We start from the raw sequence: 115343 nt of genomic DNA on the forward strand, positions 1-115343 counted from the left end.
TTCAAGTCATGGAAAATAACTGCGCCTACCCCGACTTGACGAGCCACTTCTTCTTTAGTGGACAGCGTAGGGTTTTTCTCTTCGATGACTTTTTGGACATCAGAAATGGCTTGTGCCAACACTTCTTCCAAGAGAACAACTTTTCCTTTACGCGTGGACATTTTCTTGCCGTCCTTGAGCATCATGCCGAATGGGATGTGGTGCATATTTGCGGACCACGCATAGCCCATTTTTTCCAACACTTTGTAGAGCTGCTGGAAGTGGAGGCGTTGCTCGTTTCCTACGACATAAAGTGCTTTAGCAAAATCGTACGATTCGTGGCGGAAGAGGGCTGCAGCCAAATCACGCGTTGCGTACAGGGTAGCGCCGTCAGATTTTTTGATCAGGCATGGCGGCATGTTGTATTCGTCGAGGTTCACGACCATTGCACCATCGGATTCAGTCAAGAGACCTTTTTCTTCGAGCAACGTAACAACGCGATCCATTTTGTCGTTGTAGAATGCTTCACCGTGTGTGGAGTCGAAGGCTACGTTCATCAGGTCGTAAATCTTCATGAATTCCTTGAGGGACTCATCACGGAACCATTTCCACAGATGCTGAGCTTCTTCGTCGCCATCCTCGAGCTTTTTGAACCATTCACGCCCTTGATCTTCTAGGGTAGGATCGTTCTCGACTTCTTCGTGGAAACGAACGTAGAGGCTGAGCAGCTCCTTGATCGGTTCTGCTTTTACCTTTGCTTCGTCACCCCAGAGGCGGTACGCAACGATCAGTTTACCGAACTGTGTACCCCAGTCACCCAAGTGATTGATGCGAACGGGGTCATAGCCTTGCTTTTCCATGATGTTGGCAATCGCGTTTCCGATTACGGTAGAGCGCAGGTGCCCCATGGAAAACGGCTTCGCAATATTCGGGGAGGAGAGGTCGATTGGTACTTTGCGTCCTTCACCGACATGGCTGCTTCCGTATGTGCTGCCTTGGGTAAGGATGGTTCCGATAACTTGCTCGGCCACATTTTCTTGATCCAGGAACAGGTTCACGTATGGACCAACTGCGTGCGATTCGCGCAATGGTGCACCGGAGAGCTGTCCAGCCAGCTCTGCTGCGATCATCGGTGGAGCTTTGCGCAATGCTTTTGCCAATTGAAAGCAAGGGAAGGCCACATCGCCCATTGCAGGGTTTGGTGGTGTTTCCAGCATGCCGTATACGGCTTCTTTGGTCAGTGTGTCTACGCCCATCGAGGAGAGCGCAGCGGCAATCTTTTCAGCGACTTGGTGTTTGTAGCTCATCTAAAATTCCCCTTTCAAATAAAAAACCTCTACGTCTCCTGTGAAAAAGAGACGAGAGGTTATACTCCCGCGGTGCCACTCTTGTTGTTTTTCCCTTCCATCGAACAGGAAGGCAAAAACCGCTTGACCTGCTGTAACGGGCAGTCCCGGCAAAGCCCTACACGATCCGTTGCCCATTATGGCTGGCGTAGGATGTTCAGGCGGCATCTCCGAGGGGCGCTTCCTCACATGGTTTGGCATCGGGCTCACACCATCCCCGACTCGCTTTCGTCCTCACACAAGGAGTACTATCCTCTTCAACGATTCGTTTGTTTCTCTAGAATTATAGCTGTTTTGTCCGTCATGATGCAAGGTGTCTCGATCAAGGTTTTTTTAAAATCTTATCTAATTCCGCGAAATATTGCTTGGTCAGCTTTTCCCTTTCTTCCGGGCTGAGGTTATCTGCGTTCATCATTTGCTCTTTGTACTGTTCCAGCTTTTCGAGCATGGCCAGCTCGGCAGCCGCCGCATCGTCCAGATCGTAATTTTCCGATGGATCGAACGGGATCAATCGATTGTCATTTCCACTGCGCAAATAAGCGGAGCGCCAGTTCTCCGGAAACTGGTAAGGCTGTTCGCCAAACATAATCGCTAAAATATCGTCGGATTCAATCGGCAGGAAGTGATCGTAATCGTCTCTGCTGCCTCCCTCGGACAAGTTAATGTGGGACAAAAAATAGTGGAGATAATGTTCTCCCGTTTCGGTATTCTTAACGATGGAATAGGTTTCAAATTCGGATTTGGATAGTTCTTTTATGGTCTCCAAACAGGAGAGAAATTTGTCTTTTTCACGTGCTTGAATGTCATCCATGTCATCTCGTTCCTTTCGCTCTACAATAAGCCTCATGATAGCAAAAGCAATGTGCGCTGACAATGAAAGCAACGCAACGGAGTGCAGCGGTGGAAGAAGGGAAAAGGATTATAAATAAAATAGTTGGATAATCTTGTCACAAAAATAAGCCAGCTGGATCAAATACATATCAACAGGTAACAAGGAGGTGAACAGTACGTGAATGCAAGTGCCAAAAGTAGCGAAGCGGACTGGACGCTGCAATTGACCAACGAGGAGAAGCTGACGAGACTCATGAGCGAGTACGGAGACAACATCGTGCAGCTCGCCTACTTGATCGTCAAGGATCGGGGAATCGCGGAAGACATTACCCAGGAAGTGTTCTTGAAGGCATATCGGGGTCTGGATCAGTTCCGCCATCAGAGTAGCGTGAAAACGTGGCTTTACCGAATCGCGATCAACGAGTCCCGCAAATATTTACGTTCGTGGTCCTTTCGCCAGATTTTTTCTACCTACCTCTCCAAAGAGGAAGCACCCCCGGAAGAGGCCGACACCGCAAACGTTGAATCGGCAGTCATCGGACGAATGAGCAAGGTACAAGTAGCGGAGCAGGTGATGAAGCTCTCGCCGCTGTACCGAAAAGTCATGGTACTTCATTACTATGAGGATTTGTCGATAAGAGAGATGGCGCAAGTGCTGGATATTTCAGAAGATGCCGTACGAACCCAATTGTCACGGGCCCGAAAACATTTTAAGGCATTGTGTGAAAAGGAGGGATTGGAATGGACGTAGATAAGCAAATGCGTGAAGCGGTACGGAGCGCAAGTGAGGAATCAGTGGAGGAAGTGAGGTTTACAAAAGAGATGGAATTACGGATCAGAGGTGCGATTGCAAAGAATAAACGCAAGAATCGAAACAGAATTTTTGTAGCTGGTTCGCTGGCAGCGTGCTTGGCGGTAACTGCTGTGGGCATGCACCAGCAAGGCTGGTTTCCACAGATGCCAAGTGGTAAAAATGTAACGAATGCGATTGCAACGACTGCTACGAAAACAAACAATAAAGAGGCAAATCAGAACAGTGTAATGGTGTCGCCGGAAGAGGCCATCTTACCATTGAAAAAAGTGATTCCAGCCTTGAGCAAGATGACAATAAGAGTGGATCGTACAAGCTATGGAATCAGTGATCTAACGTTATTGGAAGGCGATAATGCTCGTGCCAAGGTTGCTTATGATATACAGACAGGACAAATTGAGAGCTTTACAATTGATGGTGATCGAGGAGAACAGAAGGAAGGGAAATTGCCATCAGCCAAGACTGCGGAGAATGCGGCAAACGCATTTCTACAAGCTTTCCTTGGGGAGGGAAGCAAGTCCTATCAGCACGTCCAGACTCAGATCTATACCGACGAGTATATGGTAAAAGGCCCATGGATGAGCGTGAATTATCAACGAATGGAAAACGGCCAGCCCGTTCCGTTCGACGTAATGTCGGTTGGAATTGACCAACAGGAGCAAGTCGCGTTTTTCGGGCGATTGAACAAGAGCGAACAAGCCTTTTTCACCAAGCTGACAGATGCCATGCCCGATTTGAGCCCATCCCTTCTTCTTTTGGATAAAGAAAAGAACCACGATGGCATGTCATTCATTTTGGGGAAAACGAACAAGGAGGGGCATCAGGTTTCGCTTGTGATCTATGGAAATGGTCAAGCACTGGAATCGTATAGGCTTTTGAATAGGGATGAAAAGGAAGCAGCGAGCCGGAAAGAAGCAGAAGGAGAAAAAGCCTTGCAGCAAGAGCGACAGTTCCTGAACAAACTGCTCGGGGCGGATAGTGATAACTATCGGTTATTGGACGCCAACGATCCAGGGTTGTATCTGCGATATCATAACGAACTGCCAGTGTTGTCTGATGAAATTAGCATAATAACAACTGACTCTGGCCACGTCCAATCTTTCAGGATGGAGCCCGAAACATTTGAGCCGTCGCAGTACCCGGATGTATCGACTGCTGTGTCAGAAGAGGTAGCCATCAAAGAGCTGAGCGAGAATATGAAGCTTCGATACGTGCAGAATCCGAGAATACGGCAAGAATCAAAACAAGGGGATATGTGGCAGCCCATTCTGGAGTACACGCCAGCTGTTTCCTTCATGCAAAGAGGACGTGAAGATGGTACGGAGTGGTATATCGACGCAACCAATGGCAAGATGGTGTATGGAACGGGAGATAACGGGCTTGCTTATGATCAGTTGAATACGAAGGAAGCACATCCGATCGAATCTCCAAAGGAATACGTCAAGGTTCGCTCCAAGGATGAGGCAAAAGCGTTGCTGCAAGCGGAATTCGGCATACAAGTGGATGACTCGACCTATAGAGAGAGTAACCGTGACGGACGCAAGGAATACGTCTGGAATGATAAAAATGACAAGTATATCGGCGTAGAAGTTCTCGCAGAAACAGGCAGTGTCGTCGGGCTGGGATCACCGCGATCCGATACAGCAGTGACAGTCAAACGCGAGCAAGCGGAAGAGGCTGCACTTGCTTTTCTGCCTAAATACGTTGATCCAGGCATAAAAGAAGTGCAATTGGCGCAAGTCATACAGCCAGGCGAAGCGAATCCTGTGTCATCGGGCGAATGGGAATTCAGATATCTCATGAGCAAGGATGGCATTCCAGTACAGGATCGCGGGCAAAAAGCGGCTTATTCAGTAACAGTCGATCCATCTTCTGGCAAAGTGACAAAGTTTGAAAACTACAGAGAGACGCACGAGTTGGTGGAGCTTCCAGCATCCGACGAGATCGTCTCGAAAGACAAGGCTGTTGAGGCGTATTTACGCGTCATGCCTTTGAAGCTGGTCTATTTGATGAAAGATGTGGATGGGCAAAAATTAGCTCAACCAAAGCTGGCGTATGTGCCGTGGAGCGACGAAAAGCTAGCGGGCAAATATATTACTCTGGATGCCGTGACAGGCAAGATCATCACCAAATAACAAGAAAAAAAGGCTATCCCGCAGCCATTCCTGATGGCCTTTGGGATAGCCTTTTTTACACTTATCTAACACTCGTCACAGGAACACCCGATAATAACCAACAGGATAAACAGCACGAGCACGATTGCGAAGCAGTCACCGAAGAATCCGTTACCGCAGAAAGATGTACTCATCTTTGTTTCCCCTCCTTTCCGTTATACTCCAGTCTATACACGAATGCCGATATTGGACTGGGCGGATGCCCAGCTTAGGCAAAAATGGGCGCGTAAGAGGAGAGGCACCGTAAAAAATAGACAATTCACAATTGACGGGGAGACAAAGGGGGTGTTAAGATACTTGCAAACATTCAAGACATTTCGCAAACTAACTAAATGACAAGTGTACGACTCTTATCCAGAGAGGCAGAGGGACTGGCCTGATGAAGCCTCGGCAACCGGTAAAAATCCGGTGCCAATTCCAGCAAAGCTACGTGCTTTGAAAGATAAGAGGATGTCTCAGGCGTTTTCTTATCTGCTGACAAATCCTCTTCTTTCAAAGAAGAGGATTTTTTTATTTTATTTACCCAATTATGGAGAATAAGCCGATGCAAGGGAGAAAAGGGGCACGTCAATGAAACCAACTTTTCGCGAACAGCTTTCCCGGAAAATTCTGATTCTGGACGGTGCAATGGGCACCATGCTTCAACAGGCGAACCTGACCGCTGATGATTTCGGCGGTGAAGCCTATGATGGCTGTAATGAACTCCTGAACCTGACCAGACCAGATGTGATCCGTTCGATTCACGAGAAATATTTAGAGGCGGGCGCAGACATTGTCGAGACAAATACGTTTGGTGCTGCTTCCATTGTTTTGGCTGAGTACGATGTGGCAGAGAAGGACCTTGAAATCAATATAGCGGCAGCACGCTTGGCCAGAGAAGCGGTGGATGCCTATTCCACGGAGGAATGGCCGCGTTTTGTAGCAGGTGCAATGGGACCTACGACCAAAACCCTTTCGTTGACAGGTGGTGTCACTTTCGAAGAACTGGTCGAGGCGTATTATCGTCAGGCAAAAGGTCTGATTCTCGGTGGCTCCGATGTGCTTCTTTTGGAAACTTCGCAAGATACGTTGAACGTCAAGGCTGGCGGAATCGGGATTCGCAAAGCTTTTGAAGAGCTTGGACAGGAGATCCCGGTGATGCTGTCAGGTACGATTGAGCCGATGGGCACGACGCTGGCGGGTCAAAACATCGAGGCGTTTTACATCTCCTTGGAGCATATAAAGCCTGTCTCTATCGGTCTGAACTGTGCGACAGGACCCGAGTTCATGCGCGATCACCTGCGGACACTATCAGGAATTGCCCAATGTGCGGTCAGCTGTTATCCGAATGCAGGCTTGCCAGACGAGAATGGCCATTACCATGAAACACCACAGGGACTTGCTTCGAAAATGCGAGCATTCGCTGAACAGGGCTGGATAAACGTCGCTGGCGGCTGCTGTGGAACAACGCCTGACCATATTCAAGCGATGGCAGAGACCTTGAAAGACTGCAAGCCACGGAGTACAGCTGTAGAACCGCTGAGCGCGGTCTCCGGGATCGAGGTCGTTTACGTCGAAGATGACAATCGTCCCTTGCTAGTTGGGGAGAGAACCAATGTCATCGGTTCCAAAAAATTTCGTGAAATGATTGCAGCCGGACACTATGAAGAAGCATCTGATATTGCCCGAGCCCAAGTAAAACGTGGCGCACACGTCATCGATATATGCTTGGCTGACCCCGACCGTGATGAATATGAAGATATGGAAAAATTCCTACAGTTCATCGTGAAAAAAGTAAAAGCGCCCCTCATGATCGACTCGACAGATGCCAAGGTCATGGAGCTGGGACTTCGCTATTCGCAAGGAAAGGCGATTCTCAACTCGATCAACTTGGAAGACGGGTTGGAGCGATTCGAGGAAGTCGTCCCACTTATTCACAAGTTCGGTGCCTCCGTTGTCGTTGGAACGATTGAGGAAGCGGGTATGGCGATCACTCGCGAAAAGAAGCTGGAGGTCGCGCAGCGCTCGTACGACATTCTTGTCAACCAGTACGGAATAAAGCCACAGGATATTATTTTCGATCCACTCGTCTTTCCAGTAGGGACAGGGGATGAACAATACATCGGCTCTGCAAAGGAAACCGTAGAAGGCATTCGTTTGATCAAACAAGCAATGCCTGCTTGCAAGACGATCCTGGGTGTCAGTAACGTTTCCTTCGGCTTGCCTCCTGCTGGGCGGGAAGTGCTGAACGCGGTCTTCTTGTACCACACCACTCTCGCAGGGCTTGATTACGCCATCGTCAACACGGAGAAGCTGGAGCGCTACGCTTCGATTCCGGAAGACGAGAGAAAGCTGGCAGAAGCCCTTCTATTCGAGACAAATGATGAGACATTGGCGGCTTTCACAGAATTTTATCGCCAAAAGAAAAAGGAAGTCAGTGTGGAAGTCTCCTCGTTAACGCTCGAAGAACGCTTGGCCCGTTATGTAGTCGAAGGCTCCAAGGATGGTCTGGTGGAAGACCTGAAGCTGGCTCTGGATAAATACGCACCGCTCGAGATCATCAACGGTCCGTTGATGACGGGGATGGAAGAGGTCGGTCGCCTATTCAACGGCAACCAGCTGATCGTGGCAGAAGTATTGCAGAGCGCGGAAGTCATGAAGGCTTCTGTATCATTTTTAGAGCCGTTCATGGAAAAAAGCGATGCCGCTGCCAAGGGGAAAATCTTGTTGGCGACAGTCAAGGGTGATGTACACGACATCGGGAAAAACCTCGTGGAAATTATTTTGTCAAACAACGGCTACAATGTCGTGAACCTAGGAATCAAGGTACCACCAGAGCAACTGATTGCTGCATGCAGAGAAGAAAAGCCGGATGCCATCGGTCTGTCTGGACTCTTGGTAAAATCCGCGCAGCAAATGGTCATTACTGCACAAGACCTGCGTGATGCAGGCATTGATATCCCGATGATGGTTGGCGGTGCGGCGTTAACGCGCAAGTTCACATCGAATCGGATCGCACCGGAATACCGTGGAATTGTTTTATACGCAAAAGACGCCATGGATGGTCTGGACCTCGTGAATCGTCTGCAAAATCCGGAAGAACGAGATCGCTTGGTAGAGGAACAGCAGCATCTGCTGGAAGCTGTCGCAACGGCTCAGCCTGTTGTCGAGGAGAAAAAAGCACCTTTGCCAGCTCGTTCAGCCATTAGCAGAACCGTTCCAATCCATCTGCCGCCCGATTGTGAACGACATGTTCTGCGACAATACCCGCTGAGCCATCTGCAACCGTATTTGAACCTGCGGATGCTCCTCGGAAAACACCTCGGTGTACGCGGAAATGTAGATAGATTGATAGAGGAAGGCGACGAGAAGGTACTGGAACTATACGGCATTGTGGAAGAGCTATTAAAGGAAGCGAAGCAAAAAGGAACCATTACGACACACGGTGTGTATCAGTTCTTCCCGGCTCAGTCAGATGGCAACGATATTTTGGTCTATGATCCAAAAGACCACAGCAAGCTGCTGGAGCGCTTTTCGTTCCCGCGTCAGCTGGAAGAACCTCATCTCTGCCTGTCCGACTTCTTGCGACCAGTCGAGAGCAAGGAAATGGATTATGTCGGATTCCTGACCGTAACGGCTGGAGGCGGGATTCGCGAAAAATCAACAGAGCTAAAAGATCGTGGTGACTACTTGCGCTCTCATGTCCTCCAATCCTTGGCATTGGAGCTGGCAGAGGCATTTGCTGAGCGAATTCACCACGTCATGCGCGACGTGTGGGGCATACCGGACCCGGTTGAGATGACGATGCTAGAACGTTTCGGAGCCAGATACCAAGGCATTCGAGTTTCCTTCGGTTACCCTGCTTGCCCGAACCTGGAAGATCAGGCGCAGTTATTCCGCCTATTGCGTCCAGAGGATATCGGCGTTCAGCTGACAGAGGGCTTCATGATGGAGCCAGAGGCTTCCGTATCGGCGATGGTATTTGCTCACCCAGAAGCGCGTTATTTCAACGCAGGTCCATCTATTTTTGAAGTTTAAAAATAAATGAAAATGGGAGAGAAGGGATTGAGTTGACGACGAGAAAGAAAGATTTACGAGCCTACTTGAAAGACCATCTCCTAGTAGGAGATGGTGCAATGGCGACCCAGCTGCACGGGCTGGGCGTCCCGGTTGGCGTCAGCTTTGAGGAGCTGTGTTTGTCCAACCCTCGTTTGGTGCATGAAGTTCATACGTCTTATTACCAGGCCGGTGCGCGTTTCCTAGAGACAAATACGTATTCTGCCAACCGAGATGCATTGAGCCGTTACGGTCTGGAGCATAAGGTAGCCAGGATTAACCGGCTCGCAGTCGCCATTGCACGGGAAGCCGCACAGGACGACGCTTATGTGGCTGGAAGCATCGGATCGATTTTGGCAGGACGGGTGAAGAAAAAGGTTTTGGATGAATACCGTGACCAGTATGAGGAACAGGCCATTGCCCTGTTACATGCGGGGGTAGACGGACTGATTCTGGAGACGTTCTTGGACTTGGAGGAGCTGCTTCTGGCGATCGAGGTAATCCGCCCGCTCACAGATGTCCCTGTAATCGCGCAGTTAGCCACTTTGGAAGTAGGGCGCACACGTGATGGTTACGCTTTGACAGATGCCTTTTCCGAGCTGAAAGCAGCGGGCGCTGACGTGGTCGGACTAAACTGTCGACTTGGTCCCGCTGAACTCTTGCGCTCGTTTGAAAATACAGTGATTCCAGAAGATGCACTCCTATCCGTATTCCCGAATGCGGGGCGTCTGGGGATGACTGACGGAGAATACGCTTTTAAATCATCACCTGAATACTTTGGACAAAGTGCGCTTCGCTTGCGTGAGCAGGGAGTTCGGTTGATTGGTGGATGCTGCGGAACCACACCTGCACATGTGAAGGCGATTGCGGATGCACTTGAATCTCTTGAACCGCAAGCGCGTGTGAACCCGACCATCGTTGCTGGAGATCGTCCTACGATTTCTGTGCAGAACACGAGGGAGAGGGAGAAACCAAGCATTGTCGAGCGTGTAAAAACAGCAACGACAATCATTGTCGAGTTTGATCCGCCACGTGATCTGGATGCAGACCAATTTCTCCACGGATGCTGTGAGCTGCACAAAGCAGGAGCAGACGCGATTACGTTGGCGGATAACTCGTTGGCGACAGTGCGCATGAGCAACATGGCTCTCGGTGCCCTCATGAAGAGCAGACATGGAATCGATCCGCTCTTGCACCTTGCTTGCCGGGATCGCAATCTGATTGGACAGCAATCGCACTTAATGGGCCTCAACGCTTTGGGGATTGACCAAATATTGGTGATTACTGGTGATCCATCACGCTTTGGTGACTTGCCAGGGGCCAGCTCGGTATTTGATGTGACCTCGTTTGATCTGATTCGCATGGTGAAGCAGTTGAACGAAGGTGTTTCGTTCTCAGGACGTCCGTTAAAGCAAAAAGCCCAGTTTATCGTGGGCGCTGCCTTTAATCCGAATGTCCGAAATATGGATGCTGCCGTTGCCCGCTTGGAAAAGAAGGTCGAGGCAGGCGCGGATTACATTATGACGCAGCCTGTGTACGATGCGGAGTCGATTCGGAATGTATACGAGGCGACGAAGCATATTGGCATTCCTGTCTTTATCGGGATCATGCCGCTGACCAGCTCGCGCAATGCGGAGTTCCTGCATAATGAAGTGCCGGGAATCAAGCTATCGACAGAAGCTCTAGAACGGATGAAAAAGGTACAGGGAGAAGCCGCCAGACAGGAAGGAATCGCAATCGCGAAGGAATTGGTTGATACGGCCGTTCGTTACTTCAATGGCATCTATTTGATTACACCTTTTAATTATTACGAGATGGCGGCAGAGCTCATTCAATATACCCGCCAACAAAGCTCTTTGGTGAGGATGGCTCAGACGTAACGGTTTGCGCCAGTTAAATAGGGAAGGCCTATGTGTATAGACAGGCTATAGCCTTGCGTCTATTACACATGGGCCTTCATTTCGTCTAGCATAAACGCTATTTTGAGAGCTTCTCGATTGCAAAACTGTTGAATCTCAGCAATGTTCATCTGGTCATACTGCTTTTTGCGTAAAAAACGTTCAATGATATGCGGGAAAGCGAGATCGACAAAGAGTAAATGCAGTTGCCTAATCGAGAGGGGATTTTCTCGGAGATAGCCACGCAATAAATGAGAGAACAAGTCCTCGTTCCACTGGTCATTTTTTCGCATAGCAAGGGAGAGAACACGCGCAATGTCTTTGGACGGAAAATCGTAGCGAACGTCCTCCCAGTCAATGATTGCAATTCTTTGATTACTGACGAGCAAATTCCCATTGTTAAAATCTCCGTGACAGAGGAAGTGCTTGGTCAATGGCTCCCTTTTCCATGTCGAGAAGTATGGAGAGGATAGTAAATGTTCCTTGGCTGTCACCCCTGCTTGTTTAAAAAAAGGGAGGTATTCCGCGATAGTAGCGTATTTTCGATCATTTTTCCCAGTGTGTTGAAGCTCCCACTTCTCAAGGGCAGCTAAATCTGTTTTGTACTCCGCGGACCATTTCTCTGCTCCATTGTAAAGTTTGCCGTACTTGGAGGAAAAACCGAGCGATCTCGCATGAATTTTGCCTAATACCGTGCCGATGCGTTCCATTCGAAGAGGGGAAGTATACGCAATATTTGGCCAGGAGAGCCGTTGGTGGAGAACGAAAAGCTTTTCTTTATGAGTGATGTAGCGCTTATTATTTTTGGTGCGTTGAATGTCGGGGATGTGTACCCCATTTTTACGCAAATGCGCTTCTGCATTCAGGATGAAATGTAAACGTTCCTTTTGCAGAGGGAAAGCTTTTCCGATGAATTTCCCATTGGTTGTTTCCAAGTAAATGACGAGTGACTTGGGTGTATCTCGAATGGTTTTGTGTTGCAAAACAGTCATGTCGTATTTGTTCTGGATTTTTTTGATGAGGTCGTCCACTGCTGATGCCCCTCCCTGCGTACAGAGCTACAAGTATTGTACGGAAGAAGAGATGTGGTTGACACGAAAGGCCCTACTTAGCAGGCGAGGGTAGAGGGTGCCAATTCATCTCGCGTAAAAAATGACTCAGCTCTGTAAACTTGGCGATGCGTTCCTCACGTGTAAAAGATGCGTTAGCCCCACTGGTAGACGGGACGACAAACACATAGCTGCCAGACCATTCTTCTGTTCCAAAGTACCTGATTGGTTGCAGCCCCAGTGAAATTGCCTCTTTCTTTTGGCCAGTCGCGTGACGAAAAGCAGTAATACCGTTAAAACAAATGACACGAGGCCGGTAAGTCTGGATCATTTGGACGAACAGCTCTGTACCTGCGGCGTAATCCTCGTTGCGTAGGTCTGTTGCGGAGCGGGTAGGACGTGAGACCAGATCGGTAATGCCATAGTTGTAGTCTAAGAGGGTAGCCGTTTCCTCTGGCAAGAGCTTGTGAGGTGTCAGGCCGCCTTCGTACAATCCGCGCCAAAACAGGTTGGCTGGATTGGCGTAGTGGAAACCCGTTGTAGCCGATATACGTCCTGGATTGATACCGCAAAATAAAACCGCCAAATCACGGCGAATGTATGTGGGCAACCATTTTTCTGTGAACTCGACCAAAGCGAACCCCTCCTGTTTACCACATTGTAGCACATCAGTGAGCGCTTTCAGAAAGAAGCAAAAAAAGCTGCCGGACTCGGCAGCTTCAAGCTATATAGGCTCAAGTATTGGATCTTATAACTGGGGAAGCGGATACGGCAGCACTTGCTGTGGCTCATTGAACGTGAATTGCTCCATTTCATTCCGGACGTATCTTTTCGTCTCGAATGGAACGACTTCTTGTTCTTCATTCCCCCACAACCAATTCGACAGCATTTGTATCATAAGGATACCCTCCACTTTGTGGAAATGTTTTACATGTTCATCATACTCCAGTTGAGGGCAGTTTTGGTTGGGTAGGTGTGAATAAGGCGTGAAGAAATGGTGGATAGAAAGTGAACAAAAATGAAGCGGTTTCACAGGGCTTCGCAAAAAAGCGAAAAGAAATCCGCCTGTACGAGCGGACTCTTTTCGCTTTTTTGCCATGTCATTTCTATGGATTGGTGGACCACAGTCCAGCAGATTTCACAAAAATACGTTTGTTCAGCTTCAGCTGGCTAACCACGAACTCAGCAATATCCTCAGGCTGCATCGTATTCTCAGGATTTCCGTCTGTCAGACCCAAGTCCAAAGCCAAATCGGTAGCTACCGTACTCGGCGTCAGCGCCGTGACTCGGATGTTGTGTTTGCGTACCTCAAGAGCCAAAGACTCTGTCAGACCAAGAACGCCGAACTTGGATGCGCTGTACGCACTGGTAAGAGGAGCACCTTTTTGTCCTGCCGTGGAAGAAATGTTGATAATGTCACCGGCGTTTTGCTCCATCATGCCTGGAAGCACCGCGCGAGTCACGTAATAAACACCCATCAGGTTAACTTGGATGATTTGCTCCCATTCGCTTGTTTCCAGGTCCATGAACTTGCCGAATTTGGCAACGCCCGCATTATTGATCAGAATATCAATCTGACCCAGTTCATTTTTGATAGAAGCAACAGCTGTTGTGACAGCATCGTAATTGGATACGTCTGCGGTCGCAATTGCTACCTTGACGCCATATGCTTCTACTTCCTTGGCGACCTGCTTTAGATTTTCTTCAGAGCGAGCCAAGAGACCGAGATGCACGCCTTCCTTTGCCAGGGCGATTGCAATTGCGCGGCCAATACCTTTACCTGCACCCGTAATGAATGCGGTTTTACCTTTTAGTTCGATAGCCAAACGAAAAACACTCCTTTTTCAAGACAATAGGAATCTCATGTATATTGTGCAGTGTACTAGCATTTATCCCCGGAGGGAAGGATGCACTTTTATGTACGTAGGTTACGAAAGGTAACTATATAAAGGAAAATGTCCTCCCTGAGTAGGGAGAACATTGGATAGTAAGGGTAGAACTGCTTACAGCTTGTATACGTCTGTGTATTTTTTCTCGAGGTAATTCATCAAGTAAGTTGCATTTGTACCTTCGCCTGTAATCGCTTGAACGAGTTCACGAGGGCTCTTCATTTTACCGTACTGATGGATTTTTTCCTTGAGCCATTCACGGATCGGCGCGAAATCGCCTTTTGCGATCAGCTCTTCGTAACCGTTAATCTCATTCTCCATAACGTGGACGAATTGTGCCGCATACACATTACCCAGCGAGTAAGTCGGGAAGTAACCGATCATTCCGCCAGACCAGTGAACATCCTGAAGCACACCCAATGCATCTGTCGGTGGCTCAACACCCAAGTATTCTTTCATTTTTTCGTTCCAGATTTTTGGCAGATCAGCCACTTGAATGGTTTGATTGATCAAGCCTTTCTCGATCTCGTAGCGGATCATGACATGCAGGTTGTACGTCAACTCATCTGCCTCTGTCCGGATAAAGGAAGGAGTAACAGCGTTAACTGCACGATGCAGGTCTTCTACAGATACGCCTTCGAACTGGGTAGGGAACGCTTTTTGCAGGTCCGCGAAAAAGTGGTTCCAGAATGGCAGACTGCGTCCGACCATGTTTTCCCAGTAGCGGGATTGAGATTCGTGAATCCCCATGGAGGTACCATCGCACAGAGGCGTGAACAGCAGGTCTGGATTGATGTTCTGCTCGTACATCGCGTGGCCAGCCTCGTGAATACAACTAAAGAGCGCAGAATTGAAATCATTTTCAGCGTAGCGCGTCGTAATGCGGACATCTCCAGGGTTGAAGGTGGTGCAGAACGGATGCGCACTGCGATCCATGCGGCCAGACTTGAAGTCGTATCCGATTTTCTCGAGGATATAACGGCTGAATGCTTCCTGGTCTGCCACTGGGAAGTTTTTCGTCAAGAAGGAGGTGTCTGGCTTGTTCGGAGAGTCTGCGATCGCTTTTACCAGCTTGACGGTTTTCTCACGCAAGGTGGCGAAGATCGGATCGAGCTGATCGACAGTCATGCCAGGCTCGTACATGTCCAAGAGGGTGTTGTACTTGTTTTTGCCGTCATTCCCCCAATATTCGATGAACTCGAGCTGGAAGTTCACGATTTTCTCGAGGTATGGCTGGAACATGGAAAAGTCGTTGTTGGCACGAGCTTCTTCCCATACCGTTTCTGCCTTGGCTGTCAGTACAACGTACTCCTGATGTCTGTCAGCAGGAATTTTCTTGTTACGGTCAAATTCCTTTTTGCATTCCAGCACACTGTGACGGGTAATTTCATCCAATGTTTCGAGGACAGATGGCTCACTCAGCTCTGCCAAAAGCGCTTCCATTTCTTTAGACGTCGCCAGCTTGAATTGCTCGCCAGCCAAAGTCCCGATGATTTCCGAGCGGGCATCCATTCCATTGCGAGGCGCTTGTGTAGCCTTGTCCCAATAAAGAACGTTCAGTGCTTGCGTGTAGCTGGTTATTTTTTTCACATAGTCACGGAATTCTACCGCACGTGTTTCTACAGTCGTTGACATAGGGTTCCTCCCATAAATTTTTCATGTTCTGGTAATGGATAGGTAAGTCATGCAGTCAAAAAATTTTTACTACTGAATATTATATCGGTTTAACGAAAAATTACTAGGTGGATGCGGCAAGCATTTGTCGGTATAATCGTAGAGGAAACGAATGTGTTACTTATTTGCGATGACAGGAGAATGAAGATGAGTCAATCCAATCCCCAATGGGAAAATGAGATAGCAAAACGCCGTACCTTCGCCATCATCTCCCACCCGGATGCGGGTAAAACGACAATGACGGAAAAGCTGCTCTACTACGGCGGAGCCATCCGTGAAGCAGGGGTGGTCAAGGGGCGCAAAAATTCCAAGCATGCCACCTCCGACTGGATGGAGATCGAGAAAAAACGTGGAATCTCCGTTACGTCTAGTGCGATGGATTTCGAATACAACGGACACCACATCAACATTTTGGATACGCCTGGTCACCAGGACTTCAGTGAAGATACGTACCGCACGCTGACGGCTGCTGATGCTGCTGTGATGATTATCGACGTAGCAAAAGGGGTAGAGGCACAGACGATCAAGCTGTTCAAGGTCTGTCGCATGCGTGGTATTCCGATCTTTACGTTCGTGAACAAGCTGGACCGCCACGGTAAAGATCCATTCGAGCTCTTGGAAGAAATTGAGCGCGTATTGGGTATTCGTTCTTATCCGATGAACTGGCCGATTGGGATGGGAAGCTATTTCAGCGGCGTATTTGACCGTATGAAGTCCCGTGTCGAGCTGTACCAAAACAATACACAGCACGAAGAGATTTCCTTTTTCCCTGTAGAGGGAGCAGAAGATCCATTGATCGGTGATCGTGTCGGTCAAGAACTGTGGCAGCAATTGCAGGACGAAATCTCGCTGCTGGATGTTGCGGGAGATGAATACGATCCGGAACTGATCAACAAAGGGCAACTGACGCCTGTTTTCTTCGGAAGTGCCATCAATAACTTCGGTGTACAAACATTCCTGGATAACTTCCTGCAAATGGCGCCAGCACCTTCTGCGAAGAAGAGTACAGAAGGCTTGATTGATCCGTATACGAATGAGTTTTCCGGCTTCATCTTTAAAATCCAAGCCAATATGAACCCAGCTCACCGAGATCGGATCGCTTTCTTGCGTATTTGCTCCGGCAAGTTTGAGCGGGGGATGGCAGTCAAGCACGTCCGTCTTGGCAAAGACATCAAATTGGCGCAGCCGGTACAGTTTATGGCACAGGACCGCGAAATAGTCGATGAATCGTTCGCGGGAGATGTTATCGGTCTTTTCGACCCGGGCATTTTCCAGATCGGCGATACACTCTGCGTCGGAAAATCGTTTGAGTACGAAGAAATGCCGCACTTCTCGCCGGAGTTTTTCTCCAAGGTGATGGTGAAGGACGCGATGAAGCACAAGCAATTCCAAAAAGGGATCATGCAGTTGACCGAGGAAGGGACAGTGCAGTTATTCCGTACCCATCCGATGGAAGAGCTGATTCTTGGTGTCGTAGGTGTGCTGCAGTTCGAGGTACTGGAATACCGTTTGAAAGCCGAGTACGGGGTAGACATCATGCTGACTCGTATGCCGTATCAAATCGCTCGCTGGCTCGAAGGGGAGAAAGCAGACCTCGATGCTGTGAAGAACCGAACCGTTTCTGACCGTTATGGCCGTCCGGTTATGCTGTTTGAGAGCGAGTACCAGCTGCGTGTCGCGATGGATAAGTACTCGAATATCAAGTTCCACGACAGTTCACTTGGTTTGAAATCCGTACATTCTTAATTAAAAATGGAATGACAGGGCCTCCCGATCACGGTGAGGCCCTTTTTGTCCCTCCTGAGGAGGCAAATGTAGTAGTTTGGCTCAGGAGACGCAGTTAGAACTCGATTTCAAAAAACCTGACCGCCTCCGTAGCATTTGGAAGGGTGATCATCCCTTTTTCTTGCAGACCGATTTTCTTTAGAAGATTGGCAGAAGATGCATTATCGGGGTTGGTGATTGCTACGATACGCTTTAAGCCGAAAACTTCTTTTCCGTGGGCAAGAACGGCAGAGGCTGCCTCATAGGCGTAGCCTTTGCTCCAGTATGCGGGTAGTAAGGCAAAGCCGATATCGACATCCTCCAACGAATCTCTCTTGATCAGCCCACATAAACCAATCGGAACATTTCCTTCCTTCAGCTCTATCAAATACAGGCCAAAGCCATGCTTTTCATACATCGCGACAGCGCCATTCAAAATAAAGTTGCGGGCGTCTTCCGTCGTACGAAGACCACGATCGCCAATAAAACGGATCCAAGAAGGCTCATTCATCAGTTTCAAGACAAAATCAGCGTCTTCGGCAGTTTGCCAGCGGAGGATGAGACGATCTGTTTCCAGCACTTTCAAAGAAACGACACCAGCCTTTGCTTTTATCATTTATCCGATAATTTGCAGCTCTTTAGGAAAGGACGTCAATACTTCTACGCCTTCCTTCGTGACGAGCACATTGTCTTCAATGCGGATGCCACCGATCTGCGTGTTATAAATGCCCGGTTCAATCGTGAAAACCATGCCTGGGATGAGCTCTCCTGCTGCTTGGCTGTGAACGTAAGGCGCTTCATGGAGCTCCAGTCCGATTCCGTGCCCGACACGATTGATGAAAAACTCTCCATAGCCCCGGTCCGCAATGACAGCCCGTGCAGCTAGGTCAACATCTGCGATCGGTGCCCCTGGCCAAATGGCCTGTATCCCGGCCCGATTCGCTTGCAAGACCGTATCGTACATGTCCAGCAATTCTGTACCCAGTTTACCGACAGCAAAGGTACGAGTCAGGTCCGATACATACCCATCGACATACACGCCTGCGTCAATCAACAAAACTTCTCCTGCCTGAATCACCCGATCACCCGGGTCGCCATGGGGCAGTGCTGCTTTTTCTCCAGCCAACACAATCGTTGAAAAGGAAGGGCCTTGTGCTTTTAGCTTCTTCATCTGGTATTCCAGCTCTGCGACGACGTCCAGTTCCGTCATCCCTATGGATATCAGCGGGAGCGTACGGCGTAGAGATTCCTCCATGACCCAAATAGCCCGCTTGATCGTAGCGATTTCAGATGCATCCTTGGCCACGCGTATACTGCATAGCAAGTCACCGACATCCACTGCTTCTGTAGCGTTCACGATCGATACGAGTGCCTCGTATGTTTTCGCTGTCAAATGGTTCTTCTCTACACCAATGTGAGAGAGAGAAGCTGGCAGCAAATGCTTCAGCACGGTTAGCGCATCCTGTGAATCGTCATGCGTGTAAATCATAATGGCGGGACAAGCCTCCCGTGCTTTGTCAGCGTCCAGCAGTGGAACGAAGAGGAAGGGGGACTCGCCTCTCACTAAGACGAGGCCCATAAAACGTTCATGTGGCTCAGTCAAAAATCCGGTAAAATAGTACACATTTTTGGGATGCGTAATCAGCAATGCGTCCAGTTTCCTGCTTTCCATATACGCGTGCAGCTTTTCCAGTCTTTCTTGCATCCAGATCACCCTTTTTTATTGGTAGACATGCGGATGAGACACATTACGTTAGGTTCTAAAAATGACAGGTGTCAAAACGGACAGGATCTCGGCTTCTTCAACAGTGGAAGGATTGTACCACGTATGTAGGAGAGAGGAAGGGAAGTGGATCGTGTCTCCTTGCTCGAGATGGTATTCGGTTTCGTCGACGACGATGGTGACACATCCTTTTACGACGTAGTAAAACTCTTCACCGGGATGCTGAAAGGCGACATGCTTCGTCTGTCCGGGTGGTAATACGTTGAGGAGGGGCTCGAGTGCCCTGTCGGGGAAATTCCCACCGATTCGAATGTACTTTACCGGTGACCCTTCAATCTGCAACGTTTTACGCTTTGCAATGGGCGTGTGGTACGTGACATCTTTGTCTACTTCAAAGAAGTACGTAATGGGGACACCCAGGCATTCCGCAATTTTTTGCAGGGAAGTAATCGCGAGCGAGCTGTTGCCGCGCTCTACTTGTGATAAGAAGCTGACGGAGAATCCTGATTTCTCACTTAAATCCTTTAAAGTAAGCTCCTGCTGGATACGAAGCGCTCGTATTTTTTTGTAAACGTGCTCCAAAAAGTCACCTCCTGCTCAAAAAAAATTACGGTATTACAGTAAATATTACGGTAATACAAAAATAATTGCTATATTTATTCCGAATCTTCCTTCTTCTTTTTGTATCCTACTTGTACCATTCCCTTCATATACTGGGACAAAGACAGGCCGTTTGAGAGGAAGGGAATGCTTTGAGGGCTCTCTTGTTAGTGGTTTTGTTTCTTGTTGCCTTTGACATGCACGCGCAGACGCCTCTTCTTGCACCGTATTTAAACGTATTGGGTGTATCCGCTGCGATGATCGGCTTTGTGCTCGGTGGTTATGCGATCAGCAATTTGACAGGAAACCTGCTCGCTGGCCCTTTTCTTGATCGCTATCCGAAAAAATGGTTTATCGCAGGTGGATTGATTTTGGCTGGCGTGATGCTGATTGGTCAAGGCATCGTGCAAAATACTGCGGGCTTCTTTACCTTTCGGCTGATGCTCGGGTTTTTGATGGCGTTTGTATCTCCTGCTTGTTCTGCTTTGCTCGGAGAAACAGGGAAGACGGCACTTGAGCAGGGCGAGATCATGGGGAAAAAGGGATTGGTCCTTACCGCGGCAGGTATCGTATCCCCGGCAGTCGGTAGCTTTTTGGCGGTGCAGTTTGGCTATGGCCAATCCTTTGTGATTCTCGGCTACATGATGATGATTGCTGGCGTTTTCGCTTGGATGATGTTGCCCGAAAGAGTAGAGGGAAGCACGTCGTCTACGCCACGAAGCAAAGGTGAGGGAAAGCTGAGCCTAACTGCCATCCTGGAAAATCGAATGCTATATCCTGCGTTTCTTGGGGGATTTGCGATCATTTACGCACAAGGAACGATCATCTATGAAGTGCCTTTGCTCATTCAAAAACAAGGGATGTCCCCCGCCGTTACTGGCATATTATTCAGCTTGAAAGGGTTGGGGGCGCTTGCGATTTTGTGCCAGTTTTGGCTGCATCGGGTCCCCGTTGAGACGAGAACGTTTGCTGGATTGGGTGTGCTCAGCCTTCTTCTGTACGCTCTGGCAATCGGGCTGGCTATTCCGATTCACGTCATGATGTTTTTCTTCGGTGCGTGCTTTGGGATGCTGTTCCCAGCTTTCGCGACCATTTTGACGGTACATACACCGAGAGAGCAATACGGTAGCGTGTTTAGTATTTACTCAGCGATATTGTCGATCGGAGCGGTATTGAGCCCAGTATTGGCAGGCTTGCTGGGGAATTGGCACCATTCCTACTTCATTGCGTTTTTTGTAACCGCGGGTGTCTGCCTGATCGGGGGCCTGCATCGATTCTTGTTAAGTGGGGTTCCACGCTAAGAGAATAAGGACTTTCTGCTTAGGGAGCAGGAGGTCTTTTTTTGTTTCCATAAAACAAAAAGTTGAGCATCTTGCCATAATCGGCTATAATACCCATTGTGATTATGATTATTATTCTCAATAGAAATGCATTCGAGTTGGCAATTTTTCGCTGCTTGAAGGCATGACGCAGATGGAGGAACGAACCGATGAAGAAAACAGCCAAACTTTCGATAGCCAGTGTCGTATTGGCAAGCCTCGTTACAATCGTGAGCGCTTGCTCTGGCCAGCCGAACGCAGCGAGTCCAGAGACACAAGCCAGCAATAGCCAGACCGCGACACCAGCGGCTGAAGCCCCACGGGTACTGAAGGATGCGATGGGAAATGAAGTAACAGTCCCAGCTCAACCACAGCGCGTGATCGCTTCTTATCTGGAGGATCATTTAGTAGCATTGGGAGTGAAGCCAGTTGCTCAATGGTCAGTAGGGAACAACCAGGTACAAGGCTACCTGCAAAAAGAGCTGGGGGGTATTCCAGCGATTCCTTATGATCTGCCGCCAGAGGTCGTGATGAGCCACAGCCCTGACCTGATTATTTTGGAAAGCGCGACCCTAATCGAAGGGGACAAGTATAGCCAGTACTCGAAAATCGCTCCTACTTACACCATTGGAAAAGAGAAGAACAGCGATTGGCGTAAAGAGCTTCTCACAATAGGAGAAGTCCTCAACAAGGGGGAAGAGGCGAAGAAGGTGCTGGCGGATTACGAGACATTTGCAGCCAAGTCCAAGCAAAAGCTGCAGAAAGAGATTGGGGAAAAATCAGCGGCAGCACTGTGGATAACGGGGAAAAATGTGTACGTAGCACGCCAGGACTTGTCTAGCGGCGATGTGCTTTACAAGGACCTCGGGTTTAAGGTTCCTGCCATCGTTCAGGAAATCTCCAAGTCAGGAGATGCAAACTGGAACGCGATTTCCATGGAGAAATTGGCTGAACTCGATGCCGAGTATTTGTTTATCGTAAACAGTAATCCGACTGCTGTGGAACAGCTTCAAAAGGATCCAGTATGGACGAATATCCCTGCTGTGAAGAATGGCAATGCGTATACGTTTGCGAAAGATTCCAGCTGGCTTTACACTGGGGTCATTGCCAATCGTCAAATGATTGAGAATGTACTCAGCAACGTTATGAAATAAAGAAGAGAAAGCCTATCCACCCCTTGACGTTTCGTACGAAAGAGTGGATAGGCTTTTTACATGTGTTTCTTGCTATCTTGGGATTGGGATCTTCTGGATTTTACATGCTTCAACTCCGCCACGATAATAAAGCTCACGATGACGAGCAAAAACCACGAGCTGATTTTACTGAGATGCACGAGCTCCCAGCCTGCTCTTTGATTCGGATAATTCCAAGCGCCAAGAAACGTCGCTATATTTTCCGCAATCCAAATGAAAAAGCCGATCAAAAAGTAACCAAGAGGGATGGGCATGAAAAGCCGCTCGTTCGCGACGGTAAAATAAACACGTGTTTTCCAGAAGACAATGAAAATAGCTGCCATCAGAACCCAACGCAAATCCCCAATATAATGATGGGTGAAAAAGTTCAGATAGATCATTGCGCCCAAAATGGTGGCGATAATCTGATTCGGCCAGCCAGAGAGAGAAACCTCTAGGCGACGCCACGCTTGACATAAGTAGCTCGCGACACTAGCGTACATAAACCCACTGTACAGAGGAACGCCAAACACCTTGCTGTACGCATCCTCTGGATAGCTCCAAGATCCCATATGTACCTTGAATATTTCCAAGCACAGCCCGATCACGTGAAAGACTGTGATGACCTTCAATTCGTCCCGAGACTCCAAGCCGCTTTTCACCATGAAAATCTGGAAGAGCAGGCAGAGCAACAGCAGGAGGTCATACCTCGGCAAACCAGGAATGGTGATGAATTTGGATAAGGCGAGCGAACCAAAAATAAAGACCGGAAACAAGCAAGACATGGCTTCTTGATAGCCGAAATGAAGCAATAGACGCATATATCGTATCATTTGTCTGTCCTTTACGTTTACGAAAGTAGTTTCAGAGGGCTAATCCGCAAGCACAAACCGCACAAGTCTATTAATAGCGGAAGGCAGCACGCTTACGTGGCCCTCATCTTCGAATTTGATGTAGCTCACTTGAACACCGTTGGTAGCGAGTGGTTCCATGCGCTCGACGACCCGTTGTGCACCCTCGACCATGAAGGTGAGCTCATCGCCGCCAACAATGACAAGCAGCCTTAGTTCATGATCGCCTTTCCATTCGGCGATGAAGCGTTCCTGCTCTCTCAATACCTCGTCATTGCCCCACCAGACGGAAGGGCTGCCTGAAACGACGTGTGAGAAAAGCTTCGGGCGCGAGAACATCGTATACAGGGTGAAATGACCGCCCAAGGAGTGGCCGAAAATCGCCTGTTTATTCGGATTTACCTGCCATTCGGAAGAAATAGCTGGCAGCAGCTGCTGTTCAAGGAAATCGAGGAACAAATCAGCTCCACCATGCTCGGGCCAAGGCTGCCCATTCGGTCGGTCAGGAAGTGTAGCTGCGTCCACAGACATGGTCAGATCGTAACAACGGCGGTCCATGTCAAATGGTAGTCGTGAGGGATAGCCGATTCCTACAACAATGGCTGGGTTGTAGCCCTTGGGCTTGCGGGTTTGCAACTTCACTGTCTCGGCAATCGTTCCGAACATCGCATCGCCATCCACGGCATAAATAACGGCATACCCCTCAGGGGGGGCCTCAGCTTCCGGAATCGCAATCATAATCCGATAGTCACGACCATGGCTTGATTGCAGTGTCCACTCCACACAATTATGAGGGGAGTAGCTGTTTTTCTCTATCATTCTCATTTTGCAATCAATCCTTTCACATCGTCAATGACTTTCCTATGAGCGATCAGGCCGCCACTTAACCAGTGATCTCCCTCTACTTTAAACGTACGACCGTTCTTCACTGCCTGCATGCTTTTCCAAACAGGACTCTCTGTTAATTCTTTCTCGAACGCATCCCCCGTACCAGCGTCGTTGATCAGGAAAATATAATCCGCATCCAGATCGGGTAAGCTCTCTAGTGATAAATGGATGTCACCGCCCGATACAACCTGGCTCGGCAAAAAGCCTAGTTCATTGTTAAGTACATATCCACTGAAGAAATCGTACTTGATGAAGAACATCCCTCTGCCATTGAAGCGAATGATCGCTGCTTTTTTGCCTTGGATATGAGGGGCCAGCTCCTTTTTGGCTGCCTCGACATGCTCCTTATATGTCTGCAAAGCTTTTTCAGCTTCCGCCGACTTGCCTAACAGATCGCCAATCACTCGTACGGAAGAATCCAGATCAGCATTTGCTTGCTTGAATACATACGTCGGCGCAATCATCTTATATTTATCGTACACGCCGCTCTCGATATGGTTGGCATTGTGCAAGAGGATGAGGTCTGGTTCATGGGCCATAACCGCTTCCGGCTCTGGAGGCAATCCGCCTGTGAAGGCAATGGACGGCACATCTTTTAGTTGATCTTGCAAATACATTTTCGGTCTTGAGCCAGATGACCACTGCACGACCGGAGCAACGCCCAGTGCGACCAAAGTATCTTCCAGATTGGGAGCGAATATTTTGGCAGGTGCGGCAGGTAATGTCACCTCGTTACCCATTTCATCTTTTAGTACCCGCGGGTAGGCAGGCTGATCAGAAGAGCTCTTTGTCGATCCTGCGACATTCCCAGTCGTGGACGAATCGACCTTCTGCGCTACTGCCTCACTGTTTGCATGGTTCCCGCAGCCTGCTGCCAGTCCCGCAACGAGCATCGTCGTGGTCAGCATCAGCGCAAGGCTAGTTTTCTTTGTCATAAAAGTGGAATCCCCTTTCGATGATAATGTTTCTCACTGGGAAACATTATAATTCACCCAAGAAAGGGGCTCCATGGACAACACCTTGAATGGCATTTGGACTTTTCCCCGTTATCATCAGCACGATCTCATCCAGCATTCGGTTCATGGCAACCGGTGAATACTCGTACCACGGGTTGGAGGGCAAGGAGTAGAGATAGCCATGTTGAACAGCGCGAAGTCCTCTCCAAAGCGGATGATGCTGGAGACTCAGCCAGCTTAGGCGTGTCGACTCATCCAGACAAACGAACAACAGGATTCGCTCCGGGTCATAGCTTGCGAGCTGTTCGAGCGTGATTGGCCGATTGCAAGGTTCCGTTTCCTGTTCCACAAGAGAAAGCTGCAAATCATCGCACAAAAGCTCCTTCATTCCCTTGTTGTTGTAGAGATGGATGCCATCCCGATAGAGTCGAATGATCGCAAATTTATCTTGCTTGAGCACGGATTGCAGATCTGCGCGAACGGTAGCCGCTTTTGCTTCATAAAAAGCGATCCAGGAGTCACAAGCTGCTTCTTTGCCCGTGTAGCTGGCAACTTCACGTAATTGCTCTCTCCAGCCAGAAGATTGGAGAGTGAAGACGTCTATGCCATGTGCGGACAAGCGTTGACTGTTAGTCTCGGGAAGCTCTATGTGGCTAATGACAACATCCGGCTTGGCAGAAAGAAGCGTGATTTCCTGATTGTCATCGTTCCACGGTGTTTCGATTGCTTTTAAATGAACCGCGATCTGTTGCTGATACTGCTGATAGTAATAGGGGGTCCACTTCGCATCCAGGGGAGCAGCGACTGGGATTATCCCTAGTACGACTAGATGTCCCAGCAGGGTAGGGGAGTAGACGGCAACTTTGCGCTGGGATGCTCTTTCATACGCGGAAGGGGATACACCCACTTCCTTCTTGAACTTCCGACTAAAGTAAAACTCATCGCTATACCCGATTGTTTTCGCAATATCCCGCAGCTTCATATCTGTCTCGCGTAACAATCGCTTGGCATGATTGATACGCAGACTCGTCACATAGTCCATGACACTTTGTCCGTAAGCCTTCTTGAACGAATCGCCAAAATAGCTCGGACTCAAGTTCGCCATCGCTGCCAACGTAGTTACGTTTAACGGGCGATCGAAGTTACAGATCATGTATGAGCGAACCTCGCTGAGTGACATTTGGCGACTAGGCTCGTATTCTTCGTTATGCTTCATGAATCCATCCACCTTTTCAGGCACGTGTACATGTTTTTGATAATGATAATTATTATCTATGAATGGTGACGAAAATGATAGAGGAAGAAAAAAATAAGGCGACCGCTCCCTAGTATCGTAGGGAAGCGATCGCCGCCATTCCAATTATGGAATTACTCTTCGCCGGTAGCTACCGGATTATCCGGATACGAGCTCCAGTCACTCCAACTGCCCAAATACAATTTCACATTGGTTCGACCAGCAGCGTGGAAAGCGAGCAAATTAGAGCAAGCCGTCACGCCTGAACCGCAATAGACGATCAATTCTTTATCAGCGTAAGGAGCGAGACGCTTTTGCAGCTCGTCTGTCGGAAGCATCGTCTGATCAGCGCCGAGGTTGTCCTTGTAAAAGAAATTGTGCGCCCCGGGGATGTGACCTGCTTTTGCGTCGATCGGTTCGTTCTCGCCGCGGTAGCGTTCTGGCGCACGAGAATCGAGCAATACAGTGTGCTCGCTGCGCTTTTTGACACCTTCCATGTCAACCAGCATGTCGTGACGGACATGGGGGACGAACTGACGAGCTTGTACAGTAGGTACTTCTGCTGTTACCTCATAGCCAGCCTTTTTCCAAGCAGCGTATCCGCCGTCAAGTACAGCTACCCGATCATGACCAAGATATCGCAGCAGCCACCATAGCCGTCCTGCCATTGCCATTTCCTGATCATCGTAGGCGATGACAGTGGTGTTGGCATCGATTCCCGCATTTGAAAAATGGGCAGCCAGCAGATCCGTATCTGGTAGAGGATGACGTCCACCATGCTCGCTTTTGGAGCCAGAAAGGTCACGGTTTAGATGAAAGTAGAGGGCTCCCGGGATGTGATCGTTCTTGTATTCCTCTGCACCTGCTTCAGAAGCACTTAAAGCAAAACGACAATCGACGATCACCAAATTTTCATCGTTCAGATGATCCTTGAGCCATTGAGGTGTGACAAGTGCTTGCATGAATCTCCCTACTTTCTCTTTTTTCCTTCATCATAGCAGATGGCAATCCAATCAGGTACAATAATTACGGTATTGTGATTAGGAGAGAGGAGGAGAGAGATGAAGCGTTTCATTCGCTATTTTTTTGAGGGGTTATTGTTTGTCATTCCTTTGGCAGTGACGCTTTATATTTTGTATTGGATTTTCACGAGCGTGGACAACTGGTTCTATCTGCTGGTCCATAGGTGGTTTAATCTCCAAATTCCAGGACTGGGTGTCCTCTTGACCATACTTGGCATCACGATTATCGGTTTCCTTGCATCCAACGTTCTGACACGCGGAGTGCTTTCGCTCGTATCCACCATCTTCGAGAAAGTGCCGTTTATCAAACTCATTTATACGTCAATCAAGGATTTGATCGGAGCGTTTGTAGGGGAGAAGAAGAGTTTTGACAAGCCGGTGCTCGTGACGCTATCCAAGGATGGAAATGCAAAGGCCATTGGGTTTATTACAAAGGAAAGCCTCGATTCTTTCGGTCTCACAGACCACGTAGCAGTTTATCTGCCGCAGTCGTACAATTTTGCAGGAAATCTCCTGTTGTTTCCGAGTGATCAGGTACAGCTTCTAGATACGGAAAGCTCAGAAGTCATGGCATTTCTGGTATCAGGTGGGGTATCCGGAGGGCAGCAAAACGTAACTAAAAAAAGTAGCGATGCTTAAAATCATACAAACCTCCAACCCCACTAAGCTTGTGGTTTTGGAGGTTTGTTGCAAGACACCCAAACGAATTGGAGTGCCTTCTCATTTCATTAACGTTAGCTACTAAAAAATCCACTATGGCTGGAATATTTGCGACGATAGTGACGATGCCCGTATGTTCGATGCCCCATCTTCCATGAGGGCCTATGTCGGTAATCACTGCTGCTGTATTTGTGATAGCCACGTCCGGTCATTTTCCATAAGAACCGGGCGCCTTTCTTAAAGAGCACCGCCACGATGACAATCGCAACGATCAAAATAACGAAACCGATTCCCAAAATCGTGAGTAGGACTGACATCCACATCTTCTCCTTGCCAAAAAGGTCTTACCATTTTCTACGGACGACTCCACAGGGAGTTTCAATTATCCCTCGGCATTCAAATATTTCTCATAGGGCGTATAATCGATTTCTTTGGATTTCAGGTGGGCGATGAGCCATTTGTGGTCACGCTTGGGAGTTGCTACGATGTACCCCTTTACAATCAAATCTGTTGTAATGGTGGTTGCTTTCTCTTCCAGCGCGATCTGGCCGATTTTCGCTGCGATGGATCGTCTTGCAACATCACGAAACAATTGTGGCACAGGATCAACCAGTTCATTGAGCAAGGTCAAACCCTCATCTGTCCAGAGCGCCCGTGTCTGATCAATGTAATGGTCCTGCCAATCCAAGTCGGATTTTCCGTCTTGCTTGGGCATGGACTTGAGAAATTTGCGGAACATGAAATACCCGCCAATCGCCATCAGACTTACAAGAACGATGGTCCAGCCAACGATAAACAGGGAAAACCCTGTAGACATTTCACCCATACCTTGTACACCTCATTACCAATATCCATTCATTAGTAAAAATTGTACCTTATTTTGGTTCGGGCAACAAACTTTTTGTGCGTTTTCCTATCCTTGGGGGTTTGCTCTTCCCAAGAACACATACAATTTAGTATGATTAGAATTAATCTTTATTGGGAGTTGACGCTCATGTTCAAGCTTGGACAACGCGTCGTCATTGTTGCCGACTCCTTCGAGCAAGGTTTGCCTTTGGGTGAATACGGTTACCTGATTGCTCGTGACCGCAATCCGGACAGCGCATTTTCTTGGGTTTTACGCATTCCAAAAATTGATAAGCATATCGCCGTTGTAGAAGAGGATATTGCCTTGGAGGAGCAATTGCTGGAAGAAGAAGCTAATCGCATCTCGCATGAGGCATTACTTGACTTTGCATTGGCGACAAGGAACGAAGCACTGTTTCGACAACTGATGGGCATGGAAGATGCAGAAGAGGCAAATGACGAACCCGCGAAGGAATCAATGGAGGAATTTATCCGTAAAGTAAATATCAAAGCATGGATCTAATTGGCGATACAAGCATTTGAAACTTTTGTGAGGAAATGAAAGCGAGGCTGTTTCATGTCTGAATTTGTGACGTTTACCAATGAGTTTGGTCAAACCATCGATATGTCCCGAGAGGATTACCAGAAAAAAATAATTCCGCAAAATCTGGATAAGTACTGGGATGAAAAAGATAAGCTTCGCGATTTTGCGATGGAGTTGGTGAAGGGTCAATTTCACGAGCAAGCGGCCGTTGCTGCCGACAGGCTTCTCGAATTATACGGGCCAATTGAGTCTGCTCTCATTTTCCGTGCAGTCGTTCATATGCAGGCGAGAGAGTTTGAAAGCGCTAAAAAAATCCTGACAGATTGTCTGGAACGATTCCCGTCATCGGGTACAGCTTGCACCAATTTGGCAAAAATCTTCGCGTTTGAGGGAGATGAGCCAAAAGCGTTCGAGACCCTACATACAGGTTTGCACAAAGACCCGAATCAAGAAAATGGCTTGAACATGTTTGTCGAGAGCTTCATGCAAAGAGGGAAAAAGGATGAGCTGAAAGGGCAACTGGAGGCGCTGGCAAGTAAAGAAGGCGCTTGGAGACCACAGCTTCAACTGGCTCGTATTGCCTTGACGGAGGAGGACCTCCTGAATGCGATGAAGTGGTACACGGTAGCGATTGAAGGAGCGAAGGACCGCTTTGAGGTCGTGATGACTGTGACTGGAGAATTGGGACAAGCAGGATATGTCTATCAATTGATTCAGATTTGTGAAAAGTTCTGGACGCCGCACTTCCCGTATCCGTATGCGGGCTTCAACTATGCCAACGCTCTGCTGGCGACCGATCAAATGGAAAAGGCAATTGACATCCTTCGAAACATGCAAGAGCATTTGCCAGATAACTACAAGCCAATGATCGACCACTTCCTGAATCGAGTACCTGGAGCACTCGAAGTGGAAGCAGCGACCAAACAGAAAGTCGTCGAGAGCCAAATGGACGATCCGATGACGAAAAAGAGCAAGTGGAAGTTTTGGAAGTAAGTGGATAGATAGAGCGCCCGGCATTTCGCTGTCGGGCGTTTTTTTGTAAGAAGGGGGACTGTGCTTTGCTGCATCATCTGGAAGTGTATGTGTCCAATCTGGCGCGCTCCAAAGATTTTTGGGGTTGGTTGCTGGAGGGTGAGCTGGGTTATACGCGGTATCAGGAATGGGCCAGCGGGGTAAGTTGGAAACAGAATGGCACCTATCTGGTATTCGTCCAGGCAGAAGTGCGATTCCTCGACATTCCGTATCATCGTTGTCGAGTCGGTTTGAATCATCTGGCATTTTACGCACGGGATCGAGAACATGTGGAAAAGCTACGGGAGGAAGCTGCTCGTCGCGGTATCTCCTTACTTTATCAGGAGCGGCATCCCCATGCTGGAGGAGAGGGACATTATGCTTTGTTTTTCGAGGACCCAGATAGAATAAAGGTCGAGATCGTGGCTCCCTAACCTCCTTGGAACATATTAGTCCATGAAAAAACGGTGCAATCATCCCCGGTTGATGGTTGGCACCGTTTTTTAGAAGCCATCTATTTGAACTGGCTGGTGAGCCGCCGCTCTATATAGGCTACGCCTTGATACATCAGCGTAGCGATGACCGCGATAATGGCTAAGCTCATCATGACCAGGGTGAAATTAAACACTTGGAAGCCGTATATGATCAAATACCCCAAGCCTTGCTGGGATACGAGAAACTCTCCGACGATAACACCTACCCACGAAAGGCCGACATTCACTTTCAGTGTTGCGAGAAGGGTTGGGATGGTAGCGGGCAAAATGACGAGCGTGAAGATTTGCCGTTTGCTCCCTCCGAGTGTTTGCACGACTTTGACGTAATTTTGATTGACTTCCTTGAAGCTGGTGTAGACGTTGATCGTGGTGATAATAACCGAGATCGCGCATCCCATGGCTATGACAGAGAGCAATCCTGGACCAAAGCCGACGATGAAAACCGGACCGAGCGCTACCTTTGGCATACTATTGGCTATTACCAGGTAAGGCTCTAGTACGCGGGAGAGAAAAGGGGACCACCATATGATCGTAGCCATGACGGTTCCTAGAATGGTTCCTAAGAGAAAGCCGATAATCGTTTCCCATACGGTTAAGCCGACATGCGGGAGAAGACTGCCATCTTGCAGCTGCAACCAAAATTGAGCCCAAATTTTGGTGGGATAGCTGAAGATGAGCGCATTAATGGTATTGGTTCGAGCCAATAGCTCCCATAAGCCGAGAAATACGAGAAAGAGGAACAGTTGTGTGGCAAAGACGGAAAAGCTCATTCGCTTTTCTAGCTGCAAGTAGCGGCGGTGGACGGATTCAATTTCCTTTGGCTGCATCAGACACTACCTCCATCTCTTTCCACACGCGATGGAACAAGTCTTGGAATCCATCATGATTTCTGGCGTCGAATGGCAGAGCTTCCCGGATCGGGCTGGGTACGACAATTTCGCTGTTGATGCGTCCTGGGTTGCGTGAAAAGATATAGACGCGATCGCCCATCGCAATCGATTCGGAGAGATCATGTGTCACAAGGACTGCCGTTTTTTTATGCCGACGCAGTGTTGAAAAGATCAAGTCTTCGAGCTTGAGTTTCGTCTGGTAGTCCAATGCCGAAAATGGTTCGTCAAGCAACAGCACATCAGGTTGACAGGCGAGTGTTCGGACGAGGGCAACCCGTTGCCGCATGCCACCCGACAGCTGCAAGGGAGAGAATTTGCGCACATCGGACAGCTCCATTTCATCCAGCAGATGCAGGGCGTACTCTTCTGTTTCCTTGGTACGGATGCCTTGGATATCGAGTCCGAGAAACACGTTGTCTTCGATGGAGCGCCAGTTGAACAAATAATCTTGCTGGAGCATGTAGCCAACTTGCCTGGACGTTCCGTTGACTTTTCTTCCGTCGATCCATACCTTGCCTGCTGTCGGCTTCTCAAGCCCTGCAATGAGGGAGAGCAGCGTCGTCTTTCCGCAACCGCTGGGACCAACCAGACAAATGAATTCGCCTTCCTCCACGCGCAGGTTAATGTCTTGGACCGCCATGAACGCCCTGGTCGTGGATAAATAAAGATGGGTCACGTGGCCGAGTTCTATTTTTGCCGGCGTAGAAGAAATCTGCTTCATGAGGGCCTATTTCCCTTCTTTGGATTGGATAGCAAAAGTGGTGTTTACCAGCTTGTTATATTCAGCGCGTTGCTTTAATTCACCAGCGGAATCCATGATATCCTGTAGCTGGTTCCATTCCTTTTCGTCCAGAATGGGATCTGTGGCATAGGACCCCTGTTCCAAGTAACGCTGTACAGCGGTTTCCAGAATCTTTGGATCGATTTGCTCGAAGTACTTGCCTATCACATCAGCCGTTTCTTTTGCACTGTGGCTGGCAACCCACTGTTGCCCTTTGTAGACCGCATTGGTAAACTTTTGGATAGCTGCTGCGTTGCTGTCGATATAGCTTTGTTTTGTCATGAAGACCGTGTAAGGAACCGTTCCGCTCTCTTTGCCAAAAGAGGCGACGACATGGCCGATTCCTTCTTGTTCAAAGCGGGAGGCTTCCGGCTCAAACAGCTGTACATACGCTCCGGTACCAGATGCGAAGGAAGACGCAATATTTTTGAATTCGATATTCTGAATGAGTTCCAGGTCGCCTTGCGGATTGATATTGTGCTTTTTGAGTACATACTCTCCAACCATTTGCGGCATGCCGCCTTTCCGTTGCCCCAAGAAGACACTGCCCTTTAGCTTGTCGAAAGTAAAGTCATCCATTTTGGTGCGGGAGACGAGGAAGGTACCGTCTGTCTGAGTAAGCTGCGCAAAATTGACAACGGGATCGGCAGCTCCTTGCTGAGAGACGTAGATGCTGGTCTCGGAGCCGACAAGCGCGACCTCGATGCCGCCAGATAACAGAGCTGACATCACTTTATCTCCGCCGGGTATGGTGGAGAGCTCCACTTCCAGCCCTTCTTCCTTGAAAAATCCTTTTTCAAGTGCGACATATTGCGGGGCGTAAAACAAAGAACGAGTCACTTCACCAATTCTTATTTTTTCAGGAGTGCTGGAGCAGCCAGTCAAAACGGCCGTCATAGCGAAAAAAGCGGCCAGCCCCAGCGCCAAAAATCGTTTCATGATTAGGAGTCCCTCCTTGCTAGGCTTTGTATGTTGTAGGCTATGCGCCCAGACAAAAAAGGGTGAATGCCTAGAGATAGAGACAGGCACATAATGAGGGAAGGCCACAAAGGAGATGGATATAGCGTGATCGTTACATTTTTAGGCACCGGATCAGGTGCACCCACTACGCGAAGAAACGTGAGTGGGATCGGCTTGCGATTTTTACAGGCAGGAAAGTGGTGGTTGTTTGACTGCGGAGAGGGGACGCAGCACCAGCTACTGCGTGCCCCGATGAAAATTAGTCAATTGGATAAAATCTTTATCACTCATCTGCATGGGGACCATCTGTACGGACTGATCGGACTGCTTGCGAGTCGATCTTTGCGCAATACCGAACCGACTCCGTTAGAGCTGTACGGACCACCAGGGCTGGACCGATATTTTCGAGGTATCATGGAGGCAAGTCCGGTTCATTTGCAATATCCATTAGAAATAAAGATCGTCAGTGAGGGCGTAATCTACGAGGACGAAGAGATCGTGGTGAGCTGTCGAATGGCGAAACATCGCGTGCCTTCGTTTGCTTATGCCGTGATGGAAAAGGAAAAGACAGGAGCATTTCAAGTAGAGCGGGCAAAGCAGGCTGGTGTGCCGTCAGGGCCGTTATTTGGAGCGTTGAAGAGAGGAGAACAGGTCACACTCGAGGATGGTCGTGTTCTGGATGGAAAGGACTTCGTTGGAGAGCCGCAGCCAGGACGCAAAATCGTCTTCAGTGGAGATACAGAGCCGAGCCAAGCGGTTTTGGAGCTGGCTAAAGGGGCGGATTTGCTCGTCCATGAAGCGACCTACGCCCATCACGACAAGGAGCTGGCGACCAGAAGCGGACATTCCACAGCACGCGAGGCGGCTCAAATTGCCAAAGAGGCGGGCGTAAAAGAATTGTGTCTGACTCACTTCAGTCCACGTTATGAAGATGAAGACGGAGATTTTTCGATGGAGGATCTGTTGGCAGAGGCGCAGCAAATCTTCCCTGCTACCCAATTGGCTGATGATCTCGGCAGCATTTCTGTAAAGCGAGAGAGAAGCGATGGGAGAAAGCCATAAACCTTGCTATAATGAATGATCACGATCGAGGAGGTGGGGGAGCATGAAGCGGATTACTTTTACTACACCAGAAGAACTCATTCAACATTGTCAGTCGGAAGCAGTCAGCCTCGTCGTCGAATATCGAGACGATGTGAACAAGCAGCGCCAGGTCATTTTGACGGGAGAGCAGCTTGCAGAGGCACAGACCTACCTGAACTTCTCCAAATCCGAAGCGTATTACCGGAAGGACGGACTTTTTTACGAAGTCATTGCAGGCTGGAAGTAAAACACACACATCGTCAGGAGATGAGTAGTCGTGACTGGCAGAGGGTTTAACCGGTCGATCGCAGTTCGCTACATGATGTTTGTCCTTGGCTTGTTTGTTGGTGCATTCGGTACAGTACTGGCCATTAAAGCAAATCTAGGCGTAGCCCCTTGGGAAACCTTTCACATCGGCCTGCAAAAAACATTTGGATTAACGATTGGTCTATGGTCTCAGATCGTAGGAGTCGTTGTCATTTTCGCCACGTATTTGGTGGCAAAAATCAAACCCAATTTTGGAATGTTCTTAAATATGGTTTGCTTTGGCGTTTTTCTCGATCTTATCTTATGGTCGGATTTTATTCCTGAGGTGCAATCAATCTGGGCGAGAGTCTTGATGTTTCTCGCAGGTGTTGTTGTTTTGGCTGTCGGAATCGGGATGTATTTGTCTCCTTCTCTGGGAGCGGGTCCGCGCGACAGCTTCATGCTGGCGATGAACGAGCGTCTTGGCTGGAGTATTCAGCGAGTCCGCCTCATCATAGAAGTAACCGTCCTGCTTGCAGGCGCTGCTTTGGGCGGACCTGTGTCAATTGGCACGATCCTAATAGCGCTGTTAACGGGACCAATGATTCAACGGACGATTCCGTTTTGGCGTCAAATTATGAAAAAACCGTACGGTCTGCCAGAGCCAGTTGAAAGACAAGCGAGCTAATCTCCACTCCATTTGCCAGTACCTGTGTAAAAATACGGGAAAAACCGTTTTGTATAGGCGAAGGTCCAATCATCCTTGAGCATTCGCACATACAGTATGACTAGTTGCTGGCAAAGGAGGGAAAGCGAATGAGTCTGTTCAACGGAGGATTTGACGACTTTGCTTTAATACTGGTGTTGTTCGTATTGCTCGTTATCGTAGCTTGCTCTTGCGACTAACGAAAACACTAGGAAGCTTCGCCAAGAGGGAGAGCGATTTTTCGCTCTCTCTTTTGTTTTGCAAAAAAAGCTTCGCCATATAGAGGCGAAGCCAAGGGGGAGACCTATCTTATCCGAGGCGATCGTGAACTTGTTTTTTTACACTGGACATTTGCTGGTCGGATAATTTGACACCGACCGCCTTGCTGACTTTTTTAATCAGCTCGCTTAATTTCTTGTCGTCCCTCAAGTCTTTCATGGAGAAGTCTTTTGCCAGCGATCGGACATCGCCCATCGTCCATTTTTTCTTGCTTTTCTTGTTGATGGATTTCAATAAATCACGTGGATTGCCCTTCGCCTTGAGCTTGACTTTTGCCCCTGCTTTTCCTTTTGCTTTTGCCATGATGCAACGCTCCTTTCACAAGAATACGTCTGCCCTATGCAGTTATATGGAAAAGCAAGGGGGTTCGCTTGGACAGATTCACGTCGTTATTCGCCTATTTTGCTTAACGTTGTGCAATGGCCCAAACCCATAGGGGGAGCCGTGACATAGGATGAGTCAGAACGATGCATGACAGGAGGCTAGTGGGTTGAAAATTGTCAGCTTTCATCGGGATACGCCGTTTACCGAGATACTGTCAGATTTGAAAACCAAGGTTCTGACGAAAACCGAGAGACTTCCATGGCGATGCTATGATGACCTTTCTTGCTTGTGTGTCAAACAAAAGATTTTTGAGCAGCATGAGGAGCTTTTTCGAAGGTACAAAGCGATGGTGGAGGAGAACATTACCGTAAGCGTCCATGCGGAAGGGGAGGATGAAATCCCGTGGGGCGTGCGATATGTCGGGGCACAGAGATTGTGGCGCAAGGGGCGTGGAGCAGGCGTCAAGGTCGCTGTCATCGATACGGGAATCTCCCGCGATCATTTTGATTTGAAGGATCAAATAAAGGGCGGCATCCAGCTTGTCCGCGGCAAACAAAATGGACACGGTACGCATGTCGCAGGGATCATCGTAGCTGAGATGAACCAAAGAGGAATTGTCGGAGTGTCTCCAGAGGCCCATTTGTATGACGTCCGTGCTTTTGATTATGATGGCCAATCATCCTTGTCGACCATTTTGCAGGCCCTGCAATGGTCGATTGCCAATAAGATGGATGTGATCAACATGAGCTTTGGTATGCCCCAATATAGCGAAGCAATGGCAAGAGCAGTTGGTCGGGCCCATCAACAAGGAATCGTACTGGTAGCTTCGGCAGGTAACGGAGGGGGAGAAGCGGAGTATCCAGCGCGGTACGATGGTGTCTTAGGGGTTAGTGCGATTGATCAAACGGGAAAATTGGCATCGTTCAGTGCGAGAGGCAAGGGTGTAAATATGAAGGCACCTGGAGTTGATATTCTGTCTACGTGGCCGGGAAATCAGTTTAAAAAGCTGAATGGTACCTCGATGGCTGCGCCACATGTAGCAGGGCTGAAGGCGCTAGAAATTGGTCGCAAGCGAAAAAGAGCATAGCGATCCTACGAAAAAAAACAGCTCCGAGGCTAGAAATGAAGCCAAGGAGCTGTTGCTTTTTACAAACGAATTATTGATGGATTTTGGTGTCATGGTCTTGCTGGACACGGAACCATATATTAAGATCGTTAATAACACTGGCCAATTCGTGGATCTCGCTGTTTAATTCGCAAGATCTGACGAAATTTTCTTCTTCGGACATTTGGTTGGTTTTCTCAACGATAACCTTCTCTACCCGGTGTATTTGATCTGGAATGGACGCGCGGATTTCTTCCCATTCTAGCAACATGTCCGCTCTTTCTACAGTCGAATAATCTTCCCATTCCAGATGCAGCACGGGAAGCCGTATACCTAGCCGTTCATCATGGATAAATTGATAGCGCAAAGGTGAACTCACTCCTCTCCACCTCCATCATACCAAAAATGAATCCGTACGGGGAGAGAAATACACACGAAAGGAGCAACAATGTCAAAAGGACGTGTTCTTATCGATGCGGATGCTTGTCCGCGCCAGGCACTCTTAACTGCCCAAGCATTGTGCAAGGAGCTCGACTGGATCTGTCTGACCTTTGCCAGTTATAATCATCAAATTGGCAACGCAAATCATGTGACGGTAGATGCCGGCCCACAAGCGGTAGATATGAAGCTCGCGAATGAAACGAGTTCAGGGGATGTCGTGGTGACGCAAGATATTGGTTTGGCGGCGCTCATTCTCGGGAAGAGGGCCCATGCCCTGACACCACACGGGATGGTTTTTGACCCAGAACGGATTGCGTTTCATTTGGAAGAACGAAATGAAAAAGCGAGATATCGGCGCGGAGGAGGTCGTACGAAGGGGCCTGCCGCTCGCACGCGTGAAGACGATCAGCGATTTGCGGAGTCCTTGCGCTTTTTGATGGAAAGAGGAGATCAACAATGAATCCGACAACGAGAAAAAATAGATATGTAGGCGGGGCACTTATATTTGCAGTACTTGCTACGATCATGTTTGCCCTCTATGCAGCGGGGAAAGTGGCCGGTATGGATCAAGCTGCCATTGCATTTGCGGAGTCGATTCGCTCGGATATTGGGACTGCTTTTTTTCGATGGGTAACCAATCTAGGCGGAGGCATGTTCCTTGTACCAGTAGCGGTGATTATAATCGCTGTCCTATACATAAAGAAATATCGTGTGGAGGCAATGTTTGTTCTCATTTCCCTCGGTGTCAGTGAAGTTGCAAATGAGATCTTAAAGCTGTTCTTTGCCAGACCTAGACCGAGTGGCGTCAATCTGATTGAGCTGCCGGAGTCCTTTTCGTTTCCGAGCGGTCATGCGATGATTGGACCAGCCTTTTATTGCATGGTCGCATTTTGGATTGCCCAATGGTTTGCGGAGAAAAGATGGTCGTCGCTCGTGCAGCCTGCGGTTTTTATATTTGTAGCATTGCTCGCGTTCAGCCGTGTGTATTTGGGCGTTCATTATTTGAGTGATGTGCTTACCGGCTTTTTCCTATCGATGTGCTGGTACTTTCTCCTTCGTCTTGGCTATGAAGAAAGGATGGGGAGACGAAGCACAGTCGTCGACCCCGTACCTCATTCCAGATAATCATGAAGCTAGGTGGAATACCCTAATTCACTCATTAAACTCAGCCATTTTTCTACGCTGGGTTTATTTTTTTTGTCCTTCGGCAAGACGATGTACGCTGAGCGTTTGGGAGGCTTATTGCCTGTTATGATCAGTTCCTTCAAGGTACCAGCCGCAAGATCGGCTTTGACGGTAGAGCGCGTCAACAAGCTCACGCCGAGACCTTCTTTTATCAGATCGATGGCGAGCTCCGCTTTGTCTACAGTTAGCTTGGGTACATAATTACGCGGCAGTGTCTGTCTAATCCACTCGTTAAACGGAGGGCCCCAATTCATGTACAGCAACGGCAGATTGCGCAGCTCGCGCGAATTGACCTGTGTAGATGCGGCAATAGGGCTCTCTGGAGAGCACACTAGGACGATTTCATCATCCCACGTTGGAATGACGTCAAAGTTGGGTAAGGATGGGGGAACGTATACGATTCCGATTTGAATCACGTTGTCCAGCAAATACTGGATGACATCGGACGAGTGGCCTGTCTTTGTGCTGATCGCAATTTGTGGATACCGATAGTGGTACTCTTTCAAGATCGGCTCGAGGGTAGAAGTCCAGATCGCATTTAAGCTGCCGATTGATAAATAGTCTTCATAAGGCTGGAGTGAAGCAACTTCATTTAGAGCTTCATGGGACAGTTTGAGGATTCTCTCTGCATACGGTAATAGGGTTAAGCCCGCTTGCGTAATTTCAACACTTCTTTTATCACGAATGAAAAGAGGTTTGCCAACTTTTTCTTCCAGTTGCTTGATTCGCATTGTCACCGTAGACTGGACTAAGTGGAGCATTTCCGCAGCCTTGGTGAAATTTTTCGTTTGGGCCAATGTGTAGAAAGCGCGTAATTGTTCGAAGTCCATACAGTTGGAATCCCTCTTATCTAAATATTTGATTACCATATACAAAAATGTTCGTTTCCCAAATTATACCCTGTTCGCTAAGCTGGGGATATCCTTATTTCATGTGGGCTATCGGGAGAGCGAGGGGTATGGGAATGAAGTGGGAATGGTGGCGAGAAACGCCCTTTTCAGTGAAGCTCTTGTTAAGTACATCTTTTATGATGAATATGGGTTTTTATGCATTAATCCCCTATCTCACTTTGTATTTGACGGGCAGCATCGGCTGGACTCTGGCGATGGCAGGGATTGTCCTAAGTGTCAGACAGTTCTCCCAGCAAGGTCTTGCCTTTTTAGGTGGTGTGATCGCGGATGCCTTCGGATACAAAGGGGCGATGTTCCTCGGATTGGGCGTACGTGCCGTTGGTTTTGCGATGTTCGCTTTTTGTACCGAAACGTGGCACTTTTTTGTTGCCGCGATTCTTTCCGGTTTGGGTGGGGCGTTGTTTGAGCCTGCTTGCTCTGCTGCCTACGCCATTATTACACCTGAGGCCATTCGAAAAGAAGTATTCTCCCTTCGCAATGTGCTAGGCAATATTGCGGTTGTCGGTTCCCAAATCGTGGGGACAGCACTCTCGGCTATTGATTTTACGTACATCTCGCTGTTTGCAGGGGCCGTTTTCGGAGTGAATACCATCGTGATCTTCTTTTTCTTCCCACCGATTCGCGCCACGAATACACGGCATAGTATATGGGAAAGTATGTCTACGGTAGTGAAGGACAAGCTGTTTGTACGATATACCTTTATTTTGATGGGGTATTATTATTTGAATATGCAGGTGTTTTTAACGATTCCGCTGTTTGTTGAAAATGTTACACATAGCAAGGTGAATGTAGGGATCGTGCTTTCTGCGCTTTCGCTGTTTGTGATCTTATTTCAAATGAAAGTGACACAATTGCTGGAGGGTTATCCGCAAAGGCTTACCTTGATTGGCATCGGGACGTTGTTTATGAGTGTGGGACTATTTTTATTCACGTTTGCCGATTCATTGTGGCTCATTCTCTTGGATGTGTTCCTTTTTGCACTGGGTACCATGATTGCTGTTCCGAATCTGGTGGATGTCGTTCCCCGTTTTGCTCCCAAGGACTTGGTGGGCGCCTATTACGGCTTCAACGGGTATTCGATTGCCATCGGGGGTTCATTTGGACAGGTAGCGGGAGGATGGGTATACGATGTCGGGCTGCGTTTGCAAACGCCATGGCTGCCGTGGACCATTTGTTTGGTCATCGGGTTTTGGGTGGCCTGGATGCTGCATCGCATGGAACAACAAACCGGACAAATCGGGAATGATCTAAAGAAAATAGCTCGATCGTAAATATTTTTGGGCGAAATGAAACATTTTCCATCGTTCATACGTATATAACGATAGAGATGATTGGCGCAAGAAAGTGAGGGAATTTTTATGGAAGATATGAAAAAGCTTAAGCGCATGTTGCTGGTAACGAGTTCCCTTGGATTTGCAGTCTTTGCCATGGTAGTCGTTACGGAAATTGTCCGAATCTCATTGTAGCATTGCCAAGCCTAACGCATCGCATATAAAGCACGAAAAGCTTGCAGTCCCTTCTTGAAAGGGGGCTGCAAGCTTTTCTTTTGATTTACGCTTCGAGTTTCTTTTTAAAATGGAATTGATACACGCAGATCGCAATGATCATGAACGGAACCCCGCAGTACAAGGCGATGCGCTGTTCTGGATCGAATGCCAGACTCACGAGAACGAGCAAGTTCAAGATCAAGGAAATCAAAGGCAGTATAGGGTACAAAGGTGTACGGAACTTCAGATCCTCCAGCTTGCCTCCGTTTTTCAGGTAATGACGACGGAATGCGAGCTGCGAAGCGGAGATGGAGATCCATCCTACCTGTGCGCCGAGACCAGCGATAGACAACAGTACCATGAACACCGTATCTTCGGCAAAAATACCGGAGAGAAGAGACAAGAGAGCGATTGCAAACGTAATCAACAAAGCGTTCATCGGAATCCCTTTTCCATTTACAGCCCCAAGCTTTTTCGAAGCCATTCCTTCTTTGGACAGGGAGTAAAGCATACGAGTTGCTGCGTACAAACCAGAGTTGGCCACAGACAGAAGTGCTGTCAGGACAACGAAGTTCATAATGTCAGCTGCATAAGGAATCCCAATGCTGTCAAATACGACGACAAACGGACTTTCAATCACACCCGCCTGTTGGTGTGGAATCATCCCAGCCACAATGGCAATCGCCAGAATGAAGAACACGAGGGTACGCCAAACCGTCGTACGAATGGCCTTCGGAATCGTCTTCTCTGGATTCTCACTTTCTCCAGCCGCAATCCCGATTAGCTCGGTACCTTGGAAGGAGAAGTTCACGGTGATCATCGTCATCAGCAAGCCTGTAATTCCAAAGGGGAGAAGCGGGCTTTCTGTAAAATTGGTGAGCATTGGCGCAGGCTGACCGTTTTTCAGGTCAATGAAGCCAAACATCGCCGCTCCACCCAAGATGATGAACAAGATGATAGCGCTTACTTTAATGCTGGAAAACCAAAACTCAGATTCACCGAACGCACGAGCCGATAAAGCATTTAATAAGAAGAGCACTACACCGAAGATCGCACACCACATCCAAACAGGTGAGTCAGGGAACCAACGTTGCATCAGCAGTCCTGATGACAACAACTCTAAAGCAACAGTCACGGCCCAACCAAGCCAATACAACCAGCCTACACCAAACCCAAGTGATGGGCTAACAAAGCGAGTCATATATGTTTGGAACGAACCGGCCACTGGCATGGCAACTGTCAGCTCGCCCAGACATAGCATAGTCAGATACATGATAAAGCCGCCGACTAAATAGGAGAGAATGGCACCAACTGGTCCTGCCTGACTAATTGTATAACCTGATCCGAGGAATAACCCGGTTCCGATTACGCCGCCAAGAGAAATCATAAAGAGGTGTCTGCTGTTCATCGTGCGTTTCAATTGATTGTGCTGTTCCATGTTGCTTTGGGACATATAACCCTCTCCTTCACGCGAGTATGTTAAATGGATGTATGCGTTTTCAGCGCGATAGCCATATATGCTCTGCAAGAATGATACCAAATGAAATACTTTATGAAAATATTATTTTTGAGGGATTTGCTGGCAAAAAGCGCAAAAAGATTCGGCATGTAGATGCAAAATAATTAAAAAAACGCCAAATCTCTTGGCGTTTATTAAAAATGATAAGGGAAAACTTGGACTGAAAGAAAACATCTCAAGAGATGAACTTGCAAGTTTTTTAGTGCAAGTTTTTTAGAAGGTAACGATCAACCAATAAAGCTAGTGAGAAGAAAAAGCGCAGGGCTCGTAGACCTTGACAAAGCCTACCCAGTCGGAACTTCAAAAAGGGGACCACGCTTGTCGAACACTTCTTCCTGAGAAACGTCCGCCCGTAGGGTGGCTTTGGCTCGACGGTCCCCTTTTTGAAATGGAGACGAGCAGTGAGTCACCCTTGCGGGTGTGTCAGAGTCGAAGAGAACTGTGCTTTTTCTTCTCCTCCACCATGTTGACTCAAACCAGAACGTTTTTATTAATATGCTTTATCCCTTAATTCCCAGCTTACGTAAACGATATTGCAAGCTTTGACGACTGATTTGCAATTCCTTGGCTGCTCGTGAAATATTTCCGTTATAGCGTTCCACAACATGGTGAATATATGCTGTTTCAAATTCTTGCATCGTTTCCTTCAACGGCTTTCCTTCATCCAAAAATGGCAACGTGTGAGGGGAGGGTTGTTCGATTGTTACGGGAACGGCTGGCGTCCGACGCAGAAAGTGTAAGGGCAAGTGCTCATAACGTATGGTTGATTCGTCGTCAATCATCAGATTCATGGCCCCCTCGATCAAGTGCTGAAGTTCACGCACATTGCCAGGCCAGTCATGCTGGATAAAAAATTGCAGAACCTCGTCACTGATGCTTCGTACCTCCATTTGGAACAGCTCATTGTATTTTTCGATAAAATGGCTGACCAGCATCGGAATATCTTCTTTGCGATCCCGAAGCGGGGGAAGAAATAACGTGACCACTCCGAGACGATAGTACAGATCTTTTCGCAAATGCGAATTGGCGATGGCTTCAACAGGATCTTCATTGATAGCCGCAATGATCCGTACATCGATCGTTCGATCCTTTGTGTCACCAATACGTCTAATCGACTTCTCTTGCAGAGCACGCAACAATTTTGCCTGTAGAGGCATACTAAGCGAGTTGATTTCGTCGAGAAAGAGTGTTCCGCCTTCCGCTTGCTCAAACAATCCAGGTCGCTCTACTGCTCCGGTAAATGCTCCACGAGCCGTTCCAAACAAAAGCCCTTCAATCAGGCTATCTGGAAGCGCAGCGCAGTTTTGTGAAATAAGGGGACCAGATGCACGCAGACTGGCATTATGAATGCTTTGCACGAACAATTCTTTCCCGGCACCAGTTTCACCGACTACCAATACGGATGAGGAGGTGCGTGCTGCGCGTTTGGCATTCTCTATGACATCGAGAATAGGACCGCTTCTCCCGATAATGTGCTCGAATGTGTAGCGTGACCCGTTTTTTTGCAGCAGGTTTTCTCTGATCAATCGTTCCATTTTGGTAACATCATTTGCGATTTCCATCGCGCCGATGACCTTGCCATTTTCAATGATGGGGTACGTATTGTTGATGGTTGAAATTTCTTTTTGCTTGTCATTGAAATACGTTTGGCGTGTATTGCGAATGCTATTTCCGGTACGCAAGCAAGTGAGCAAGGTACTTTCCTGTCCAGAAGGGAACTGAAAAACCTCTGCCAAAGGTTTGTGCAAAACGTCTTGTCTGGTCATCAATTCCAGCTCTGTCATTTTGGAATTGTAGACAATCGTTGTCCCGTCCGAATCGATGACATGTACACCTTCATTCATTCTGTCCAAAATATGTTCATAAATGCGCAAGAGAGTGTCAGCAGAAGAATTATGCGTAGAAGACGACACTGTGGTCACCAGCCTTTCCTTATGAGGGTATCATAGCATAAAGGGAATGAGTGCAAAAACATTATGCACTGCAAAAGATTATGAATGCGAGATGCAAAATTATTTTGCTCATTAGATCGGATTGGACCGACTTTGTGGGGTTTTTTGTTTGGCATCGTTCTTGCTAGATAATTTTAGCAAGTGATCTTGAAGGAGGCTAACGACATGAGTAAAACAAACGTGGTTATTGAACAAACAGAAAAATTCGGTGCGCACAACTATCATCCGCTACCGATCGTTATTTCCAAAGCAGAAGGCGTATGGGTACACGATCCGGAGGGCAATAAATATCTGGATATGCTGAGTGCATATTCTGCGCTGAACCAAGGACATCGTCATCCACGTATCATCCAAGCTCTGAAAGATCAAGCAGATAAAGTAACGCTCACTTCCCGTGCTTTTTACAATGACCAACTGGGTGAATTCTACGAAAAACTCTCTGCCGTGACAGGAAAAGAAATGATCCTGCCAATGAACACGGGTGCTGAAGCAGTAGAGACGGCTCTCAAAGCAGTTCGTCGCTGGGCTTATGATGTGAAAAAAGTACCAGAAAACCAAGCAGAAATCATCGTTTGTGAAGGCAACTTCCATGGTCGTACTGTCACAGTGACTTCCTTCTCCTCTGCAGAAGAGTACAGACGCGGCTTTGGACCATTCACACCTGGTTTCAAAATCATTCCTTATGGCGATATCGAAGCGCTTAAGCAAGCGATTACACCGAATACAGCAGCATTCATGCTAGAGCCAATCCAAGGTGAAGCAGGGATCATCATTCCACAAGAGGGCTTCTTGAAGCAGGCACAAGAGGTATGTAAAGCAAACAATGTACTCTTGGTCAGCGATGAGATCCAAACAGGCTTTGGTCGTACAGGTAAAATGTTTGCCAGCGATTGGGAAAATGTAGTACCAGACATGTACATCATGGGGAAAGCTCTTGGTGGTGGCGTGTTCCCGATCTCCGCAGTAGCCGCAGATAAAGAAATCTTGAGCGTATTTGAGCCAGGCTCCCACGGTTCTACCTTTGGCGGAAATCCACTCGGATGTGCAGTTGCGGTTGCAGCTATGGATGTATTGGCTGACGAAGGTCTTGTACAGCGCTCCCTGGAAATGGGCGCATACTTCATGGAGAAATTGAAAGAAATCAATAACCCGATCATCAAGGAAATTCGCGGTCGCGGTCTGTTCATCGGCTTGGAGCTGACTACAGCAGCTCGTCCATATTGCGAAAAACTAAAAGAACTGGGACTCCTGTGCAAAGAAACACATGAGACAACCATTCGCTTTGCACCACCACTCGTTATCAGCAAAGAAGACTTGGATTGGGCAATTGATCGCATCAAGCAAGTTCTGCACGTGACAGAATAAAAGCAACAAGATAAGCCATCCTGTGTAGGGTGGCTTTTTTATGTGGGGTCATTATGACAGAATAGTCGCATCATTCGTTCGACAAATTTCGACTGACTGTGGATAAAAGGAACAAAACAATCCACAAAGGAAATGCTTGGATGCTTATGAGTTACGCACAATTTGCCCACATGTTACTAACAGGATGTCCACATTGCTTGTGGATATCCGAACGGTTGTTCGATACAAACCTATCTGGTACAATGGGCTCATATTAGAAATGGAGGTGAGCGAAGGTGAAATACTTAAGCGACCAAATGTTGATAGAAGTATATCATCGAGCTGTCGACCTTCAACTAGATGCAGCTTTTATCGAATTGCTTCGCGAAGAACTACAGCATCGGAATATCCGTATCACGCAGTTCAGCGCCTAAGAGCAAAATCATCACACATACGTAACATATGGCAAAAGCCATCCTCTTTTTTCGAAGGAGGATGGCTTTTGTTATCTTACGCTTGCTCCGTGATAAACTCAAAAGCAGTAATTCCTTTAATCGGTTCTTCTTTGGCAAGCAACACTTCCGGCAAATAAAAATACACAGGACCGTCCTCTTTAATAGGCCTGCCGTCTTTGGAGAATTGGAGGATGGCTCTTCTTGCCTCGGCAAGTGGAAGAACGACTGCTTCCTGATCCTCGCGGTGAAGGCGGACATGAGTCACCTCTGGCAGGGGCTCAGCATTTGTAATGAAGGGATCAAGACGGATTCCGTACTCGCCTTCGAGCACTTTACGCTCTTCGGCTAAGCTTTTTCTCTCAGAAGGAAGCGTAGCCCCTTCGCGCAACTCCTTATCCCACTGCGTTCCCGTGCCAGCCAAATACTTTGCTTGCGTAGCCAGTGAGCTATCATCTTCGCCAGCGTATGTTTTCAGATCGAATTTACGTTCATCAAAAACCCAAACGGTTGGATCCAATGTAATAGGGAAAGAAATCGCCCCTTTGAACACGATAACATCAGACATACGTCATTCCTCCGTGGTCATTCATAATCAATCTCTATATTACTATAGACTCGTAAATGACAGCAATTATCTAAAAAGCGAAAAATTCTTAAAATAGTCTAAAAATTATTGACATGCTTTTTATAGATTATATAATCATAAAAGCTGGGGGCAGATTGTGTACAAGCCTTTCCATTTTTGAAAGGGCTTTCATGAAAGCGTTAACGGCCACATCATTCATCCCGAGGATGGTTGCAAGGTCGCAAAAACATTCAGGGAATTCAAACGATTTAGGGGGCAAAACGATGGCGAAAGGCACGAATGTGCAAGCGGATCTGATGAAGCAAAAAGGTATCCTAAAGTGGATTGAAACGGTAGGGAATAAGCTCCCGCACCCATTTGTATTGTTCATTATTTTGTGTGGCGTATTGATGGTAGTCTCAGCAATCCTCGCAGCGATGGATTTTTCGGTCACACATCCTGCAAAAGGCGAAGAGGTTGCCGTTAAGAGCTTGCTTAGCGTCGAAGGTATTCACTGGATTTTAACGAGTATGCTGAAAAACTTTATTGAATTTCCAGCACTTGGTCTCGTTCTGGCGATGACGCTTGGAATTGGATTGGCAGAAAAAATCGGCCTTTTGACGACAGTTCTACGCAAAATGATGGCAGGCATTCCGGCAGCGGTTGTCAGTTATGCCATTGTCTTTGTCGGTATTTTAGGAAATCTTGCTTCTGATGCAGCCATGGTTATTATTCCTCCGCTTGGCGGTCTCGTGTTCTTGGCAATGGGGCGTCACCCGATTGCTGGCTTTGCAGCTGGTATGGCGGGTGTATCCTCCGGTTTTACAGCGAACTTTTTCATAGCCGGTACAGATGCTCTCTTGGCAGGGATCAGTACAGAAGTAGCGAAAACGATTGATCCAAATGCAATGGTTACACCGGTAGATAACTGGTTCTTCATGTCAGCTTCCGTTGTGATCCTTGCTTTCTTTGGAGGATGGATTACCGATAAAATAATCGAACCACGTCTTGGTACGTATCACGGAGATCGAAACGTACAATTCGAAAAAGTAACTCCGCAAGAAAACAAAGCACTTCGTAAAGCTGGCATCGCAGCGTTGATTTTCGTACTCATGGTAGGATTGCTGGTCATTCCAGAAGGTTCATTGCTGCGCGATCCAAAGACAGGAGACTTCTTGACCTCACCATTTTTGAAAGGGATCATTCCCATCATCCTGCTGTTCTTCGTGACTGTATCGTTCGTGTACGGTAGAGCAATGGGACTAATTAAAACATCGAAGGACATTCCGCATTACATGTCCGAAGCCATCAAGGATATGTCCGGCTTTATTGTGTTAGCGTTTACAGCAGCACAGTTCATCGCGTTCTTTAACTGGAGCAATATAGGGATTTTGATGGCTGTCAATGGTGCAGAATACATGACAAGCATGGGACTGACAGGCTTGCCAATCATTATTGCCTTCACACTTTTCACAGGTATCTGTAGCTTGTTTATCACGAGTGGTTCAGCGCTGTGGGCGATCCTGGCACCTGTATTCATGCCAATGCTGATGCTGTTGGATTACAATCCGGCATTTATCCAAGTCGCTTATCGGATTGCAGACTCTGCAACCAATACGATCTCACCTGTGAATCCGTACATCCCGCTCTTCCTGGCTTTCTATCAGAAGTACAATAAGAATGCAGGGATGGGAACGATTTTCTCTACCATGACGCCATTTGCGATCGTTTTCTTGGTTGTATGGATCTTGCAATTGACAGCATGGTACTTCCTGGATCTCCCGTTCGGTCCCGGTGTATACGCTCGCTAATAGATGCATGAATGAAGAGCCGAGAGCCACTTATCGAAGTGGCTCTTTTTCATTGGCAAGAGAGCTTGGACAATTGGAAAAAACGGTTTATGCTGTGTATGTAAGGGAAGGGACTACGGGGAGGGAACGAACGTGTACGATTTTGATCAGCGCATCGAACGCAGAGGGACAGATAGTGTCAAATGGGAGATTCAAAATCCAAAAGTGAACGGAGAAGGGATGCTTCCGCTGTGGGTGGCGGATATGGATTTTGCTTGCGCTCCTGAAATCACGAAGGCATTGATCAAACGAGCGAATCATCCGATATACGGATACACGTTGAAGTCCAATGCCTTTTATCAGAGCTTGAAAAAGTGGATACACAAGCGATTTGGTGTAGAGGTAGAAGTGAGCTGGATGACAGGGATACCTGGAGTCGTTCCCGGCATACATGTAGCGGTAGAGGCTTACACAGCCCCCGGAGATCGTGTCTTGATCCAGACACCTGTGTATCATCCTTTTTATCATGCAGTCGAAAACCGCGGACGTCATGTCGTTACCAGCCCACTCTTGGAACGTGACGGCCGTTATGAAATGAATTGGGATGATCTCGCACAAAAGCTGAGCGACCCGCGGGTGAAGCTCATGCTGCTTTGTACACCGCATAATCCGATCGGGCGAGTGTGGACCAGAGAAGAGCTGGAGCGCTTGGGAAGATTGTGTGTAGAAAATGGCGTCCTCGTGGTTGCCGACGAGATTCATTCAGATTTGGTCTATGAGTCAAATGTTCATACGCCTTACTATTCGCTAACACCGGAATTAGCCAACCAGAGCGTTACCTTTCTATCAGCTGCCAAGACATTTAATTTGGCTGGTCTTTACACTTCTTATTTGATGACAGAAAATCAGCAGTTATTGCGGAACTTTCAGGTCACAGCATCCAAAATGGGCTATGAGAACCTAAATTTGTTTGGGATGGAAGCAACGATTGCAGCCTACCAACATGGAGAAGCATGGCTGGAAGAACTGTTGATCTACTTACGGAAGAATGCAGCCTTTGTACATGAGTTTTTATCGACTCGTATTCCGGGGGTATCCATGGCAATTCCAGAAGCGACATACTTGGGATGGATGGATTTTAGACAGTTAGGATGTAATCAGGCGGAGTTGAACAAACTGATTCGCGAAGATGCAAAGCTCGGTTTGCACGATGGCACGACGTTTGGGCCAGATGGTGCAGGCTTCATGCGAATTAATTTTGCTTGCCCGAGATCGATTCTAGTCGAAGCGATGGAACGATTGGAGCACGCTGTTCATAAGTAGGGATCATTTGACATGTCCCATGTAGAAATCTACAATCGAATCTGTATACATCGACGTAATAGACTGAGGGGATTTTCAATGGATTTGAAACAAGCGTCCGATCAATTGGAGCAAATACGCAACCAATCACTTGAGTTTACATACATGGGGAGTGTAGCGTCCTATATCCCTGAATTGGCAAAAGTCGAACGACACCAATTAGGAGTAGCTGTATGCTTGCCCGATGGGACGATCCTTTCTGCTGGAGATGCAGAAGTGCCATTCTCGATGCAAAGCATCTCCAAGATTTTCTCTCTGATCGTCGCCTTATGCCAAAACGGGAAGGACTACGTGTTTCGGCATGTGGGGAAAGAACCAACGGGAGACCCGTTTAATTCGATTATAAAACTGGAGACGACCGAATCTCATAAACCACTGAACCCGATGATCAATGCAGGGGCCATTGCCGTTGCGGGCATGATTCGTGGTGCCAACGTGGACGAGCGGCTAGATGCTGTGCTGGCTTTAATGCGGAAAATGACGGGGAATCCTCATCTTTCTATCAATCAAGCTGTTTATTGTTCTGAAAAGAAAACGGCTGATCGAAATCGTGCCCTCGCTTGGTTTCTAAAGGACAGTGGCATACTGGAAACGGATGTAGAAGAGACGCTTGATCTGTATTTTCGCCATTGCTCGATAGAGGTGACAGCGAAGGATGTAGCTACACTAGGGATGGTGCTTGCAGCAGACGGAATTCTCGTGAATACGGGTGAGCGAGTGATCCCAGAAGAGGTAGCGCGAATCTGCAAGACTTTCATGGTGACTTGTGGGATGTACAATGCCTCTGGTGAGTTTGCGATTGATGTAGGAATTCCCGCGAAAAGTGGCGTTGCTGGCGGTATTATGGCAACCGTACCACAGCGTATGGGGATTGGTGTGTTCGGTCCGTCCCTGGATGAAAAAGGAAATTCAGTAGCCGGTGTCAAGCTGTTGGAGCTGCTCTCAAAAGAGTGGAAGCTTGGTATCTTTTAGCTTCTTGCAGTTGATCTGTCTTCTCCCCTTTTCAAATGGCCCAGAATCGCGTACTATGTATGATAAGGATGGAGGCAAACGGAGGGATAGGTTTTGACAGAAATTAAGGTTCCCGATCTGGAACAAAAAGCGCTAGCGTTGCTTCAAGCAGACGCCGACAAAATTTACAAGCTGATCGACGTACAGATGGAAAACCTGACCATGCCGCAGTGCCCACTGTATGAAGAAGTGCTGGATACCCAAATGTTCGGGCTTTCTCGTGAAGTAGAGTATGCGGTCCGCTTAGGACTGATTAGCGACGACATTGGTCGAGAAATTATGGGTTCATTGGAGCGTAAATTGGCCCATCTTCATGAACTGTTTAATCAAAGGTAAGGCGAGGAGAGCGGCGATTATCCTCGCTTTTCATTTTATTGAGAGAAAAAACACTTGCCTATTTCGTGTATTTATATTAAATTAAAGTCTATAATTTTTTATTGATTTTGAAATGCGATGACGGAGACTAGTATGCGGAATCACCGCTTGTCAGGGAGAAGCTGCCTTAGACTGAAAGCAGCTTTGAAGCGCGCCCCGTAGAATTCCCTCCTGAGCAGCCCTCTTAATGGCAGTTTGCCTAGTAGGAGGAATCGGGTCATTCCCGTTATCAATGATGGAGAGAAGTGCGTAGGGAATCTGTATCCTGTGCACTTAATCAGGGTGGTACCGCGAATAACTCGTCCCTTTTTTGGACGGGTTTTTTTTATTTCGGAAAAGCCCAACAACTGAATCATAGAAATAAGCAAGGAAAGAGACTAGTAAACGGACCTGCTGCATGACAGGGAAGGCTGCCATAGACTGAGAGCAGCCTGATGTAAGCCCCGTTGAATTCCCTCTTGAGCTGACCTCTGAACGCAGGCGCCGCCAGTAGGAGAGTCCGGGTCATACCCGTTATCAATGACGAAGCGAGGCATCGCCTATCAGGGATGTCTAAGTAGGGTGGTACCGCGAGAAATAAATAACTCGTCCCTTTTTGGGGCGGGTTTTTTTGTATCCATTTTTACGAATGAAAAGAAAATCTTTGGAGGGTGAAAATTATGAAACAAGCCGAACAATGGACGAGCAGGCTCGGCTTCATCTTGGCAGCAGCAGGCTCGGCGATTGGACTAGGGGCCATTTGGAAATTTCCATACATGGTCGGAACGAGCGGTGGAGGAGCGTTCTTTCTGCTATTCATTATCTTTACGCTAGCAATTGGTCTTCCACTGTTGTTAGGGGAATTCACAGTCGGACGTAGTACACAAAAAGAGGCGATCAGTGCGTATAAAACAATTGCGCCCGGCTCACTCTGGCATTGGATCGGTCGCCTTGGGGTGACCACTTGCTTCTTGCTCTTGTCCTTTTACAGTGTAGTGGGAGGATGGATTCTTACTTATCTTCTTCGCGGGTTTACTGGTCAATTGCAAGGGCCAGCGTATGACAAAGTGTTTGGTGACGTTATCGGTGATCCTGTTGGTGCAGTAGTTGCGCAGTTGGTTTTCATGCTCATTACCGCATGGGTAGTCGCGAGAGGCGTATCGAGTGGAATTGAGTCCGCCAACAAATACATGATGCCTGGTTTGTTCCTTTTATTCATGGTATTGATGGTTCGTTCCTTGACATTGGATGGAGCGATGGAGGGCGTTTCCTTCTTTCTGCGTCCTGATTTTACCAAGCTGAGTGCGCAATCGATCCTTTACGCATTGGGTCAATCCTTTTTCGCGCTGAGCGTCGGGGTGTCCGTCATGGTCACGTACAGCTCGTACCTTGCCAAAAACGAAAGTCTGGTTCGTTCTGCTGGATCGATTGTCAGTTTGAATCTGCTCGTATCGCTATTTGCCGGTTTGGCGATTTTTCCTGCCGTCTTCTCTCTTGGAGTAAAGCCAGAAGCAGGGCCGGGATTACTGTTTATCGTACTGCCTTCTGTGTTTGAAAAAATTGCCTTCGGTAACATTTTTCTGTTAATCTTTTTGGCTCTTTTCCTTTTTGCTACATTGACTTCGGCTTTTTCGATGCTGGAAATTATCGTTGCATCTCTTGCAAAAGGGGACGAAGCAAAGCGCAAGCGTCTTGCCTGGGTGATTGGTCTGCTGATTTTTATCGTTGGTGTTCCGTCGGCTTTGTCATTCGGTGTATGGAGCGAGGTTACGCTGTTCGGCAAATCTATCTTTGATGCGATGGACTTTTTGGTCAGTAATATCTTGATGCCGTTGGGAGCGTTGCTCATTGCGATCTTCGTCCCGCTGAAAATGAAGCGTGAGACTTTGATACACGAGCTGGGGGCGCATACTTCTCTGGGCAAACGCATGTTTATCATTTGGCTTCTCCTGATTAAATATGTAGCACCTATCGCGATTCTTGCCGTTTTCCTGCAAATGCTGGGTTTCTGGTAAAACAACGAAAGGCTTCGCCACTTTAAGATGGCGGAGCCTTTGTTTTGTTTCAGTGCCCTACGCGAAAAAAAAGACCGTACCCAAAATAATATACACGGTCAAAAGAAGGACGCCTTCAAACCAGTTCGTGGCGCCATCCCGTGTGATGGAAATCGTAATAAAGGTAGCAACTCCGATCGCAGCCAATTCAAAGGTAGAGAACACGATGTCCATCGGATTGCCTAGCAAGAGACTCATGATGACCAGAGTCGGGGCTACAAACAAGGCGATCTGCAAGCTGGAGCCGATCGCGATTTCGACTGCTGCGCCGATGCGTCCTTTTAATGCCAACAGCATGGCAGCACTGTGCTCTGCGGCATTCCCGATGATCGCAATGACAAAAGCCCCGACGAATAACTCCGACCACCCTAACGATTCGGAGACATGCTGTACGCCCTCTACCAGCCATTCCGACACAACTGCAACGAAAAAGGTAGAGACAGCAAGCATCAAGAGAGAGACACCCTTTGGCCATACCGCATCACTTTCTTGCGGCTCGATATCCGATAAAAAATCACTGTGTGTAATCATGGAAAAGATGAGCCACAAAATGTAGGCAATGATGAGCAGGCTGGCGATGACGATGCTGATGATCTCCACCTTGATCACTGGCAGATCGAACATGAAGACAGCCGGAATGAACAAGGCGACGATTGCGAGAGTCATCAACGAAGCATTGTGACTGGCGAGCCTACTATTGAAGGTTTGTTCCTTATACTTAAGACCACCCAATAACGTGCTCAAGCCAAGAACCAACAGCATATTTCCGATGATCGCACCTGTAATAGAGGCTTTGACCATATCGAACAAGCCTTCTTTCACCAGAAAAAAAGCAATAATAAGTTCTGCTGCATTTCCGAAGGTAGCGTTAAGAAAGCCCCCGATTCGGTCTCCAGCATAATGGGCGACGCTCTCAGTCGATTTTCCAAGCCAAGCCGCCAAAAAAATGATGGCCAGTGAAGCTGTGACGAATTGGAGCATTTCATTTCCAGAAAAATAGTGGGCGTAGACAGCTAATGCCATGCTCCCGCCTACTAATGAGAAAAAGAGTTTCAAGTTCATTTCATCACCTCTACGATTTTTACTCATCCCTAGAACCTCATAGGTATAGAGTTCCTGTTCTGGACAAAACTAACCATGAACTAGAAAAGTGAGGTGTTTTTTTATGACCCAGCCTTTGTTGTGCCCGACATGTAAATCGAATCGGATGAGGTTCACTGTCATTGAGCAGACCCCTCGCTATATAAGACTGGACCCACAGTCAGGCGAAGTCGTAGCAGAACTCCATCAAGAAGAGCTTGATATGTTTCACCAGCCGTACAAAGGTGAGCACTACATGATACAATGTGGAGTTTGCGGGACCACAGAACCGGAAGAGCGATTCGTCAAAATGGCCCAGCATATGCAAACACAACGTTCGAAATGAAAACTCGAAAAGGAAAACAGGCACGCAGTTTACGACTGTCGTGCCTGTTTTTTATGGAATGCTAGCGGCAAAAAATGTGTCTGCCGATCTTTTTGATTTGAGGGCGGCTCCAAATCCAACCGGATGTAGCTGTATCCGGGTTGAAATAATAAATAGCTCCGTCTGTTGGGTCCCAACCTTTGAGCGCGTCATTCACTGCTTTTTTTGCCTGCTCGTTCGGTGTTAGCCAAATCTGACCATCCGCCACAGCTGTAAAGGCCCGAGGTTCGAAGATAACGCCCGCTGGTGTATTGGGGAAGGACGCGTTTTTCGTCCGGTTTAGAATAACAGCCGCCACTGCGACTTGGCCAATGTATGGCTCTCCACGCGATTCTCCGTACACGGCATTCGCCATCAGACGCAGGTCGTTCTCCGATATTCCGGCTACGTGATACGTAGGTTTAGAAGGCGCAGAAGGCGTTGAAGGTGTAGAAGGCGTCGATGGTGCAGGGGTTGCGGTTTGTGGCACCCCGAGATCAGAAGCAGTGGGCTTATAATTTTTCGTTGCGTTGTACAGCTTTACTTTCGTCTGCGCGCCAAGGACACCGTCTATGGGTAAGCCAAACTCATACTGAAAGTTACGCAGCGCCCAATAAGAACGCCACCCGAATACGCCGTCTACTTTTCCCGTATAAAATCCAAGATGCTTCAAGCGATACTGCATCTCACGCACGTCTGAGCCTTCTTCTCCTACTTTAACGATCTGTTCACTGAATGCATCTGATCGTAAGGGAGATACCATAACCGCCGTTGTAACCAGAAGTGCGAATACTACTACAGCTAGCAGCCATTTGACAGGCTGTTTCATTTCTTACCCTCCTTCGGGTATGGATTTGAATATCAGTTGATTATTGTTAGGTTCTCCAACTTCCGTCATTTTGGATTTAGTAAAATATTGGAGAATGCGTAGACTACGAGTACATGTATTTGAACTTTGTCCTGGAAGGGGAAGATTTTGATGCAGGTCGCGCAATATTTGACGGAACAGTTGATTCGTTGGGGAGTAAAACGAATATATGGGGTGGCAGGTGACGGAATCTTTGCCTGGCTGGATCAGATCGCGAAGCAATCCGACATCCAATACGTTGCTTGCAAGCATGAATCTGCTGCGGCCATGATGGCAAGTGCGGAAGCAAAGCTGACAGGGAATCCAGCTGTTTGTACCGCGACGATGGGGCCAGGTTTCGTCAATCTGCTGAATGGACTTGCAGATGCGCATACGGATCGTGTACCGGTCATTGCGATTACAGGTCAAGTGGAGACATACAAGCTGGGTGGAGCGTACAAGCAGTTTATCTCTCAAGAAGACATGATTCGTCCCATCAGTTTTTATTCGACGACGATTACGCATCCAGATGCAATCCAAAGTGTTCTGCACAAAGCATTTGTCACGGCTATGCAGCAAAAAGGAGTGACACATCTCGCCATTTGCAAGGACGTCTTTACCCAAACGACTTCAGAAGCTGTCCTTGCAGCACTTCCACGCATTCCACATGCCATTTATCCGGATCGGATGGAGATTGAGCTATCTTCCGAGCAGGTTGCAAAGGCGCAAAAGCCTCTTGTTCTAATTGGAATCGGTGCTCGCAAGTCGGCGGATTTGTGTGTGAAGCTAGCGGAACAGCTAGGGGCAGGCGTGTTGCTGTCGCTCGGAGCAAAAGGAACGATAGAGGAAACACATCCACTTGTGATCGGGGGATGGGGAGAGGGGGGCAGCGAAACAGCTTTACATGCTTTAGCGGAAGCTGATTTGTTGCTAATTTTGGGAGCCAGCTGGTTCCCTCGCGCTTTTTTGCCCAAGAAACTGTCCGTCATTCAAGTAGATCATCAGCCTGGATCGATACATGCACACCCTTACCTTCAGTCTGTCACGGCTGAATTGGACGATGTCCTGCCGATCTGGATGAGACGTTTGCAATCGCGCAGACAGGACGATACGTGGCAGGAACAAATCAAGCGTTGGCATGGCGAGTTTGGCGAGGAGACAGAGCAAGCTGTCATTCAGCAAGCGAGTGAACAAGTAAAGCCACAAACCTTGATGCATACGCTTGGGGGAGTGGTCAATGAATATGCGATTATCGTCCTGGATACGGGTGAGCACACGATCTGGTTTAATCGTGCGTTCCGTGGGAAAAAACAGACCCCACTCTTTTCTGGAAAGTGGCGAACAATGGGATTCGGGTTGCCTGCGGCTGTGGCTGCAAAGCTAACCTATCCTGAGAAGCAGGTCGTCTGCATTGCCGGGGATGGGGGATTGCAAATGAATCTGGCGGAATTGATGACAGCGGCCCAGCTCCAGCTTCCGATTGTAATTCTCGTGGTGAACAATGGGACATTAGGATTGGAAGAGGTCAAAATGAGTCAGGCGGGCTTGATCCCTTTTGGAGTGAAATTGCATAATCCAGATTTTCAACAATTGGCGAAAGCTTGCGGGATCAGTGGCAAGGTTGTTAAAGAGGTACAAGCTCTGGAGCCTGTATTGCGGGAGGCGCTTGCTGCAGAACAGTTGACACTCATTGACATTCATTGCACATCTCCGACACTAACGGAGAGAAAAAAACAAATTCCCTTCCAAGCCCAAGCATGATTTGTTTATAATGAAAGAAAAGGCAAATGAAACCAGTGGGGGAAGAAAGAAACGGGCGAAGAGGAGGGCGTCCTGATGGCTGACAGACTTGGCGAAATCCGAGTAGCAGATCAGGTGATCGCAATCATTGCTGGCGTTGCTGTAGAAGAAGTGTTGGAAGTCACAGTTCGTTCAAGCGGAATTTATCAAGATTTGGCGAAAAAGCTGAATGGCGGCGCAAAAGGCATTACCGTATCCGTAATAGAAGACAGAGTCACCATTGACATGCGTGTGTCCGTCCGTTATGGGGCGCAGATTCATCACGTCTGTCATGTCCTACAGGAAAAAGTAAAAGAAGCGGTGGAAACATTGACAGGTCTTTATGTGGAAGCCGTGAATGTACGGGTGGAAACAATCGAACTCCTTCGAAATGAGTAAGAAAAAAGGGATACTGGACTCATCCGGTATCCCTTATGCTTGTTTTTTACATGGCGTATGGCTGTTTTTGTAATTGCTCTTCTACCTTCTGGCGACTGACTTCCCGCGATATACTGAGCAAAAAGCCTGTGGCGAGCAGACATACGAGTAAGGAGGAACCACCATAACTGATAAACGGCAATGGTACACCTGTCAATGGAATCAAACCCGTTACTCCGCCAATGTTTAAGATCGCCTGAATGGCGAACATGCTGACCACACCGATTCCTGCGAGACTGGCAAAGGTGTCTTTTACGCGCAAACAAATATGGATGCCACGCAGCAGGAAAAGCAAGAAAATCAAGAGGAACACAGAGGCACCGATAAAGCCAAGCTCTTCTGTCATGATCGAGAAAATAAAATCGGTATGCCTCTCGGGCAAATACAAATACTTTTGAATGCTTTTTCCAAAGCCTGTCCCAGTCAGGCCGCCATGTGCAATTGCAATCCAGGATTGAATAATGTTGTAGCCAGTGCCACTCATATCACTCCATGGATCGAGGTAGGAAGAAATCCGATTCAAGGCATGGGGCTTTGCTGTGATGTATACCAATAGTGCAACAGTCACAGCTGGTGCACCGAGACCGACCAGTTGACGGATTTTGGCGCCACCGCAGATCATGACAATCAAAGCGCACCCGAGCAGGATGGCAGCAGAACCGAGGTCAGGCTGGACGACAATCATCATAAAAAACATCCCCGTTACCATCAGTGGGGGCATCAATCCAGATTTCAGCTTTTGTATCCCGTTCCCTTTTTTGGAGATGATCGCTGCCAAGTACAGAATAAGACCAAGCTTGGCAAACTCCGCAGGCTGAATAGTTGCAGAACCGATTTCAAACCATGATCGAGCTCCGTTCACTTCCTTACCAATACCCGGAACAAGAACCAGGAGCAAAGAAAAGAAACTGACGAGCGCAATCAATAAGAAGTTTCTCTTATAAAAGGAGAAGGGAATGTTCATGGCGACCAGCATCCCAACGACACCGAGCAGCAAGAAAACGGATTGACGCTTCACGAAATAAAGCTCATCTCCGCCACAGTAATCACAGCCGCCGCTTGTAAAGCTCGTCAACGCGAAAATGGAGCTGGAGCTGAGCACCATGGTTATCCCAAACCCAACAAGTAGGGCGGTCAAAAACAGGAGCAAGAAGTCAGGTACGCCCCTCGTCTTCATAAAAAATACCCCCCTCTACGTGAAACAGAGAGGGGATTCCTCTCTGCACACCATGCATTTCAATTTTTAATGTGAGGACAGCTTTTCACCTAGCATTTGCAGCTTCAACTTCGCTGTTTTTACAACGGAGTCTGGCATTGGGTAATCGTAATCCAGCCCGTGTGGGAAAAGGTGTTTGCCCATGTAAGGATCTTCGAGCTTCAGTACTGCGTGCGTATCCTCAAGCTTGCCTTGCGTCACGTTCGCTTCGATGCGCAGGTAGAAGACGTTGCCTTTATCTTGGATTTTATAATCGTATGTAGCATGCTTGTAATCCCAAGCGCCGCGATCAAAGCCGAGTTCGCTCATATAATGCTCCAGATCGGCGAAAAAGACTTCTTTCGTGCCAATACCCGTGTCCTTAATGACCATTCTTTTTCCTCCTAAAAATGGGTGAGATATTCACTCATTTAATCATAGTCTGTTTTTGGAAGAAGCGCAATATATCATACTCTTTCTTGCGAATGAAACGATAGATGAGCGGACAAACTACAATCGTTGATTAGCAAAAGGAGGAGAATGAAATGGCAAAGCTGGAAAATCGTACTCTACGTGAAATTATGACAAAAGATGTCGCTACTGTGACGCTTAAGGATAATGTGTATGAAGTGGCTTGCAAAATGCGCGATTGGAATGTAGGGGTCATTCCGGTTGTGGATGAAAAAGAAGATGTGATCGGTGTCATTACAGACCGCGATATTGTGATTCGCGGTTTGGCTGAAAAGCATGAAGGATCGACTGCAACGGAGGTTGTCATGACCCGAGACATTATTCTTGGTCAGCCGGGAATGACGGTTGATGAAGCGGCAAGGGTTATGGCTCAGCATCAAATTCGTCGCCTGCCCGTTGTCGAGCATGGCAAGCTGGTTGGAATTGTGGCGTTGGCAGACATGGCTGTTCGTCAAGTCCATCACGATGAAGCGAGTGACGCTCTCCAACAAATTTCTGAGCCAGCGCCACATTAATAAGATAGAAATCAGCTGTCGGGAGGAATCCGGCAGCTTTTTTTCTTTCTGTCTGTACATTCACGCTGCGTCAAGGTTTATGATAAGGAAAGAATGAAACAGGGAGAGAGTTCCATGCAAATCAAAGACATGGCCCATCGCTTGCAAATAACTCCGCGTGCGATTCGATATTATGAAGAAAAAGGGCTGATCAAGCCATCAAAAGCAGATGCGTCCGGGTATCGCCAGTTCACGGAGGAAGATGTCTGGAGGCTGCAAACCATCATTACCCTGCGCGAGGTCGGGATGGCGGTAGAAGACATACGGGAGCTTCTGATTCAAATGAAAGATCAGGAAGGCACTCTTCTCCATTATTTAGAGCTGCAGCGTTCGTTTATGTATACAAGGTGGGTAGAAATGAGCAAGGTCATCCAAACGACAGAAGCGATGATTGAGCGGGTAAAGGGTAAGGAATCGATTGATCCAGCAGAGCTGTTTACATTGGCAGAGGCGAACAAGCGATTGAAGCAGACGCGGGATAACTGGGTGGATCGATGGAATTTTAATGAATGGGCGGACCGCTACGACGAATGGGTACATGGCGGGAATGGTCATGAATCGTACGAGAACGTACTGGATGAGGTGGTAGCAGCCGTTGCAGTCAAACCAGGAGAGTGCGGCTTGGATGCTGGAACGGGAACTGGAAACCTCGCTGGGCGTCTCGTGAAAAAAGGAGCCAAGATGAGCGGGTTCGACCAATCTCCGCAAATGCTGAAGCAATGCAGAGCAAAACACGCGGAGGTCGAGACGAAGCTGGGAACCTTTTTCGCCTTTCCGTTTTTAGAAAATCGGTTTGACTTTGTGGCTACGAGTTACGCCTTGCACCATTTGACGGATGATCAAAAGCAGCTTGCCTTGGCAGAATGTCGCCGCGTATTAAAACCAGGGGGACGGTTGGTCATTGCCGATTTGATGTTTGAGGATCAGACGCATAGACAAGCTCATCTGGAAGCCCTAGAGGAAGCAGGACATACGAGAGTGATAGCAGATATTCAGGACCGCTGTTATGCAGATCGCTCCCGATTGCTACAGGAGCTTGTTCATCTTGGTTTTACGAATGAAGTAAGACAGCTAGGTACCTATACGCATTTGATCTTGTCTACTTGTTCGTAATACATTCTTTCGAACACGAATTTCACTTTTGGGCTCTTCCAACTACTGACACGTGTCTAGCCTTTTGCATAGGCTGTAACGAGAAGGAAAGGAGGACTCCACCATGGGTCTGTTCGACGGTTTTTTTGATCGCGAAAACGAGGAATTTATATGGATTATTATTGTCGTGGTCGTCCTGTTGTTCTTGTTTAGTGCCGATCGTGATTAAAATCTGGACGTATAGACAAAACGACCTTGGGCGAAGGTCGTTTTTTTCGTTACACAAAATGTACTTCTCTATCCAAAACATGCTCGCGCGGTGGCAGTTCCCGTGGCGATGCGTAGGGGGTCAAGGAGAAGCCAACACTATCGAGTTGATCAGGAAGGGCAGGGCTGACCATAAACTGCAGGGAGCTTTTTCCCTCAGAGCCGCGCGCTCCGCTTTTGCGTACATGGTGCTTCTGTGAGCTTTTGATTTCAAGCATGAGATGTGGGCGTAGCATACCAATGTCTTCATAATCAGTCAATCCCGATTTTATCTCGACATGAACGATGCTCAAATTCTTGTGTTGCATGGCATGTGTCAATGTGTAGGTAAAACCATCAAGCACAGTTGTTTTCATAATAGGCAGCACACCGATCAATTCACCGTATTTATCAGGGAACACGGGCCTTATTTCAGAATCTAATGTGTGCAGAAACCAACCAAGTTCAGCTTCATCCATACCGTATTTCTCAGCCCATTCCTGTCGGATTTCCTGGGGTGGGGTTAATCTTTTCCCGTTTGCAAGCATTTTTCGCTCACGAAGTAGCTGAAGAATACTCTCGTCGATTTTTTTGCATTCGTCGTTGTACTGGTTTGGTACAAGTTGAAATTCAGCCCAACCCATCAAAAATCGCTCCCTTTTCATTTTCATTATTTTACCAAAAAACTTGATTGTTTGTACTTTTTTCTCTCCTATTGACCTGCGCGGGCAAATCCACTACGCTGGAAAACAATGCAACATAGAAGAGGAGAAGGAAGTTTATGAGACGATTTGCTATGTATCTGCTCGTACTTACTCTTTTGCTAACGGCATGTGGAGCGTCCGGCCAACCAGAAGCTAACGGAGAGATGGATGCTCTGATCAAACGAGTGGTTGATGGCGATACATTCGAGCTGGATAGCGGAGAAAAAGTCCGTATGATTGGCGTAGATACCCCGGAGACAGTGAAACCCAACCATCCAGTCGAACCGTATGGGAAAGAAGCGAGCAATTACTCCAAAGAGCTTTTAACGGGCAAAAAGGTTAAGCTGAAGTTCGATGTCGAGCCCTATGACAAATACAAGCGTTTGCTTGCTTACGTATATTTGGAAGACGGCACCTTTGTCAATGAAAAGCTCGTTCGTGACGGCTACGCCCGAATCATGACAATCCCACCTAATGTAGCCCAAGCCGAGCTGTTCTTGGCAGCAGAGCGGGAGGCGCGGGAGCAGAATCGCGGATTGTGGGCTTTAGAAGAGAAGCAGGCAGAGGCTTCTAAGGAAAAAGCCAAGCCAAAAAAACAGTCCAATAATAATACCGTAGCAGATACTGCACCACCAGAAGGCAAGACGATCAAGGGCAATATCAATAGTAAGGGCGAGAAAATCTATCACGTTCCTGGCTCCGCTAGCTATGAGCAAACAAATGCGGAAACGTGGTTTGCGACGGAGGAAGAAGCGCAGCAAGCAGGTTTTCGAGCGCCAAAACGATAAGACATGTAAGGAACATGAGACGCATAATTGGAAACGCAAGCCTCGTCTGCTTTGGCAGTCGGGGCTTTTTCCTTGTCGAAAAGAATTTTAGAAATGTTACAGAACGATGTTATATGATAAAAAAGGTCAAAAGTCCTATATAAAATGCCGTTATATAAGAGAAAGGGATTATAAAATTACTTGCATTTTCACAGAAAGAAGAAATCATTCGTAGAATTGCGATGGAGGAAACAACTATTATGAAGTTGACGGTAAGGAGAAAGCTTTTTTTAGGATTTTTGGCCGTGTTATTACTTTTAGTGGCAGTAGCAGGGATTGGTTTTTCTCAGATTTCTTCCATCGATTCCCGTTATGGGAGGATAATTGAAGACAGAATCCACAAGGAGATGTTGTCCAAGGACATTATTGCCAGTGTCAGTGAACGACAAAAGTATGCACGAGGATATGTCATTGTAGGCGATGGCAGCTACCTGACAGGGTACTCAAAAGCCAATGACCGTTATAAAGAGCTCACAGCAGAATTATTCCGTTTGGGCATGACATCTGAAGGGCAAAAGCTCGTTACAGAGATGAACGAGCTACATACCCAACACGAGGAAATTATTGATCGGGTCGTCGCATTAAAACAACAAAACAAGGTAGAAGAGTACACGCGCTTGGTCAGGGATGAATGTACGCCAGTCGGCGAATTGTTTATTCAAAAAGCCCAGGAATTTGTTTCTCTTGAACAGAAGCTATTGGAACAAGATATAGTGGAACTGGAAAGAGGCATTCAATCTACGAAGCTCCTGGTTGTCTTGCTTAGCGCGCTGGCGCTTCTCACAGGAGTCGGTATCGCCTTCATGATTGGACGTGCCATTTCTCATCCCGTTTTACTGATCACGCAGGCCGCAGAACAAATTGCCGCAGGGAACTTGGCACAAGCAGATATTTCGATCAAGAATCGTGACGAAATTGGCGAACTTGCCCGCCATTTTATCCAAATGAAGCACAATTTGCAAGATTTATTAGAACGAGTCTCCTTCCATTCACAACAAGTAGCCGCATCCTCCGAGGAATTGATAGCCAGCTCCGAACTAACACATCAGACAGCAGAGCACGTATCCCAATCGATCCAAGGTATTGCAGCAGGTGCTGAGCAGCAAGTAAATGATGCAGAGAATGCCACACAGCTTGCTGTGAGCATCTCGCAGGTTATGCAGCAAGTATCAACGAGCATGGAGCATGCGATCAGCTCATCCGTTGAAGCGAACAAAACAGCAACGGAAGGTAATGAAGTGGTTGCCAAATCAATCGAACAAATGAAAGAAATTAATGAAAGAGTGAGCTCTTCTACCGAAGTGGTCAATATGCTCGGCGAAAAATCAAAAGAAGTTGGCTCAATCGTTTCGATTATTACGGAAATCGCGAGTCAAACGAATTTATTGGCGTTGAACGCAGCGATTGAAGCGGCGAGAGCGGGAGAACAGGGAAGAGGCTTTGCGGTCGTCGCAGATGAAGTTCGCAAATTAGCAGAGCAATCCGCGCAAGCTGCTTCGCAGATCGCTTCCATCATTGGGGATATTCAAAGAGATACGGAAAAGGCGATTCACGTCATGAGTCAAGGGGACGTAGCTGTTCAAGAAGGAGTCATCATGATCGAACAAGCTGGGGTTGCCTTCCATAAAATTTTGGGGGTAGTAGACGAAGTCTCGAAAAGAACACAAGAAATGTCGGGACAAATCAATAAAGCCAATGACGGAACGGTTTCCGTTGTAGAATTTATAGAGGGAATTTCGCATGTTTCAAGAATGGCAGCGGAAAACACGCAAAGCGTAGTTGCTTCTGTACAAGAACAAACAGCTTCTATGGAACAGATTACAACCGCTTCTAGCACACTCGCCGAAATGGCAGAAGAGCTGCAGCATTCCATCCGGAAGTTTCAATTGTAATGCGAAAACAGGCGGGGGTGCCATGTGTTTAATCATATCAGAGATGTAAAGTATGCATTATCTGCATTGGAAGAGTCATCTGTTATTTCGATAACAGATGAAAAAGGAATCATCACCTACGTCAATCACAACTTTTGTCAACTCTCCAAGTTTAATAGAGAGGAATTAATCGGAAAGAGCCATAACATCGTCGATTCCGGTTTCCACCCGCGAAACTATTTTAAATCGCTATGGGATACCATCAGCCGAGGAAAAGTATGGAAAGGTGAGATGAAAAACCGGGGAAAGGACGGGACGGAATATTGGCTTAGCATGACATTAGTTCCGTTCATGAACGATAGTGGATTCCTTTATCAGTATGTAGCAATCGGGACGGACATCACGAAACGAAAGCTGATGGAAGAGTCTCTTGCAAAAACGATGAAGGACTTGCACGATATCAAAAATGCACTGGATGAATCTTCGATTGTAGCGATTACAGACGACAAAGGCGTCATTACTTATGTAAATGACAAGTTTTGTGAAATCTCCAGATACGAAGTGGATGAATTAGTTGGAAATACACATCGGGTCATTAACTCTCGCTATCATTCCAAGTCGTTTTTTAAATTAATGTGGGAAACGATCAAGCAAGGACGTGTCTGGAAGGGCGAAGTGAAGAATCGCGCCAAAGATGGCACTGAATACTGGATGAATACGACCATCGTGCCATTTCTAGACGACCGGGGGGTTCCGTATCAATACGTTTCAATCCGTACGGACATTACCGACCGGATTGAAGCAGAGACAGCTTTGGCAGAAGCCTTGCAGAACGATTTTCGCAGGACGGTCCAAAACTTGCAAAACTGTGTGTTCAAGATCGTGACAGATCAGAGAGGGAACATCACGTATACCTTGTGTGAAGGGAAAATTGCCGAAGAGCTCGGGCTAACGTCTGAGAGGATGTTGAGAAAAACGTCGTATGAAATCTTTCCTTATGAGGTAGCGGAGCAAATGGAAAGCTATTTTCGCAGAGCATTTGCTGGCGAGTCTGTCACTTTCGAACTAAAGCTATCCGGAAATGATTATTACATTACGTTGTCACCTATTGAGGAAAACGGAGAAATCGTGGAAATGGTAGGCTCCATGATTGACATCACTGAGCGAAAAAAAGCGGAAGAAACGATTCGCTACATGGCCCACTACGATTCCTTAACCAACCTGCCTAATCGAACGCTTTTTCATGAAAAACTCGCAGAGGCAATGCTCAAAGCAAAACAAAAAGATGAGAAAATCGGCGTTATGTTCATCGATTTGGATCGATTTAAAAACATCAATGACACGCTTGGGCACTCCATTGGGGATGTCCTTTTACAAGCAGTAGCAAATCGTCTTATTTGTTGTTTGCGAAAAGAAGATTCTGTTTCTCGACTGGGTGGAGATGAGTTCGCCATTTTTCTCACTGGTGTCACACACAGGGAGGCTGGTGAAATTGCGCAACGAATCATCACGAGCATGTCCGAATCGATTACGTTAGACCATATCGAAATCTTTATCACACCAAGTATCGGCATCAGCATGTATCCGGATGATGGAGACGATATTGAAGCGCTACTGAAGCATGCAGACGCTGCCATGTATTTGGCAAAAGAGCAAGGGAAAAATAATTATCAATTTTTCTCGGAGGAGCTGCATCAGGTTTTAGCGAAAAAACTACAGCTTGAAAGAGAGCTGCGAAAAGCTTTGGATGAGAAACAGTTTACGCTGCACTACCAACCGAAGATTCATTTGCAGACGGGCCAGATTATTGGTATGGAGGCGCTGATTCGGTGGGACCATCCAGACCTTGGTCTCATCCCGCCTATTCAATTTATTCCGATCGCAGAAGAAACAGGCTTAATTGTACCGCTTGGAGAATGGGTAATGCGAACGGCTTGCCAACAGACAAAAGCGTGGCAGGAAGCAGGCTTTACACAGCTGGCTGTTGCGGTCAATATATCCTTACGCCAATTTATGCAAAACAATCTCATTGAGATGATTACCTCGATCCTTGAAGAAACAGGGTTAGCTCCGCAATACTTGGAGCTGGAAATCACGGAAAGCATGGCGCTAAACGTAGACTATACGATTCGGATTTTGAATCGCTTGAAAGCTCTCGGGGTTAGCATCAGTATCGATGATTTCGGGACGGGCTACAGTTCTTTGAGCTATCTGAGTCAATTCCCGATCGATCGGCTCAAAATCGACCAATCCTTTCTAAGGAATTTGAATCCACAGAATCAAGCGATTATTAAAACGATCATCCATATGGCACATAACATGAAAATTGCTGTTATTGCAGAGGGTGTAGAAACACATGAACACGTTGATTTTCTAAAGGAACAATTGTGTAATGAAGTCCAAGGGTACTTTTACAGTAAACCGCTGCCCACGAAAGAAATCGATTCCTTCTTGCAGGTAAATCGTTATGGTGAATCAGGCAGCATGGTTTAAGTGAGACCATCGAGATTAACAAAAGGAAAGCGGTGAAGGAGCTTGGATCACCAGATACATGGGACGTACGATAGTTTCCTTGTGATACTATCTTATTTAATCGCGGTTGCAGCTTCTTTTTCTGCTCTCAACCTGGCAGCCAGAGTGAGTAAAAGTAAAGGGAAGCATCAGCTACTCTGGTTGATGTTTGGTGCCACAACGATGGGGCTTGGAATATGGTCCATGCATTTTGTCGGAATGCTGGCACTTACCCTCCCCATAAAGGTTCTGTATGACATGGAATATGTCATTCTATCCGTCATCCTTGCCATTTTCGTCTCAAGCATAGCCTTGTTTACCATCACGAAACGCAACTTACATGCGAGACAGCTAGGTATCGCGGGAATTCTTATGGCTGCTGGAATATCTGGGATGCACTACGTTGGAATGGCCGCGATGATGATCGAAATTACATACGATACAAGGATTGTCATTTTATCCATTATGATCGCAGCGACTGCTTCGGCAGCGGCACTATGGCTCTTGTTTTACTTTCGCCGTGATCAGTCGAAATACGCGTATTTATATAAATTGGGCAGCTCACTCATTATGGGGGCAGCAATCGCGGGTATGCATTACACCGGGATGGTTGCAGCGCATTTCTACGGAACGGAACAACCGACAAAACAAGTGGGGACGCAGATTGAGCCGGAGAGCTTGGCCTATATCATCGTCTTGGCCACATTTTTACTGATCGGCATTACATTGTTCGGCTTGTTTATTAACAAACGACTCTCGCAAAAGGATACGGTCATTCAAGAAAGTGAAAGCTGGTATCGTTCCCTTTATAAAAATAATGAATACGGCATTATTTCCTTAGATACAGGTGGATGTATTATCAAAATGAACCCAGCTGTCACGAAGATTGGCGGACTGCGGGAGGAAGAATTCATCAACCAGCATGTATCGAAAATTCGCATGCATATTGTTGAGGAGCAAAGGGAACTCACAAAAGATTCTTTCGCCCAGTCTTTTGCGCCCAATCGAAATAATTTTGAGACGACCATCTTTCATCCGAACGGAAATCGCGTTGAGCTGAGTGTACTCAATGTCCCGGTTGAGATTGAGGGAGAAGTGGTGGGGAATCACATCATTGTGAAGGATATTACCGAAGAGAATCGCGTGAAAGAAAAAATCAGGTATTTGGCCTATCACGATGAGCTGACCGACTTACCGAACCGAAGAAAGTTTAATCAAGTTCTGCATCAATCCATTGAAAAAAGCAGCCAAGATTCATCGAGCTTTGCCGTCATGGTTATCGACATCGATCGTTTCAAAATGATCAATGATTCCTTGGGTCACTCCTACGGCGATATCTTTTTGCAGGGGGTCAGCGACAGAATTTCAAAGAGTGCGAAAGGGTACCACGCAACAATTGCCCGGATGGGTGGGGATGAATTTACCATCCTCTGCGAAACAGGAGCGGATGGCAGGGAAGCAGCGAGTTTAGCCGATAAGATCATTGAAGCATTGAAACAGCCATTCACGCTAAAAGACAGTGAATTTTACATATCCGCAAGTATTGGAACGGCGATATTCCCAGATCACGGCACGGATGCTGTCGCGCTGCTCAAAAAAGCGGATACAGCCATGTACGAGGTGAAAAAACAGGGGAAAAATGGTCATCTGTTCTACACGACAGATTTTGACGCCCAATTGCTGGAGAATATTGAAATAGAACGTGATCTCAGAAAAGCAATTGAACGAAAAGAGCTGGTGGTGTACTACCAACCTCAATTTCATTCGGAAAGTAATCGCATGATCGGAGTGGAGGCGCTGGTCAGGTGGAATCATCCAACCAAGGGGATGCTTTCACCAGGAGTGTTTATCCCTATTGCTGAAGAGACAGGATTGATTTATGAGATCGGTACATGGGTGCTTCGGGAAGCGTGCAGGCAAATGAAGCAGTGGCATGATAAAGGGGGGCCGTTGATACCCGTCTCTGTCAATTTGTCCTCCCATCAATTCCACCAACGGAACCTGGTCCAGTACATCAAAAATATTCTCGAGGAAACCAAGCTTGCCCCGCACTTTTTGGAATTGGAAATCACGGAGAGCATGATGATGGACCCGGCAGTATCGATCAGCATCCTTCATGAGTTAAACAAAATCGGAACGAGAATCAGCTTGGATGATTTTGGAACCGGTTACAGCTCATTGAGCTATTTGAAAAAGTTCCCGATCCACAAGCTAAAGATTGACCGTTCCTTCATAACAGACCTGTCTCGAAATGAAAACGATAAAGCCATTGTGGCCACTATCATTTCGATGGCGAAGCATCTGAAATTGGATGTAATTGCAGAAGGCATTGAAACGAAGGATCAGTTGGATATTTTGACAGAAAATCATTGCAAGGAAATTCAAGGGTACTATTACAGTCGCCCATTATCTGCGAATGAGGTGGAGCAATCGTTTTTTGTTCCGATAAGAACGCATTTCAGCCAAGAAGCGTAAGCAAAACTCCCTGTCTTTTATCGATGGGGAGTTTTTTTACAGATACACAGCAGGAAATGTAAAATCGGGTATTGCATACCCTACAGGGGTATTGTAAAATAAAATCAAGTTAAGCTTCCCAAAAACAAAGGAGGATGTAAAATGAATGTCACTTTGAACGTACAGGGAATGTCCTGCAATCACTGCGTCATTTCCATAGAAGGTGCTCTTCAAAAACTAGACGGTGTTAGCAAAGCAACGGTAAGCCTTGCTGACAATCAGGTAAGCGTGACTTTTGATGAATCCGTTGTTTCGTTGGACAATGTGAAAGAGACGATTGAAGATCAAGGATACGATGTCGTTTAAGCAAAAGTTGCGGGAAGGGCTGTGATTGTAGAATGGCAGCCTTTCTTACACCTAATGATTGACCGAATATTACGAATTCAATCACTCTAGGAGGAATGCCTTTTGAAGCGTGTACAGTTTGCCGTAAGTCCAGAAATTCGTGTCGGCGGTTCTGTGCTTACTCCAGCAGAAATGGTGGTGATCGGTCAAATCGTTGGCGAGGATGCACAAATTGAACTTTCGATCTTTCAGCAGCTGATTATCGAGATGAATGAAGAGAAGGCTGAGGATGCCAAAAAAGCGCTGCGTGAGAAAGGCTTACACGTGTACGAAACGGGTTCTGTTGTGAAGAATTTGTCTGTCTGTTCTTTTTGCAAAGGAGCAGAGATTGAAGGGCTTGAGGCAGCGAGAAATTTGAATGATACGATTGCAGGGATGGCCGTTCCTTTTACGATGAGAGTCGGTTATACGGGCTGTCCAAATGCCTGTGGAGAGCCGTTGGTAAAAGATATCGGGATCGTCAAGCGAAAAGAAACCTTTGAAATCTACGTCGGAGGCCAATCGAAAACAATGGAGGCCAGAACAGCCGAGCTCCTGGTCGAGCAGGTGAAGGAAGAACAATTATCTTCCATCGTCCAAAGCATCATTTCACTGTATCAGACGCAAGGGAAAAAGAGAGAAAAGTTTTTCAAGTTTGTCGAGCGATATGGATTGGAAAATGTCCGAAAAGAATTGGGGCTGTCTTCCTGACAGGTGTTTGCGAGGTAGAGTAGAGGAGGAATTGCATTGTCAAGTGCAGAATTGAACATTGTACAGTCTTGTCATACGTCTGATCGAAACAGTCATCACTCGGAAAAAACCAAGCAAAACTTGCAGGCGCGTCTTAATCGGATTGAAGGACAGATTCGCGGGATTAAAGGCATGGTGGAGAAGGATGCTTATTGTGATGATGTCTTGAATCAAATAGCTGCGGTACAATCCGCCTTAAATTCAGTAGGACGTATCCTTTTGGAAGGACATATGAAATCCTGTGTGATTGAACGCATCCAAGAAGGGGACAACACAGTCATTGACGAGCTGTTAACCACGATGAATAAGCTGATGAAATAAAAGCTTCAGAAATGAAGCTTTTTTATAATGGCGAAAATAAGAAAAAGTGTGAGCCCTCTCGACAGTAGTAGAGGGTTTTCGCGTTGGTTTTGTCCTATTTAGTTGGCGTAGGACATACTTTACAAGGAGGGGAATATACTCGGGGGTGGTATCTTGAGCGCGGTGTATCAGATCCTGATCTACGTCGGTTTTGCTTACGTTTGTTTCACATGGTTTATCTGGCGACGAAAGCAGGGTATCGATCATATGCAAGGCATGATGGGTACGATGTCTGTCAGTATGACGATTGGCTTGATCGGAGGGTTGATCTTCGGAGATGTTTACAGGGGAGACCTTTATGTATCCACCATGTGGGGAATGCTGGCAGGTGGACTGTCTGGTTTTCTGCTAGGAGTTCCTCTGTCGATCCTGAGTATGGTAGAAGGCATCTTATCGGGCGTAATGGGCGGGATGATGGGTGCCATGCTGGGAGAGATGGTACCCAGTGAAAAAGTAGAGTCTCTCCTGTTTGTTTTCGTCATGCTCTTTACCGTATGTATACTGCTCGTAGCCAAGCTGATTGATTTTCATAAAAAAGAAACGAAGTGGTCCTCCTTTTTTCATCATCCAAGCACTCCAGCTATATTGCTCCTCGCTGTCTTCTTCTGGTATCAATCATTACCGTTTCCATCCCCGGCTCTTTTTGCTGGTGATCGCACGACAGAAATCAACCTCACAGCCGTCGACTTTTCCTATAAACCGAACCAATTTACCGTTAAAAAAGATACGGAGATCAAAGTCGTCTTTCAAAATGATGGCAATGTAGAGCACGATATTCAGGTTGTTTCGTATGGGAAAATTGTAACGATTTCAGAATCAAGCAGCGAACATCGTCATGGAGGAATGGCTAAGGACGTTGTACATTTGCACGCCAGACCGGGAGAGTCTGTTGAAACAGTGTGGAAGGCATTGGAGGAAGGAACCTACGAATTTTATTGTACAATCCCGGGACACAAAGAAAGCGGTATGATTGGGCGTTTGCAAGTGACGGGTTGAAGCAAAGGGGGAGGAAAATACCTTTCTTTTGCGAGCGTTTTTCTTTTTGGGGTAGCAATCACGCCTACTGGGTGGGCTGCATAGTGTAGTCATGAAGGAACAGACATTACAAGTTGGAGGAGGATATTGGCATTGCATTCGCAAACACGCGACTACTTTCCGTACGTTGGTCCCTTCGATCCTTGTCCGCCAATTCGGGTGAAGACGTACCAGGTCCCCCCTCAGCTGTTCATGACATTTCAGCCGGAGAACTTACCACAATATAGCCCGATGGAAGCATTGAAATTAGGTACGTTATGGCCGGCACTTTTTAGCCCCTATGATCCCAGACTGAGTCATTTGGGGAGGGGGCACTCATGACAGCTGAAAATAGATTCGGCGACGAACAATATTACGCATTGCTTGAACAGCTACAAGCGATCGATTTTGTACTAGTAGAGCTCAGTCTTTATTTAGATACGCATCCAACCGATCAGAATGCGCTCCAGCAGTTCAATGATTTAACGGAGCAACGCTGGGTTTTGGCAAACGAATATGAGAAATTGTACGGGCCTCTGCAAAATCTTGGCCGTAGTTATTCAGGCTATCCGTGGCAGTGGAATGATGATCCATGGCCTTGGCAAGTTTAGAAGAGAGGGATAACGAAACCGATGTGGATCTATGAAAAAAAACTGCAGTATCCGGTTCGTGTCAGTAAGTGCGATGTGAGAATGGCGAAATATTTGATTGAACAATACGGAGGGGCGGATGGAGAGCTGGCAGCCGCTCTGCGCTATATGAACCAGCGGTATACGATCCCGAATAAAGTGGTCGGATTATTAACGGATATCGCTACCGAAGAGTTTGCGCATCTCGAAATGATTGCCACGATGGTGTATAAGCTGACCAAAGACGCGACTGTCGAAGAGCTGAAGGAAGCGGGACTGGGTGAGCATTACGCCAATCATGATCGGGCGCTCTTTTACAACAATGCCAGTGGTGTGCCGTGGACGGCGGCCTATATAGCTGCCAAGGGCGATCCAATCGCCGACCTTTACGAGGATATTGCAGCGGAAGAAAAAGCCCGCGCGACGTATCAATGGCTAATTGACATGACCGATGATGTTGATTTGCAGGACAGCTTGAAGTTTTTGCGGGAGCGGGAAGTCGTTCACTCTATGCGTTTCCGCGAGGCTGTAGAGATTTTGAAGGAAGAGCAGAATGCGAAGAAGATATTTTGAGGGTGAAAAAAGAGAGCTGGTGGGCTCTCTTTTTTCTAATTTAGCTGTGGAGTTCTAATGTGTACTGGTATTGGCATGAAGGAAAATGTGCTGCTACATATCGGGGGTGTACGGAACAACTATGATGGATCTTCGTCCCCATTTATGTTCAAAATCGAAATAACCATACATCATTTCCACTACATCTCGTAGAGGTACAACCAGTACGGTGTTATTATGCAGCTTTGCTTTTGCAGATGCAGTGGTTGGGTACCCATTATGTACAAATCGATTACTTCCTACCGGGATGATTATCTTATTTTCCCCTTGCCAGGTGTCCTCTTCAATGAGTGTTGCGGTCTGCGTAGAGTCGTCCCATTGAATAGTAGCACCAAGAATATCGGCTAACTCGCGAAGTGAAACATAAGTGACATCATTTTCAACAAAAGTTTGTTGCACTAGTTTTTTATTATCTACTGTCACATTCAGCGCAGCGTTGTCTATATAAGGGGCAGAGCTCTCGTGCGTATAAGTTATACTAACATCATCAATATCTTCATACTTTCCAACGTTAGAATTGATAAAATCTAGTGGTATATCAAATGATGCGTATACATATTGCCCCGGTTCTAAACGTAATGACGAATTAACAACTGGGTGGGTCGTTTCGGAGTAGAAATGAACGAGTCCTTTTTTGTCCGTAATGGAGACTCCAGAGTATTTAAAATTAGTAGCGGTTGCCTCTCCCTGATTAAGTAAAAAGGTCCTGAAGTAAAATTTTTCCTGGTCCATTCCATGATATTGTTTTCCAAAAATGACGTTTGGTTTGAATTCTGCTTTTTTCCCTAATGTAAACGTATATGTTGGCTTTAGGTAAGCACCCTCAATCTGTGAGGGATGGGTAACGAAAGGAGCCAGATCAAAGTTTTCAATATCGAAAAGACCTAAATCGTTATCGCCTGCTTCCAAATGATAACTGTCAATGGTTTTAGGTGTAGCGCCGATTTTTTGCCCTTTACCATTGACCAAATCAATGCTTCCTTTAAGGTCATGGATTTCATAGGGACTGATATTCCCCCATCTCATATAACCCTGTGCATAGTGACTTCCATCAGAACTTGTTATGAATTTTAATTCGATCAATTCAAACTGCAAAGGATTCTTCTCCAATGATGCATAGGACACTGGAACCGAAGCAAAGAAAATAAAAAAGATTGCAAGAAGGCACGTAAAAAGTCTAACCATTTTCCCCATTTCAAATCACCCCAAGATTGAAAATATCATGTTAGAAAAGCATTCAGTAAAGAAGGATTTTCCCTTCTCATCTATAAAGAAGATCATTCGGAATGACGACGATGGTTTTCTGACCCCCTTTATGTTCAAAAACAACATAGTAATCCAGCATTTCTACAATATCTCGTAAAGGTACAACCAGGGTAGTGTTATTGTACAGCTTCGCTTTTCCCGACACAGTAGTTTCGCGACCTTGATCAATAAAGCGATCACTGCCAACAGGTATGACTATTTGTCTATCGTATTCCATGAAGTTGTCTCTCAGGATGAGCGTTGCCGTTTGGGTAGGATCATTCCACTGGATCGTAGCACCAAGAACGTCGGCTAACTCGCGAAGGGAAACATAAGTGACATCATTTTCAACAAAGGTTTGTTGCACAAGCTTTTTATTATTTACGGTCACATTCACTGCTGAGTCGTCTTTATAAGGAGCAGTGTTATCGCGGAGAATCAAAATACTAATTTTTCTGATGTCATTTATGTTTTTAAACCTAGAATCAATAAAATCTAAGGGCAGTTCAAATTTTGCTTCTACAAAATGTCCCGGCTCTAGCTTCAACGATGAATTGATAACAGTGTGGCTAGTTTCTGGGTAGAAGTGGTCCATTCCGTTTTTGCCCGCAAATGAGAGACCTGCGTAGCTAAAATTTGTAGCGGTTGCTTCACCTAGATTAAGTAATAGGGCATAAATAAAAAACGTGTTGTTGTCCTCTGATCTTCCATAAATCATTGAATCTACAATGACATTTGCCTTGAGTTCTGCCCCTTCAGACACTGGAACCGAAGCAAAGAAAATAAAAAAGATTGCAAGAAGGCACGCTAAAAGTCTAACCATTTTCCCCATTTCAAATCACCCCAAGATTGAAAATATCATGCTAGAAAAGCCCTCCAGAAAGAAGGCTTTTCCCTCACACATCCATAATAATCGGCAGGATCATGGGTCTGCGCTTTGTTTTGGCATACACGAATTTCCCAATTGATTCCCGCATTCCTTGCTTCAGGCGGTTCCACTGACTCACATTCGCTTCCTGCAGATTGGTGATCACCTCGGATGCAAGGCGAGTCGCTTCTTCCAACAGGCCCTCTGATTCCGGGGCATGAATGAATCCGCGAGAAATAAGGTCAGGACCCGACAAAATCTTGCCGTCAGTTTTACTGCGCGTCACAACGATTACGAGTATGCCATCTTCCGAAAGATGTTTGCGATCCCGTAATATTCCATTCCCTACATCCCCGATTCCTAAACCATCCACCAAGGTATTGCCGGCAGGGATTTTTCTTTCCTGCACAGCCACACCATCCTGAATATCCACGACATCCCCGTTATTTATTATGAAAATGGACTCGAAATCAACGCCGACGGATTCAGCCAACTGACGATGTTGATGGAGCATCCGATACTCGCCGTGAATGGGGATAAAGTATTGTGGCTTCATGAGAGTGAGCATGAGCTTCAACTCTTCCTGGAAGCCATGACCGGATACATGCATGCCAGTTCCAGAGCCATATATAACGTTGGCTCCCATAATAAACAAGTTGTCGACGATGCGCGCTACATTTCGTTCGTTCCCTGGAATGGGGGAGGAAGAGAGGATGACGGTATCGCCGCGTTCTACTTTTACGTGTCGATACCCGGAGGTCGACAACCGTGATAAAGCAGCCATGGGTTCGCCTTGACTTCCGGTGCATAGAATAGCGACACGGGCAGGATCGAGCTCGCCCACTTCTTCTATTTCCACCAACATGCCTTCTGGTATATGCAAATAGCCTTGTTCCGAAGCGATTCTGACCACATTGACCATACTTCGACCCAATAATGCCAGCTTTCGATTCGTCGCTTCTACGGCATCTATGACTTGTTGGAGCCGGTATACATTGGAAGCAAACGTCGAGACAAATATTTTCTGATGTGCCTTACTGAATGCTTCTAACAGACGATCGCCCACGTGTTTTTCTGATGGAGTAAAGCCTGGGCGCTCCGCATTGGTACTCTCTGACAACAAGGCCAATACACCTTTCTGCCCGATTTCAGCCATTCTGTGCAAATCGGGGGATTGCTTATGCACCGGCGTTAAATCAAATTTAAAATCGCCCGTATGCACAATAGCGCCTGCTTTTGTTTCAAATACAACACCCAAGCAATCTGGAATGCTATGGTTCGTCTGAAAAAAGCTGATTGTGAGCGAGCCAAATGAAATGGTAGAGTCACGATCGATGGAGATGAGGGTGGACTGATGAAGCAAATTATGCTCCTTCAGCTTTAATTCGATAAGACCTAACGTTAAGCGGGTACCGTAAACAGGGACGTTTAATTGTCGCAAAAAATATGGGATACCCCCGATGTGATCCTCATGCCCATGCGTGACGATCAAGGCACGTACTTTTTCTTGATTTTCTAGCAGATAACTAATGTCCGGTATGATCAGATCAATTCCTAAATAACTCTCATCCGGAAACTTCGAGCCACAATCGATGAGGACAATTTCATCCCCATATTGAATCCCATACATGTTTTTGCCGATTTCATATACTCCTCCTAAAGCAAAAATAGAAAGAGTTTCATTCCATGCATTCATACGTAGTAATGACCTCCCTAAAGGATCTTGTGGTTACTTTTACCTATTGGAATGCTGAGTATGTATGGATAACAGGTGAGATCAAGAGGCAAAAATGGATGAATGAAGCAATCAGGAGTCGGGCACACTGGGGTAAGACTCATTTTGGAAGGGAGCAGCTCCGGTGATAACCAAACGATTTCTTTTCCGCTTGTTTCTATTGATTGCGATTGCGGCTGGTGTGGAATGGTTTGTGTACACGAACCAACAAGCGCAAACCGAAGTGGTAGCAGACGAGTCGCACGCTCATCATGCAGAGCCGACACTCGCTGTGACGCATACCCTTGTAAAAGATGATTTGCAACTCAAATTGGCCGTGACGAACTTTTCTTTTTCCCTCGAAAACATGGGGAAAGAAAACAAGCACGGGGAAGGCCATGTTCATTTGTACCTCGATGGCAAAAAAATCGCCAAAGTATTTGAGTCTAGCTATGTCATGAAGGATATCCCTGCTGGGAAGCATGAGATCAAGGTAGAATTGGCACATAATAACCACGAGTCGTATGGTGTAGCAGAGAGCTTTTCCATTGAGGTAAAGCCCTGATAAGCAAGGGTAACTGTTGGGAAAAGGAAAAAAGCCGACTTCGATGCGCCTTGTGGCTTTCGAACTGTCGGCTTTTTTCGTGAATAGACTAGCGCATGAGCACGCTGACTTTTGCTTGCTGGTCTGGCAGGGCAATCACCAAAGTCGGATAGCTGATGACTTGGATTTTCATCGAACCCGGAGCTGGTGCTTGTACCCGAACTTGTACGGCGAAGTCATGAGGGCCAGTCCGCTTGACTTGGTCCGTCACTAAACGATATCCTCCTGTAGGGCGCTGTCCTGCACCCACGACTACATAGGATTTTCCGTTGGCACGAACAATGGTGTGTCCGCCATTTTTTCGAACTGTCTTCAAAGCTTCCTGCACAGCCGGTGGATAGGGAGCAGCAACGGCCTCATAACCAGCATTTGCTTGTACAGCCTCTTTCGCCACAGGCTCAGATACGATAGGATGTTGAGGTGACAAGACTTGTGTACCGGTTACTGCCAAGGTTGCGGTTAAGAGTAAGCTAGGAAATACTTGCAACATCAAGATCCCTCCAATTGATAAAAGTAATGAATCGATCATCATATAGACTGAGGTGACAGGCGTGCGTGTGAAGGATTCGCTGGAATACCTGTCCGAATCAACGCGACAAGCGATTCTACATGAACAAACCAAACGATATCAGATTGCGGAAGAGCAAGACTTAACAGCGAGATTATTGGACCCCGTTTTTATTGGCCGAGCATGGGAACAGGCAGATGAGCTGGAACGAACCGTTATCCGGCTTTTCGTAACCAAAGCGACGAGAGGCTTTTTTAGCAAACGAACGTGGGAACGCGAAACGGCAAAAGAGCACAGACATCTGTCAGTCGGCTTGACGAAATTGCGACGGCTTGGACTGATCTTGACTGTACGGAAAATGTGGAGTGAAATCGGCTATTTGATGCCACAAGAGGTTCGGGAACAGTTGACGAATCAAATGCTGCCGGAAGCCTCTCAGGCTTTTGTTTCTCTTTCAAAAACGCTCCCTTATTATATATCAGCAGGCAGAGGGATACAGCTGGATCTTTTTGGGCTTTTGTTGTTTGTTCGAGACAACCACATTCCCATTACGCAAAAAGGAAGCATTCATCGCAGGATGTCACAAAAAATGCTGCCGCTACTCTCGTTTACAGACGAGCATGTAAAAGGAATCGTGATTCCGCCGCTCGATCAGGAACAAAGAGAGGGCTTTTCCTTGACGGTTGTTCTTGACATTGCGCTTAGACTTGGCTTGGTGTATAGGGAGGAGCGAGAACTCGTACTCGATCTCCATCGAACGAAGCAATGGCTGCATCAACCGCCGCTCGTACGTTGGGAAGAGTTGTATCAACTCGTTATGGAACAATTTTTGCCGCATGGTGACTGGTGGGAATTCTTCATTCAATTGATGAAACAGGTTCCTGTCGAGCAATGGTGTTCCATTCATGAACAATTACGCATGCTAAAAGAAGCAGGATTTTCTTTGCCCGACAATGCAGAGGAACTCATTGTGGAGCAATGGCTGCATGTACTGTTAGGCATGGGATGGATTCAGCTCGGAATGGACGAGGAGCGTGGGATTTTTTGGCGTTGGAGCAGCTTGCCGCGATTATCGTCGGAGGAAGGCTGGTTTGTAGACCCCACAGGTGCCATTACAATCCCTCCGCTTGTCCCGTTGCTGGATGTATGGGAGATCAGTCAATTTTGCCAGCTCCAATTTGATGGGCAATTGATTCGGGGTGAATTGCAAGCAAGGCTGTTGCAATCGTATTTGGCTCAAGGAGGGACGGAGGAGCAAGTCATTGAAAAGCTCCGGGCCTCCTGTGTTCATCCGTTGCCTGAAAGCTTGGTTGAGGTTGTGAGCCAATGGGCGAGAACAGCGAGGCAGATTCAAATGGAGCCGTACTTCCTCGTGCGGACAGCACATGCCGGATTTATGGAGGAATGGCGCGAAATTCCTGACTTTCGCCCATTTCTTACTCAAGTAGTCTCGCCAACTACGTTTTTGATTCCGTTCTCGCAGGAAAAAGAATTAATCCGTTTACTACGACAGTTCGGTTATGAGCCGCAAGTGCTATCACATATTGCTAGTGCAAGCAAAGAGCTTCAGCCACTCCCAAACAGCCACGCCGGGAATAAGGGCTTGCTTCTCATCGAACGGCCTTGGGACGGTTATGCTATAGAAAACACGTTCCCTGAGCAAAATGAACAAATCGCAGCCCTTCCGAAAATGTGGACGAAGCATTTTCAATCCTATCACCCACAGTCCATGCGGGATTTGTTTAAGCGCGCAATCGAACTGAAGCTGGAAGTCGAGATCCAGCAAGGTGGAAAAGAAAAGCTGCGTGGGCTACCGACAGAAGTACGCCTGGAAATGGGGTACTGGATGGTTACGATTGCCGGACAGGGAGGCAAACAGTGTTACCGTCTCGATAGCATCGAGCGAGTGCGCATTGTAGTGCCCGAATATCTGTACTAAGGGTGTGCATCGTGATACAATCAGGAATGACGTAAAGTTTCAAGCTTTGCGGCGAAAGGAGGTCTCGCTTTATGGAAACATTGGAAGCAGTGGATATGACGCAGTTGATCATGGGTTCTCATGAGCTGTCCACGATGATTAACCAATCGCGCGAGGTCTCGGAGTATCTGGAGGCCAAACGCCAAATGGAAGCAGATGAGGAAGTGCAACGTCTGCTCGTCGTGTTCGAGGCTAAGAAGGAACAGTACGAAGATGTGCAACGGTTCGGGAAGTATCACCCGGATTACAATCATATATCCAAAGAAGTACGGGAACTGAAGCGCAACATTGAACTGAGGGATTCCGTACAGGCGTTCAAGCGAGCAGAGGATGCTCTGGATGAGCTCTTGTATCAGGTGAGTAGAACCATTGCTCATTCCGTCTCGGAAACGATCAAGGTTCCGAGCAACAATCCATTTTTAGAGGCGCAGGGCAGCGGTTGTGGAACAGGCGGAAGCTGTGGCTGTAGCGTGAAAAAGCCATCGTAATTTACGCTGTTCCCGATTCATTTTGGCGTAGCAGAAAGCAGTCTTCACAAAGATTGCCGCAGCAAAACTGCTTTTCGTCAGGTACGCGAAAGCGGAAGCGATACACATGCTGCACATCATCAGAACGCACGTAAATGCATTCTGGCTGTAATTTGGTATCAGTGGTCAGGCGCTCTCCTGTTTCCATGAGCTGGTTTGTAAGCAGAGGAGCAGGGAGCGTACTGCATACATAGAAAAAGAGCTGGCCCGCATAGGTTTGCCAACTGCTATGGGTCACGATTTTTTCGCGGTGAAGCGCTTCCTCGAATTGATGATAAAACGTAGCCAGCATAGACCACGATTCCTTTCTATATAAGCTTTCAACAGTAAGTATACCACGATTAGGAAGGAGACCGACGGCAAAACATGAGAGAGCGACGTCTGGGGGTCGCCGTGTGGGTGAAAAACACGCGTGCCGCCAAAAATTTACGCAAATTTGGCACCATTCATTACATCTCCAAGCGCTTAAATTACGTTTCGATGTATGTGGATGCCAATTTGTTGGACGAAACGATTCGCATTATGGAGAAGCTGCACTTTGTAACGAAAATTGAACGTTCCCATCGCCATGAGATCCCGGTAGAGTACAACAATGCCAGACCGGATAAGGCAAAGGAATACGATTATAAACAAGAAAAGAACCAGGTAATGGCACTAGCAGAGACCTTACAGACAGAAGAAAGCAGTCAAGCAACCGTTGGTTCGACATAGTTGTTCATAAGCTGCCATTTTTCGGCAGCTTTTTTGCTTTTGTTAAACTGGCGTACATGGTATGCTAAAGTGGAAGAAAACGAGAAGCCACGCGTATGAATGCGTTTTCAAAAGATAGAGTAGCGAAAGAAAGGTGAGCATACATGATTCATCTGGATATTAACTGCGATATGGCAGAGGGCTTCAGCAGAGGTCGACAATCAGAGGATTTGGGGATTATGAAATGGATCACCTCCGTTAATATTGCTTGCGGATTGCATGCAGGGGATCCCCATATTATTTGCAGAACAATCGAAGCCGCACTCAAGCATGATGTGAAAATCGGGGCACATCCCGGCTATGCAGATATTCAAGGCTTCGGACGTCGTTCGATGAACTTGTCTGTCAATGAAGTGTATGAGCTGGTGTTGTATCAAATTGCAGCCTTGGCAGGGACTACAAAAGCACTAGGCGGGGAGCTTCACCATGTGAAATTGCATGGCGCGCTATATAACGAAGCGGCCGAACGGCCAGAGCTCGCCGAAGCGGTTGTGCAAGCCATTGCAGATATTGACGAAGATCTGATCCTCTATGCACTCTCTGGCAGCAAGCTAGTAGAGGCTGGCTTGGAACACGGGATTCAAGTGGCAGAGGAAGTATTTGCAGAGCGGGCTTATTTGCCGAATGGTCGATTGGCGCCGCGTGATCTGGAAGGAAGCGTGCTGATCAGCAAGGAAGAACGCATGGAGCAGACACGTCAGCTTGTTTTAAAACAAAGAGTAATGACGGTCAATGGCGAGCACATTGACTTGGCGGCTGATACCCTTTGTGTCCATCACGAGAGCCATGACGTCCTGCAATTCCTCGGCGAAGTACATAAGTGGGCAAAACAAAACGATGTGAAGATTGAACCAATCACAGCTCGATAGGTAAAAAGCCATCCAGCAATGCCATCCCATTATCGGGAAATGGACGTTGCTGAATGGCTTTTTTCATTTTTCCGTTCTTTGATTGTGCCATTATCGATCAGGAAAATGACATCTGCGAGCTTCTCGGCTTCTTCACGATCATGGGTGACCAGAAGAAAAGGGATGTTCCACATAGCGTGAAGGCGAAGCAACTCATCCTGGCATTGTTTACGCGTATCCGCGTCCAGCGCCGATAACGGCTCATCAAGGAGCAGAATGTCTGGTTCTGTCGCAAGTGCACGTACGAGTGCCACCCGTTGTTTTTGTCCCCCGGATAACTGGTGAGGATATTTTTGCATCAGATGATCGATTCCCACTGAGGACAACAATGGAGCCAAATTCAGTTCATGCCCCTTTTTTAAGCCGTATCGAACATTTTGCTCGACGGTCATGTGAGGGAACAGAGCATAATCTTGAAATAAATACCCGATGCTGCGTTTTTGTACAGGAAGCGGCTTCTGTCCTTCGCGATAAAAGACGTTCTCGTTTAATTGGATCACGCCAGTATCGGGATGAACCAGACCTGCAATACTGTTCAATATCGTTGTTTTGCCAGAGCCGGATGGTCCAAACAGCACAGCAATTTCCTTTTGCACCGTAAAGGACACATCCAAAATAAAATCAGGCAAACGCTTCTGTATGTCGAGAAAGAGCAATTCCCATTCACCTGCCTTACTTTTGATTGGCGTACCTGCGTACATTGCGACGACTCCACCAATTCAGCCAGAGAGTCGTACCCATCCCCAAGGAAACAATAATGACGACCCAAAACAAAGCCTTATCCATTTGACCAGCCTCAACAGCAAAATAAATGGCGACGGGAATCGTATCGGTTTTCCCAGGGATGTAGCCTGCGAGCATCAGTGTAGCACCAAACTCCCCTAAACCACGGGCAAAAGAAAGAACAAACCCAGCCAACAGGCCGGGCCAAGCCAAGGGAAAGGTAACGGTCCAGAATAATCGCCATTCCGACGCCCCCATCGTGCGTGCCGCATTCTCCAAACGACGATCCACTCCTGTGAAGGCAGCGACTGCACTCTGATACATCAGCGGAAAGGAAACGACAACCGAGGCAATAACGGCGCCTGTCAGTGTAAAGACGACGGTAATATTGAACCAATCATGCAGAAGCTGACCGAGAAAACCGTTTTTCCCAAAAAGCAGCAACAGACCGAAGCCAACAACAGTGGGAGGGAGGACAAGTGGAAGCAAAAAGAAGGACTCCAGCACATTCTTCCCCCAAAAATCCTTTTGTGTCATCCACCTTGCAGAAACCATCCCGAGGATAAAAACAAAGGAGGTGGAGAGCGCAGCTACTTTAAGGGAGAGCATCAAAGGAGTAAGATTTGTTTCAATCACGCTTGCCACCTCCCATTCCATTCTGTTCGTTTATTGAAACCCGTACTTCTGTAAGATCGCTTTTCCTTTGTCGCTTGTCAAGTAGGCTAGAAAAGCTTTTGCTGCATCTTGGTTCTTCGAAGCGCTGACGACCGCACCTGGATAAACGATCGGCTTGTGCCATTCAGGTTTGGCTGTCGCCAATATCTTAACATCTTTCGAAGCGGCAGCATCACTGGAATAGACAATACCGACATCCGCGTTACCGGATTCTACGAAGGTCAAAACTTGGCGAACATCGCTGCCAAATACCATTTGTGCGGAAAGAGAATCCCACATTTTCAGCGTATCCAATGTTTCTTTCGCATATCGCCCAGCGGGGACTGTCTCAGGCTCACCGACGGCAATATGCTTGATCGCTGCGTTGCTCAGCTCTTCAAAAGAAGAGATAGCGACAGCACTTTTGTTACCTGCAATGAGAACAAGCGAGTTTTTCGTGAAGTCTTGGCGTGTGTCTTTGGCGATCAATTGCTGTTCCTCTAGACCGTCCATGTCTTTTTTGCTAGCAGACAAAAATACGTCAGACGGAGCACCTTGCGTAATTTGTGTGGCGAGTTTGCCCGAGCCTCCGAAGTTAAAGGTGAGGGTCGTTCCCGGGTGTTCCGTTTCGTATTGCGTTTTCAACTCATTCAAGGCATCCGTCAAGCTAGCAGCAGCAGAAATCATCAGTTCTACCTTTGCTGCATCGGTTTTGGCTGGCTCACTTGCTTGTGGTGCGGTTTGTGTTGTCGAGCAAGCCGTTAGCATTAAGCAAAATACTGTCAATATGGCAAACCAGTGCTTCTTCATAAAAAAAGACCTCCATAATTATATTTAGTTATAAGTAATTATAACTGGACATAACTAGATTATATGGATTCGTAATGAATAATCAATTGCGATTTTACGACACTTGTTTGACAATAGAGCAAAGGAGATAACGGAGGCGGGACATGAGTCAACAAAATTCTTACACCACCGAAGAAATAGCGAAAATTTTACGTATTTCCAAGCTGACGGTCTACGATCTCATAAAAAAAGGAGAGCTGCCCGCATATCGCGTCGGTCGGCAAATGCGCGTAGACGAAAGTGATCTGGAAGCGTACAAGGCGAAGGCAAAGGGAGTATACAGACAAGCCTCAGCCGTCAGCATCCCGCAGACAGAACAAGCCCAACAATCGGCACGATATGAGCAGACTGGTACAGGCCGCAATATCATTATTAGCGGGCAGGATGTGAGCTTGGACCTACTGGCGGGGCATTTGGAGAAAAAGGATGAGGCATACCGACCGCTTCGCTCGTACGTGGGCTCACTGAACAGCCTCGTGGCAATGTATACGGGTAAGGCTGATATCGTCAGCACGCACTTGTACGATGGGGATACCAATGAATACAATGTCCCGTATATTCGTCGCATTTTGTGTGGGCATCGTTTTGTTGTCATCAATATGTTGTCACGTTGGGCCGGATTCTACGTCCAGGCAGGCAATCCAAAACAGATCAAAGCATGGAGCGATTTTACGAAGCCGGGCATTCGCATGGTCAATCGGGAAAAAGGGTCCGGTGCACGCACGTTGATTGAAGAGCAGTTTCGACTGGCAAAGATAGCGGGGAGTGACGTGATTGGCTATGAACGGGAAGAGTCCAATCATCTGGCTGTCGCAGGAGTAGTAGCCCGGCGCGAAGCAGATGTAGGAGTGGGCATTGAAAAGGCGGCTTCACTCGTGGGAGTGGAGTTTGTCCCAACTGTGCGTGAGCGATATGACCTCGTCTTGTTGAAAAACAAGGACAACGAGCAGCTCATTCAGGCTGTTCTTGATGTTCTCGGGTCGCGTCCATTTCAAAAGGAATTAGAAGCAGTCGGGGGCTATGATCTTAGCCAGACCGGAAAAATTATGTACGAAACCTGGTAAATGCTAAAGAAAGCTGCCAATCATTACGATACAATGAGTGGCGGCTTTTTTTATTTTCAGCAGATACAGATCATTGTCAAATATGGCGGTTTCTCTACAGAATCTCCTGAATTTCTACTCAGTTTGACTTATATTTGCTACAATGAAACAAAAACATTTAGCGCCTGCCGCCGGGCGGTTTATTATTTGGGGGCTGTCATGAAATCACTACATAAAACGAGCTTACTGGTATGTGTGACGATCCTCATTTTTTTTGGCTCAGTTGGAGTCGTCGCGTATTGGCCAGCTATTTCTCAAATCATTGCCATGAATCATTCACCTGAGGAGGCGCAAAAGTTCGTTGATCCATTTTCTTATGATCCGCCTCTGCCGTCTTATGTTAAGGATTTGAACCCTGTCTATAAGATTCAAGCTGAATTACATACGTCCGAAGCAAAAATAACCGGAAGCATGACCTTGGAGTTCGACAATCCGAAAACGCCAGATGTACGATTGTATATTTACGATTACCTTTGGAACAAAATGACGGTGAAGTCGATTCGCTACAAGGACAAGCCGCTTTCTTTTGAACGTGGTCAATCACTGGTGAAGCTGGCAAATCCGCTTGGTAAGGAGCTTCGTGGCGCTTTAACCATTGAATTCGAGAACCCGGTTCCACGCAGGGGCACACGTTTTGGGGTGAAAGACGATATTTGGACGTTGACGACATGGTACCCGATGCTCGGTGCCCAAAACCAAAAAGGCGTTTGGTATGACCCACCGCAACGCGTTGATTTTGGTGATCCATTCGTTTACCACTATGGAGATTATGATGTGTCATTTACTTCTCCACAAGGCTACAAATGGGTTAGTTCATGGGGCAGAGGGCAAACGAAGTCAATCGGTGGCAATAAGCAGCAAGTCCATTATCAAGCAAAAAAATTGTTGAACTTTGGACTGGTGGGAAGTCCTCTTTATCACATTGAAACGATTCAATTTGCTCCGAATTTAACGGTTGACATTGCTTCCGTTGATAAAGGCAACATCGAAAGAATCAAAACCATTGCCCAATCGGTTTTTCCTACTTTCATCGATATGTATGGGCCGTTGCCGTATCCGAACGTGGCGATTGCGGAAACAAGTACGGGGACGACGTACGCCATGGAATACGCAAACCTCGCCGTATTCAAAAGAGACATGCATTACAACAATCTGATTGATCATTGGCTGCCGCATGAGGTAGGGCATCTTTGGTGGTACAACAGTGTGGCTACATTGGAGTCCTCGCACGGGTGGCTTGATGAGGGTCTGGTGGAGCTGGGTGTGTCCCATTACTTGCAGAAGCGTTATGGTGCCCAATCAGCTACGACTCTACTGGATACGTACAACCGGGATGTCAAACGTTTACAAGAGCGTTATCCAAATGGAAAGCTCGACAAGCCATTGCAGAAGTTTTCTACCGAAGAAGAGTTTAAGCTGACCTGGTATTCTCGGGGAGCACTCCTGTTCGACAACCTGCGCCGCAAAATCGGTGACGATGCCTATAAGCGATTCTTACAGCGCGTCCAGCAAAATTATCATGGCAGTGTCATTGGTGCAGAGCATCTCGATCAGGCGCTTGGACAAACCTTGCAAGGGGAAGCCAAATACTTCACCCTGTATACTTATAGTGCAAATAAGAATGGCTTTGGTGCCGTACAACTGGAACCTTATATCACCACAATCATCAATAACATGAGCTTTTATCCATCGATTCCTGCTCGGGTCACCCACAATACGGTTTATATTCCGTTGCGTGAGCTTGGCGAGAAAATGGGAGTAGCGATTAGCTGGGACGACAAGAAACAAATGATCCGCGTAAAAGGAAATGGACGCGAAGTATTTATAAAGGAGCGGGAGCGCTTTGCTGAAGTTGATGGCAAGCGAATAGATTTAGGCAGCCCGCTAATCGAAATCAAAGAACGTACAATGGTTCCACTGTCCTTTTTTGAAAAAGCATTGGGATATGAGACGGAGTATAATCAACAACAAAAAACAGTGAAGATTAATACTTACCCAACGATTGGAAAGGGGCAGTAATGAAATGAAAAACCTGGTGTTAGTCGGATTTATGGGAACGGGAAAAACCACGGTTGGCGCCGCACTCGCTGCCTCTTTAGAAATGAAGCATACGGACTTGGATGATGCAATCGTAGAATGGGAAGGTCGCAGTATTCCAGAAATCTTCACGGATCAAGGTGAAGCGTATTTCCGAGACGTCGAGACGAAACGTCTGGCGCAATTACTGGCAGTAGGATCTCAGGTAGTAACAACTGGGGGAGGAGCTGTATTACGGAAGCAAAACGTAGAGATGATGTTGGAGCATGGCATCGTAATCGCGCTGCATGCGACGGAAGAAGAGCTCATCAAGCGTTTGGAAAAGGATACAGGCCGTCCGTTGTTGGCAGGAGGAGTCGCGACAAGGGTAAAAACCTTAATGGCGGAGCGCGCAGGTGTATACGATTTCGCGCCCATTCAGGTGGATACGACAGGAAAGAGCCTTTCCGATATTGTACTGGAAATTAAGAGGCAAGTGGTTGAAAGAACACAGGACGGGGAACAATAGAGGGGACAGCGCTTGCGCCGTGGTGTGAACCGCGAGTAAGAAGGAGGTCAAGTGCGATGTCCTTTCAGGAATATTTAAAGTACCTGACGAAACTGTTTGTGCAGTACATGGATACTCCAAAAGATGAACGCCGTTTACGTAAGACTCCACGCGAGTCCTGGTCGTCACGCTGGTTTGGTGCCATTCCTATGTCCATACGACTGTTGTGGCGCAAATAAAATTCGTGGAACCTATCATGAACGAGGCGGAGGGTGCATATGGCGAGAGTAGCGGTAGAAAATTCCCTGTCTGAAGTGTGCAAGATGCTGCGTCAAAATGGTTACGAAGTTGTTGATTTAGGCAACTGGCAGCAGGTGGTAGATGCGATTGTCATTACAGGACAGGATATCAACGTACTGGGTGATCAAAACAAAACGATTACAGGAGCTCCCGTCATTAATGCAGAGGGAATGACCGCCCATGAAATTTTTCATGCCGTTCATGAGCGTCTCTCTCCTACAGAACATCGGTGAATAGAAAACGCAAAAAACAAGCTCTCCAACCGGTTATTCGGCAGGAGAGCTTGTTTCGTTTACGAAAAATCGTCCGACGCGATGGGCATAGGAATACGGGACAAAGCGCAGGCCCTCATCCCATACACCGACATAAGCATTTTGGTCATTCCATAAATGCAGGGACCCTACGACAAAGGGGGCCAAAACCTGTGACTGGTGAATCGGGACGGCTAATGTTACCGGTGAGGCATAATCTTGTTTCCACAATTGGTTCCAGGACACGTCTGTGTCCGCTGTACTCAATTGGCTGACCCACCCAATATGATCAAAAGGATCAGACTCGGCTGCGCTTAAAATTCTCATTTGAGTCAGGCGTTGACCATTTTGTATGAGCTGCTCGCCTGCAAAAGCATCGATAGCGGGCTCGCTAATTTGAAAAGAAGTGGGATACATCTCTCCCGTTTTTGCATTGACCATTTGTGTATCTGACTTCTGGGTGATCAGCCAGTAGGAAGCGAACCCGTCATAAACGGGCTCCGCCGCGATTTCCTTCGGAGCAAAGGCGTCATCGAACAAGATGTACTCCCCGACACCGTATTCCAGTAGAACAAATTTCTCATGGGAAGTGGAATCAGGTGATTCTCCTATCACCAAATACCCTACCTGCTTGTCCGCTTTTTTTATACTTACTAGCCATTGATGCTGCCCTGCACCAAGTGTTTGCACATCCGTCTTGGCGTCCTGCCATTGCTTGAATTGAGGGTCTCGGCTTGCGATTGCATCCATCCATTCTCGAATTTGTTTTTGGAACTGCTTGTCCCAGCTTGCTTCGTCTTGCGCATATGCTAGTGAGGAAAGCAGCATGAGAGACAAAAGAGCAGCGATAAAAGGGAGAAATCGTCTGGTCACAACTATGCACCACCTTTTGTAAAGGCTTAACCTATTCCTATTGTAACCAGCTATGACAAAAAGATTTGTTGCAACGTGTCTTTTCTGTTTCACATTTTCTCGTTGATCTTTTACATGATTCGCCCTGATGCGGGGAGATGTCGCATGCTTTTTGCTTTCGAAGACCGCATGAGCGGAGGAACGGAAGATAAATAGAACAAACCACCGTTGATGAACGAAACCTCGATCCGCGGCTCGTATTGCCATACCAGCTCGTCTTTTCGGCGTTGTCTCTCCTCATCTGGCGTGCTCTTTTTCCACTCTGCTAGATGAATCTCTGCGCGTGGGGTGGTTTGGATTCCGTTTGTACGTAAAAAGTCGAGGATTCGTCCGCCAGACGCCCGGTATTCGTCAAAAGATGTGGGCTGTTCGACAGAAGTTGGTCCAGCTGGATCAGGCTCAGGGTGGAGGGCTTCTTGTTCGAGTGACGGCTGCGCTTCTGTTCGCTCTACTGCTTCTTCGGTTTCGTCTGCTTTTGACTGTTCCTTTTCTGGTTCTCGCCTTGCCAATTCTTCATAGTACGCTTCCAAGATAGCCAATTCTTCGCTCAAACGTGTGCGCGCTTCCTCTGCCCAATGCTGATCTTCTTGTTCCAATGTATGTTCGACTTCCTGTTCTGCCATTTGGAGGGCTTCCTGTATGGTTACCTTTCGATCCAACGTGTAATAGTAGTCAGGGATCGCAGGGGTCAAGGAAAGTGAAAATAAAAACGAAGTGAAGTCCGTCACCAACCGCGGCTGATGCAAATTAATCCCCAGGTACAATAAAATGTCACGTCGCTTGTCACAGAGCAGAGAAACCTTCAAGTTCATCCCGAGCCAAGGAACGAGAGGGGTTGACCGACGCTTGCCAGCATTGCCTAAAAGCCCCCCTTGCTGCTCGTACATACAGACAAAGCTGCCATGCTTTTTGGTTGAAGCGAAAATTTGTTGCATACGGGTAGCCCCTAAATGCAGATGCTCGGATCGCAATCCTTCAGGCGTGCAATCCGGATGAAAAGTAAAGGTGAGCACCAATGGCTGATAAGCCAAGTTCATTTTATCCACCCAGCTCCAGTAAAAAGGGCGATTGCCGATATCTTTGTCCACCTCGACAGGGAGTTTGACTGTGAAATAATCCGGGTGAGATTCGACGATATGGGCAGAAAAAGTCGCCAAATAGCGCTCGACAAATTGTCTGACCTGTTGTTGCTGCATCAGGAGACCTCATTTCTTTTTCGTTTCCAACAAGAGTTTATTGGTCAGCCGCCTCAGATAGTGGTACGTCTTCTTTTGTTATTTTGCTTGCTCGAATCGCGTGTCCAATGTTATCGAGCTTTAGCGCCATTTCTTTGGAGGATTGAGAATCCATAATGATTTGAATCAGATTATCTTCCAAGGAGTGGTTTAGATTCAGGCGTTCCACAATATCATCGAGTTCACCGATGACCATTTCAAACAGGTCGATTTTTTCATACAGTAGTTTGAGAATATGCTCCTCGATCGTTCCTGTTGTCGATAAATTGTAAATGTGCACATCCCTTTTTTGTCCCAGCCGATGGACGCGGCCGATTCGTTGCTCCACTCGCATGGGATTCCAAGGCATATCGTAATTGATGACTTGATTGCAGAACTGCAAATTGATCCCTTCGCCGCCCGCTTCCGTCGCGATCAGGACTTGTGCACGATTTTGGAAAAGATCCGTCATCCAGTCCTTTTTGCTGCGTTTAAAGCCACCGCGGAAGGGGACAGAGGTAATGCCGTGGTCGTGCAAATACTTTTGTAGATAGTTTTGTGTTGCTCGGTACTCTGTAAAAATGATCACCTTGTCGTTGATTTGTTGAATGAGCTCAACTGTTTTGGCGGCCTTGGAATGGGTCTCTATTTGTTTGATCATCTCAACTAGCTCAAGAATTTGCGTGCGCAAAGGAGAGTCCTCGCCAGTACGCTGGTGCATGTTGTACAGTGTCATAAACGCAGCTTCCTTACTGGAGCAGACCTCACGCTGCAAGGTAATCAGAGCGAGAGAGTTGAAGCCACCAACCCCAAATCCTGTTTGGTATTGCTCGCGGACAAAGCGGGTCACCCCTTCGTACAAGGTCATTTCCTCAGGGGTTAGGTCAATCGGGATCGACTGAACACGACGGCTGGTGAATTGGATACCGCCATCACTTCGTTTGTTGCGAATCATGACCTTTTCAATTTCTTCCCGCAATTTCTCGCTGTTTTTGGATTGGCGTTTGCCCTCTACGTAATTGGTAGAGAAGGTGGATGTATGGCCGAGGTGACCTGGCTTTAACAAATTGATGAGGTTGTATAGCTCGTCCATCTCGTTTTGAATGGGAGTGGCAGTAAGGAGCAGGCAATATTTTTTGCGGATCTCCTTAACGAACTGATAGTTGCGGGTACGTTTATTTTTGAGTTTATGGGCCTCGTCGATGATAAGCATGTCGTAATCGATGTCGAGCACGTGACGTCTGTGTGGATCTCGTTTTGCTGTATCTATGGATGCGACAACGACCTCGTGCTGCCGCCACATATATTCCTTTTTTTGTGCGACTGCTGCAATGCCGAATTTTTGATGAAGCTCTTTTGTCCATTGAATCACGAGAGAGGCCGGAACCAGGACGAGAATTTTTTTAGCCAAGCCGCGAACCATATACTCCTTCATGATCAACCCTGCTTCGATCGTCTTTCCCAAACCGACCTCATCTGCGAGAATGGCACGACCACGCATTTCTAGCAGGACACGTTTTGCTGTCTCCAATTGGTGAGGAAATGGCGATAAGAGTGGAAGGTATTTCAGACATTGTAGCTGGTCAAAATCGTGAACAGCCATCGCTTCCTCGGCTTCCAATGAGAGCTTGAACAGCTCCCACTTATCCCAAGGACCATCTTCTTGCATTCGTTCTGTAAGCGGATTGATCCAACTCGTATCAAATGAAATAGGAACATTCGGCATATAAGATACTCCTTTTCATAGCTCTGCCATAACTTTCATGGTTAATGTCAAAAAACTGAACATTTATCTATTGTCAATGTGTTTTGTTAAGTTTTTCTGAATCTGACTGTTAATTTGTATATTTTCAACTTTGGACTCTCATGGTAGGATAAAGAGGTAGTACATCCACTAGTATGGAAATGTTAGCAAAAACTTATGTATGACCATGAAACAACCGCGAATGAAGGTAGTAGGGAGAGACTGCTGGAACGTTTGGCAGCGCCGAAGGAGCAAGCCGGTAACGGTGAATCTCTCAGGCAAAAGTACCTCTACTGGACGCAACTCTGGAGAGAGCTCACATTCATATGAGCCACCAAAGGGGAAACTTGCAAGTGGGAACGATATACCCCCACCTGATTCGCAAGGTAACTCTCAGGTACCAAGGACAGAGGAGGAGAAATGGGCACCATTATTTTGGTGTACCCGTTTTTCCCCCTCTGTTTTGTTTTGGATTCTTATTGTTCACAGGAGGTGCCACATGTCCAATTTGAAACGTACGCCACTATTTGATTCTTATGCAAAGTATGGCGCGAAAACCATCGACTTCGGTGGTTGGGATCTGCCGGTGCAGTTTACAAGCATTGGTCAAGAGCATGAAGCCGTTCGGACAAAAGCTGGTCTATTTGATGTTTCCCATATGGGAGAAGTGGACGTAAAAGGGGAAAACGCTCTTACTTATCTCCAGCGTGTGACTACGAATGACGTGTCTAAGCTGGCAGTCGGGCAGGCGCAGTACAGTGTGCTTTGTTACCCAGATGGGGGAACGGTAGACGATCTGCTTGTTTACAAGTATGCAGATGATCATTACTTGCTCGTCATCAACGCGGGGAATATCGACAAAGACTATGCGTGGCTAGAAGAACATCTGATTCCAGGCGTAACGATTGAGAATATTTCGCCACAAACAGCACAAATCGCCATTCAAGGTCCTCTGGCAGAATCCATTCTGCAAAAGCTGACGACTACAGACTTGTCTCAAATCGGTTTTTTCCGTTTTGAGCGTGATGTGCAAGTGAGCGGTATTCCAGGTTTGGTCTCCCGCACTGGCTATACTGGCGAAGATGGCTTCGAGATTTATTTGGATGCCGATCGTGCAGCAGAGCTGTGGGACATCTTGCTGGATGCTGGAAAAGAAGAAGGTCTGTTGCCATGCGGTCTCGGTGCGCGCGATACGCTTCGTTTTGAAGCCAAGCTGCCACTGTACGGACAAGAGCTCAGCAAAGACATTACTCCGATCGAAGCGGGCATTGGCTTTGCTGTCAAGGTAGACAAAGAGGTGCCGTTCATCGGTCAAGAAGTGCTGAAGGCACAAAAAGAAAACGGTGCCCCACGCAAGCTCGTAGGGATCGAAATGATCGATCGTGGGATTCCGCGCACGCATTACCCTGTCTATGTGGGGGAAGAGCTCATTGGCGAAGTGACGACGGGAACACAATCTCCAACCTTGAAGAAAAACGTCGGTCTCGCTCTCGTAAAAACCGAGCATGCTGCGATAGGTACACCAGTAGAAGTAGAAATTCGCGGAAAACGTCTGAAAGCAGAAGTTGTTGCCGCTCCATTTTATAAACGCCCAAAAAACTAAACGATACACCACATACATCCTTTTAGAGGAGGACAACGTCCGTGAAATACCGCTACCTGCCCCAAACTGATCAGGACAAGCGCGAAATGCTGGAAACGCTCGGCATTTCAAGTGTAGAAGAACTATTTGCTGATATTCCGGAAGAAGTACGCTTTAAAGGTGCATTGAATATTCCAGAAGCACTTTCCGAGCCAGATTTGGTGAAGTATTTTACACACCTCGCGAATAAAAACGTAAATTTCAGCACGCATGTTAACTTTCTAGGTGCGGGTGTTTATCAACATTACACGCCGAGCACAGTTAATCACATGCTGCTTCGCGGTGAATTCTTTACCGCTTATACACCGTACCAGCCTGAGATCAGCCAAGGTGAGCTGCAAGCTATTTTCGAGTTCCAAACGATGGTATGTGAGCTGACTGGCATGGAGGTAGCGAACTCCTCGATGTATGACGGCGCAACTTCTTTGGCAGAGGCAGCGATGATGGCTGCTGGTCACACTGGCAAAAAGCGCGTAATCGTTTCCCGCGCTGTACATCCAGAAGCGCGTGGTGTTTTGAAAACATATGCGTATGGACAAAACGTTGAGCTGGTTGAGGTAGGTATCAACAGCGATGGCGTTACGGATACAGCGGCTCTGGAAGCGCTTGTTGATGAAAATACAGCAGCGATCATCGTGCAGTATCCGAACTTCTTCGGAAACGTTGAGGACTTGGGAGCGATTGAAACAATTGCGCACGGAAAAGGCGCACTGTTGATCACATCCTCCAATCCGCTTGCGCTAGGTGTACTGGAGGCGCCGGGCAAATTGGGCGCAGATATCGTAGTGGGTGACATGCAGCCATTCGGTATTCCAGCATCCTTTGGCGGACCACATTGCGGATACTTTGCTACCACAACCAAACTGATGCGCAAAATGCCAGGTCGTATCGTCGGTCAAACGAAGGACGAAAATGGCAAGCGCGGCTTCGTATTGACGCTGCAAGCGCGTGAACAACATATTCGTCGTGAAAAAGCGACTTCTAATATCTGCTCGAACCAAGCGCTGCTCGCATTGGCTGCTTCCATTGCCATGACTGCACTCGGCAAGCAGGGTGTACAAGAAATGGCAATGATGAACCTGCAAAAAGCTCATTACGCCAAGAATGCCCTGCAAGCAAAAGGCTTGGAGATCGTATTCACTTCTCCATTCTTCAACGAGTTTGTAGTGAAGCTGAACAAACCAGTTGCAGAAGTAAACAAAGGCCTGCTGGCTGCTGGAATCATTGGAGGCTATGATCTCGGTCTCGACTATCCAGAGTTTGCAAATCATACCTTGCTTGCAGTAACTGAGCTGCGTACCAAAGAAGAAATCGACATATTGGCGGCTGAATTGGAGGCGATCACACGTGCGTAACGACCAGGAGAAAGCACTGATCTTTGAAATGAGCAAACCAGGCCGTGTGGGCTACAATTTGCCGGCATTGGATGTTCCGGAAGTAGAAGTAGCAAGCCTTTTGCCAAAGCACCTCATCCGCGAAACGCCGGCTGAGCTGCCAGAGGTATCTGAGCTGCAATTGGTTCGTCACTATACCGAACTGTCTCGTCGCAACCACGGGGTAGACAATGGCTTCTATCCGCTTGGTTCTTGCACGATGAAATACAACCCGAAAATTAACGAAGATGTTGCCCGTTACGCAGGCTTTGCGCAGACACATCCGTACCAACCGGAAGAAACTGTACAGGGCGCTTTGGAGCTGTTGTACAACCTGCAAGAAGAGCTGGGTGAAATTACAGGCATGGACGCAGTTACCCTGCAACCAGCTGCTGGTGCTGCGGGTGAGTGGACAGGTTTGATGATGATCCGCGCTTACCACGAGAGCCGTGGGGAAGCGCATCGTACCAAAGTAATCGTGCCGAACTCCGCACACGGTACGAATCCGGCATCTGCTGCTGTAGCTGGTTTGGATACCGTAACCATTGCATCTGACGAGCGTGGATTGGTTGATATTCAAGCGCTGCGCGATGCAGTAGGACCTGACACAGCTGCTTTGATGTTGACGAACCCGAACACTCTCGGATTGTTTGAAGAAGATATCGTGGAAATGGCGAAAATCGTCCATGAAGCTGGCGGCCTCTTGTACTATGATGGTGCGAATGCGAACGCGATTTTGGGAATCGCCCGTCCGGGAGACATGGGCTTCGACGTAGTGCATCTGAACTTGCACAAAACGTTTACAGGCCCTCACGGCGGCGGTGGCCCGGGTGCTGGTCCGGTCGGCGTGAAAAAAGTTCTCGAGCCATTCCTGCCTACACCAATCGTAGCGAAGAAGGAAGACGGAAGCTTCTACTGGGACAGCAATCGTCCGGCTTCCATCGGACGCGTAAAAGGCTACAACGGAAACTTCGGTATTCTCGTTCGTGCATACAGCTATATCCGTACGATGGGGCCAGAAGGCTTGCTGCAAGTTTCCCAAAATGCGGTGCTCTCCGCCAATTACATGATGCGTCGACTGGCAACGGCTTATCATCTGCCATTTGATCGCGTCTGCAAGCACGAGTTCGTTCTGTCTGGAGTGAACCAGAAGAAGCTGGGCGTACGCACGCTCGATATCGCAAAACGCTTGCTCGACTTCGGTTATCACCCGCCAACGATCTACTTCCCATTGATCGTTGACGAGTGCCTCATGATCGAACCAACCGAAACCGAGACAAAAGAAACGCTCGATGAGTTCATCGACGTCATGCTGCAAATTGCCCGCGAGTGCGAGGAAACGCCAGAAATCGTTCAGGAAGCTCCTCATACCACTGTCGTCAAACGTTTGGATGAAGCGACAGCGGCGAGAAAGCCAATCCTACGTTATCAACCGCAAGCATAATTCTAGATTCCAGGAAAAGTCGCCTGTTGTTACGGGCGGCTTTTCTTTCTGATTGATGCTATCATGGGGGAAGAAGAGGTAGGGGAGGGTTCGAACCGAATGAAGAGAAGGATTGTTTTTACCGGTGGTGGTTCGGCAGGTCATGTCACTGTGAATCTTGCGCTCATCCCCCATTTTATCAAGCTGGGCTGGGAAGTCGCCTACATTGGTTCAGTGACTGGAATCGAACGTGAGCTCGTCGCCAACCATCCGGATGTCCGCTATATTGGCATTTCTTCAGGAAAACTGCGACGTTACTTTGATTGGAGAAACATGAGTGACCCGCTGCGAGTCCTCAAAGGCATTTGGCAAGCCTTTCGCTTTCTCGGCAAATGGAAGCCGGATGTGATTTTTTCCAAAGGAGGCTTCGTTTCCGTACCGGTTGTATTTGGGGGGTGGCTAAACCGTCTTCCCGTTGTCATCCATGAATCTGATCTGACACCCGGTCTCGCAAACAAGCTGGCTGTCCCTTTTTCTAACAAGGTGTGCGTAACATTTCCGGATTCGCTTTCGAAAGTACCGAGAAGCAAAGGGATTCACGTAGGCGCAGTCGTGAGAGAAGAGTTGAAGCAGGGGCGAAAAGAAGCAGGCTTGGCGTACTGCTCCTTTACCACAAAAAAGCCTGTCCTGCTTGTCATGGGGGGAAGCTTGGGAGCGCGCCGAATCAACGAGGCGGTACGTCGCACATTGCCTAACCTGCTGGAGCATTTTTCCATTGTGCATATTTGTGGCAAAAATCAAGTGGATGAAACGATTCAGGTAACAGGCTACAAGCAATTCGAGTATGTTCAGGAGGAGTTGCCTGATTTGCTAGCGATGGCAGATCTTGTTGTGTCTCGTGCTGGCTCCAATGCCATTTATGAGTTTTTAGCCCTCCAAAAGCCGATGCTCTTGATACCGTTGTCCCGTGAAGCAAGTCGGGGTGATCAGATTTTAAATGCCCAGTCCTTTGAAAGGCAGGGCTTGTGTCATGTTCTGCTGGAAGAAGAGCTAACGGATGATCGCTTTTATCAAGCATTGAATGACTTGCAAACGAACAGGGAGTCCATCTTGCAGCGAATGCGCGAAGAGAATGAGAAGAAAACAGATGCATTGGCACAGGTCATGGCGATTTTACAGGAGACAGCTCGCTCAAAATAGCGCATCCGAGGCTTGCCGTCCCTCGTGCCAGAAGCGTACAATGAAGGCGTTGTGAATGAGGAGGTACATAGATGGAACAGTGGCGCTATATCGTGACGGAAGCCATGTCACCCGCAATGAATATGGCAGTAGATGAAGCAATTTTGCAGTTGCACAGTGAGGGGAAGGTTCCCCCGACCGTTCGTTTTTACACGTGGGACCCAGCGACACTGTCAATTGGTTATTTCCAGAAGGCCATCAAGGAAATCAACCTGGAGGAAGTTCAAAATAGAGGATTGGGCTTTGTTCGCAGAGCGACAGGAGGGCGTGCTGTTCTCCACGATCAGGAGCTAACATACAGTGTCATCGTATCCGAAGACCATCCGAAAATGCCTTCGAGCGTGACGGAAGCCTACAAAATCATCAGCTTGGGACTGCTGCACGGATTCCAAAATCTTGGACTCTCGGCGGAAATGGTCTCCTTGGCAAGTGAGGAGGAGAAGGAAAAGTACAATTCTCCAGGGTCATCGGCCTGCTTTGATTCTCCCTCCTGGTATGAACTCGTGGTAGAGGGGAAAAAAGTAGCGGGAAGCGCGCAGACCCGGCAAAAGGGTGTTATTCTTCAGCACGGCTCTATCCTACTTGATATGGATGTGGATTTGCTATTCTCACTCTTACATTTCCCGTCGGAGCGGGTAAAACAACGGATGATCGATAGCTTCCGACAAAAAGCAGTGACGATCAATGAAGTAAGCTCACGGCCAATCAGTCTCCAAGAATCGATCGAGGCGTTCTCGAAAGGCTTTGCATCTGGACTGGAAGTGGAGCTGACCCCTTCAACGCTTACGGACGAAGAACTCGCTTTGGCAGAAGAGCTTGTGCGTACGCGCTATGCCACGGACGAATGGAATCTGCGGCGTTAAACAATAAAGAAAAGCTCTCTCGGATGCATCTGCATATCGGGAGAGCTTCTTTTGATTACACGAGTACACTTGTGTTGATATGCTGTTCAAACAAGTCTTGTAGCGTAAGCACGACAGGTCCTGGTTGTCCGTTGCCGACAGCGACGCCATCTACCGAGATGAGCGGCATGATTTCCGCGGTCGTGCTTGTGAGGAAGACTTCATCTGCTTGCTTTAAGAAAGCAATGTCGAATGCTTCTTCATGGACAGTGATGCCATTGTTTCGAGCCAAATCAATGACCACTTGGCGAGTAATTCCGTGCAGGATCAGATTGTCAGCCTGATGCGTATACAACTCGCCATTTTTCACGACGAACAAATTGGAAGCGCTGCACTCTGTTATGACGCCGTTGCGGTGCAGAATCGATTCTTGGGCACCTGCATCCTTTGCGTATTGTTTGACTAGAACAGCACCTAGCAGGTTGAGTGTTTTGATATCACAACGCAGCCAGCGGATATCTTCAACGAGCTGAGCTGTCAAGCCTTTCTTCATATCGGCGACAGGGCGGTCCTTACGACGGACAAAGCCCATTATCACAGGCTGGATTCCGGAGGGAATATCGTGTACACGTGGAGCGGAGCCACGAGATACTTGCAAGTAAAGGCTAGCGTCGTCATTCTCCGTGATGTTGTTCTTGGTGATCAGCTGATTCGCTAAGTCTGTCAGCTCTTCTGCGCTCCATGGAAGCTCCATTTTTATTTCTTTGGCACTTCGAAACAATCGGGTTAGATGTCCATCCCATTGATACATGCGCCCCTTATAAATGCGTACTACCTCATAGATGCCATCCCCAAAGTTATAACCGCGGTCTTCTGGATGAACTGCGACTTGCCCTTCTTCTACCCATTTCCCATCTACATAGAGCATGGTACTTCCCCCTCAATAGATTCCATTCCGTTTCTTTCAAACGGTTTTTTATTGATTCCACCTTAGCAAAAGGCAAGGACATCGGTCAATTTGAAAGTCGCCTTTTCTTTATCAATAATTTTACGGAGTAAAGCCCCTTTCTATTAAGATTTCATATGGAAGGAAGTCACGCGAAAAATCGACGTTTTGGGCAGAACAAAGCGAAAGCTGTCCAGGGATGGCGCAGGATGAAGTTATTTGACTAACTATTCTGACTAGACTCAGTTTGTCGTAAACGCCCATAATAAAGAGCAAAGAGCGAAGGAAAGGGAGAATGCCATGCGATCTGTCCGTCATTACGCGCTATGTGCCCTGCTTGCCTGTGGAACGATATTGCCGATACCTTTCCTTTCCCATCGTGTTCATGCAGAGGAAGCTCAAGATTGGATCGATAGTGAACGCTTGTACAGCCATGTCGAGCAATTGGCAAGAACAGCCCGTCCACCTGCTACTGAAACGGAATTTGCGGCAGCTGTCTATGTGGAAAATACACTTCGCTCTTACGGGTACAAGACAAAGCTCGATCCTTTTTCTTATTATACGTACCGAAAGCCAACGACTCTATCCCTGACGATGGAAGAATGGCCGGGTCAAAAATGGACAGTAAGTGGATTTACTTTTGGGATCAATGGAACTGCGACAGCAGAGGTGGTGGATGCAGGCTTGGGTAGGGCGGTTGATTTTGCGAATGATGCCTCCAGGGGAAAGATTGCCTTGGTCAAGCGAGGAGAGATTCCGTTCGGAGAAAAAGTACGCCAGGCAGCGGCTGCCGGAGCTGTTGGACTGATCATCTGGAATGATCGGGAGGAAGGCTGGAATGCTTCCCTGGGCGAACCCTTGGATATCGCTGTTCCTGTAATCGCTTTGTCCAAGGCGGATGGTACGAAGCTCCAAAAACGCATCATGGACAAGCGGCCCGTAAAGGGAACCGTCAAGGTAGAAGGAGCCGTAACGACCAAGCAAACCTCTTATAATATCGTCGCAAGCCGAAAGCCCAATCAAAATGACACCGAGCAGGTCGTCATGGTTTCTGCTCACCATGATTCCGCCGGGTTATCAGCTGGGGCAAATCACAATGGCTCCGGTGTAGCGGCCTTGCTTGAGATAGCTCGTAATATGGCTGACAAGCCGATTGATACGGAAGTGAGGTTCGTCAGCTTTGGCGCTGTTACTTCGGGAAGCAGAGGCCCAATTGCTTATGCGAATGCCTTATCAGCCAAAGAGCGACAAGCCATGATAGCAGCCTTCTATGTCGAGGGGGTGGGCAGCCAAAAGACAGAGCTCGCTGCAACCAATCCGCTGGGTAACGAAAATCTGCCAATCCAACTCCTAAGAGCAGCGGGGTTGTCTCCTAGCGATAAGGCTGGAACGCGTGAAGGAATCGGCGCCGCAAGCTCTTTAGCCGCCGCAGGTATTCCTACCGCACTTGTGACGAGTGCGGGGACGAGACAAGCAACAGATGACTCTATCGCACAAATGGATTGGGAACAAATTGCAAAGGCGACGAAGGCGGTCCTTTCAGCGATTCACAAAATGACAGAACATACAACGCCAGCTTATCCGATGGGATCTCCAAATGGGGGACAGCTAAGAGCGGAAAGTGAGGCCCTGCAGTAAACGTCTCCTTCGGGGGACGTTTTTCATTTGTGGTAAAATGAGGGAGAGAAACCATGGATAGAGGAGGCCTACGTGACGATGAATCCGTTGAATATTTTGGTGGTTATCCTTGTGTTCTTGGTCGTGGTCGGAATAGTGAATTGGCTCCTATAGTGCGAAAAAAGTGGCCAAGACTCTGTCTTGACCACAGGAGCTACGAGTAAACGATCAGGTCAATTCGGTTGTTTCCAAACGTACCAGCCCATTAAGAACATGCCGCAATAGGTCGCTGCACTGGCGATTGCAGACATACTCCATGGAACAACGAGTGTGAGAAGAGAGAATACAAATACGGTAAGCAGCATGGCGACAATCAGCGGAAGCATTTGCAGATGTTGACGTGTCGCTATTGGATGTGACAACGAATAGAGTAGGGCGGCGATGATGACTCCGCCATGCACAAATGAGAGAATAGCGAGAAGCCAATCGCCACCTGGCATCATTTGAACTAAAATTTGTTTGATGGGCAGTACAGAGGCGTGGGAATCATGCCAGTGGGCAAGAAGAATAGCTTGACCTAACAGCGTGAACAAAAGGAAGATTCCGGCTCCGATGATTGCTCCACTCCGTACCGTTCGCTCATGGGACGCACGTACTGCCAGTGGTAAAGTCGTGGCCAAGCCGATGAGAAAATGCAAGGCTAGGAAAAATACGGCGTGAATCAGCCAGTTCACATTCAGTTGATAACCCAAGCTCGGTATTGGGACATGGGATTGTGCGCTGAAAATCAATCCGAATAATAATAAACCGCCGGATAGAGATATGGCTGTTGCAGTGACAATCCATCGCCAACGATTTAAGATAAAGAAGACGGCTGCAATGGTCAGAAGGATGAACCATAGAGGAGAGAACTCCTCCAAGAGGAAATCTGCCTGTTGGCCAAGCATGACTCCTGTATACCCCAATAGCAGAATGTGGGTGATGGCAGATAGGCTAGAAGCGAACGCTTCGCCAAACAATACGTAGTACAGCTCGTACAGGGAGCGAATTTGCTTGCGATGGCAAAAGGTCAACAGCTGGACGCCGAACCAGCCGAGGCCAAGAGCCGCAAGGGCAATGCCTATTGTCCCCCAAGAACCGAAATAAGTAAAAAAGCGTAACCATTCATATCCGCCCAAGTAGAATCCACCTAACGCAGACCCTGCAAAAAGCACAGCGATATACCAAGCGACTTTGTCCATAGGCATCATCCTCACTTGCAACTTGGTACAAGTGTATGAAGCAAACAGGCTTGTTCAGAACAGATGATATTAAATAAACATAAATGTTTACAAATTATACTTAATGGAATATAATGAGGAACATACCAGTATTTAGATTATCGATGGGGTGAAACCATGAAAATTGTAGGAATAGCCGGAAGCATGAATGCCAATTCTACGACAAAACAAGCGATTCATATTGTTCTTGAAGCCGCAAAGGCTGCAGGTGCCGATGTTGAAATGATTCATCTGGCGGACTGGAAGCTGCCGCTGTACGATGATCGTGACGATACCAGTACGTACCCTGAAATTGTCCATCGATTTGTCAAAGCGGTTTCTGAAGCAGATGGACTTGTGATCGGTTCGCCTGAATACCATGGCACAATGACAGGTGCTTTGAAAAACGCCATTGACTTCCTGGAAGGGCGCATTTTGCGTGACAAGCAGGTTGCCATCATTGGTGTCGCTGGTGGAAGCATGGGTGCTACGAATACGGTCAACACCTTGCAGTTAATCATGCGCAATTTGCATGCATGGCCGTTGCCATCTAGCCCTTCCATCCCAAGTGCTTACAATGCCTTTACTCCAGAAGGCAAGCTCAAGGATGAGCGATTGCAGGCGCGCATGGAGCAGTTGGGTCAACAGCTCGTACAATATGTCCAAATGATGAATCCAACAACAGAAAAACAGCAGCGATAGGTACTTTTCCCTTGCAAATGCTTCTCATTACGCGGTATCATATTTCTACGTGCCTTTTTTGGCAAGATGAAATAACGGTTTGGAAATGAGGGGTTCACAATGCCGCCGACGCCGAGTATGGAAGACTATTTGGAACGCATTTACAACTTAATTGAAGAAAAGGGCTATGCTCGTGTCTCCGATATTGCTGAAGCGTTGGAAGTACATCCCTCTTCGGTCACGAAAATGGTTCAGAAACTAGACAAAGACAAGTATCTCGTTTATGAAAAATACCGTGGGCTTGTCTTGACGCCAAAAGGGAAGAAAATCGGGAAACGCCTTGTGGACCGTCACGCTCTTCTAGAAGAATTTATGCGGATCATTGGCTTAGATGAAGAGCATATTTATCAGGATGTGGAAGGAATCGAGCATCACCTGAGCTGGGAATCGATTACATGTCTGGAGTATCTGGTTCAGTACTTCGAGGCAGATCCAAAGCGTATAGAAGAGCTTCGTAACATTCGTTTGTTAGATGAGCAAAAAGAGGAATAGTCTATATCGTTATCGTATTATAGCGCAAGCCGATCAGGCTTGCGTTTTTTTCTTTGTGGTAACGGAAAAGCTTTCGTCTTATACATGGAAAATGGGGAGGAATTTTAGGGAGGGGAAAACAAGGTGAAAGCGGATGCAGTCTTTGAAGGTGGCGGCGTAAAAGGAATCGCTTTTATCGGTGCCTTGCGAGTCATGGAGGAGAATGGATACACATGGGAAAGACTCGCAGGTACCTCGGCAGGCTCCATTGTTGCAGCTTTGCTCGGCGCAGGCTATTCCAGCCATGAGTTGAAACCGATCTTTGAAGAGCTGGATTACCTCCACTTTCTCAAACGCTCAGGGCTGGTCAGGCTCCCTCTCATCGGACCAATCTATGAACTAGTCGTGCGAGAAGGGATTTATCGAGCAGATCGAATCGAGTTGTTCATAGAGGAGTTGTTATTACGAAAAGGAGTGAGAACATTCGGAGATCTTCCTCCTGGTAAGCTGAAGGTTGTCGCATCTGATGTCACAAACGGAAAAATGCTTATCCTTCCCGATGATTTGGCACGGTATGGTGTAGAACCCGATCATTTCCCTGTGGCACGAGCTGTTCGTATGTCTTCCTCCATTCCGTTCTTTTTTCAGCCTGCAAAGCTGACAAGTGCTGGACATGTGCATTACATCGTCGATGGCGCATTATTGAGCAACTACCCCGTTTGGTTATTTGATGTACCAGGGACTCCGCGGTGGCCGACGATCGGTTTTCGTCTGACTGATGATCAAGACAAGAGAGAAGCGACTAGAATCAAAGGTCTTTTTTCCTTCTCCCGGGGATTGCTGGCAACTATGCTCGATGCTCATGACCGCCTGTATGTGGAAAAGGCAAAAGCCGTTCGGACGATTTTCATCCATACATTAGGGGTCAGAACCACTCAATTTCAGCTGTCAAAAGAAATCAGGCAACAATTGTTTGAGTCAGGGGAGGCAGCGGCTCACAAATTTTTGGCACAATGGGATTTTGAAGATTACGTCAAAGTGTTTCGCAATCATTCACCGAAAATACTGGTCTAACAAAAAAACAGGTCGCCGATTCAGGCAACCTGTTTTTTAGTGGGAGATATTATTTTGCGATTTTTCGTCTGGTTTCTCTTTTTGCTTCCCTTTGCTGCCTTCGATCACACGAAACGGATGATCTTTTCTAGGAGGAGTCGACTGCTTTTTCACTGCTTGCCGAGCGATGGAGGGCTTTTGCTTCACCTTGACCTTTGGTTGTCTAGGTTTGCCTGCTCCAGCGCCTTGTGAAAAGAAGGAGCCGGTTTGTAAATAGTTGCGCACGACCAAGAAAAGGACAACGGATAATCCCAAGATGACAATCGTACTGATAGGATCATTGAAGAGGGTGACCAAAAATCCGTAAATCGCCAATACAATCACGATCAGAATCACTGGTGGAATGCGGCGTAACATAGGGCTTCACCTCTATGGGAATAAAAATGCCTCACGTTATCCGGTCGTAACCATTCTTTCCTGCACGTGCTTCTGATCAAGCTCCCGCATCTTTTGGAAGGAAGCGATGGCTACCTCGACTTGGCTGTCATCTGGTTCACGAGTTGTGATCTTTTGCAACCACAATCCTGGATAACCAAGGTAACGTAGGACGGGTACATCACGGAGCTTGTTTGTCCACTGCAAAACCTCATAAGAGACGCCGATTACCAGTGGCAAAAGAACAATGCGTTGTACGACCCTCTCCGTCAGGGAGTCATAACTAAACAGGGAGTAAATCACAACACCGACGAACACTGAAAAAATGAGAAAACTGCTCCCACAACGATAATGCAGGGCGGAAAATTTTTGCACATTGGCTACTGTTAATTCTACCCCGGATTCGAACGCGTTAATCACTTTATGCTCGGCTCCATGGTATTGAAAAAGCCTTTTAATCAACGGCGTTTGTGCAATCGCTGTAATGTAGCCGAGGAGGAGCAAAATTTTAAATCCGCCTTCAGCTAACGTTTGAGGAACGCCATCCGGTACCCATTTTCCAAGTAAAAAGTCTGCCAGGAAAACGGGAACGAGTGTAAATACGAATTTCCCGAACAGGAAGGAAAGTACTCCGACAACAGCAACACCTAAAATCATGGTGAGCTTCGATGGACTTTCGGAGGCTTCTTCTCCAGACTCCTTACTGTATTGTTCAGAGGCGAAGTTGAGATGTTTGGCCCCATTGGCGCTGGCTTCGACCAAACCAACAATCCCACGCAAAAACGGAATCTTTTTTAGCGTAGTAATCCATTTATATTCGGACCTTGGGGATTCAAAATACTCAATTTCATGATTTTTTTTGCGAACAGCTGTAACGGTCGTGGTTTTGCCACCGAACATAACACCTTCGATGACGGCCTGACCGCCGTAGCTAGGTACGTTTTGTTGCGCCAATTCAATCACCATCCTTACCACTATATTAACGGAAATGGCGACTTGAAGCTACAAGGAGTTCGTATTTTTCCAACAAATGTAAAGCGGAAGTGAAAAGCTTAGAGGAAGAGCATACTAGAGAACAGAGGTGATGGAAATGGAAATAAGCAAGACAGGACGAAGGCACAAGCAAGCACGCATATCCCATACAGAAGAAGGCAGGCAAGGGAGTAAAAGAGTGTCCTTCTCGAAGATTTTGGAGGTGGCATTCTGGGGAACGATTATTTGGGGGCTCGTTCGATTGATGGCTCACTTTTTGCACATGACTCCGTACGGAGTCGGAGCATTTGCACGTCCCTTTATCGGTATCGAGGACGAAAATACGTTTGCGAGCGTGTGCCTTGGTGGTATCGTGCTGTTCGTTGAAACTTTCGTTGCTTCATTTGTATTCAGCTTGCTATTTAGTCGGATCCGTGCGTGGTGGTTGGGGCTCGTCTACGGGGCGGTCATGTTAGGGATAGCGGGTTTCTTCTTTCATATCGGAAATTGGGAGGTTGCCACCTTCAGTACGGAAGGCGCTTGGTATTTGACGTTTGGCTTGTTCATTGGGATGACAATCATGCTCGAGCAATCAGACGAGAATCATGCATGGAATGAGTACACAAGGTAGGAGGATTTCTCCGTTCCTTGTCAAAATGGATGTAACAATGTTCGAAATGTTGCTTTGGCGAATGACTACTTTGGATTCAGAGCGGCTTGTGGTAAAATGTTTCATTAATAAAAAAACTTTTATAGGGAGAGGGATGGTCGATGACTTCCGTCTTGTTATTGAACGGGCCCAACCTGAATTTATTGGGGACGAGGGAGCCGGATGTTTACGGAAGGGAAACGCTGGAGGATGTGGTGACAATCCTGACGGGTGTTATGGATGAGTTGGGCGGAAAGCTTGAGCATCTCCAATCGAATCATGAAGGTGTCCTCATCGACGCGATTCATCAAGCGAGAGGTGTCCATGACGGCATCCTGATCAATCCAGGCGCATTCACCCATTACAGCTATGCGATCCGAGACGCTTTGGCCAGTGTAGCTCTTCCGACGATTGAAGTACATATTTCCAATATTCATACACGGGAACCATTTCGCCATCACTCAGTCATCGCACCTATTACGATTGGACAAGTTGTCGGGCTGGGGATCGATGGATATGAATGGGCGTTAAGAGCGCTCGTCCGTAAAATCGAAAAAAAATAAAAGCTTTCAAAAAGGGGAAAAGGCTGCCATGAAACAACGTCTGCATAAATTGCGCGAGGCACTTACACAAGTGGGAGCAGAGGCGTTTATTACCGAAAAAACAGAGAATCGCTTCTACTTGAGCGGTTTCACCGGATCAACGGGATGGGTAATTGTCACGGAAACAGAAGCGTTTCTCGTCACTGATTTCCGCTATGTGGAACAAGCCCACGAACAAGCACCTGAATTTACAGTGATCAATAACGAAAGAAAAGCTGTGGAAGCGATGGCAAAGCTTTTGCAAGAAAAAGGGATCAAGCGCTTGGCATTCGAGAGCAGCGTGTCCTTTAGCACGTATCAGGAATGGAACAAAGGATTCAACGGAGTAGAGCTGGTGCCAACAAGCGGTCTGCTTGAAAAAATTCGCATGTTTAAAGACGAATCCGAGATGGTTATCATTCGTGAAGCGGTTCGTATCGCGGAAGCAGCATTTACGCATATTCAAGGCTACATCAAGCCAGGTGTGCGTGAATCCGATGTTGCCTTGGAATTGGAGTACTTCATGCGCAAGCAAGGTGCGACAGGCTCTGCTTTTGATATTATCGTAGCGTCAGGTGTGCGCGGCGCTCTGCCACATGGACGTGCGTCCGAGAAAGTGATTCAGGCAGGGGAAATGGTTACACTCGACTTTGGTGCTGCTTATCAGGGCTATCATTCCGATATCACACGCACATTGTCTGTGGGAGAGCCAGACCCGAAAATGCGTGAAATCTACGATATCGTTCTGCGTGCACAGCTGGCAGGTTTAGAAGCACTGAAGCCAGGTGTATCCGCAAAAGACGCTGACGCAGCAACGAGAGATCTCATCACAGCAGCAGGCTATGGGGATGCCTATGGACATAGCGCAGGTCATGGTCTCGGATTGGAAGTTCACGAGCTGCCAGGGCTTTCGACTGTGAGCACCTTCGTATTGGAGCCAGGTATGCTCGTAACGATGGAGCCAGGCATTTACGTGACAGGACTTGGTGGCGTTCGAATCGAAGACGATGTGTGGATTACAGCTGATGGCCATGAGAACCTGAACAAGTCTACGAAAGAGTTGCTCATTTTGCCTGTGTAATTTATACTTATTCTGTTATTGATTGATTTGGGAGGACTACCATGATCTCTGTAAACGATTTTCGTACCGGTTTGACAATCGAAGTGGATGGCAATATTTTTACCGTGCTAGAATTCCAACACGTAAAACCAGGTAAAGGTGCGGCATTCGTTCGCTCCAAACTGCGCAATCTGCGTAGCGGCAACACAACAGAAATGACCTTCCGCGGCGGTGAAAAAGTTAACCCTGCCCGCATCGAATCCAGCACGATGCAATACCTGTATGCGAGCGGAGACGAGTACACTTTCATGAATACTGAAACATATGAGCAAATGACGTTCACTCGCAACCAAATCGAGCGTGAGCTGCGTTTCCTCAAAGAAAACATGAACGTGCAAATCATGCAGTACAACGGAGAAACAATCGGTATTCAATTGCCGAATACAGTTGAACTCGTTGTAACTGAATGTGAGCCAGGTGTAAAAGGTGACACTGCTTCTAACGTAACAAAGAAAGCAACCTTGGAAACTGGTTTCGTAGTAAACGTTCCTCTCTTCGTAGAAGAAGGAGAGCGTCTGATCATCGATACTCGTACGGAAGCATACGTTTCCCGCGCGTAAAAGTACGGATTGCAAGAAAAAGCTGTGCCCAAATGGGTGCAGCTTTTTTTATTTGCTTCTCCTATCGATGTGGGATTGTAAAAATTATGCAATTCCACTACATTTAGTAGTACAGAGAAATAGTAATGTGGAGGGGCATGGCTTTGAGAACGGAACAAGAAATGATGAACATGCTGATTGATTTCGCTAGGAAGGATGATCGAATCCGCTTGGTAACCTTGGAAGGGTCACGCACGAACAAAAATATACCAGCTGATCCTTTCCAAGATTATGATGTTTCGTATTTTGTGACTGAGATGGCTTCTTTCAAGGAAAATGATCAATGGCTCGATGTTTTTGGGAATCGGATCATGATGCAAAAACCGGAGGATATGGAGCTTTTTCCGTCCGAGTTAGGGAATTGGTTTTCCTATCTCATGCTATTTGAGGATGGAAATAAAGTGGATCTGACGCTGATCCCGATAGACGAGACAGAGCAGTATTTTGCAGAAAGCGACGGTCTGGTTGAGATTTTGCTAGATAAAGACGAGCTTATCAAACACGAGGTGCTCCCTTCCGATCGCCAATATTGGACCCGGAAGCCAAGTGCCAGAGAGTTTGATGACTGCTGCAATGAATTTTGGATGGTATCTACTTATGTTGTCAAAGGTTTGGCGAGAAAAGAAATTCTGTTTGCGATTGACCATCTCAACGAAATTGCCCGACCAAATTTGCTCCGCATGATGGCTTGGCAAATCGGATGTGAGAAAGGATTTACCTTTAGTGTCGGGAAAAACTACAAATTTATCGATCGCTATCTTCCAAAAGAAGACTGGGAAGCGTTACTATCCAGCTATAACGAAAACGGCTACCCGCAGATGTGGGAATCGTTATTCATTTGCTATGAGCTATTTCGAAAGTACTCCAAAGCGGTGGCAGAAAATCTCGAATATCCGTATCCAGATTACGATGAAGCCATTACCAAGTACGCGGAACATATCTACCATTCATGGAAATGATGGATGGAACTCAACCGCCTTTTATCAAGGGCGGTTTTCTTATGTTGTCGAACGCTTGACCACTAAAGCTGGCGAGAAGAAAAAGCACAGGGCTCGTAGACCTTGACAACGCCTACCCAGTCGGAACTTAAAAAGGGGACCACGCTTGTCGAACACTTCTTCTTCGAGAAACATCCGCCCGTAGGGTGGCTTTGTTCGACGGTCCCCTTTTTAAAGTGGAGACGGCCAGTGAATCCCCCTTGCAGGCGTGTCAGAGTCGAAGAGAACTGTGCTTTTTCTTCTCCTCCACAATGTTGACTCAAACTTTTTTTAAAAAATGCATTCATTTTTGGAAAGAAAATACAAAATGATCCGTTAATCCATATGAACCTGCCAAAATGAACGCTGCGCAGCGAACTTTTTTGAAATGGGAGGATTTCCTTTGCAGGATGATTGGTTGCTCATACAACAGGTACAAAAAGGGAATCGGGATGCCTACGCGCACCTGGTCGACAAGTACAAAGAACGATTATACAGCTATCTTTATCGAATGACGGGACAGCAGCAGGATGCTCAAGACCTGACACAAGAGGCTTTCATCAAAGCGTACTGTCAGTTGGATAAATATAAGCCGACAGATGCTTTTTTGGCCTGGCTGTATCGGATTGCGTCCAACTTGTGTATAGACGCGTGGCGCAAGAACAAGCACTATGCCAAAACACCTTTGGAAGAGACAAGACTGATTGAATCTGATACACCGGAAAAAGCGTATTTGGAAAAAGAAAAGCAAGATACCTTGCAGCAGCAAATCATGGCGTTGAGGGAAGAATACCGCGTTGTGTTTATGCTGAAATACTTGGAACAGATGAGCTACAAAGAGATTAGCGAAATTTTGCATGTTCCGGTTACAACCGTACAAATGCGTATCCATCACGCCAAGAAAAAGCTCCGGGCTAGTATCGCGCAAGAAATGTCAGGAGGTGCAGCTATCTATGAATTGCTCCAAAACTGAAGAGTTGCGCAGGTATTTGACTGGTGAGCTATCTGAAGGTGATGCTAGACTGCTGGAACGACATGTCGAAGACTGCCTGCTCTGTCAGAGGCTGATGATGGAGGAAGAGGATAGCGACGAGGAGTTCCCGAGCCTGCACGTTCCAAGCGCGTTGCCCACAGATTTTACTTCCCAGGTGATGGCGGCGTTAGAGCAAGTGCAATTGCCAAAACCAAAACTAAACTGGAAAAAAAGGAGTGTAAACATTTTGAAGAAAACAGCGTTAGCTGTGGCGAGTGTCACAGCAATCATTACATTTGGGTCCATGGTGTCTCCGACTTTTGCGAGCTACGTAAACAGTGTCATACAATCCATACAAGGTATCGACCAAGGAATGAAGCAGGCAGCTGAGAAGGGTTATGTCCAGGAAATCAATAAAAAGGTGACGGATCAAGGAATTACACTGGTTGTAAAAGAAGTAGTTGCGGATCCAGTGCGGATGGCGATCATTGCAAATATCGTGGATCAAAATGGCAAGCGTATCCCGTTTGATGAGGAAAAAGACGGATTGTCCCTTACTTACAAAACCAAGTCAGGTGAAGACCTGAATCCTGGGGGAGGGGGCTATACCTACGGTGAGGAAGGAGAGTATCTTGTCGTCAGCCATGATATTTTCCGATTCCTGAAAGATAGCAAGGCATTGCCGGATGAGATCATCGTCGGTGTCGAAGCAACCATGTTAGGTGGGAAAGAAGGTAGCTGGAAGGTAGAGTTTCCAGTTGATATGAAAAAGGCAAGGGCAGTGGCAAACTACACCAAGATTGGACAAAAATATTTGACTCCGAATGGAATCGAGATCATGTTGCAAAACATTATGACGGTACCGAGCACAAGTATGATGGAGTTGGAAATAGACTGGACAAAAGAAAGAGAAGAACAAATCCAAAAATGGAAAGAGCAAAACGGTTGGATTGTAAAAGGGCCAAAAACAGGTGCATTCACAGAAGCCGAGAGGATGGAGAGGTATTTCATCGACATGGGGGTAGCATTCCAAATATTTGATGAAAAAGGGAATGTGGTAGCAGGATGGGACGATGCGTTGCATGAAGAACTTAACCAAATTCGAAAGAACAACGTAGAGCACTCGTACCGTGGAAAAGTGCATGATGACGGCAAAGGAGTTACGAAATGGAATGGGATAACTCCACTAGCAAAGGATCAAACGTACAAATTAAAAATGCACTCCCTGTACCTGTATGAGCCATCGAAATTTCAGGCATCCATCCCGGTGGATACCCTGTTAAAGGATAAGGTGGCCGTGACAAACAGTGACAGTACGTATACCTTAACGGGCTTTACCTTAAAAACAACGGAGGACGAAGAAAAAATCGGGGATGAGACCTATTTTGGAAAAGGTGCTCTGATTTCGTTCTCGGGTATACTGCCAGAAGGAATCGTCTACACGACTGAATGGTCGGCACAGGATGAGTCCAAACAAACTTACAATGTAAAGCTTCAAGGAACAACCTATACAAGAGGCAAGGACGGAAGAGTACATGTTACAGGAACATTCTTCATCCGCGACCTTGAAAAACAGCCAAAAGAGCTAAAGCTGTCACACGCTATTCAACAACGCCAATACCAAGACCTCAATTGGGAAGTTCCGTTTGACACGTCCAATAACACCAAACGCTAAAACGACATAGACAAATCCCCCTCCTGGATGTAAAAGAGGGGGATTTCGTTTTTATCTGCTTCCAAACCATTCCCACAGCTTCAACACAAACGCTGTAATACCAGCAGCCATCAAAGGCCCGACGGGAATACCCCGAAAAAACACAATGCCAATAATCGAGCCAATCACTAGACCGACGATCATATGTGGCTCCGAGCGTAGCAAATCGAGTCCTTTTCCATTCATCCAGGTGGCAATAGCCCCACCAGCCAGTGCGGTTAAGCCGACAACCGTAGTGAAAAGAGGCGTGACGTCTTTCCATGATATTTTTTCGCTGGCGAATGGAACCAGTACGGAAATGGTCAAAAAGAGCAGCCCGAGCTCCAATCCGCGTCGTTCTACTGTTGGGAAAAAACGCTCCAGTGCCGTTAGCTTCAACACCAACAATATACTTGCGGCAGTCGCAATAATCGGTGAGCGCCCAATAAGACCGATAACGATTAGGATGACCAGCATTACTTCTCCAGACATCATTGGCATCAAAACCCCTGTCCCTGTTCTCTTTTCACATTATGAGACAAGGTGTGGGAGTATGCGCTTCTCCTTGATGTAGGGAACGATTTGATACTGATCCACTTGAGCACAGTACCGTATGTCGCTTGCGAGATGGTGCTGGATGAGCCTTTTTCCTGTTGTCGTGTGGGGTAACAGCTCGCTCAGTTTTCCCGCGTAATAAAGGTAGCTCGCCTTTAGCACTTCACCCAGATCACAGATTTGGATGCTCGGTAACGATTGTTGTGCCTGTGCAATCATCAAGCCGGCAGCCAGACCGTCTTCCAGAGCGAATTCCGACCGGGTACCTGCACAGTACAGGGTTATGTCGAGATGATAAGAAAGAGCGTGCCGCATGCATGCAGTGGCATTCAAGAAGCAGCCGATCAAGAGAGCAGTGGCACGTTCTGCTTTTTGGATCGCGCGAGTCCCGTTCGTCGTGGTGAGAATAAGCTGGCTCCCCGTTTTCCCCAAACCTGCGATTTCGGTTGGTGAGTTATTGCAGTCGAATTCGGGGATTTTCTTACAGTGGCGTTCCCCGGCCAAAATACAGTCGCTCGTGCGCAGGGAGTTGGCTTGCCCAATGGTTTCGACCGGGATGACGCTGCGAAATCCATTACCTAATGCGGTGACAATCGTACTGGAGGCACGAAGCACATCGATGACGATGACTACATGATTGCTGATCTGTTCAAAACGAATTTCTTCCACGGTCGGCACCACCTCTATTCGCACGGAAAACACCTCCCTCTATCCATGATTAGGGCTGTATCGCCGCGCAATCCGCGCCGTAGCGTCTCCAAAGAGAATACATCCGTATAGGCAATATTTCCGAGGTTCACGTCGCTGCCAATGGCCTTGATGAAGCAGACCTGTTGATCCTTTTGTGGTGCTTCCCAGATTAGACGGGAGGCCTTTTCTTTGGCCGCTGCAACAATGTCTAAAACGAAGGAATCGTCAATCTTGCCATCCCCGTCACACACGCCGACGGTACCACTTTCTCTCGCTTCTACAATCACGTGACTGGCACCATTGTGCAGGTCAAAGCTAAGCGTCTCCAGCAATTCCTCTCGACAAGTGCGATAGTCGGCAG

At 47.4% G+C, this 115343-nt stretch carries 118 protein-coding genes, 2 riboswitches and 2 other annotated features (2 of these 122 cut by a window edge); of the genes, 68 read left to right on the forward strand and 50 right to left on the reverse strand.

The features are described 5' to 3' along the window. Positions 1–1286, reverse strand: the 5' portion of a protein-coding gene (argS, locus tag BBR47_RS11300) for an arginine--tRNA ligase (RefSeq protein ID WP_012685901.1). It extends 430 nt beyond the left edge of the window; 1286 of the gene's 1716 nt are visible here — the first part of the coding sequence; it begins with the start codon at positions 1284–1286; its stop codon lies beyond the left edge, outside the window. A gap of 361 nt (positions 1287–1647) precedes the next feature. Next, complete coding sequence (locus BBR47_RS11310; RefSeq protein ID WP_012685903.1) at positions 1648–2136, reverse strand: hypothetical protein; 489 nt, start codon at positions 2134–2136, stop codon at positions 1648–1650. A gap of 198 nt (positions 2137–2334) precedes the next feature. Between BBR47_RS11310 and BBR47_RS11315 the strand changes: the two genes are divergently transcribed. Beyond that, positions 2335–2907, forward strand: coding sequence for a sigma-70 family RNA polymerase sigma factor (locus BBR47_RS11315; RefSeq protein WP_012685904.1), 573 nt, complete (start codon positions 2335–2337; stop codon positions 2905–2907). Further along, a complete protein-coding gene (locus BBR47_RS11320) occupies positions 2898–5102 on the forward strand; it encodes a YcdB/YcdC domain-containing protein (protein WP_012685905.1) in 2205 nt (734 codons plus the stop codon). The genes BBR47_RS11315 and BBR47_RS11320 overlap by 10 nt, the downstream gene beginning before the upstream one ends. Positions 5103–5167: 65 nt before the next feature. Here BBR47_RS11320 and BBR47_RS30290 read toward each other — a convergent pair whose 3' ends face one another. Then, on the reverse strand, positions 5168–5275 hold the full coding sequence (locus BBR47_RS30290) for a YjcZ family sporulation protein (RefSeq protein ID WP_012685906.1): 108 nt from the start codon (positions 5273–5275) through the stop codon (positions 5168–5170). A gap of 213 nt (positions 5276–5488) precedes the next feature. Then, a riboswitch (SAM riboswitch) is annotated at positions 5489–5590 on the forward strand. 121 nt (positions 5591–5711) lie between these two features. On the opposite strand from BBR47_RS30290, the gene metH reads away from it, so the two are divergent. Both metH and BBR47_RS11330 read left to right on the forward strand, forming a co-directional pair. Further along, positions 5712–9158 carry a methionine synthase gene (gene metH, locus BBR47_RS11325; RefSeq protein WP_012685907.1) on the forward strand — a complete coding sequence of 1149 codons (3447 nt, stop codon included), beginning with the start codon at positions 5712–5714 and terminating at the stop codon, positions 9156–9158. 32 nt (positions 9159–9190) lie between these two features. Then, on the forward strand, positions 9191–11056 hold the full coding sequence (locus tag BBR47_RS11330; protein WP_012685908.1) for a bifunctional homocysteine S-methyltransferase/methylenetetrahydrofolate reductase: 1866 nt from the start codon (positions 9191–9193) through the stop codon (positions 11054–11056). A gap of 62 nt (positions 11057–11118) precedes the next feature. On the opposite strand, the gene BBR47_RS11335 is transcribed toward BBR47_RS11330, so the two are convergent. From BBR47_RS11335 to BBR47_RS11350, 5 genes are all read right to left on the reverse strand, one after another. After that, a complete protein-coding gene (locus tag BBR47_RS11335) occupies positions 11119–12105 on the reverse strand; it encodes a phosphotransferase (RefSeq protein ID WP_012685909.1) in 987 nt (328 codons plus the stop codon). A gap of 73 nt (positions 12106–12178) precedes the next feature. Next, positions 12179–12757, reverse strand: a complete 579-nt coding sequence (locus tag BBR47_RS11340) for a mismatch-specific DNA-glycosylase (protein ID WP_012685910.1) — start codon at positions 12755–12757, stop codon at positions 12179–12181. A gap of 114 nt (positions 12758–12871) precedes the next feature. After that, on the reverse strand, positions 12872–13021 hold the full coding sequence (locus BBR47_RS31230) for a hypothetical protein (protein WP_016739809.1): 150 nt from the start codon (positions 13019–13021) through the stop codon (positions 12872–12874). A 208-nt stretch (positions 13022–13229) separates the two neighbouring features. Next, positions 13230–13949: a 3-ketoacyl-ACP reductase gene (locus tag BBR47_RS11345; RefSeq protein WP_012685912.1), complete on the reverse strand. Its 720-nt coding sequence runs from the start codon at positions 13947–13949 to the stop codon at positions 13230–13232. Positions 13950–14126: 177 nt separating this feature from the next. Beyond that, positions 14127–15647: a carboxypeptidase M32 gene (locus tag BBR47_RS11350; RefSeq protein ID WP_012685913.1), complete on the reverse strand. Its 1521-nt coding sequence runs from the start codon at positions 15645–15647 to the stop codon at positions 14127–14129. A 186-nt stretch (positions 15648–15833) separates the two neighbouring features. Here BBR47_RS11350 and BBR47_RS11355 point away from each other — a divergent pair, with 186 nt between their 5' ends. Next, positions 15834–17432, forward strand: a complete 1599-nt coding sequence (locus tag BBR47_RS11355; RefSeq protein ID WP_012685914.1) for a peptide chain release factor 3 — start codon at positions 15834–15836, stop codon at positions 17430–17432. A 94-nt stretch (positions 17433–17526) separates the two neighbouring features. On the opposite strand, the gene BBR47_RS11360 is transcribed toward BBR47_RS11355, so the two are convergent. Genes BBR47_RS11360 through BBR47_RS11370 form a run of 3 tightly spaced genes read right to left on the reverse strand, consistent with a single transcriptional unit; the run spans position 17527 to position 19755 of the window. Next, positions 17527–18066, reverse strand: a complete 540-nt coding sequence (locus tag BBR47_RS11360) for a GNAT family N-acetyltransferase (protein WP_012685915.1) — start codon at positions 18064–18066, stop codon at positions 17527–17529. Further along, entirely contained in the window at positions 18067–19155 is a 1089-nt protein-coding gene (locus BBR47_RS11365) for a M24 family metallopeptidase (protein ID WP_012685916.1), read from the reverse strand. Positions 19156–19203: 48 nt separating this feature from the next. After that, positions 19204–19755, reverse strand: a complete 552-nt coding sequence (locus BBR47_RS11370) for a helix-turn-helix domain-containing protein (RefSeq protein ID WP_012685917.1) — start codon at positions 19753–19755, stop codon at positions 19204–19206. Between the two features lie 170 nt (positions 19756–19925). Here BBR47_RS11370 and BBR47_RS11375 point away from each other — a divergent pair, with 170 nt between their 5' ends. Further along, entirely contained in the window at positions 19926–21074 is a 1149-nt protein-coding gene (locus BBR47_RS11375; RefSeq protein WP_012685918.1) for an MFS transporter, read from the forward strand. A gap of 188 nt (positions 21075–21262) precedes the next feature. Further along, positions 21263–22246 carry an ABC transporter substrate-binding protein gene (locus tag BBR47_RS11380; RefSeq protein ID WP_012685919.1) on the forward strand — a complete coding sequence of 328 codons (984 nt, stop codon included), beginning with the start codon at positions 21263–21265 and terminating at the stop codon, positions 22244–22246. 56 nt (positions 22247–22302) lie between these two features. Here BBR47_RS11380 and BBR47_RS11385 read toward each other — a convergent pair whose 3' ends face one another. The 5 genes from BBR47_RS11385 to BBR47_RS11405 all read right to left on the reverse strand — a co-directional run bounded on the left by BBR47_RS11385 (position 22303) and on the right by BBR47_RS11405 (position 27155). Further along, on the reverse strand, positions 22303–23097 hold the full coding sequence (locus BBR47_RS11385) for a DUF817 domain-containing protein (RefSeq protein WP_012685920.1): 795 nt from the start codon (positions 23095–23097) through the stop codon (positions 22303–22305). Between the two features lie 39 nt (positions 23098–23136). Then, positions 23137–23940: an alpha/beta hydrolase gene (locus tag BBR47_RS11390; protein ID WP_012685921.1), complete on the reverse strand. Its 804-nt coding sequence runs from the start codon at positions 23938–23940 to the stop codon at positions 23137–23139. After that, entirely contained in the window at positions 23937–24938 is a 1002-nt protein-coding gene (locus BBR47_RS11395; RefSeq protein ID WP_012685922.1) for an ABC transporter substrate-binding protein, read from the reverse strand. The genes BBR47_RS11390 and BBR47_RS11395 overlap by 4 nt, the downstream gene beginning before the upstream one ends. Positions 24939–24984: 46 nt before the next feature. Continuing rightward, positions 24985–26175 carry a helix-turn-helix domain-containing protein gene (locus BBR47_RS11400; protein ID WP_012685923.1) on the reverse strand — a complete coding sequence of 397 codons (1191 nt, stop codon included), beginning with the start codon at positions 26173–26175 and terminating at the stop codon, positions 24985–24987. A gap of 152 nt (positions 26176–26327) precedes the next feature. After that, positions 26328–27155 carry a sulfurtransferase gene (locus BBR47_RS11405; RefSeq protein WP_012685924.1) on the reverse strand — a complete coding sequence of 276 codons (828 nt, stop codon included), beginning with the start codon at positions 27153–27155 and terminating at the stop codon, positions 26328–26330. A gap of 99 nt (positions 27156–27254) precedes the next feature. Between BBR47_RS11405 and BBR47_RS11410 the strand changes: the two genes are divergently transcribed. Continuing rightward, positions 27255–27854 (forward strand): DUF502 domain-containing protein, encoded by a 600-nt coding sequence (locus BBR47_RS11410; protein ID WP_012685926.1) that lies wholly within the window; start codon positions 27255–27257, stop codon positions 27852–27854. Between the two features lie 95 nt (positions 27855–27949). Here the strand turns inward: BBR47_RS11410 and BBR47_RS11415 are convergent, their stop codons facing one another. Further along, entirely contained in the window at positions 27950–28192 is a 243-nt protein-coding gene (locus BBR47_RS11415) for a hypothetical protein (protein WP_041749375.1), read from the reverse strand. Positions 28193–28257: 65 nt separating this feature from the next. Continuing rightward, positions 28258–28701, reverse strand: a complete 444-nt coding sequence (locus BBR47_RS11420; protein ID WP_012685927.1) for a DUF2621 domain-containing protein — start codon at positions 28699–28701, stop codon at positions 28258–28260. 168 nt (positions 28702–28869) lie between these two features. Between BBR47_RS11420 and BBR47_RS11425 the strand changes: the two genes are divergently transcribed. From BBR47_RS11425 to BBR47_RS11435, 3 genes are all read left to right on the forward strand, one after another. Then, positions 28870–29244, forward strand: a complete 375-nt coding sequence (locus tag BBR47_RS11425; RefSeq protein WP_012685928.1) for a hypothetical protein — start codon at positions 28870–28872, stop codon at positions 29242–29244. A 54-nt stretch (positions 29245–29298) separates the two neighbouring features. Beyond that, the gene (locus BBR47_RS11430) at positions 29299–30258 is read left to right on the forward strand and encodes a tetratricopeptide repeat protein (RefSeq protein ID WP_012685929.1); all 960 of its coding nucleotides are present in this window, start codon (positions 29299–29301) and stop codon (positions 30256–30258) included. 65 nt (positions 30259–30323) lie between these two features. Further along, the gene (locus BBR47_RS11435; RefSeq protein ID WP_012685930.1) at positions 30324–30710 is read left to right on the forward strand and encodes a VOC family protein; all 387 of its coding nucleotides are present in this window, start codon (positions 30324–30326) and stop codon (positions 30708–30710) included. Positions 30711–30790: 80 nt separating this feature from the next. Here the strand turns inward: BBR47_RS11435 and BBR47_RS11440 are convergent, their stop codons facing one another. From BBR47_RS11440 to BBR47_RS11450, 3 genes are read right to left on the reverse strand one after another with little or no spacing between them, the layout of a single operon-like run. Continuing rightward, positions 30791–31597 carry an ABC transporter permease gene (locus BBR47_RS11440; protein WP_012685931.1) on the reverse strand — a complete coding sequence of 269 codons (807 nt, stop codon included), beginning with the start codon at positions 31595–31597 and terminating at the stop codon, positions 30791–30793. After that, positions 31578–32381 (reverse strand): ABC transporter ATP-binding protein, encoded by an 804-nt coding sequence (locus BBR47_RS11445; RefSeq protein ID WP_012685932.1) that lies wholly within the window; start codon positions 32379–32381, stop codon positions 31578–31580. The genes BBR47_RS11440 and BBR47_RS11445 overlap by 20 nt, the downstream gene beginning before the upstream one ends. Positions 32382–32387: 6 nt before the next feature. Continuing rightward, positions 32388–33380: an ABC transporter substrate-binding protein gene (locus BBR47_RS11450; protein ID WP_012685933.1), complete on the reverse strand. Its 993-nt coding sequence runs from the start codon at positions 33378–33380 to the stop codon at positions 32388–32390. A gap of 126 nt (positions 33381–33506) precedes the next feature. On the opposite strand from BBR47_RS11450, the gene rnz reads away from it, so the two are divergent. The 4 genes from rnz (at position 33507) to BBR47_RS30295 (ending at position 35636) form a co-directional block, all read left to right on the forward strand. Continuing rightward, the gene (rnz, locus tag BBR47_RS11455; protein ID WP_012685934.1) at positions 33507–34463 is read left to right on the forward strand and encodes a ribonuclease Z; all 957 of its coding nucleotides are present in this window, start codon (positions 33507–33509) and stop codon (positions 34461–34463) included. A gap of 43 nt (positions 34464–34506) precedes the next feature. Then, positions 34507–34731, forward strand: coding sequence for a hypothetical protein (locus BBR47_RS11460; protein ID WP_012685935.1), 225 nt, complete (start codon positions 34507–34509; stop codon positions 34729–34731). Between the two features lie 30 nt (positions 34732–34761). Then, positions 34762–35418, forward strand: a complete 657-nt coding sequence (locus BBR47_RS11465; RefSeq protein ID WP_012685936.1) for a YczE/YyaS/YitT family protein — start codon at positions 34762–34764, stop codon at positions 35416–35418. A gap of 128 nt (positions 35419–35546) precedes the next feature. Then, complete coding sequence (locus BBR47_RS30295) at positions 35547–35636, forward strand: YjcZ family sporulation protein (RefSeq protein ID WP_100169674.1); 90 nt, start codon at positions 35547–35549, stop codon at positions 35634–35636. A gap of 109 nt (positions 35637–35745) precedes the next feature. On the opposite strand, the gene BBR47_RS11475 is transcribed toward BBR47_RS30295, so the two are convergent. Then, complete coding sequence (locus BBR47_RS11475; RefSeq protein WP_012685940.1) at positions 35746–36018, reverse strand: stage VI sporulation protein F; 273 nt, start codon at positions 36016–36018, stop codon at positions 35746–35748. A gap of 187 nt (positions 36019–36205) precedes the next feature. Here BBR47_RS11475 and BBR47_RS11480 point away from each other — a divergent pair, with 187 nt between their 5' ends. Then, positions 36206–37126 carry a S8 family peptidase gene (locus BBR47_RS11480; protein ID WP_016739835.1) on the forward strand — a complete coding sequence of 307 codons (921 nt, stop codon included), beginning with the start codon at positions 36206–36208 and terminating at the stop codon, positions 37124–37126. Positions 37127–37196: 70 nt separating this feature from the next. Here the strand turns inward: BBR47_RS11480 and BBR47_RS11485 are convergent, their stop codons facing one another. Then, positions 37197–37523, reverse strand: coding sequence for a hypothetical protein (locus BBR47_RS11485; RefSeq protein WP_012685942.1), 327 nt, complete (start codon positions 37521–37523; stop codon positions 37197–37199). A 69-nt stretch (positions 37524–37592) separates the two neighbouring features. Between BBR47_RS11485 and BBR47_RS11490 the strand changes: the two genes are divergently transcribed. Together BBR47_RS11490 and BBR47_RS11495 are read left to right on the forward strand one after the other, a co-directional pair. Beyond that, positions 37593–38045, forward strand: a complete 453-nt coding sequence (locus BBR47_RS11490) for a YaiI/YqxD family protein (RefSeq protein ID WP_012685943.1) — start codon at positions 37593–37595, stop codon at positions 38043–38045. Further along, positions 38042–38710, forward strand: coding sequence for a phosphatase PAP2 family protein (locus tag BBR47_RS11495; RefSeq protein WP_012685944.1), 669 nt, complete (start codon positions 38042–38044; stop codon positions 38708–38710). The genes BBR47_RS11490 and BBR47_RS11495 overlap by 4 nt, the downstream gene beginning before the upstream one ends. 8 nt (positions 38711–38718) lie before the next feature. Here the strand turns inward: BBR47_RS11495 and BBR47_RS11500 are convergent, their stop codons facing one another. Further along, on the reverse strand, positions 38719–39600 hold the full coding sequence (locus BBR47_RS11500) for a LysR family transcriptional regulator (RefSeq protein ID WP_012685945.1): 882 nt from the start codon (positions 39598–39600) through the stop codon (positions 38719–38721). A 134-nt stretch (positions 39601–39734) separates the two neighbouring features. Between BBR47_RS11500 and BBR47_RS11505 the strand changes: the two genes are divergently transcribed. Then, positions 39735–40952 (forward strand): MDR family MFS transporter, encoded by a 1218-nt coding sequence (locus BBR47_RS11505; RefSeq protein ID WP_172801866.1) that lies wholly within the window; start codon positions 39735–39737, stop codon positions 40950–40952. Positions 40953–41232: 280 nt separating this feature from the next. Here the strand turns inward: BBR47_RS11505 and BBR47_RS11510 are convergent, their stop codons facing one another. Both BBR47_RS11510 and BBR47_RS11515 read right to left on the reverse strand, forming a co-directional pair. After that, positions 41233–42621 carry an amino acid permease gene (locus tag BBR47_RS11510; protein ID WP_012685948.1) on the reverse strand — a complete coding sequence of 463 codons (1389 nt, stop codon included), beginning with the start codon at positions 42619–42621 and terminating at the stop codon, positions 41233–41235. A 566-nt stretch (positions 42622–43187) separates the two neighbouring features. Then, complete coding sequence (locus tag BBR47_RS11515) at positions 43188–44609, reverse strand: sigma-54 interaction domain-containing protein (protein ID WP_041749376.1); 1422 nt, start codon at positions 44607–44609, stop codon at positions 43188–43190. 195 nt (positions 44610–44804) lie between these two features. On the opposite strand from BBR47_RS11515, the gene BBR47_RS11520 reads away from it, so the two are divergent. Next, positions 44805–46004 (forward strand): ornithine--oxo-acid transaminase, encoded by a 1200-nt coding sequence (locus BBR47_RS11520; protein WP_012685950.1) that lies wholly within the window; start codon positions 44805–44807, stop codon positions 46002–46004. Between the two features lie 275 nt (positions 46005–46279). Then, positions 46280–46417 (forward strand): sporulation histidine kinase inhibitor Sda, encoded by a 138-nt coding sequence (locus BBR47_RS11525; RefSeq protein ID WP_007725857.1) that lies wholly within the window; start codon positions 46280–46282, stop codon positions 46415–46417. A gap of 76 nt (positions 46418–46493) precedes the next feature. Here BBR47_RS11525 and BBR47_RS11530 read toward each other — a convergent pair whose 3' ends face one another. Next, complete coding sequence (locus tag BBR47_RS11530; protein ID WP_012685951.1) at positions 46494–47003, reverse strand: hypothetical protein; 510 nt, start codon at positions 47001–47003, stop codon at positions 46494–46496. A 284-nt stretch (positions 47004–47287) separates the two neighbouring features. Here BBR47_RS11530 and BBR47_RS11535 point away from each other — a divergent pair, with 284 nt between their 5' ends. The 5 genes from BBR47_RS11535 (at position 47288) to BBR47_RS11555 (ending at position 53535) form a co-directional block, all read left to right on the forward strand. Next, positions 47288–48814 (forward strand): AbgT family transporter, encoded by a 1527-nt coding sequence (locus BBR47_RS11535; RefSeq protein WP_041749377.1) that lies wholly within the window; start codon positions 47288–47290, stop codon positions 48812–48814. Positions 48815–48946: 132 nt separating this feature from the next. Continuing rightward, positions 48947–50116, forward strand: coding sequence for a MalY/PatB family protein (locus tag BBR47_RS11540; RefSeq protein WP_012685953.1), 1170 nt, complete (start codon positions 48947–48949; stop codon positions 50114–50116). A gap of 78 nt (positions 50117–50194) precedes the next feature. Continuing rightward, positions 50195–51127: a glutaminase A gene (gene glsA, locus BBR47_RS11545; RefSeq protein WP_012685954.1), complete on the forward strand. Its 933-nt coding sequence runs from the start codon at positions 50195–50197 to the stop codon at positions 51125–51127. Positions 51128–51220: 93 nt separating this feature from the next. Further along, on the forward strand, positions 51221–51502 hold the full coding sequence (locus BBR47_RS11550; protein WP_012685955.1) for a YlaN family protein: 282 nt from the start codon (positions 51221–51223) through the stop codon (positions 51500–51502). A 108-nt stretch (positions 51503–51610) separates the two neighbouring features. Continuing rightward, positions 51611–51851: a binding site (T-box leader), on the forward strand. A 48-nt stretch (positions 51852–51899) separates the two neighbouring features. Continuing rightward, positions 51900–52137 (forward strand) — a binding site (T-box leader). Between the two features lie 63 nt (positions 52138–52200). Next, positions 52201–53535: a sodium-dependent transporter gene (locus BBR47_RS11555; RefSeq protein WP_012685956.1), complete on the forward strand. Its 1335-nt coding sequence runs from the start codon at positions 52201–52203 to the stop codon at positions 53533–53535. A 57-nt stretch (positions 53536–53592) separates the two neighbouring features. Here the strand turns inward: BBR47_RS11555 and cax are convergent, their stop codons facing one another. Then, complete coding sequence (cax, locus tag BBR47_RS11560) at positions 53593–54636, reverse strand: calcium/proton exchanger (RefSeq protein ID WP_041749828.1); 1044 nt, start codon at positions 54634–54636, stop codon at positions 53593–53595. Positions 54637–54739: 103 nt separating this feature from the next. On the opposite strand from cax, the gene BBR47_RS11565 reads away from it, so the two are divergent. Next, the gene (locus tag BBR47_RS11565) at positions 54740–55000 is read left to right on the forward strand and encodes a hypothetical protein (RefSeq protein WP_012685958.1); all 261 of its coding nucleotides are present in this window, start codon (positions 54740–54742) and stop codon (positions 54998–55000) included. Between the two features lie 61 nt (positions 55001–55061). On the opposite strand, the gene sleB is transcribed toward BBR47_RS11565, so the two are convergent. Next, positions 55062–55847 carry a spore cortex-lytic enzyme gene (sleB, locus tag BBR47_RS11570; RefSeq protein ID WP_012685959.1) on the reverse strand — a complete coding sequence of 262 codons (786 nt, stop codon included), beginning with the start codon at positions 55845–55847 and terminating at the stop codon, positions 55062–55064. A gap of 150 nt (positions 55848–55997) precedes the next feature. Between sleB and BBR47_RS11575 the strand changes: the two genes are divergently transcribed. Continuing rightward, a complete protein-coding gene (locus BBR47_RS11575; RefSeq protein ID WP_012685960.1) occupies positions 55998–57626 on the forward strand; it encodes a thiamine pyrophosphate-binding protein in 1629 nt (542 codons plus the stop codon). Positions 57627–57701: 75 nt separating this feature from the next. Next, positions 57702–58043 (forward strand): Asp23/Gls24 family envelope stress response protein, encoded by a 342-nt coding sequence (locus tag BBR47_RS11580; RefSeq protein WP_012685961.1) that lies wholly within the window; start codon positions 57702–57704, stop codon positions 58041–58043. A gap of 46 nt (positions 58044–58089) precedes the next feature. Here the strand turns inward: BBR47_RS11580 and ftsW are convergent, their stop codons facing one another. Then, a complete protein-coding gene (gene ftsW, locus BBR47_RS11585; RefSeq protein WP_012685962.1) occupies positions 58090–59259 on the reverse strand; it encodes a putative lipid II flippase FtsW in 1170 nt (389 codons plus the stop codon). A gap of 66 nt (positions 59260–59325) precedes the next feature. Beyond that, a complete protein-coding gene (locus BBR47_RS11590) occupies positions 59326–59670 on the reverse strand; it encodes a YugN family protein (protein ID WP_012685963.1) in 345 nt (114 codons plus the stop codon). 152 nt (positions 59671–59822) lie between these two features. Here BBR47_RS11590 and BBR47_RS11595 point away from each other — a divergent pair, with 152 nt between their 5' ends. Together BBR47_RS11595 and BBR47_RS11600 are read left to right on the forward strand one after the other, a co-directional pair. Further along, a complete protein-coding gene (locus tag BBR47_RS11595) occupies positions 59823–60263 on the forward strand; it encodes a CBS domain-containing protein (RefSeq protein ID WP_012685964.1) in 441 nt (146 codons plus the stop codon). 114 nt (positions 60264–60377) lie between these two features. Next, a complete protein-coding gene (locus BBR47_RS11600; RefSeq protein WP_012685965.1) occupies positions 60378–61415 on the forward strand; it encodes a MerR family transcriptional regulator in 1038 nt (345 codons plus the stop codon). A 257-nt stretch (positions 61416–61672) separates the two neighbouring features. On the opposite strand, the gene BBR47_RS11605 is transcribed toward BBR47_RS11600, so the two are convergent. Next, positions 61673–62284, reverse strand: a complete 612-nt coding sequence (locus BBR47_RS11605; protein WP_012685966.1) for a hypothetical protein — start codon at positions 62282–62284, stop codon at positions 61673–61675. Positions 62285–62421: 137 nt separating this feature from the next. On the opposite strand from BBR47_RS11605, the gene BBR47_RS11610 reads away from it, so the two are divergent. The 11 genes from BBR47_RS11610 to BBR47_RS11655 all read left to right on the forward strand — a co-directional run bounded on the left by BBR47_RS11610 (position 62422) and on the right by BBR47_RS11655 (position 73717). Further along, complete coding sequence (locus BBR47_RS11610; RefSeq protein ID WP_012685967.1) at positions 62422–63132, forward strand: thermonuclease family protein; 711 nt, start codon at positions 62422–62424, stop codon at positions 63130–63132. A gap of 239 nt (positions 63133–63371) precedes the next feature. After that, positions 63372–65063: a methyl-accepting chemotaxis protein gene (locus BBR47_RS11615; RefSeq protein ID WP_041749378.1), complete on the forward strand. Its 1692-nt coding sequence runs from the start codon at positions 63372–63374 to the stop codon at positions 65061–65063. 24 nt (positions 65064–65087) lie between these two features. After that, positions 65088–67535: a sensor domain-containing protein gene (locus tag BBR47_RS11620; RefSeq protein WP_012685969.1), complete on the forward strand. Its 2448-nt coding sequence runs from the start codon at positions 65088–65090 to the stop codon at positions 67533–67535. 42 nt (positions 67536–67577) lie between these two features. Further along, complete coding sequence (locus tag BBR47_RS11625; RefSeq protein WP_012685970.1) at positions 67578–70028, forward strand: bifunctional diguanylate cyclase/phosphodiesterase; 2451 nt, start codon at positions 67578–67580, stop codon at positions 70026–70028. Between the two features lie 141 nt (positions 70029–70169). Continuing rightward, positions 70170–70373, forward strand: a complete 204-nt coding sequence (copZ, locus tag BBR47_RS11630; RefSeq protein ID WP_007725825.1) for a copper chaperone CopZ — start codon at positions 70170–70172, stop codon at positions 70371–70373. A 102-nt stretch (positions 70374–70475) separates the two neighbouring features. Continuing rightward, on the forward strand, positions 70476–71102 hold the full coding sequence (locus tag BBR47_RS11635; protein ID WP_012685971.1) for a transcriptional regulator: 627 nt from the start codon (positions 70476–70478) through the stop codon (positions 71100–71102). A 36-nt stretch (positions 71103–71138) separates the two neighbouring features. Continuing rightward, positions 71139–71462 carry a metal-sensitive transcriptional regulator gene (locus tag BBR47_RS11640; RefSeq protein WP_012685972.1) on the forward strand — a complete coding sequence of 108 codons (324 nt, stop codon included), beginning with the start codon at positions 71139–71141 and terminating at the stop codon, positions 71460–71462. Between the two features lie 162 nt (positions 71463–71624). After that, positions 71625–72497, forward strand: coding sequence for a cupredoxin domain-containing protein (locus BBR47_RS11645; protein WP_012685973.1), 873 nt, complete (start codon positions 71625–71627; stop codon positions 72495–72497). A 132-nt stretch (positions 72498–72629) separates the two neighbouring features. Next, entirely contained in the window at positions 72630–72857 is a 228-nt protein-coding gene (locus tag BBR47_RS30305; protein WP_012685974.1) for a spore coat associated protein CotJA, read from the forward strand. Beyond that, positions 72854–73126, forward strand: coding sequence for a spore coat protein CotJB (locus BBR47_RS11650; protein WP_007725800.1), 273 nt, complete (start codon positions 72854–72856; stop codon positions 73124–73126). The genes BBR47_RS30305 and BBR47_RS11650 overlap by 4 nt, the downstream gene beginning before the upstream one ends. A gap of 21 nt (positions 73127–73147) precedes the next feature. Then, complete coding sequence (locus BBR47_RS11655; protein WP_012685975.1) at positions 73148–73717, forward strand: manganese catalase family protein; 570 nt, start codon at positions 73148–73150, stop codon at positions 73715–73717. Between the two features lie 93 nt (positions 73718–73810). On the opposite strand, the gene BBR47_RS11660 is transcribed toward BBR47_RS11655, so the two are convergent. The 3 genes from BBR47_RS11660 to BBR47_RS11670 form a co-directional block, all read right to left on the reverse strand. Beyond that, positions 73811–74950 carry a copper amine oxidase N-terminal domain-containing protein gene (locus BBR47_RS11660; protein WP_012685976.1) on the reverse strand — a complete coding sequence of 380 codons (1140 nt, stop codon included), beginning with the start codon at positions 74948–74950 and terminating at the stop codon, positions 73811–73813. 67 nt (positions 74951–75017) lie between these two features. After that, positions 75018–75833 (reverse strand): copper amine oxidase N-terminal domain-containing protein, encoded by an 816-nt coding sequence (locus tag BBR47_RS11665; RefSeq protein ID WP_012685977.1) that lies wholly within the window; start codon positions 75831–75833, stop codon positions 75018–75020. A gap of 64 nt (positions 75834–75897) precedes the next feature. Further along, the gene (locus BBR47_RS11670; protein ID WP_012685978.1) at positions 75898–77565 is read right to left on the reverse strand and encodes a ribonuclease J; all 1668 of its coding nucleotides are present in this window, start codon (positions 77563–77565) and stop codon (positions 75898–75900) included. Between the two features lie 163 nt (positions 77566–77728). Here BBR47_RS11670 and BBR47_RS11675 point away from each other — a divergent pair, with 163 nt between their 5' ends. Beyond that, positions 77729–78148: a hypothetical protein gene (locus BBR47_RS11675; RefSeq protein ID WP_012685979.1), complete on the forward strand. Its 420-nt coding sequence runs from the start codon at positions 77729–77731 to the stop codon at positions 78146–78148. 88 nt (positions 78149–78236) lie between these two features. Here BBR47_RS11675 and BBR47_RS11680 read toward each other — a convergent pair whose 3' ends face one another. Continuing rightward, positions 78237–78677, reverse strand: coding sequence for a protease complex subunit PrcB family protein (locus BBR47_RS11680; RefSeq protein ID WP_012685980.1), 441 nt, complete (start codon positions 78675–78677; stop codon positions 78237–78239). 61 nt (positions 78678–78738) lie between these two features. On the opposite strand from BBR47_RS11680, the gene BBR47_RS11685 reads away from it, so the two are divergent. Both BBR47_RS11685 and BBR47_RS11690 read left to right on the forward strand, forming a co-directional pair. Next, positions 78739–80634, forward strand: a complete 1896-nt coding sequence (locus BBR47_RS11685) for a hypothetical protein (protein ID WP_012685981.1) — start codon at positions 78739–78741, stop codon at positions 80632–80634. Positions 80635–80705: 71 nt separating this feature from the next. Then, positions 80706–81161: a YlbF family regulator gene (locus BBR47_RS11690; protein WP_012685982.1), complete on the forward strand. Its 456-nt coding sequence runs from the start codon at positions 80706–80708 to the stop codon at positions 81159–81161. 1 nt (position 81162) lies between these two features. Here BBR47_RS11690 and BBR47_RS11695 read toward each other — a convergent pair whose 3' ends face one another. Then, positions 81163–81492 (reverse strand): hypothetical protein, encoded by a 330-nt coding sequence (locus BBR47_RS11695; protein WP_012685983.1) that lies wholly within the window; start codon positions 81490–81492, stop codon positions 81163–81165. Positions 81493–81566: 74 nt separating this feature from the next. Between BBR47_RS11695 and BBR47_RS11700 the strand changes: the two genes are divergently transcribed. Together BBR47_RS11700 and BBR47_RS11705 are read left to right on the forward strand one after the other, a co-directional pair. Further along, complete coding sequence (locus tag BBR47_RS11700; RefSeq protein ID WP_007725782.1) at positions 81567–81911, forward strand: YlbG family protein; 345 nt, start codon at positions 81567–81569, stop codon at positions 81909–81911. Between the two features lie 143 nt (positions 81912–82054). Then, positions 82055–82819, forward strand: coding sequence for a LamB/YcsF family protein (locus BBR47_RS11705; RefSeq protein ID WP_012685984.1), 765 nt, complete (start codon positions 82055–82057; stop codon positions 82817–82819). Between the two features lie 29 nt (positions 82820–82848). Here BBR47_RS11705 and BBR47_RS11710 read toward each other — a convergent pair whose 3' ends face one another. From BBR47_RS11710 to modA, 3 genes are read right to left on the reverse strand one after another with little or no spacing between them, the layout of a single operon-like run. Continuing rightward, the gene (locus BBR47_RS11710) at positions 82849–83514 is read right to left on the reverse strand and encodes an ABC transporter ATP-binding protein (RefSeq protein WP_041749829.1); all 666 of its coding nucleotides are present in this window, start codon (positions 83512–83514) and stop codon (positions 82849–82851) included. Positions 83515–83530: 16 nt separating this feature from the next. Beyond that, the gene (gene modB, locus BBR47_RS11715) at positions 83531–84217 is read right to left on the reverse strand and encodes a molybdate ABC transporter permease subunit (protein WP_012685986.1); all 687 of its coding nucleotides are present in this window, start codon (positions 84215–84217) and stop codon (positions 83531–83533) included. Positions 84218–84247: 30 nt separating this feature from the next. Then, complete coding sequence (gene modA / locus BBR47_RS11720) at positions 84248–85045, reverse strand: molybdate ABC transporter substrate-binding protein (RefSeq protein ID WP_012685987.1); 798 nt, start codon at positions 85043–85045, stop codon at positions 84248–84250. A gap of 143 nt (positions 85046–85188) precedes the next feature. On the opposite strand from modA, the gene BBR47_RS11725 reads away from it, so the two are divergent. Genes BBR47_RS11725 through BBR47_RS11740 form a run of 5 tightly spaced genes read left to right on the forward strand, consistent with a single transcriptional unit; the run spans position 85189 to position 89244 of the window. After that, complete coding sequence (locus tag BBR47_RS11725; RefSeq protein ID WP_012685988.1) at positions 85189–86148, forward strand: helix-turn-helix transcriptional regulator; 960 nt, start codon at positions 85189–85191, stop codon at positions 86146–86148. Further along, on the forward strand, positions 86149–88206 hold the full coding sequence (locus tag BBR47_RS11730; RefSeq protein WP_012685989.1) for a stalk domain-containing protein: 2058 nt from the start codon (positions 86149–86151) through the stop codon (positions 88204–88206). 4 nt (positions 88207–88210) lie between these two features. Continuing rightward, positions 88211–88732, forward strand: a complete 522-nt coding sequence (locus tag BBR47_RS11735) for a shikimate kinase (RefSeq protein ID WP_012685990.1) — start codon at positions 88211–88213, stop codon at positions 88730–88732. A 56-nt stretch (positions 88733–88788) separates the two neighbouring features. Next, a complete protein-coding gene (locus BBR47_RS30310) occupies positions 88789–88950 on the forward strand; it encodes a YqzE family protein (protein ID WP_007725773.1) in 162 nt (53 codons plus the stop codon). A gap of 39 nt (positions 88951–88989) precedes the next feature. After that, positions 88990–89244: a YkuS family protein gene (locus tag BBR47_RS11740; protein ID WP_012685991.1), complete on the forward strand. Its 255-nt coding sequence runs from the start codon at positions 88990–88992 to the stop codon at positions 89242–89244. 33 nt (positions 89245–89277) lie between these two features. On the opposite strand, the gene BBR47_RS11745 is transcribed toward BBR47_RS11740, so the two are convergent. The 3 genes from BBR47_RS11745 to BBR47_RS11755 all read right to left on the reverse strand — a co-directional run bounded on the left by BBR47_RS11745 (position 89278) and on the right by BBR47_RS11755 (position 93114). After that, positions 89278–90135 carry a hypothetical protein gene (locus BBR47_RS11745; protein WP_012685992.1) on the reverse strand — a complete coding sequence of 286 codons (858 nt, stop codon included), beginning with the start codon at positions 90133–90135 and terminating at the stop codon, positions 89278–89280. A gap of 110 nt (positions 90136–90245) precedes the next feature. Further along, on the reverse strand, positions 90246–91370 hold the full coding sequence (locus BBR47_RS11750) for a YqhG family protein (RefSeq protein ID WP_012685993.1): 1125 nt from the start codon (positions 91368–91370) through the stop codon (positions 90246–90248). Between the two features lie 37 nt (positions 91371–91407). Beyond that, a complete protein-coding gene (locus BBR47_RS11755) occupies positions 91408–93114 on the reverse strand; it encodes a DEAD/DEAH box helicase (RefSeq protein ID WP_012685994.1) in 1707 nt (568 codons plus the stop codon). A 221-nt stretch (positions 93115–93335) separates the two neighbouring features. After that, a riboswitch (glycine riboswitch) is annotated at positions 93336–93431 on the forward strand. A gap of 200 nt (positions 93432–93631) precedes the next feature. Between BBR47_RS11755 and gcvT the strand changes: the two genes are divergently transcribed. The 5 genes from gcvT to BBR47_RS11780 all read left to right on the forward strand — a co-directional run bounded on the left by gcvT (position 93632) and on the right by BBR47_RS11780 (position 99672). Further along, positions 93632–94735, forward strand: coding sequence for a glycine cleavage system aminomethyltransferase GcvT (gcvT, locus tag BBR47_RS11760; RefSeq protein ID WP_012685995.1), 1104 nt, complete (start codon positions 93632–93634; stop codon positions 94733–94735). Positions 94736–94776: 41 nt separating this feature from the next. Then, complete coding sequence (gcvPA, locus tag BBR47_RS11765; protein ID WP_012685996.1) at positions 94777–96129, forward strand: aminomethyl-transferring glycine dehydrogenase subunit GcvPA; 1353 nt, start codon at positions 94777–94779, stop codon at positions 96127–96129. Continuing rightward, positions 96122–97591 carry an aminomethyl-transferring glycine dehydrogenase subunit GcvPB gene (gene gcvPB, locus BBR47_RS11770; protein WP_012685997.1) on the forward strand — a complete coding sequence of 490 codons (1470 nt, stop codon included), beginning with the start codon at positions 96122–96124 and terminating at the stop codon, positions 97589–97591. The genes gcvPA and gcvPB overlap by 8 nt, the downstream gene beginning before the upstream one ends. Positions 97592–97690: 99 nt before the next feature. Continuing rightward, positions 97691–98770 (forward strand): undecaprenyldiphospho-muramoylpentapeptide beta-N-acetylglucosaminyltransferase, encoded by a 1080-nt coding sequence (locus tag BBR47_RS11775; protein ID WP_012685998.1) that lies wholly within the window; start codon positions 97691–97693, stop codon positions 98768–98770. Positions 98771–98841: 71 nt separating this feature from the next. Beyond that, on the forward strand, positions 98842–99672 hold the full coding sequence (locus BBR47_RS11780) for a lipoate--protein ligase family protein (RefSeq protein ID WP_012685999.1): 831 nt from the start codon (positions 98842–98844) through the stop codon (positions 99670–99672). A gap of 55 nt (positions 99673–99727) precedes the next feature. Here BBR47_RS11780 and dat read toward each other — a convergent pair whose 3' ends face one another. Next, the gene (gene dat / locus BBR47_RS11785; RefSeq protein WP_012686000.1) at positions 99728–100579 is read right to left on the reverse strand and encodes a D-amino-acid transaminase; all 852 of its coding nucleotides are present in this window, start codon (positions 100577–100579) and stop codon (positions 99728–99730) included. A 318-nt stretch (positions 100580–100897) separates the two neighbouring features. On the opposite strand from dat, the gene BBR47_RS11790 reads away from it, so the two are divergent. Continuing rightward, positions 100898–102235: a M28 family peptidase gene (locus tag BBR47_RS11790; RefSeq protein WP_012686001.1), complete on the forward strand. Its 1338-nt coding sequence runs from the start codon at positions 100898–100900 to the stop codon at positions 102233–102235. A gap of 212 nt (positions 102236–102447) precedes the next feature. Here BBR47_RS11790 and BBR47_RS11795 read toward each other — a convergent pair whose 3' ends face one another. Next, positions 102448–103455: a membrane protein gene (locus BBR47_RS11795; RefSeq protein ID WP_012686002.1), complete on the reverse strand. Its 1008-nt coding sequence runs from the start codon at positions 103453–103455 to the stop codon at positions 102448–102450. A gap of 156 nt (positions 103456–103611) precedes the next feature. Here BBR47_RS11795 and BBR47_RS11800 point away from each other — a divergent pair, with 156 nt between their 5' ends. From BBR47_RS11800 to BBR47_RS11810, 3 genes are all read left to right on the forward strand, one after another. Further along, positions 103612–104175, forward strand: a complete 564-nt coding sequence (locus BBR47_RS11800; RefSeq protein ID WP_012686003.1) for an NADPH-dependent FMN reductase — start codon at positions 103612–103614, stop codon at positions 104173–104175. A 99-nt stretch (positions 104176–104274) separates the two neighbouring features. Beyond that, positions 104275–104706: a transcriptional regulator MntR gene (gene mntR, locus BBR47_RS11805; protein ID WP_012686004.1), complete on the forward strand. Its 432-nt coding sequence runs from the start codon at positions 104275–104277 to the stop codon at positions 104704–104706. 123 nt (positions 104707–104829) lie between these two features. Beyond that, on the forward strand, positions 104830–105759 hold the full coding sequence (locus tag BBR47_RS11810) for a patatin-like phospholipase family protein (RefSeq protein ID WP_012686005.1): 930 nt from the start codon (positions 104830–104832) through the stop codon (positions 105757–105759). A 36-nt stretch (positions 105760–105795) separates the two neighbouring features. On the opposite strand, the gene BBR47_RS11815 is transcribed toward BBR47_RS11810, so the two are convergent. Together BBR47_RS11815 and BBR47_RS11820 are read right to left on the reverse strand one after the other, a co-directional pair. Continuing rightward, entirely contained in the window at positions 105796–106155 is a 360-nt protein-coding gene (locus tag BBR47_RS11815) for a hypothetical protein (protein WP_012686006.1), read from the reverse strand. A 36-nt stretch (positions 106156–106191) separates the two neighbouring features. Then, positions 106192–107139 (reverse strand): DUF1385 domain-containing protein, encoded by a 948-nt coding sequence (locus tag BBR47_RS11820; protein ID WP_050763827.1) that lies wholly within the window; start codon positions 107137–107139, stop codon positions 106192–106194. A gap of 124 nt (positions 107140–107263) precedes the next feature. On the opposite strand from BBR47_RS11820, the gene BBR47_RS11825 reads away from it, so the two are divergent. From BBR47_RS11825 to BBR47_RS11855, 7 genes are all read left to right on the forward strand, one after another. After that, complete coding sequence (locus BBR47_RS11825) at positions 107264–107776, forward strand: YqhR family membrane protein (RefSeq protein WP_012686008.1); 513 nt, start codon at positions 107264–107266, stop codon at positions 107774–107776. Between the two features lie 140 nt (positions 107777–107916). Beyond that, positions 107917–108357, forward strand: a complete 441-nt coding sequence (gene aroQ / locus BBR47_RS11830) for a type II 3-dehydroquinate dehydratase (RefSeq protein WP_012686009.1) — start codon at positions 107917–107919, stop codon at positions 108355–108357. A 28-nt stretch (positions 108358–108385) separates the two neighbouring features. Continuing rightward, a complete protein-coding gene (locus BBR47_RS11835) occupies positions 108386–109456 on the forward strand; it encodes a M24 family metallopeptidase (protein ID WP_012686010.1) in 1071 nt (356 codons plus the stop codon). A 41-nt stretch (positions 109457–109497) separates the two neighbouring features. Then, positions 109498–110055 carry an elongation factor P gene (gene efp / locus BBR47_RS11840; RefSeq protein WP_012686011.1) on the forward strand — a complete coding sequence of 186 codons (558 nt, stop codon included), beginning with the start codon at positions 109498–109500 and terminating at the stop codon, positions 110053–110055. Positions 110056–110198: 143 nt separating this feature from the next. Further along, entirely contained in the window at positions 110199–111053 is an 855-nt protein-coding gene (ant(6), locus tag BBR47_RS11845) for an aminoglycoside 6-adenylyltransferase (protein WP_070105185.1), read from the forward strand. Between the two features lie 421 nt (positions 111054–111474). Then, positions 111475–112044, forward strand: coding sequence for an RNA polymerase sigma factor (locus BBR47_RS11850; RefSeq protein ID WP_012686013.1), 570 nt, complete (start codon positions 111475–111477; stop codon positions 112042–112044). Then, positions 112025–113719 carry a DUF4179 domain-containing protein gene (locus tag BBR47_RS11855; protein ID WP_012686014.1) on the forward strand — a complete coding sequence of 565 codons (1695 nt, stop codon included), beginning with the start codon at positions 112025–112027 and terminating at the stop codon, positions 113717–113719. The genes BBR47_RS11850 and BBR47_RS11855 overlap by 20 nt, the downstream gene beginning before the upstream one ends. A 51-nt stretch (positions 113720–113770) precedes the next feature. On the opposite strand, the gene BBR47_RS11860 is transcribed toward BBR47_RS11855, so the two are convergent. The 3 genes in view from BBR47_RS11860 to BBR47_RS11870 are tightly spaced (at most 36 nt apart) and all read right to left on the reverse strand, a layout consistent with a single transcriptional unit that may run on beyond the window. Next, positions 113771–114232 (reverse strand): DUF441 domain-containing protein, encoded by a 462-nt coding sequence (locus tag BBR47_RS11860; RefSeq protein ID WP_012686015.1) that lies wholly within the window; start codon positions 114230–114232, stop codon positions 113771–113773. A gap of 36 nt (positions 114233–114268) precedes the next feature. Continuing rightward, complete coding sequence (locus BBR47_RS11865; protein ID WP_012686016.1) at positions 114269–114985, reverse strand: 2-phosphosulfolactate phosphatase; 717 nt, start codon at positions 114983–114985, stop codon at positions 114269–114271. Beyond that, positions 114976–115343, reverse strand: the 3' end of a protein-coding gene (locus BBR47_RS11870; protein ID WP_012686017.1) for a phosphosulfolactate synthase. It continues 454 nt past the right edge of the window; only the last 368 of its 822 coding nucleotides appear in the window; its start codon lies off the right edge, out of view — the gene reads right to left on this strand; it ends in the stop codon at positions 114976–114978. Before BBR47_RS11870 ends, BBR47_RS11865 begins: the two co-directional genes overlap by 10 nt.

The organism is Brevibacillus brevis NBRC 100599, from assembly GCF_000010165.1.
In the GTDB taxonomy this organism is placed as follows: Bacteria; Bacillota; Bacilli; order Brevibacillales; family Brevibacillaceae; genus Brevibacillus; species Brevibacillus brevis_D.

Coding starts and splice junctions, on each gene's coding strand:
- BBR47_RS11310 (WP_012685903.1), bottom strand. CDS start 2,136: ATGGATGACATTCAAGCACGTGAAAAAGACAAATTTCTCTCCTGTTTG.
- BBR47_RS11320 (WP_012685905.1), top strand. CDS start 2,898: ATGGACGTAGATAAGCAAATGCGTGAAGCGGTACGGAGCGCAAGTGAG.
- BBR47_RS30290 (WP_012685906.1), bottom strand. CDS start 5,275: ATGAGTACATCTTTCTGCGGTAACGGATTCTTCGGTGACTGCTTCGCA.
- metH (WP_012685907.1), top strand. CDS start 5,712: ATGAAACCAACTTTTCGCGAACAGCTTTCCCGGAAAATTCTGATTCTG.
- BBR47_RS31230 (WP_016739809.1), bottom strand. CDS start 13,021: ATGATACAAATGCTGTCGAATTGGTTGTGGGGGAATGAAGAACAAGAA.
- BBR47_RS11350 (WP_012685913.1), bottom strand. CDS start 15,647: ATGTCAACGACTGTAGAAACACGTGCGGTAGAATTCCGTGACTATGTG.
- BBR47_RS11355 (WP_012685914.1), top strand. CDS start 15,834: ATGAGTCAATCCAATCCCCAATGGGAAAATGAGATAGCAAAACGCCGT.
- BBR47_RS11360 (WP_012685915.1), bottom strand. CDS start 18,066: ATGATAAAAGCAAAGGCTGGTGTCGTTTCTTTGAAAGTGCTGGAAACA.
- BBR47_RS11365 (WP_012685916.1), bottom strand. CDS start 19,155: ATGCAAGAAAGACTGGAAAAGCTGCACGCGTATATGGAAAGCAGGAAA.
- BBR47_RS11380 (WP_012685919.1), top strand. CDS start 21,263: ATGAAGAAAACAGCCAAACTTTCGATAGCCAGTGTCGTATTGGCAAGC.
- BBR47_RS11385 (WP_012685920.1), bottom strand. CDS start 23,097: ATGATACGATATATGCGTCTATTGCTTCATTTCGGCTATCAAGAAGCC.
- BBR47_RS11390 (WP_012685921.1), bottom strand. CDS start 23,940: ATGAGAATGATAGAGAAAAACAGCTACTCCCCTCATAATTGTGTGGAG.
- BBR47_RS11395 (WP_012685922.1), bottom strand. CDS start 24,938: ATGACAAAGAAAACTAGCCTTGCGCTGATGCTGACCACGACGATGCTC.
- BBR47_RS11400 (WP_012685923.1), bottom strand. CDS start 26,175: ATGAAGCATAACGAAGAATACGAGCCTAGTCGCCAAATGTCACTCAGC.
- BBR47_RS11405 (WP_012685924.1), bottom strand. CDS start 27,155: ATGCAAGCACTTGTCACACCTCAATGGCTCAAGGATCATCTGAACGAT.
- BBR47_RS11410 (WP_012685926.1), top strand. CDS start 27,255: ATGAAGCGTTTCATTCGCTATTTTTTTGAGGGGTTATTGTTTGTCATT.
- BBR47_RS11415 (WP_041749375.1), bottom strand. CDS start 28,192: ATGTCAGTCCTACTCACGATTTTGGGAATCGGTTTCGTTATTTTGATC.
- BBR47_RS11420 (WP_012685927.1), bottom strand. CDS start 28,701: ATGGGTGAAATGTCTACAGGGTTTTCCCTGTTTATCGTTGGCTGGACC.
- BBR47_RS11425 (WP_012685928.1), top strand. CDS start 28,870: ATGTTCAAGCTTGGACAACGCGTCGTCATTGTTGCCGACTCCTTCGAG.
- BBR47_RS11430 (WP_012685929.1), top strand. CDS start 29,299: ATGTCTGAATTTGTGACGTTTACCAATGAGTTTGGTCAAACCATCGAT.
- BBR47_RS11440 (WP_012685931.1), bottom strand. CDS start 31,597: ATGCAGCCAAAGGAAATTGAATCCGTCCACCGCCGCTACTTGCAGCTA.
- BBR47_RS11445 (WP_012685932.1), bottom strand. CDS start 32,381: ATGAAGCAGATTTCTTCTACGCCGGCAAAAATAGAACTCGGCCACGTG.
- BBR47_RS11450 (WP_012685933.1), bottom strand. CDS start 33,380: ATGAAACGATTTTTGGCGCTGGGGCTGGCCGCTTTTTTCGCTATGACG.
- BBR47_RS11460 (WP_012685935.1), top strand. CDS start 34,507: ATGAAGCGGATTACTTTTACTACACCAGAAGAACTCATTCAACATTGT.
- BBR47_RS30295 (WP_100169674.1), top strand. CDS start 35,547: ATGAGTCTGTTCAACGGAGGATTTGACGACTTTGCTTTAATACTGGTG.
- BBR47_RS11475 (WP_012685940.1), bottom strand. CDS start 36,018: ATGGCAAAAGCAAAAGGAAAAGCAGGGGCAAAAGTCAAGCTCAAGGCG.
- BBR47_RS11490 (WP_012685943.1), top strand. CDS start 37,593: ATGTCAAAAGGACGTGTTCTTATCGATGCGGATGCTTGTCCGCGCCAG.
- BBR47_RS11495 (WP_012685944.1), top strand. CDS start 38,042: ATGAATCCGACAACGAGAAAAAATAGATATGTAGGCGGGGCACTTATA.
- BBR47_RS11500 (WP_012685945.1), bottom strand. CDS start 39,600: ATGGACTTCGAACAATTACGCGCTTTCTACACATTGGCCCAAACGAAA.
- BBR47_RS11505 (WP_172801866.1), top strand. CDS start 39,735: ATGAAGTGGGAATGGTGGCGAGAAACGCCCTTTTCAGTGAAGCTCTTG.
- BBR47_RS11510 (WP_012685948.1), bottom strand. CDS start 42,621: ATGTCCCAAAGCAACATGGAACAGCACAATCAATTGAAACGCACGATG.
- BBR47_RS11520 (WP_012685950.1), top strand. CDS start 44,805: ATGAGTAAAACAAACGTGGTTATTGAACAAACAGAAAAATTCGGTGCG.
- BBR47_RS11530 (WP_012685951.1), bottom strand. CDS start 47,003: ATGTCTGATGTTATCGTGTTCAAAGGGGCGATTTCTTTCCCTATTACA.
- BBR47_RS11535 (WP_041749377.1), top strand. CDS start 47,288: ATGGCGAAAGGCACGAATGTGCAAGCGGATCTGATGAAGCAAAAAGGT.
- glsA (WP_012685954.1), top strand. CDS start 50,195: ATGGATTTGAAACAAGCGTCCGATCAATTGGAGCAAATACGCAACCAA.
- BBR47_RS11555 (WP_012685956.1), top strand. CDS start 52,201: ATGAAACAAGCCGAACAATGGACGAGCAGGCTCGGCTTCATCTTGGCA.
- cax (WP_041749828.1), bottom strand. CDS start 54,636: ATGAACTTGAAACTCTTTTTCTCATTAGTAGGCGGGAGCATGGCATTA.
- BBR47_RS11565 (WP_012685958.1), top strand. CDS start 54,740: ATGACCCAGCCTTTGTTGTGCCCGACATGTAAATCGAATCGGATGAGG.
- sleB (WP_012685959.1), bottom strand. CDS start 55,847: ATGAAACAGCCTGTCAAATGGCTGCTAGCTGTAGTAGTATTCGCACTT.
- BBR47_RS11575 (WP_012685960.1), top strand. CDS start 55,998: ATGCAGGTCGCGCAATATTTGACGGAACAGTTGATTCGTTGGGGAGTA.
- BBR47_RS11580 (WP_012685961.1), top strand. CDS start 57,702: ATGGCTGACAGACTTGGCGAAATCCGAGTAGCAGATCAGGTGATCGCA.
- ftsW (WP_012685962.1), bottom strand. CDS start 59,259: ATGAAGACGAGGGGCGTACCTGACTTCTTGCTCCTGTTTTTGACCGCC.
- BBR47_RS11590 (WP_012685963.1), bottom strand. CDS start 59,670: ATGGTCATTAAGGACACGGGTATTGGCACGAAAGAAGTCTTTTTCGCC.
- BBR47_RS11595 (WP_012685964.1), top strand. CDS start 59,823: ATGGCAAAGCTGGAAAATCGTACTCTACGTGAAATTATGACAAAAGAT.
- BBR47_RS11600 (WP_012685965.1), top strand. CDS start 60,378: ATGCAAATCAAAGACATGGCCCATCGCTTGCAAATAACTCCGCGTGCG.
- BBR47_RS11605 (WP_012685966.1), bottom strand. CDS start 62,284: ATGGGTTGGGCTGAATTTCAACTTGTACCAAACCAGTACAACGACGAA.
- BBR47_RS11610 (WP_012685967.1), top strand. CDS start 62,422: ATGAGACGATTTGCTATGTATCTGCTCGTACTTACTCTTTTGCTAACG.
- BBR47_RS11615 (WP_041749378.1), top strand. CDS start 63,372: ATGAAGTTGACGGTAAGGAGAAAGCTTTTTTTAGGATTTTTGGCCGTG.
- copZ (WP_007725825.1), top strand. CDS start 70,170: ATGAATGTCACTTTGAACGTACAGGGAATGTCCTGCAATCACTGCGTC.
- BBR47_RS11650 (WP_007725800.1), top strand. CDS start 72,854: ATGACAGCTGAAAATAGATTCGGCGACGAACAATATTACGCATTGCTT.
- BBR47_RS11655 (WP_012685975.1), top strand. CDS start 73,148: ATGTGGATCTATGAAAAAAAACTGCAGTATCCGGTTCGTGTCAGTAAG.
- BBR47_RS11660 (WP_012685976.1), bottom strand. CDS start 74,950: ATGGGGAAAATGGTTAGACTTTTTACGTGCCTTCTTGCAATCTTTTTT.
- BBR47_RS11665 (WP_012685977.1), bottom strand. CDS start 75,833: ATGGGGAAAATGGTTAGACTTTTAGCGTGCCTTCTTGCAATCTTTTTT.
- BBR47_RS11670 (WP_012685978.1), bottom strand. CDS start 77,565: ATGAATGCATGGAATGAAACTCTTTCTATTTTTGCTTTAGGAGGAGTA.
- BBR47_RS11680 (WP_012685980.1), bottom strand. CDS start 78,677: ATGTTGCAAGTATTTCCTAGCTTACTCTTAACCGCAACCTTGGCAGTA.
- BBR47_RS11690 (WP_012685982.1), top strand. CDS start 80,706: ATGGAAACATTGGAAGCAGTGGATATGACGCAGTTGATCATGGGTTCT.
- BBR47_RS11695 (WP_012685983.1), bottom strand. CDS start 81,492: ATGCTGGCTACGTTTTATCATCAATTCGAGGAAGCGCTTCACCGCGAA.
- BBR47_RS11700 (WP_007725782.1), top strand. CDS start 81,567: ATGAGAGAGCGACGTCTGGGGGTCGCCGTGTGGGTGAAAAACACGCGT.
- BBR47_RS11705 (WP_012685984.1), top strand. CDS start 82,055: ATGATTCATCTGGATATTAACTGCGATATGGCAGAGGGCTTCAGCAGA.
- modA (WP_012685987.1), bottom strand. CDS start 85,045: ATGAAGAAGCACTGGTTTGCCATATTGACAGTATTTTGCTTAATGCTA.
- BBR47_RS11725 (WP_012685988.1), top strand. CDS start 85,189: ATGAGTCAACAAAATTCTTACACCACCGAAGAAATAGCGAAAATTTTA.
- BBR47_RS11730 (WP_012685989.1), top strand. CDS start 86,149: ATGCTAAAGAAAGCTGCCAATCATTACGATACAATGAGTGGCGGCTTT.
- BBR47_RS11735 (WP_012685990.1), top strand. CDS start 88,211: ATGAAAAACCTGGTGTTAGTCGGATTTATGGGAACGGGAAAAACCACG.
- BBR47_RS30310 (WP_007725773.1), top strand. CDS start 88,789: ATGTCCTTTCAGGAATATTTAAAGTACCTGACGAAACTGTTTGTGCAG.
- BBR47_RS11740 (WP_012685991.1), top strand. CDS start 88,990: ATGGCGAGAGTAGCGGTAGAAAATTCCCTGTCTGAAGTGTGCAAGATG.
- BBR47_RS11750 (WP_012685993.1), bottom strand. CDS start 91,370: ATGCAGCAACAACAGGTCAGACAATTTGTCGAGCGCTATTTGGCGACT.
- BBR47_RS11755 (WP_012685994.1), bottom strand. CDS start 93,114: ATGCCGAATGTTCCTATTTCATTTGATACGAGTTGGATCAATCCGCTT.
- gcvT (WP_012685995.1), top strand. CDS start 93,632: ATGTCCAATTTGAAACGTACGCCACTATTTGATTCTTATGCAAAGTAT.
- BBR47_RS11775 (WP_012685998.1), top strand. CDS start 97,691: ATGAAGAGAAGGATTGTTTTTACCGGTGGTGGTTCGGCAGGTCATGTC.
- BBR47_RS11780 (WP_012685999.1), top strand. CDS start 98,842: ATGGAACAGTGGCGCTATATCGTGACGGAAGCCATGTCACCCGCAATG.
- dat (WP_012686000.1), bottom strand. CDS start 100,579: ATGCTCTATGTAGATGGGAAATGGGTAGAAGAAGGGCAAGTCGCAGTT.
- BBR47_RS11790 (WP_012686001.1), top strand. CDS start 100,898: ATGCGATCTGTCCGTCATTACGCGCTATGTGCCCTGCTTGCCTGTGGA.
- BBR47_RS11795 (WP_012686002.1), bottom strand. CDS start 103,455: ATGGACAAAGTCGCTTGGTATATCGCTGTGCTTTTTGCAGGGTCTGCG.
- BBR47_RS11800 (WP_012686003.1), top strand. CDS start 103,612: ATGAAAATTGTAGGAATAGCCGGAAGCATGAATGCCAATTCTACGACA.
- mntR (WP_012686004.1), top strand. CDS start 104,275: ATGCCGCCGACGCCGAGTATGGAAGACTATTTGGAACGCATTTACAAC.
- BBR47_RS11815 (WP_012686006.1), bottom strand. CDS start 106,155: ATGTTACGCCGCATTCCACCAGTGATTCTGATCGTGATTGTATTGGCG.
- BBR47_RS11820 (WP_050763827.1), bottom strand. CDS start 107,139: ATGGTGATTGAATTGGCGCAACAAAACGTACCTAGCTACGGCGGTCAG.
- BBR47_RS11825 (WP_012686008.1), top strand. CDS start 107,264: ATGGAAATAAGCAAGACAGGACGAAGGCACAAGCAAGCACGCATATCC.
- aroQ (WP_012686009.1), top strand. CDS start 107,917: ATGACTTCCGTCTTGTTATTGAACGGGCCCAACCTGAATTTATTGGGG.
- BBR47_RS11835 (WP_012686010.1), top strand. CDS start 108,386: ATGAAACAACGTCTGCATAAATTGCGCGAGGCACTTACACAAGTGGGA.
- efp (WP_012686011.1), top strand. CDS start 109,498: ATGATCTCTGTAAACGATTTTCGTACCGGTTTGACAATCGAAGTGGAT.
- BBR47_RS11855 (WP_012686014.1), top strand. CDS start 112,025: ATGAATTGCTCCAAAACTGAAGAGTTGCGCAGGTATTTGACTGGTGAG.
- BBR47_RS11860 (WP_012686015.1), bottom strand. CDS start 114,232: ATGATGTCTGGAGAAGTAATGCTGGTCATCCTAATCGTTATCGGTCTT.